Here is a 114,271-nt window from a genome sequence, read left to right as displayed (position 1 = left end):
TGACGGCGCTGGTGATCATCATCTCGCAGCAGCTGATCATTGACGCAGAGACCGGCAACTATGTGCTGAACGACGCGGGCAGCGCGATTGCCACGGTGGATGGCAACTCCGGTGTGGCGTTGACCTCCGCGGCCTTTGCCTCCGGCATCAGCTGGTTCCCCTACATCCTGGCGCTGGCGGTGGTGCTCTTTGCCTTCTCGACCATGATCTCCTGGTCGTATTATGGGCTGAAGGCCTGGACCTACCTCTTTGGCGAGGGCAAAATGTCGGAGCTGATCTTCAAGGTCATCTTCTGCATCTTCATCGTGATCGGTGCGGCAGCCAGCCTCGGCCCGGTGATCGACTTCTCCGATGCGGCGATCTTTGCCATGGCGGTGGTCAACATCACGGCGCTCTACTTCCTGATGTCGATTGTGCGGGCGGAGCTGAACTCCTACTCTGCGCGGCTGAAATCCGGCGAAATCAAGAAGTTCGCCCACTAGAGCAAATCCCCCCGGGGCGGCTACTGTTGCCCCGGGACCACCCTGATGCGACAGATCAGGTGGTGTATCCGGCGACAACCTGCAGCAGTTTGAAGGCCGTCGCGGCATCATTCTCAATAACAGCCAGAAACTCTTCGGAGCCGAGACGCAGCGCCTCCACATCCGTGCGCGCGCTCATGGTCAGGGCGCGTGGGACGTCCCGGATAACCCCCAACTCGCCCACCAGAGCACCCGCCCCCACGCTGGCCACCGGGCTGTCCGGATCGCCCATCTCGGGCTGGTACAGGACCGCCTCGCCTGAGAGGATGACATAAGCCCCGTCGGTGGGCCGGTCGTTCTTTTCAAAGATGACATCCCCCGCCGCCGCCGAGAACCAGCGCGCGCCAAAGGCCAAAAGTCGCAGCTGCTTGCGGTTCAGGCCTGAAAACAGCGGTGTGGCCTCCAGCGCGCGCACCTTGCGCAGCAGATCCGCGCTGGCCGCGCTGTCCTCGATCCTGTCTGCCGCGCCCTCCTCTGACACCATACGCCCCTGGCGGATCTCAATGTGCTGGTCAAAATCGTCGAAATTCGGGAAGTTGTCGCCCAGATAGATCACCGTGGTCTCCGGCAGCAAGGCGCGCACCGCCCGGAGCACGGTCGCGCGGGTCTCGGGCGCGTCGCTGGCGGGCACCGTATCCAGCACCAGGATATCGGGCCGCTTGACCGCCGCACGGCTGATCGCCAAAGGCTCCGCAAAGGTCGAGGGCAGCCCCGCACCGCCCAGTCCCAGCGGCAAGGCATAGATCAGCTCGACAATGGGGGTGCGCAGACCGTCCCGCTCCAACACATCAGCCACAAGCCTGCGCAGGGCGTCCGCCCGCCCGCCTGCCGTATCCGAAACCTTGCCGTAGAGCGCATTCTCCAGAACCGACAACCCGGGCGCGATCCGGTCCGGGGCCAGGGGCGCATAAAGCGCCTCCAGACCGCCGGTGACCCGCGCGCCATTTGCCTTTCTCAGGCCAAGGATGCGATCCTGAATATCCGACGTGAATGCGGGCCCCACCTGCTCCATCGAGATCTGTGCCGGGATCGTCATCAACAGGGTCTTCTCCGCCACGCTCAGCGCGGCATTGCTGCGTTTCGCCCCGCCGAGAACCAGGGCGACAGACTGGTTAAAGAGAACAGGATCCAGCCCCAGCTTGCGAAACAGCGGATGTTCGGTGCCATCGGTGCCAAAGATCCGGTGCAGCATGCCGGTCACATCACGCGCCAACCCTAGCAACTGCGGCTCCAGCCCGGAGCTGCGCATCATCTCGAACAGCTCCGTCTGCGCCGCAAGCTCCGGCTGACTGAGCGAACGGCGGAGCGTAGCGAAGAGCAGGTTGCTGGTCACCGGCAGCGCCGGATTGTAGCGTTCGGGATCGAAGCGGTGCACATATTTGTCGAGCCCGGCCTGCACCACGCTTTCCCACACGCGGGTCCGCGCCGCCAGCAACCCGTCGGTCAATTCCACACTGGTGGTTTCGTTGATCGGTTGATCGAGCGCCCTGCGATAAAGCGCCTCACCGGATCCGGTCGCATCCAGCAGTGTCTGCCACCAACGGCCCAGCGTCTGACCCTCCCCCAGCCCTGCGCGCGCCGGATCAAGCCAATTGGTGGCCAAGGGGTCGCCGCTGTTGCCCGCCAGTGCACTTTCCGCAGCCTCGATCTGTGCCTCCTCGGCGACCTGACCAACCGGGCGCGGTTTCAACGCCATCAGGGCGTTATCCTCGAAACTGCCGCGGAACAGCACGGGTGCAGCACCCGCATGGCCAATCCGCGCGGCAATCACCGATTGGTGCAGTCCGGACAGGTCGATCTCGCCGATGTGGATGGTGCCGCTGGCGGGCAGCAGCTCGCGGGTCAACAGATCTCCCAATGCAAGCCGGTCTTCCAGGCTCGGCGCGTCGACAGCCACCAGCGTTCCTGGCTCAAATCGGGCTGAGACATGCTCCAGCACCGGGTGCCCTTCGGGATCCGTCACGGTCACATCGTTGAGCACAATCGGGCCATCAAGCCGGGGGATATCATCCACGGTGCCCTCAATGAGATGGTCATCCAGCGTTCCGCCGGGCGAGAACTTCTCGGTCACGATATGCCAGCGCAGGCTCATGTCCTGGGCCTGGTTGTAGAAGGTCAGCAGCTCTTTCCAGGGGGAGCTGAGATCCTTGTAGGCGGCCAGCGCGGCAACCAGAGCGCCCAGCGACACGGCGCCCTGAATGACCAGATATCCGCCCACAGAGAAGAAGAAAAACGGCGTCAGCTGCGTGATGAAGTTGTTGAGAAACTTCATAAAGAACTTCTTGCGATAGATCTGCAGCCGGATCCCGAAGATGATCCCCAACCGGTGGCTGATCATGGACAGCCGGTAGCGCCAGCCGCCGTGTATGCGCAACTCGGACGCGCCCGCGGCACTTTCGCCGATCAGGGCCGCAAGGTGGCGGACTTCCTTGATGCGCTCCTTGTTCATCAGGTTGATTTGCCGCTGCAGGCGCGGGATCAGCCAGGCCTGCAGGGGGATCATGGCCATCGCGGCCAGACCGAACCACGGGCTTTGCAAAAACAGGAAGGTCAGGATCGTGATCATCTGCCCGGCCTGCAGCACCGGCTGCGTCAGCGCCTCACCCATTATCCCACCCATCGGCTCCGTTTCGCCAGTGATCATGGCGACCAGTTCACCTTGCGAGGTGCGCCGGAAGTAGACCTTGGGAAAGCGCAACATGCGCGAGATCAGCGTGTAGCGCAGGCGGCGCAGCAACCGCTCAGACAGAACACCCTTCATGGTGTTGATTCGCATCTTCAGCAGCCCGTGCACCAGAACGGAGATCAGAAAACACAGACAGAGAATGGCGAGGTAGTGCAGCTGGGTGACCTCGACGCCCAGCACGCGGATCAGCGCGCTTTGTGCCCCAATTGCGTCGTTGATGATGCGTTTGGGCAGTTCCAGCGTGAGGTAGAGGAAGGGAAACAGGCTGCTGGTGACGATGAGCAGTTTCAATTGCCCACGTCTGGAATGCTTCCAAATGAATTGAAAGAGAGACTTTTCGATGGTCCGCACCCCCAATGCGAGACAGCTGGTCTGTTTTCAGACGATTTGGCAGCATCTTAGCGCAGGAGGGAGGATTTAAGAAATAGCTTCACGTCACACTCTCCTATCGAGGGAGACAGCTCAACCGCCGAGGCGGCGCACCACCTTAAAGGAACGGCGGGTCAATTGGGGATGGTCACTGGACGATGACCGCACGGCCAGGAAGCGATATCACGTGGAGGCCGAAGACAATCGACCAAGTGCCGATCCGGACCAGCCGTTTTGGAGAGGTGTGAGGGAAACAGTGAGGAAAGGGCGACGAGGCAAACGCCGAGTACCTTCTTGAAACAACCGGGTCACGCCCTCGACCGCGTGGATTATTCAGCACAACCGCCGCGCGAGACCTGTTCCCGCGCGGCAGTCTGGATCACTTAAAAGAAGGCTTCCGCATTCAGGCCAACGGTGATCGCGCCGATCACCTCACCTGTGGCGGGATCGGTCAGCGCGACGGACACCTGCCCCTGGTAGGTTTGGGAGCTTTCGTCAAATTCGACCTCATCCACGAAAACGGTGCCGGGACCAACGCCATGGGTCTTCTGGAACTTCGCCTCATCCCCTTGCCAGTAATCGGAGGTCACGTCGCTCGCCGCGACATTGAGCCCAAGCCCATCCATGACAAAAATCTCGGTGATACGACCACCGGAGGCTGCGACCTGCTCGCCCAGAAAGGCCGACAGGGAGCGGCCCATGACTTCGGAGATCAAGGGTTGTTCAGCCTGGCCAACCTCGGCCCGCCATTGCCCGTCCCAGGCATCGATCTGCGCCTGGGTGGCGCCTGCGGTCTCCGCGTTCTGCGCGTTGATGGCATCCACCACCTGCGGGCCCGTGGCCCAGGCCATGATGTCGGTTTCGACGAAAGCCTTCATCGCGGGCGGTGCATCAACAGCGCCAGCAATACTGGCTGCAACCACGAGGGGCAGCGCGAGTGAGAATTCACGGAACATATCCAAAGTCCTTTTTCAGGGTCGGTGCGCCAAAGTGGCGCAGATCGACCTCACGCTAGTCTGAACTTCTTTAATGGGCGGTAAAGCCTTTAGGCTGCACCCCGAAACCCTGTCGCCACAACGAATTTTTCCGAACTGTCGGACCGTGACGCCGGTGGTTTAATGTTGGCGACCTTCGAGAATCGCTGCTTCAACAGCTGTTGAAGCGCGCCCTCGGCGCCACCCGCCAGCACCTTGGCGACAAATGTTCCGCCCTCATCCAGCACGTCGAAGGCAAAGTAGGCCGCCGCCTCGCAGAGCGCGATGATCCGCAAATGATCGGTCTGCTTGTGGCCGGAACTGCTTGCCGCCATATCGGACATCACCACATCGGCCTGGCCGCCCAGCCAATCCTTCACCTTCAGATCCGCGTCATCTTCCATGAAATCCAGCTGGTACAACTCACAGCCGGCGATGGGCTCCATCTCTTGCAAGTCAATCCCGAGAATGGTGCCGACGGCTTTACCCGATTTCTCCCCCAGCGCATTCACCCGCTTGACCGCCACCTGGCACCACCCGCCGGGGGCCGCGCCCAGATCCACCACGCGGGCGCCAGGAACAAGGAATCGGTATTTGTCGTCCAGCTCCATGATCTTATAGGCGGCCCGCCCCCGATAGCCCTCGGCCTTTGCGCGCTTGACATACGGGTCGTTCAGCTGCCGCTGCAACCAGCGCGTGGAGCTGAGTTTGCGCCCGCGCGCTGATTTCACCTTGACCTTCAACTCCCGCTGGCCCCGGCCAGAGGTGTTTTTGCCGCTTGGCGTCTTGGCCATCAGATCCCTCCGTCTTCCAACACACCATCCGCGTTCATCTGCGCGTAAAGCAGCCCCTCACGCAACCCGCGATCCGCGACCGACAACCTGTCGGTTGGCCAACAGCGCATGAGCGCCTGTAAGATCGCGGAGCCGGACATGATCAACGCCTGCCGGTCTTGCCCGATGCGCGGATCCGCTCGCCGCCCGGCAGGGCCAAGCGCCAGATACGACCGGATCACCCGGTCAATCTGGTCGGATGTCATATGCAACCCGTCCACCTTGGTCCTGTCATAGCGTTTCAGCCCCAGATGGCTCGCCGCCACGGTTGTAACGGTGCCGGATGTGCCGACAATCTGGAACTTCTCATGCGGCTGCGTGTCGTGATAAGGTGCAAAATCGGCCAGGTTCTCTTCAAAAAACCAGCTCATCAGCGCAAAACGCGCGGCATCGTCTTCCACATCGTTGAACTGATCACGCAGTGTCGCCACGCCCAGGGGCACCGAAATCCAGTCGACGACGCGCGCCTGTGGCAGATCGGTCATCACCGGCTTGAACCCATTGTGCAACCGCATGATGGACTGCGGCCGATCGTGGCGCGGCACATCCGTCAGATCAATCCAGACCAGCTCGGTCGAGCCGCCGCCGATGTCGACCACCAGCAGGTTCTCGGTATTGCGGCTGACCAGCGGCGCGCAGGAGATCACCGCGAGTTGCGCCTCTTCCTGCGGTTTGATGATATCGAGCCGCAGCCCCGTCTCGCGTTGGACGCGCCGCAGGAAGTCCTGAGCGTTCAACGCGCGGCGACAGGCCTCGGTGGCGACCAGCCGCATCCGCCGCACCTTGTTGCGCCGCAGCTTTTGCTGGCAGATCCGCAGAGCCTGAACGGTGCGCGTCATGGAGCCGCGCGACAACCGCCCGGTTTTCTCCAGCCCCGACCCCAATTGGACGGATTTGGAGAAGCTGTCGACCACATGGAACCCATTTCCCTTCGGCTGGGCGATCAACATGCGGCAGCTGTTTGTGCCCAGATCGAGCGCGGCATAAAGCTCACCGGATCTGGACGGTACTGGCGCGGGGCTCAGAGCCATCTTTTTTTCGAGCGCGCCCGCACCTCTGGGACGCTGTGGCGCCATTTTTTGCGCCTTTCATTTCGAGTTAACCTTAGAGTAGTCCGCCCGGCGCGAGGGCGCAAGCGCTGGCTGTGTCCTGTGACATATCGGGCTGCGCTGCGGCTCACGGTCTTCATGAGGATTTTGGCGGATCGCAACGCTCGCTCTGCACGGGCAGATGCGATAGATACAGTGCGTCGCGGACAGATGGTGTTCTGTCGAAATTCTGCCTCGAAAACGGATCAGCAGCCGTTAGATAGGCGAAAAGAGATGAGGGGGATTCGGCCCATGCCCGATGTGACGATAGTCTACTGGCGCGATATTCCGGCTCAGGTGATCGTGGGCAAAGGGCGGCGTGGCTCCAAGCGACAGCTGCCGGAACGGTTCGAACAGGCCATTGACCGCGCGGCGATGAAGGTTGGCGCCGAGGACACTGATGCCTATCTGGCCGAGTGGCGCAAGGCCGATCCCTTCGCGGTTGATGGTGATCCCGAGGCCATCGCCGATGCGCAAGCGGCGCGTCTTGATGCCGAATATGACCGCGAGCGCATCAAGGCCCTGATCAACAACGACGGCTGGGCCTGACCCCTGCCCCGCTTCCTCGACCCACTTCTGACCCGAAAGGACCGTCTGATGGCTCTGCTGAATTTCAAGAAGAAAGATGCGCGCGCGGAAAAAACCGTCGCTCCGGAGGTTGAAGCCTTCTTGCGGGACTATTCCATCGAGGTGATGCCGCGCACCGCCGAGAAGGTCGAGAATTTCCGCGATCTGCTGCCCGAAGGCACACGTGTCTATATCGCCCACATCGAAGGCACGCCGATTGACGATATGGTCGCCACCGCCAAACGCCTGAACGCAGATGGCTATCCGGTGATGCCGCACTTCCCCGCGCGCATCATCAAGGACAAGGCGACACTGGCCGACTGGATTGCGCGCTATCAGGGTGAGGCGGATGTGAAGCAGGCGCTGTTGCTGGCCGGTGGCGTCGCGCAACCGCATGGCGACTTCGACAGCTCCATGCAACTGATGGAGACAGGGCTCTTTGACGAGGCGGGCTTTGAACGCCTGCACGTGGCCGGTCACCCCGAGGGCAACCGCGACATCGACGCCGACGGCTCCATGACAAATGTGACCGCTGCGCTGAAGTGGAAAAACGACTTTCAGAGCCGCACCGATGCGCAGATGGCGATTGCCACGCAATTCGCCTTCGACGCAAAACCGATCATCGCCTGGGCAGACGATCTGGCCGCCCAAGGCATCACATTGCCGGTGCACATAGGCATCGCCGGGCCTGCGAAGCTGCAGACCCTGATCAAATTCGCCATCGCCTGTGGTGTCGGTCCCTCCCTGAAGGTGCTGCAGAAGCGTGCGATGGATGTCACCAAACTGCTGCTTCCTTATGAGCCCACGGATGTCGTCGGTGCATTGGCCGCACACAAGGCGGCGCACCCCGGCTTCAACATCACAAACGTGCACTTCTTCCCATTGGGCGGCATCAAGACCAACGCCACATGGGCCATCGACACTGGTGGCGCGTCCACTGCCCCTGCAAACACCTGATCCAAGGACATCTGAATGACCCGCACCATTGTCGAATCCAAGACCAAGACCGCGATCATCGGCTTTGATCAGCCCTTCTGCGTGATTGGCGAACGGATCAATCCGACCGGCCGCAAGAAACTGGCGCTGGAGCTTGAAGCGGGGGATTTCTCCACCGTCGAGGCGGACGCGCTGGCGCAGGTGGCCGCAGGGGCGACCGTGCTCGACGTGAACTCGGGGGCTGTTTTCACAAACAAGATGGCCGAAGACACGCGCTACGCCGACAACAATTTTGTCGAACCTCCGTTGATGAAAGAACTGGTGCAGCGGGTGCAGGCCATCGTCGATGTGCCGCTGTGCATTGATAGCTCCGTACCGGGTGCGCTGGAATCCGGCCTTGAGGCTTGCGAGGGTCGCCCCCTTTTGAATTCGGTCACAGGCGAGGAAGAGCGGCTGGAGATCGTACTGCCGCTGGTCAAGAAGTATAATGTGCCCGTGGTGGCCATCTCAAACGATGACACAGGGATTTCCGAAGACCCCGATGTGCGCTTTGCTGTCGCCAAGAAGATTGTCGAGCGCGCGGCCGATTTCGGCATCCCCGCGCATGATATTGTTGTCGACCCACTGGTGATGCCCATCGGGGCCATGGCGACAGCAGGCAATCAGGTTTTCACCCTTGTGCGCCGCCTGCGCGAAGAGCTGGGGGTGAATACCACCTGTGGTGCGTCGAATATCTCCTTTGGCTTGCCCAACCGCCACGGCATCAACAATGCGTTCCTGCCGATGGCCATGGGTGCGGGCATGACCTCGGCGATCATGAACCCGGTTGCCCTGCCCGTGTCACCTGCCAAGATCGAGGCCAAGCGTGCCGAACTGGCAGCCGCTGGTGTCATCGTCCCCGATGACATGGATCCCGAGCTTTTCTGCGAACTCACCGGTCTGGGATCGACCAAGCCACGCCCCGGCAAAGAGATGGAAGCGATTCGAGCCGCGAATTTCCTCACCGACAACGACCCGCACGGTGGAGCCTGGATCGAATTCAACAAAGCGCCCCCCAAGCCCGGTCAGGAAGGTCGCGGACGCGGCGGGCGCAGGCGACGCCGCGCCTGACCTGATGCGTCACCCTCTTGAAAACCCCGGCTCTCGCAGCCGGGGTTTTTTGTTTTTTTAGGGGATGTCGAAGCAGCAATTGCGACTTGCTGCACGGCAAGCTCAAAACTTCTGAGGTCAGTAACGCGGTCTTAACATCCTGCGCTCTACAACCGCCGTGTTTGAGCAACCAGTCGATGTGGAGAGAATGATGCACCCGCAAGGATCCTGTATTGAGAGGAACGCAGAATGAGTGAACCCATCGTACTCCCGTCCCGACTTGATCTGCCTGCGGCAACCACGCTCAAGACCCAGTTGAAGGACCACGCAGCCGAGGATCTCGTCCTCGATCTGACCGACGTCAAGCATCTCGGGGCACTTTGCCTGCAAGTCATGCTGGCTGCAGCGACAAGTGCGGCGGCGGCCGGTGGATCCCTCTCGTTGATCAACGCATCCGACCGCGTGACCGACCAGCTGCGCGTCATGGGGATGAGCCCGGAAACAATTGCAGGGGGGCGGACATGAGCTTGGAGATACTAGCCGTCGACGACAGTCGCACAATGCGGGATATGATCCGCCTGGCATTGCTGCCTGCCGGTTTCAACGTTCACACCGCCGATGACGGCGTGCACGGCATCGAGGTGCTGGACGGCATCGAACCGGATGCGATCATCACTGACATCAATATGCCACGGATGGATGGATTTGGTTTTATCGATGCGGTGCGCGGCCAAGACAAACACCGCGCCACCCCGATACTGGTGCTTACCACAGAAGCCGCGCCCGAACTTAAGGCGCGCGCAAGAGACGCCGGGGCCACCGGCTGGATCGTGAAGCCGTTTGATCCGGCGAAGCTGATCAAAGCGCTCCAAATGGTTGCAGGATAGAGGAGCGATCATGTCTGACCCTAATGACCCAATGGCGGAAATCCGCGCTTCGTTTTTTATTGAATGCGAAGAGCTTCTCGAAGCACTGCAAGACGGGCTGCAAGCGCTCGACGATGGCGACGATGATCCTGAAACGATCAACATCGTCTTCCGCGCGGTACATTCCATCAAAGGCGGGGCTGGTGCATTCGGCCTTGAAGCCTTGGTGCGATTTGCGCACCGGTTCGAAACGGTACTGGATGAGGTCCGCTCGGGCCGTATGTCACCTGATACCACGGCGAGAAAAATTTTCTTCCAATGCGCCGACCACCTGTCTGATCTGGTCCGCATTAGCCGCGATGACGGTCCGCTACCGGACGATGTCACAGCAGAGCTGCTGTCGTCTCTGAACGGCCTTCTGGGTGATGCCGGTATCGAAGAAGATGATGACAGCGAAGAAGAGAACATCGACTTCCAGCCCGCCACGCTTTCGCTCGATCTTGATCTGGGTGGGGATGATGACGACGACGGCATGGGACTGCCAGCCCTGGAGCCGGATACGTCATCAGACGACGGAAAGTTTATCATCTACTTCAAGCCCGACAATGATCTCTTCGAGACCGGCAACGAGCCCTTTCACATGCTTCGGGCCCTGGAGGATCTGGGGACCTGCACGGTCACTTGCCACCTCGATGAGCTGCCCGACCTAGACACACTTGCACCGGAGAACTCATATCTCGCCTGGACGATCGAGTTGGAGACAGAGGCGCAAGAAGCGGAGATCGCGGCCTCGTTCGAATTCGTAGAAGGTTTGTGCACGCTGGATATCAAAAAAAAAGCAACGGCTGACGATATACAGCAGCCCGACGAAGAAACGGCCACAAACGATGCTTCAACAGAAGACACGGCAGATGAAACACCCGACGTGCCCCCCGCCGTCGAACCTGAGTCGGATCAACAACCGTCAGGCGAAGATCGCAGCGCGCCGGAGCCAGCCATGACCTCGGCAGACTCCACGCCTCCGGCGCCCAAAGCCACAGCCGCCCCCGCACGACAATCATCCCCCACTGCGGCCAAGTCCGTGGTTCGGGTCGATCTCGACCGGATCGAACGATTGGTCAACCTGGTAGGCGAGCTCGTGATCAATCAGGCGATGCTGGCCCAAAGCCTCGAACGATCGGGTCTTTCACCTCACTCTGATGCGATGAACGGTCTGGAGGAATTTCAACGTCTGACGCGCGACATCCAGGACAGCGTGATGATGATCCGCGCACAACCGGTCAAATCGCTGTTTCAGCGTATGTCACGCATCGTGCGCGAAGCTTCCGCAGCCGTCGGTAAAGACGTTCGTCTGCATACCGAGGGCGAAAGTACCGAGGTCGACAAAACTGTTATCGAAAGACTTGCGGATCCACTCACGCATATGATCCGCAATGCTGTCGATCACGGGTTGGAGAATTCCGAAGACAGGGTTGCCGCTGGCAAGCCGGAACAGGGGCAGGTCAATCTCACAGCCGCCCACCGCTCCGGGCGGGTTGTGATTGAGGTGTCCGACGACGGCGGCGGCATCAACCGTCCCAAGGTAATGCAGATCGCGATAGACAAAGGCTTGATTCCGGCGGATGCGTCCCTTTCGGATGGCGAAATCGACAACCTGCTGTTCTTGCCAGGTTTTTCAACAGCCGCTGTGGTGTCCGATCTCTCGGGCCGCGGTGTCGGCATGGATGTTGTGCGCACATCAATTCAAGCGCTTGGTGGTCGGATATCCATTTCATCGACCCCCGGTGAAGGCACCACTTTCTCGATTTCATTGCCTCTCACCCTTGCGGTGTTGGACGGGATGGTTGTGCAGGTGGCCGAGGAAACACTGGTTCTCCCTCTCAACGTGGTGATCGAAACCCTCACACTGACCGACAATGATGTAGAGATGGTACGCCCCGGTGCGCACGTCGTCCGCGTTCGCAGTGGCTTCGTCCCACTTTTTGATCTCGGTAAGGAACTTGGATACCGTGATCCTGTGCAGAACTACGATGGATCTGTCGTACTCCTGATCGCGCATGAAGATGGAAGCCACGCCGCGCTGATCATCGACAGCATCCAGGATCAACGTCAGGTTGTCATCAAAGGTCTCGATGACAGCTTCTACCGTGCGCCGGGAATCGCCGCAGCAACCATTCTCGGAGATGGGCAAATTGCCCTAATTCTCGACACCTCCGACATTATCACGAACGCGATTGGCGCAACAGGAATGGCGACGCCACAGACAACTTCAGGAGCAACGGCATGAGTGAAAAAGACACATCAACATCGATTGAGTTGCTGACTTTCCAGCTTGCCGAGCAAGAATACTCGCTCGACATCATGTCGGTGCGCGAAATCCGAGGGTGGACCAAAACAACGCCACTCCCTCACGCTCCAAGCTACATGAAGGGTGTCATTAATCTGCGCGGAACCGTGCTCCCGGTCATGGATTTGTCGGAAAGGCTTGGCCTCAAGCCTCAGAAACAAACTGATCGGAATGTCATAATCGTCGTGAACCACGACGATGTCATGACCGGTCTGCTGGTCGATGCGGTATCCGATATCATCGCCCTGACAGACGATGATCTTCAGCCGCCACCGGAGATGCAAGCAAGCAACGCTCCAAATGTTGTGAGCGCGCTCACAGTGATCGACGAGAGAATGATCCGTGTCCTGGATCTCAGCTCGATTGTGACTTCTGTACAAGGTCAAGCCGCGTGATGAAGGATCAGGTTGGAGACAGCGGCATCACGGCCGAAAGCTTTGAAGCGATTGCTCAACTTGCATATCGTGAAAGCGGGCTTCAACTTGCTGTCGAGAAGATATCAATGATTCAGTCCCGTCTGCGGCACCGGCTTCGCGCGCTCAACATGGCTGACTTCGATGACTACAGTGCGTTTGTCTGTTCGGAAGATGGAGCAGACGAGCGCCGACATATGATCTCGGCGCTCACAACAAATGTGTCTCATTTCTTCCGTGAAAAACATCACTTTGATATCTTGCAGAGCCGAATTGCAGACATGTTGCTCCCAAAGCTTAAGAATGGGGAAAAAGTGAGAATTTGGTCAGCAGGGTGCTCAAATGGTCAGGAGGCACTCTCGATCGCTATGACGCTGGCCGAAGCGATACCAAACGTCCTGGATCTCGACATTCGCATCCTCGCAACCGACATCGATCCCAATGTGGTCAAGTTTGCGACAGCCGCTAGCTACCCTGAGCGTCTGACGTCCGGGATACCTGAGACCCTTCTTCAGCGGCACTTCCGCAAAGGTTCCGAGAACGGAGAAACCGTATTCATCGCCAACAAAGAATTGCAGCAGATGATCGCTTTCCGAGAGCTCAATCTACTAACGTCTTGGCCAATGAAGCAGAAGATGGACATAATTTTCTGCCGAAATGTTGTTATCTACTTTGATTTAGATACACAAAATCGGCTCTGGCCGCGATTTCATCAAATGCTCAAGCCCGATGGGTATCTCTTCCTCGGGCATTCAGAGCGTATCGCAGACACAGATACAGCCGGCTTTCGAACTGATGGGCCGACCACCTATCGCCCGACAACCGCCAGCACATCAACCGAACCACTGTCGAAGGAACATTGAATATGTCTTTGCGAGACCAAATCAGGATCATGGTAGTAGATGACATGTCGACAAGCCGCGGGCTGATCACGCAAGCGCTTGATGCCTTTGGCGTTCGCAACGTATCGACTGCGGAAAACGGCGTTGACGCGCTCAAATCGCTGGCTACGCACCCCGTTCATCTGGTTATTTCCGACTATAACATGCCGGAGATGGACGGATTGAAGCTATTGCACCAACTCCGCAGTGGACCAAAAACAAAGGGCGTCGGCTTCATTCTAATCACCGGCCGGGCGGAGCAGCAGATCATCGACCATGGCAAGAAGCTTGGCATGAACAACTACCTGAAAAAGCCTTTTGAACAGGCGGCTTTGCGCAATTGTATTGAAGCTGTCGTGGGCCGTTTGTAAATGTCGCCGACCTGTCGAACTGACGAGCACGTTTCAAAGATTCAAGCCCGCCTTTCGCAATACCTTGATAAGCTCTCGGCGCAAATCTTTGACGTCGAAGAAACGATTGGGCAGTCGATAGGTCTTTTGCAATCTCCAGATGCGCAGACGATTACAAATCTTCAGGCGCTGGACTTCGTTAGACAATCGCTCGAGGATCTGGCGCTTATGTTGTTGCTTCTCAGTCAATCCGAAAAGTCGGTACTGAACGCAAGCGACCTTTGCAAGCTCTCCGAAAAGCTAAAATTGGAGGCCACTCGCGCAATACTGGATGGCGACTCCAAAAACTACAGCGACCAAACTTCGAACACGCCAGAAGATCTGGATCTCTTCTAGGACCAGGTCTAACATCCAATAAATGATGAGTGCGGCGCAGGTGATGGCCGACAGGAAGAGCTTCGGGCATCGGTCGTATCGGTTTGCAACACGCCGCCAATCTGTCGATCTGCCGAACATGATCTCGATCCGGTTACGCCGTTTGTAGCAACGCTTGGCCATTGCCCGGCAGTGCATTGCGCAGCAATGTCACGAGAGGGGTGGTCCCGAGGCGGTCACTGATCATCTTCATATCATGATCCGTGAGCAGAAGCCGTTCCTGTTTCTTTCTGTTGATAGGGCTGTGGCCAAAGCCAGCTGCACGGCCAGTACGTCGCCCGGCTTGCCGCACCCTCAAACCTGTCACAGCGGTGCAGTGTCGTCTGGCCGGAGGCAGATGCGATCAACAGATCACCAATTGTGTGAACGGAGTTGTATCTGCGGATACGTGCCTCACCCCCGCCGAAATCTCCCAGCGTCGCGCCGCACCCTCCCCTCTGCAGGAACAGCGGATGCGTCTTGATTGCCCCAACATACTCTTACGGGGACTGCCGCTCTTCCGCCGGGCGAAACACCTTCTGTGCGGCATAGATCCGCAGCGCACCTGTCGCAAAACAGGCAACGCCAAACCCCCATGCGAGTTGCTCAAACCAATGTGGCAACAGACACAAAGCAATGAAAAACACAATTGTCTCTCCGCCCTCCAAAAGCCCATTGGAGTAATAGAGCGACTTCACCCCCTGTGCTGAGGTCTTCATCCCCCGTTTCTCCGCAATAATGGCATAGCCGAGAAAGCTCGTGCCATTGAAGTAGAAGGACGCCAGCAAGAAGGCCCCCGCCACCCCGTTCTGCGCCGGGTCGAGCAAAACGAAGGCGAAGGGCACGCTGCCATAGAATAAGAAATCCGCCGATATGTCGAAATATCCGCCAAAATCGGTTTGGCGCGTCGCCCGCGCCACGGCCCCGTCGAGCCCATCAGCCAAGCGGCTCAGCAGCAGCGGCGCAAGAGCCCAGAAGGTCATCCCCCCGTAAATCAGACACGACGCGGCAAGCCCGATCACCAGACCGGCCAATGTCATCCCGTTGGCTGTGCAGCCCGCACGCGCCAATCGGCGCCCCATGGCATTGAGGGTCGGGTCCATCAGTCTGCGCAGATGACGATCAAACATGCGCTCTTCTGTCCGATCCGGGCGGGCCGCGCAATCGCTCTACGAAAAAGTGAAAGCGTATTGACCAGCAGTCAGCCCCAAACCGGGGTCGCCCCATCACATACTCACCCGCTGATGCACATCCTGCAAACTATTGACCGGCGTCGCGACACCCTCCACCGGCGCTTTGATCTGTGGCGACAGGAACCGTGAGTACTGCCGCGACTGATGCAGCTTGCCGCCATGCAGCCAAAGAGTCTGCACCTGCGCAGGTGTCCACATATTGCGCTGCTCACCCTCCCAGGACCCTGGGTTCTTGGGGGTGTCGGAGCCCGGACTCCAGACCTTGCCGACCTCGGTCTGCGGTCTCCTGATCAATCGGATCTGCCACCCTGCCAGTCATCGAGCCATCGTCGCGGCATAGACGATCACATCCGCCTCCAGCTTGGTGCCAGCGAAGCAGGTAGAAGACGGCACGTCAGTCGCCGAGGTCTGCCGAAAGGCCGGAATTGCCGAAGCGACATTTTTCAACACGCGAGAGACGTACAGCGGACCGACGCCGTCTGAAGTGAAACGCCTGAAGATGCCTGATGAAGAGACTGCGAGGTTGACGCGGTTGGTTGCTGATGTGTCGTTGGACAAAGCGATGGCAAGTTTTGCGCGTATCTCATGTCTGTGCGCAGTCCGTTTCCGGGTGCTCATGCCGCCGGGTCGTGGCCCTTCGCGCCCCGAAGCCCTATCCGGTCATTGCGATGTCATCCTGCGCGTGCAAGTACAGTGAAAACCGCAGCATTGCCTGGTTCGTGATGCTGCATGACCGCGCGGAGGCCTGCCATTCGACCAGGTTGGAGCGCGGTTCGAGATGCCAATCCAAAGGTCGCGTGGGACAAATTGAGCCTTCGGTGCAATTGCATGATGCTGGCTTCGGCTGATTTAGTGTGCATGCTCGGATTAAGACACGACAGGTAACAAGTATTTGTTGCCAAGTGATTTTGTCTCTGTAGGGTTCGAGGATGACCTAGGGGAAAGCGGAAATAGATGAACGAGACGACCAGCCATGATGATCTGACACATACCGCCCCAATCGACGACCTCGTCTCCTCATCAAGTGGCATGGCGGCACACACATCCGGCACCGGGGGCGAGCCTGCGGAAAACAGCGCGTCTGCGCCGACCTCTCCCCCTCCGCTGGCCGAAGATGATCCGCTGCGAGACTTTGTCAGTTCGCGCCCCATCGCGGATCAGATCGTGTTCCAGATGTTTCTCGACCAGTACCCCGAAACAGGGTGGGATGTGCTGTCGAACCTGTTTCAGGACATGCTGGCAGAGCGCGGCATAGAGGGCGCGCCCTCGCCCGAGGCGCCGGGTGAAACGGTCGGGATCTACGGCACCTTTGGCTTTCAGTATATGGCCGCCGTGCAGACGGCGACGTTTCTGAAGGTTGTGGCAAGTCTGCCAGACACCCCCGAGGGCGTTAAAGGGTCGAATGTGGATCTTGGCACGACGGTGATGAAGGCCGCTTCGACCACGATGTCTTATTCCCACTGGATGGCGGATACCGTCCAGAACATGTCGCGCAAGGTGAACAGCTTCTGGACCGAGACGGACGACACCGGCAAAGGGTTTATGGCGGCCGAAGCGGTCCTGAGCGGCACGCAGGTCTTTACGAATATCATGTTCCTGAATGCGCTTCATGTGACGCGCAAGCAGGCGGAGATGACGCTTGAGATCCGGCAGTTTCATCAAGACATCGCAGACAATGGGACAGATGTTGACTACCTGGGCAACACCCGGGACCGGTTTCAGACGGAGACGAATTTTCCCGACCTGCTGAAGATGCATAATCGGTTCCTGGAGCATAATCAGACGTATCTGGACCAGCATCTATCGCAAAACAGACAGGCATTTACCCAAGCCAGTTCGGCTCTGGAAACTGCAAACACTGCCATCGCCAATGCCACGCAGGCATTGGACACAGCAGGCCATTCTCTGACAGGCGCACTCCGGCTCAGAACAGAGATCCGCGACGCAATTGCCGCCGACCGCGTGAATTTTCCCGATGACTGGAGCAATCTGAGCCCAGAGGAGGTTCAGGCGCGGGAGAATGCGATTGCGCAAGGGCATCTGAATGCCAATGCTGATTTTCAGGGACAAAACCCCGCGAATTGGCAAGAGGCGGTCAATACACATATCGACACTGTCCGGATGAACGCTGCCGACGCGCAAGAGCAGCTGACCGCAGCGCAAGCGCAGCGCACACAAGCTCAAACAGACCAAGCACATTACGACACCGAAGTGCGGCGATTTGAAACCGCGACGGAGACGGTGAACAAACAGACGACCTGGGCCAATGGCATCTCCACTCATCTGACGCAGGATCCGGATCTTGCGGGCAAGTCAGTCTCGAAATGGGGGATCGCCGACAATGGTATCTCCATGTTGCGCGGCGCGGCTGGTCTGGGGTTCTGGAGCCATGAAGGATCCAGCGCGGAGCTGCATGCATCATTCGGCCTGGGGATTGCTTCGGACGGGCTCTATACCGGGCAGTCGACAGCGGACTTCTTGGGTGGCAATGCCAAGGCAACGGCCGCCTTGGGCCTTTTCGCCTCGACCGTCGGCGTGGCGAGTGTGGCGGTTGGTCTGGCCGATATCACACGGCAGTTGGACAACCCCGACCTCACGGACGACCAGCGCGACGCGCTGAAGCAAGCCGCCGCATTGCAAGGCACGATGATGGCCGCCATGGCCGCCGAGGGGGCGCTGGCGGCCACCGCGATGCTGAGCCACAGCGCGAAGGCTCTGAGTTTTGCGACCAAAGGCGTGCCCGTCGCCGGTGCGGTGGTGACCTTGCTCAGCGTTCTGGACCCGGTCTCCTGGCAAAGGTTCGACGCGGCAAAAGACTACATCGACCACTTGCGCGAGACCGACGACGGCACGGAAACCAACGGCCTGCTCGCAGATCGGCTGGAGGATACCTATGACAAGGAGGTGGCGCATTACGCGGCCGCGACCGCCGTTGACGCCGCCTTTGGTATTGCCTCCATCGGTATTGCGGCAACGGGTGTGGGGGCACCGGTTGCGGTTGCAGTGGCACTTGTGGGCGCGGCCATATCGACGATCATCCGGCTGACGGAAGGCAATACCTGGCAGAGGGAAGCGGATAAGCTCGCCGACGAGATGCGCAGCCTGCCCAATGGCGACCAGCAGACCATCGCGCAATTTTTCGAAAAGCAGTTGGACACCCGCTGGGAAGCCATCGCAGCCGAGAATGAAGAGCGTTTCGACAGAATTCTGGATAAGAATTTTGACAGCATCATCGGTCTGGGATCGCAGTCCTTTACCGACGCAGATGCCAGCCTCGCGATCCAGAGCGACACGATTTCGGAAATGGGGAAGACGGCCAAACACTATGGTACCGAATACCTTGGCCAGGGGAACTGGGACCATCAGAGCGTCACGTTGGATGAAAGTGCAGCGCAGATCGATCTGCCCAACGGTGGTGCGGATAAGGCGGTTTATCTGACCTTCATGGCGCCTTTAATGCTGGCCGTGGAGGAAGTGTACACGCGCCCGATGTTCAACTTCGGCAAAGGGGGCGGGACGACGACGACATATGTCTCCGGCTGGACGATTACGGATGGAACAACGAAATACACCGAGTCGTCACAGACCGATGGTGGCAAGCCCGGTTTTGCCATCCCGCTCCAACGGGCCGAAGCTTCGCAGACCTCGACGACCTTCGACGTGACAAATGTGATCACGGACTATGTGCCGCTCAACCCAAATAGGACCGTGATCAAAGACTTGTCGCTCAAGATCAACGCGCTTGGCGGAGACGATACCTATCTCGCGGATCAGGCGAAGGTGGTTTTTAATGGCGGCGCGGGCGAGGATACCGCCTCCTATCTGAACATCGACGACGACCGCTTTGCGCGCGGCATCCAGGCGACGGCGAACGGTGCCAATCAGGTCCACGTCGAAAAACACCTCGCTGCCGGTTCCGAATACCTCCAGGAAGTCATCAAGACCAAGAGGGAACAGGCCGGGACGGACATGTGGGGCAAGGCGAAGTACAAGACGGTTGAGTATCGCGCGATCGAAGTGGCACAGCACGCGCATGAAACCACGGTCGTCGATCTTTTGACCAATATCGAAGTGCTGCAGGCCTCCGATCTGGATGACATTCTGGATTTGCGCGGGAACACGACCGTTCAACGTATCTTTGGCTTTGACGGCGATGATCAGATTTACGCGGGCGAGAAGACCAAAGTTGTCCTTGCGGGCGATGGGGACGACCATATCGTGACGGGCGCACAGTCGGAATACATTGACGGCGGCGCGGGCAGCGATGTGATCGAGGCGGGCAAGACCCTAGCGACCCTCTTGCAGAAGGTTGCCGCTGGCACGGCGAGCCAGGACGACGCGGTCTTTCTCTTTGGTGGCGATGATATCGATGCGGTCGTTTTCGACGGCGAGACGATGCAGGCGCTCCGAGAGCAATATGCCGAACAGCAGGTGGCCGCCGCCTTCGTCGAGTATCAACTCGGGCAACTGGCCGCCTTGGGTGTCGATGTGGACCTGGCGCGCGCAATCTTCGAAGATCAAATTCTGGGCACCTCGGGTGATGATTTCAGCCTGGCGCTCTTCAAGGGGATCGAACATCTGGTGTTTGACCTCGCCGACATCAAGCCGCCCGTTGACACCGGCATGAATGGGGCGGCTTTCACCCATTACGCCTATGATCTGACGGCGCCGCGCGCCGCGGAGGAGCCGGACGGTGGGCCGCCGTTGACACTTGCGGCGTTTCTCTCCGACCCGAATAACGCAATCGAGGATTGGCTGCTGCCGATAGAGGGCTATGCGCAGCCCACGGCCGGCCGCACGGAGACGCGCACCGACGATGTTTCCGGATCGCTGGCGGCGAACGCGCTTCATCATTTCGTGGGCCAGGTTTATCTGGAGGCGGGTGTCACATACGAGTTTCAGGAATCGGCGGACACCTGGGGCGCGGTCTATCTGCGTCCCGCACAGGCCGGAGATGACATAGACCGCACCCAGGTCTTGCGCGAAACGACACCTGGCACGGCGACGTCGGGCAGCTTCACGGCGACCGAAGGCGGTTGGTACGAATATGACTACTACGCCCGGACAGCCGATGCGGCGGGCACGGCGGCGCTTCTCATCCGCGATGTCGATGCGGATACCGCTTTTCAGACCCTGAACGGGCAGGACGATCCGTCTTTGCGGTTGGGCTTTACCTCGCCCATGCTGGCCGGATCGAATGTGGCCGATGCCCTACTGGAAAACCATTGGCACGCTCAGGATTTCAACACCATGATCGCCAGTGTGCTCCAGGCCTCGCATGGTTTGCCGTTTCTGACGCGCAACACCAGCAAGGAGATCTATGACGACGCCGGCACCACCTATACGACGACGCAACCGCTCCTGTTTCCAAATCTGGGCAAGGGGGGGAATACGCGCCAGATCACAACCGAACATATCCGCATCGATCTCGCGGATTGGGCAGAGCAACAGCAGGCCGACCGGGTGGAGGTAAATCCGGGCCGTATCCTGGAGGAGGATATCGCAGCGCGTGGCCTCATTCGCTATCAGGGCGAGATCTGGCTGCAGGAGGGTGAAACCTATAAATTCCGCGAAACCGCCGAAGACAAGGTGCTGTTCACCCTTGAGGATGGCGGAACGGGCGGCCCGGTCACCCTCCTTCAGGATGATCGCGCGGACCATCACACCGAGGCCAGCTTTACCGCGACAACATCAGGCTGGCATGACTTCGACTTCTACGCCTGGAACGAGGAAGGCCCCGGCAGCGCCAAGCTCGAGATTGGCATCGCGTCAGAGCGGGATGATGCAGGCGATCCGGTCGCATGGCAGTTTCAGACCCTTGAGGGCAATATGGCCATGGCGGCGATGCTGGATGCCAGCGGGCTAGACAGCGGCACGGTGCTGCAAGGCGGGCATCTGGGAGAGAGCTTCATCGGCAGCGCCTATGATGATCTGATCTACGGCATGGATGGCCATGACCACATTGACGGCGGCGGTGGCTCGGACGCGATGTCGGGTGGCGACGGGATCGATACATTCGTCTTTCGCGCGGGGTCTGGTCACGATCTGATCATGGAGCTTCATGCCTCCGATTGGGAGGACAATCTGATCAAGATTGCAGATGATCAGGTGGAGCACAACAGGAGCGGCGATGACCTGATCTTGTGGTTCGAGGGGAACACGGCTGATTCTCTGACGCTGTTGAACTACTATGGAGATGGCGCGCAGCCCGATGCTGGCCCCTTGCGGCAGCATCTTCTGTTCGCGAACGGGAACCGGGAGACACTGGACATCCAGTCAGACACCGGCGCCGACACCGTTCTGTTCCGCAGCATGCTCGCGGCGCGCGATGACGCTTTTGCCCATTCCGATGTGATAGAGGCGGCCATCGAGACCGAAACCCGGAAAGCTCAGTTCCTCAACGGCTCCTATCAACAGACCCTGCTCGGGGATATCGAAGACTGGCTTGGGCTTGGATGACGCCTGAGGAGCTGCGCAAGCTTGACGGACTTTACGGGGCGATGGGCCGCATCGCCTGGCTGTGGTGCAACTCAGACCTTCACTGCTCCTGGCCGATTGCGTTGCAGACCCGGTTCGTTCTGCCGCCCGTCACCCTTGGGCAATACGCGATCGTCGAACGCAATGGCGTGCCGCAGGCCTATTGTTCCTGGGCGCGCATGACGCTGGAGGTCGAGACCGAATATGTTCTGAACCCCAACAGTCTGAAGCCTGAGGATTGGGCGTCAGGTGACCGGCTCTGGGTGATCGACTGGATCGCGCCCTTTGCGCGCCGCGACTCCATGGGCTTGCGCGCCGAGCTGAGGCGGCGCTTTCCAAAGCACATCGTGCGCGGCCTGCGGGTGAAGCCGAATGATCCGAAAGCCCGCATCGTCACCTATATCGGCGCCGCGCTCTCGCGGGATGAAGCGGGACGTATCCGAAAGGAGTTGGATCAAGACCTGGCCGACAGCCTAAAGGCGCATCCCCGCCATAACGTTGGATTCAGGACGGGCCAAAACACGCAGGCCAAAGATGCGGAAGATGAAGAGGCCTAGAGCAGCGTCCAGAAAAGCTGAAACGCTCGGGCTTCAATACAGAGGCCAGCCCCCGACCCTGGGTGGGGGTGAAGCCCCCTCCCGTGAGGAGGGGTCGGGGGTTGGCCGGCAGTGCCGGCCAAGCGCAGGTTTGATGCTGTGGTGCGGATTTTCTGGACGCTGCTCTAGGCCCGTTTTCGATCCTGCGGATGCACCGACCTCGTTAAGCTTTTCGGGCAGATCCCATAGCCCGAATTGCGCCAACACCCATGAGCAGCATCAGCACCGAAGCGGGCAGTGGAACGGGTGTCACCGCTTCGACTGATGCGACGATCTGCAGGGTGTTGTCACCGGTAAAGGATATATTGGTGGTTCCAACACTCAGGCCTAAATCGGCGAGTGTCGCCCCGTCAAACTGGAAGGCAGCTTGGATGGGGTTGAGGGATGTGTAGCCTTGATCCAAGCGAATATCGACGGTTCCAAACGGGTTGGAGAAGGCAAAGGAATCGCCCGTATTCGATGTGGCCGTGACAACCGTGCCTGGCGTTCCAAAGGGCACAGAGGGGCCTGCGCCGAAGCCGTTGTAAACATCAAGACTGGTCGCCGAGGGGCCCGTTATGTTGATCAGCCCAAGTGCGGGGAGGATCGTCACGCCCGGCGTCGCCAGGGCCGGAACACCGCGGATCAGGTCATCGGTGTCAACGCTGCCCGATACGGTCCCGAATACGCCGACGTCCCGTTCGATAAATGACAGGGTGACGGTTGCTGCATCCACCGGAGCGCTTGTCCAGGCACTGAGAAAGCCCAAGGTCAGAAGCAGTTTTGTATTCATCATCAAGTCCAGTCTTAAGGGGCCATTTCGATGACGATAGGAGTGTTTGCAAGCGGTCGCAATGAATTAGCCGCCCCCGGTGATGAATTCGCTCGCAAGGCTGACGGGAGTGGGTAAAAGTTGGTCGTCCTAAGGCAGCAGGAACAGTCTTGCTCAGACCATTCATTGGCTGCTTGGTCGTCTGCCCTGTTTGCCGGAGCTGTCGATTGAAATCAAAGCGTCAACTGCGCTCTTAAGAACCTCAATGGCCGGTCCGAACATGTGATGTTATTCGGCGTTTATCCCTGAGACCTTTCCTTCAACAATTCCTGCTGATGACGCGTGCGTCTCATTTGATGTCTCAGGCTTGGCTAGTCTGAGAAAACAGCATCCGAGAAAGATGGCCTCCATGCAGGCCAGGACCGTACGCCGGATGACCTTCGGGCATGTCTGGTGCTCCGTGCCCGTCCATTGAACCAGACCTTTTCGGCTTGAGCATGGCTGGTTACGCGACTTACGCGACGTGACGTCAGGGGAAGAGTGCGTCGAGGCGTTCAAATTGTCAGTTTTAAGGGAAACTTCTGCGACATCTGCTTCGCCGGACGTGCATCGACCATGTGCGGGAGAAACTCGGTGCATTTGAGCGCCGGGCCTCTTCTCGAAAACCTGAGTTTTTCAACAGCCTCTTCAAGATGCGGTCTTTGGCCCGCCACCAGATAGCTATCAGGTGTCCAGCATCTGTTTGATGCATATCAACGCGGTAGAGGGCGCGCGCTCCTACTTTGACAAAAACAGGAAAAGGAGTTGGAGATGCGTGCGTTATTCGCTTTGGTGCTTTGTCTCGGTCAACCGCTTGCCGCGCAGGATACCGATGACGGCGAGCGGCTGTTCCGGCTGCACTGCGCCGCTTGCCATGGTGCGGATGCAGAAGGCCAAGGGCCGATGGCCCCGGTCTTGCTGATCCAGCCTTCGGATTTGACCGCGCTCAGCACAAAGAATGACGGGAAGTTCCCGGTCTACCGCATCGTAAAGCGGATTGACGGGCGGGATCCGCTGGTCAGCCATGGCAGCGACATGCCGGTCTACGGATGGTTCTTTGAGGGCGCAGGCGTCGCCATTCCGGCGGAGACCGGGCAGCCGATCATGACCAGCCAGCCCGTGGTGGATCTTGTCGACTGGCTCCGGAGCATACAGGATTAGGCTGAGGGCGTCTCGCGCGGATCGAGGATGCGCGCGATGACACCATCCTTAGTCACCTGACCAACAAGCTCGCCCGCCTCCTCCACACCCAGCGGGTGGTCGGTATCAAGCAGCATGCGCATCACGGTCTCCACCTCTGTATCCGCCGGAACGGTCTGGGCCGGGGCGACCTCGGCAGGTTCCATCACGTCGCTGGCGCAAAGCACACCTAGCGGGTTCATATGCGCCACAAAATCAGCCACGTAGTCGTTGATCGGGTTGGAAAAGATCTCCTGCGGGGTGCCGCATTGCACGATCCGCCCGCCTTCCATGATGGCAATCCGGTCCCCGATCTTGAAGGCCTCGTCCAGATCATGGCTGACAAAGATGATGGTGCGTTTGAGATCCCGCTGCAGGTCAATCAACTCATCCTGCAGCCGGTTGCGGATGAGCGGATCAAGCGCCGAAAACGGCTCGTCCATCAGCAGGATCGGGGCTTCGGTCACAAAGGCGCGCGCGAGGCCCACGCGCTGCTGCATGCCACCTGACAGCTCGCCCACCTTGCGTTCGGCCCAATCAGACAGGCCCACAAGCTCCAACTGCCGGTCGGCCCGCGCCATCCGCTCCTTGCGGGAGACGTCCGCCAACTCCAGCCCAAGCGCCACATTCTCGCGCACGGAGCGCCAGGGCAGCAGCCCGAATTGTTGAAACACCATGGAGACGCATTCGCGACGCACCCGGCGCAGATCCGGCGCAGAGCTGTTGGTGACGTCACAGGACCAATCACCATCATGCACCCGCACCGCGCCACGCACCACCGGGTTTAGCCCGTTCACCGCCCGCAGCAGCGTTGATTTTCCGGAGCCGGACAGGCCCATCAGGACAAGGATCTCGCCGGCGGCTACATCGAGCGAGCAGTTATGCACACCCAGAACCTGATGGGTCGCCTCCTGCACCTCGGCGCGCGATTTGCCAGCGTCCATTTCCGGCAACGCTTTTTGCGGCGCTTCGCCAAAAACAATGGAGACATTGTCGAATTCTACAGCATTGGTCATTTGCGATCCACCCGCAGCATCCGGTCGAGCATGATGGCGACCACAACGATGATGAAGCCGCTCTCAAACCCAAGCGCGGTGTTGACCTGATTGAGCGCGCGCACCACCGGCACGCCAAGACCATCCGCGCCCACGAGTGCTGCGATCACCACCATGGAGAGCGACAGCATGATGGTCTGATTCAGCCCTGCCATGATCTGCGGCAGGGCAAAGGGCAGCTCCACCTTCCACAGCTTCTGCGCCGGCGTTGCGCCAAAGGCGTCGACCGCCTCCAGCAGCGGTTTGGGTGTTGTACTGATCCCCAGATGGGTCAGGCGAATAGGCGCGGGCACGACAAAGATCACCGTGGCGATCAGCCCCGGCACCATGCCGATCCCGAAAAATACAATCGCTGGAATGAGATACACGAAGGTCGGCAAGGTCTGCATCAGATCCAGCACCGGGCGCATCGCCTGATAAAGCCGCGGACGGTGGGCCGCGGCAATACCGATGGGCACGCCAATGGCCATGCAGACCACACAGGCCGAGAGCACCAGCGTGATGCTCTCCGTCATCTCTTCCCAATAGTCTTGGTTGAGGATGAACAGAAAGCCCAGGGCGACAAAGAGGCAGACCTTCCAGCTGCGCTGCAACACCCATGTCAGGGTCACAAAGGCCAGGATGATCACAAAGGGATGCGGCGTCTGCAGCACCCAGAGGATCGCATCGATCATCCCTTCCATCACCACGGCAAGCCCGTCGAAGAACCACGCGCCATTGCTTTGGAGCCAGTCAAAGAACGCCGCTGCACTCTTGCCGACAGGTATTTTCGTTTCAGTCAGCCAGTCCAGCAAAACACACGCCCTTCCCGGAAACGTCATCGCCCCGCACGGATCCCATGCGGGGCGTCTTGATCACAGGCCGAGGGCCGATTTCACCGCGGCAACGCTGTCGCCGCCGTCAACCGTTGTCACGCCATCGAGCCAGGCGACAAAGGCATCGGGGTTGGCTGTGAGCCAGGCCGTCGCGGCGTCGGAGGGCTCTTCCCCGTCATTCAGGATTGCGCCCATGATCTCGTTTTCCATAGCCAGCGTGAATTCCAGGTTGTTCAGCAGCGCGCCCACGTTCGGGCATTCGCCCACATAGCCCGCGCGGGTGTTGGTGTAGACCGACGCCCCACCAAGGTTGGGGCCAAAAAAGTCATCACCGCCGGTCAGATAACCCATGTCGAAATTGGCGTTCATCGGATGCGGCTCCCACCCGAGGAAGACAATGGGTTCTTCTTTCTTGGACAGACGCTCCACCTGCGCCAGCATCCCCTGCTCCGAGCTTTCCTTGACTTCGAAACCGCTCAAACCAAAGGCATCCGCGTCGATCATCGACTGGATCAGGCGGTTGCCATCGTTGCCGGGCTCGATGCCATAGATCTGCTCGTCCAGAGCGTCGGCATGTTTGGCAATGTCCGAGAAATCCTTGATGCCCAGATCAAGCGCCGCCTTGTTCACGGCCAGTGTGTATTTTGCGCCTGACAGGTTCTCGCGCACGGTGTCGACAGTTCCCGCCTCGCGGTAGGGTGCGATGTCGCCTTCCATGGTGGGCATCCAGTTGCCCAGAAAGACATCCACATCGCCCTGCGCCATCGAGGTGTAGGTCACCGGCACCGAGAGCACCTTGATGTCCGTGTCATACCCCAGCGCATCGAGGATCACAGTTGTTGCGGCCGTGGTTGCGGTGATGTCGGTCCAGCCCACATCAGAGAAGGTGACCTCCGAACAGTCTGCTGACGCCAAGCCGGCCACAGAAATCAAAGCCAGCGCGCTGGCGGTTGTCTTGAAGGTCATCGTCAGTCTCCCATTGTGTTTTTTCGTATAGATGCGCAGGTGGGAGGGCAGGTCAAGGTGAAAGACCCGCCAGACAGGATGCTGCAATCAGAAGGCGAAAAATTCAGTCTTCTTCCGGCAGATCCCGGAAAACCCCGACAATTTTGCTCACTTCTCCAGAGCGGTCCTTGCGCGCCAGACCAAAGACCTCAACCAAGATCGCCTCACCCTGACGATTGATCAACCGCTTCTTGAACTGGAAGTCGCCGCCCGTCTTGGCCACCCTATCGATCTCTTCCATCACACTGGCCCGATCCTCCGGGTGGTAGTAGTCGATCCCCTTCTTGAGGTTCGGCGCGGGCGTGGACGGCTCTTCGCCATGGATACGGTAGACTTCCGACGACCAGTGTATCTGGTCTGTATCCACGTCCAGTGACCAATGCCCGATCTTGGCCAGGTTTTGCAACAACTCCAGCTGCGCCAGAGACTCCTCAGCGCTGTCGCGTGCCGCAATCACGTCTGTGATATCCGTGCCTACCGAATAGATCGCCGATTCTCCAATCGACGGATCCGCAAAGAGGAAGTTTTCAGTGTTCATCCAATAGTGCTTGCCGTCTTCCTTGGACATTAGATCCATGATGTCGTTGACGCGCCCCGATTTGCTTTTCAGAAGATGTTCGTCACTCTTCTTAACCGCGTTTGCCGTCTTTTTATTGACCAGCTCGCCAAACAGGCGCCCTTCGGCCTTTTGCCGCGTGGTGCCAAAGACATTGGCCGCCTTCTCGCTGATGCGCAGCACGGTTCCGTCCATTGAACGGTTGAGCATGAAGATCTCGGCATTGTCGAGGATCAGATCAAGCTCCTGCGCCAGTCCTGGGAACTCCGACACCACCATGGTGGAGCCCTTCATCTGACCGCGCATATCGAAGAAGGGCGAGCAGGTGAGCTTGTAGCGCGAGCCTTTGGAGTTGAATTCGCGTGTGATCGACTCGCCCAGTTTCAGCGTCTCGTTGCAGATCGGCGCCAGCGGCGGGCAGTTCTCCGGCAGCATGCACTGGCTGATATGCGGGTTGGAGACCGGACGAGACAGGCCAAACATCTCGGCAGCCGCATTGGTCGCCTGGCTGATCTGCAGCGCCGTATCCAGAACCATGATCGCCAGCGGCGCGGTCTCCAACACCGACATCAGCTCGCCCGTGCGCCCGCTCAGTTCCGCTGCGGTGACCTGCAGTTCCTCGTTGACGGTGATCAGCTCTTCGTTTGTGGATTGCAGCTCCTCGTTCGAGGTTTCCAGCTCTTCGTTGGTGGCCTGCAACTCCTCGTTGGTGGATTGCAGCTCTTCGTTCAGCGATTGCAGCTCCTCATTCGAGGTCTCAAGCTCTTCGATGGTCTGCTGCAGCGCCTCGCGCGTTGTCGCAACCTCGTCCTCAAGCAAGCGGATACGATCACTCTCGAAGGCCTCTCCCTCCGGCTGAGGCCCGGTCTCGCGGCCCTTGGCGCGATCCACCTGCACTTCGCTGAACACCACAAGCGCAGCACGCTCATTGATGTCCCGCGCGATGATCGGGTAGACATCCAGCCGGATTTCCGCATCGTCATCCTCTGCCAGCAGATGTCGCACGCCCGAGCGGTGCTCGCCGTTCTTCAGAGCCAGCGTCACAAGACTGCGTGCTTCCTCGCGGAACGGGCGGCGTAACAGGTCGATGTGCATCTTGAGGTTGCTGGCCTCGTTCACCTCGATGAACGGGCTCACATTCCCGTAAACCCGCACGATGGAATATTCATCCGTGACCAGAACCGAATTCTTGCCCAAGGCCAATGCGAGGGCTTCAAACATCTGCCGGTCGGTGGAATAGCCAGGCGTGGGGCTCTTGGTCGCGGCGGGCATGATCTGGCGTGACTGCGGCACCGACCGTGCGTTGGAGAACGGCGTGTGCTCCGATCGGCGGATCGAGCGGCGCCGGTAGATATGCGCGGACTGACTGTCCTGAATGAACATCTCGTCCGAGCCGGCAACTGTCTCAGCCGTTCCGAGGAACATCAGCGAGGTCTCGGTCAACGCATAGTGGAACCGCGACATCACCTTGTGCTGCAGCGTATTGCCAAAATAGATCAACAGGTTCCGGCAGCACAGCAGATCCACCTTCTGGAATGGCGGGTCCTGACAGACGTTGTGGTCCGAGAACAGAATGGCCGAGCGCAGGGAATCGATGACCCGGATGCCGTCGTTCTGCTGGATGAAGTACTGATCCGCCAGATTCTTGGGAATGTCGTTGAGCGCGGCCATCCCATAGATGCCCTTGCGCGCGACTTCCAATGCCTCCTTGTCGATGTCGGTAGCAAAGATTTGCACGTGGTCTTTCAACTGAACCTTGGCACCCCCCAGCGCCTCACACAGCAGGATGGCGATGGAATAAGCTTCCTCACCCGTCGCGCAGCCCGCGATCCAGACGCGGAACGGCGCATTGGTCTTCTTTTTCAGCAAGCCCGGCAGCAGCTCTTTCAGCGCTTCGAACTCGCTCTTGTCCCGGAAAAACCGGGTGACTGAGATCAGCAGATCCTTGAACAGGGCATCAACAGCGTTCGGATTGACCCGGCAGAACTGGGTGTATTCCTCATGGCTTTCGATCCCCAGGGCGATCATGCGCCGTTCGATCCGGCGGTTGATGGTGGTCTGCTTGTACTCGCGGAAATCAACGCGCGTGCGCGCCAGCAGGATCTGCAACAGATCAGACGCCGGGCTTTTCTCGGAGGCTTCCTGCCGGAAGGCGTCGAAATCGCGCGGGCTGGTCAGGATCTTGTGCAGATGCGTGCCGATCTCGAAGGGGCGCAACACCAGATCGACACAGCCGGTCTGCATCGCGGCCATGGGCATCCCGTCGTATTTGGCGCTTTCGGTGTCCTGCGCGATGGTGATCCCGCCCGCCTCACGGATGGCCTGCACCCCATAGGCCCCATCGGTCCCGGTGCCGGAGAGGATGATGGCCATCGACTTTTCACCGTGCCCATCAGCCAGGCTCAGCAAAAAACGGTCCACCGACGGTTTGGGAGAGGCCACCTCATGGCTGGGATCCACCAGATTGAGCTTGCCGTCTTCATATACCACATCGGTCTTTGGAGGCGTCACATAGATCACATTGGGTTCGGGCACAGACCCGTCAACCACATCCCGCACAACGAGGCTGGTCTGACGCGCCACAAGCTCTGTCATCAAGCTTTTGTGGTGTGGCGACATGTGTTGCACCACCACATAGGCCACCTGCAGATCTGTCGGCAAGGTCGCCACGAGTTCGCGGATCGCCTCCAACCCCCCGGCTGAGGATCCAATGCCAATGAGCGTTAGCTCTCCGGTGTCTGCTCCGTCCAAGTCTTTTGTCCCCACCCTGAGCTGATCCTGTTGTGCGGCGCGCGGCCGGACGGGTCAGCGTTCCACAAGCAACCCCTAGTTGCAATCTAGTAACGAAGCTGTCATAGATTCAACTGAAAGATTTCGCTGCGGATATTATTTCTTTTTGCGCCGCGCAACGGGCACAGTACGGTGGATTAACCCTTGGCATCATTTTTCGTGCAAACCTCATGCCGTATTGCTCTTTTGGATAGATAGTATGACAGATCCATCAAACGTCGCGCCATTGCCATCGGATTTGTCCGACAGGGTTTTGACACTCAATCTGGTTGTCAAGAGTGACCAGTCCGTCACAATCCGGTCGTCCGAGATGCTCGGACGTGGCTTCCGGAACCGTATTTCATTCCAGGCCTATGAAGACGTGGATCAGATCCTGGCTCCGAAACTGGCACACGCCCTGCGAAAATGCCTGATTTCCATCCCAGAGGGCACCCAGGTGCTGTCGCTACCCGATTTTCTGGTTGAACTGCCCGGGTTGGTCCTGTCCGGGGTGCATGTCCTGATAATGGAAGCCAAGAGCGGCATGCGCAACGCGATCGTCCGCTTCAAGGAGTTCATGGGCGCGCTTAACAACGCTTTTCTGACAAACATCGGCCTGCAGGAGCCTTACGCCAATCACGCCGAACGGCTGGCAACCAATGTGCTTGCCGATATCTGCCTGCCGCTGCTGAACATGTGCCGCGATCTGGAATATGCGCAGGTGGACTCCAAAGACAGACTTCCGACCGGGTTTGCGGAGCGTGCGAAGGAGTTCGAGTTTCAAACCGAACTTCTGAAACGTTTTATCTTCAATGCCGGGATCGGCCACGCCCAGCCCACGGAGATGCATCTTGAGCGCTATACCGCGCCGGAGAAGCTTGGTTTGCCGGAAAACTAAGCAGGCGGCCCCCGGTGGGCCGCTTTTTTTGTCAGCTTTTCTGACCTGCTTCCGGAATTTTAACCCCAAATGCCACGTTATCGCCATGTCGATGCCGCTTCACCGGCAGAAATGCCATCGAAGTTGAGCGGATCTGCGGCACCTGCCGCGCTATCGCCAAGGACTGATACGATGAGCAAAGAGCAGCCCAAACCGGCCCCACGCCCTCAGGATCAAGGGTTCAAAGAGACAGCGCCCCCGCCTCCCCCAATCACGGATTACGCCAGCATCTAGGCGCAGATCCAAGGTGACAAAGAGGCTTGGGCTGCGGTAAACTGCGGGCATGGCAACGCCTGTCTCTTCCATTCGCAATCTTGGCCCGGCTTTCGAGGCCGCCTGCACCGGCGCCGGTATCCCTTCGGCCGAGGCGCTTCGCAAGCTGGGCGCTGACGCCGCCTATGCGCGGCTGCTGCACTCCGGCATGAAACCTCATTTTGTCTGGTATTATGTGCTGGTCATGGCGCTGCAGAACCGCCCCTGGAATGACTGCAAAGACGCTGAAAAAAAGGCGCTGCGCAAACGCTTTGACGCCATCAAGGTCACATCCTTCGACGCCGACCGCGACGCGTTCGAACAAATGATGGATCAGATCGGGGTCCGTCCCGCGGTTTGACACAAAAAAGGGCCCTCCAATCGGAAGGCCCTTGTCTGTCTGTTTGCCGGAAGGTGCTTAGCCGACCAATTCCATGCCTGAGAAGAAGTAGGCAATCTCCACCGCCGCCGTCTCCGGCGCGTCTGAACCGTGCACGGAGTTTTCGCCAACGCTTTCCGCAAACTCCGCGCGGATCGTGCCGGGCGCGGCATCTGCTGGGTTGGTGGCACCCATCACTTCGCGGTTCTTGGCAATGGCACCCTCACCTTCGAGCACCTGCACGACAACCGGGGCCGAGGCCATGAACTCGCACAGCTCGTCATAAAACGGGCGCTCTGCATGCACGGCATAGAACACGCCCGCCTGCGCCTTGGTCATGTGAATGCGCTTTTGCGCCACGATCCGCAGACCGGCGTCTTCGAACTTGGCATTGATCTTGCCGGTCAGGTTGCGCCGCGTGGCATCGGGTTTGATGATCGAGAATGTCCGCTCAAGGGCCATGTGAAGTCTCCGCTTGTCATTTCGCGCCGGGCCCCTGCCCGTCCGCCTTGAATTTCGCGGCCCACCTAGCACGGGCCATCAGCCATGAAAAGCGGCGATTGACGCAAGCTCTGCGATACGGCACACCCCACCCATGTTACGGATTTCCAACATCAGCTATGCGGTGGAAGGGCGACCGCTTTTTGACGAGGCGAGTGCCACGATTCCAACCGGCCACAAGGTGGGTCTGGTGGGCCGCAATGGCGCGGGCAAGACCACGCTCTTTCGCATCATCCGCGGCGAGCTTGGGACCGATGGCGGGGAGTTTTCGCTGCCAAGCCGCGCCCGCATCGGTGGCGTCGCGCAGGAGGTGCCCTCGTCTGCCACCTCTCTGCTGGACACCGTACTCGCCGCCGACACCGAACGCGCCGCTCTGTTGGCGGAGGCCGAGACCGCTGCCGACCCGACCCGCATCGCCGATATCCAAACCCGGCTGGCTGACATTGACGCCTGGTCGGCAGAGGGCCGCGCCGCCAGTATTCTCAAGGGGCTTGGCTTTGACGACGCCGAGCAACAGATGCCCTGCTCCGCCTTCTCCGGCGGCTGGCGCATGCGGGTGGCCCTTGCGGCCGTCCTCTTCGCGCAACCCGATCTGCTGCTGCTGGACGAGCCGACCAACTATCTCGACCTCGAAGGCGCGCTCTGGCTCGAATCCTACCTCGCCAGATACCCGCATACGGTCATCATCATCAGCCACGACCGCGGGCTTCTGAACCGCGCCGTGGGCGCCATCCTGCATCTGGAAGACCGCAAGCTCACGCTCTATCAGGGCCCCTACGATCAATTCGCCCGGCAACGCGCCGAGCAGCGCGCCGTTCAGGCCGCCATGGCCAAGAAACAACAGGCCCGGCGCGACCACATGCAGGCCTTCGTGGACCGCTTCAAGGCCAAGGCCTCCAAGGCGAAACAGGCCCAATCGCGCCTGAAGATGATCGAGAAGATGGATATGATCGCCAGCCCCGAACAGGCGGCCAAGCGCGTCTTCACCTTCCCCGAACCGGAAGAGTTGTCGCCGCCCATCATCTCCATCGAAGGCGGCGCGGTGGGCTATACGGACACGCCGGTCCTCAGCCGGTTGAACCTGCGCATCGACCAGGATGACCGCATCGCTTTGCTGGGCAAGAACGGTCAGGGCAAATCGACCCTGTCCAAGCTGCTCTCCGGTCGCCTGCCCCTCATGACCGGCAAATCCGTGCAGTCCAACAAGCTGCGCATCGGCTTCTTCGCCCAGCATCAGGTCGAAGAGCTGCATGTGGATGAAAGCCCGCTGCAACACATCATCTCCGCCCGCCCCGGCGTTCTGCACTCCAAGCTGCGCGCGCAGCTGGCGGGCTTCGGCCTGGGCGCGGATCAAGCTGAAACCGAGGTGGGCCGCCTCTCGGGCGGACAAAAGGCGCGGCTCTCCCTGCTGCTGGCCACGCTCGACGCGCCCCACCTGCTGATCCTCGATGAGCCCACAAACCACCTCGATATCGAATCGCGCGAGGCCCTGGTCGAGGCGCTCACCGCCTATTCCGGTGCGGTGATCCTGGTCAGCCACGATATGCACCTGCTCTCCATGGTGGCGGATCGGCTCTGGCTGGTCTCAGGCGGCACCGTCAAACCTTATGACGACGACCTCGAAGCCTACCGCAAGATGCTGCTGAGTGTCGACAAACCCGCCAGCAAAGAACCGAAAAAAGCCGCCCCCCCCAAAGCCAAACGCCCCAGCCGCGATGAATTGCTCGCCCTGAAATCGGAAACCCGCAAATCCGAAGCCCGCGTCGAAAAGCTCAACGAGATGCGTGACAAGCTGGCCAGGAAACTGGCCGACCCCGCGCTTTATGAAGATGCCAAAACCGGCGAGCTGGAGGTCTGGAACCGCAAATATGCCGAAGTCATGGAGGCGCTGGAGCGCGCCGAAGCCTTGTGGATGACCGCTCTGGAAAAGCTCGAAAAGGCCGAAGCCGCGTGACCAGAGCTTCTTCTGGCCCAAAATATCCTGGGGTTTGGGGCAAAGCCCCAATCGCTCTCTAAACCATGGACACCGCCTTTTTCATCACCGCCTTCGTGACCATGTTCGTCGTGATCGACCCCATTGGTCTCGCGCCGCTCTTCGTTGCCCTGACCCAAGGCATGCCCGACGCAGCCCGGCGCCGCATCGCGCTGCGCGCCACGGCGCTCGGCATCCTGATCCTGCTGGCCTTCGCCGCCTTCGGCGAGGCGCTTCTGGGTTTCATCGGCATCTCCATGCCCGCCTTCCGCGTGGCGGGCGGCATCCTGCTGTTTCTCACCGCCCTCGACATGCTCTTTGAACGGCGCACCAAGCGCCGCGAGGACCAGAGCGAGGAGGACCACAACGATCCTTCGGTCTTCCCGCTGGCCATCCCATTGATCGCAGGCCCCGGGGCCATTGCCTCGGTCATCCTGCTGATGGGCCAGCGCCCCGACGTCGAAGGCACGCTGATCGTGCTGGGCGCAACCGGCATCGTGATGCTGATCGTGATGGGGTTCTTCCTGGCCAGCGGGCTGATCGAACGCGCCTTGGGCAAAACCGGCGTGACCGTGGTGACCCGCCTGCTCGGCATGCTGCTCGCCGCACTCTCCGTGCAATTCGTGCTCGACGGTCTCCGCGCGTTTGGCTTCGGCCCCGGTCTGGGGTGAATTCACCGCCAGCCCGCCCTATATCTAAACAAGGCGCAGCGGGAGCATATCATGGATGGCTTTGACACCGGCAGATTGATCTATCTGATCATCCTCGGCCTGATGGTCTGCACCTGGTTCTTCGCGCAAAACCGGCTCTCCACCAATAAGCTGCTGCAACAGGCCACCGTCTGGGGGCTGATATTTCTCGGCGTGCTCGCAGCCTACGGCCTTTGGGACGACATCCGCCAGACAGTGCGCCCGCAACAGGCCGTCTTTGCCGAACAGGGCAAGGTCGTGGTCCCGCGCAGCCCCGACGGGCACTACCACATCGCCGCTGAAATCAACGGCGCCCCGGTGAATTTCGTGCTCGACACCGGGGCCACCATGCTGGTGCTGACCCGCCGGGATGCCACGGCTGCCGGGCTCGACCCGGACAGGCTCAACTACATCGGTCGCGCCATGACGGCCAACGGCGAGGTCCGCACGGCTCCGGTGCGGCTTGAAACACTGACGCTGGGTCCGGCGACCGACACCAACGTCCCCGCTGTGGTCAACAGCGGAGAGATGTCCCAAAGCCTGATGGGCATGACCTACCTGCAGCGCTGGGGCAAGATCGAGATCGCAGGTGGCGAGTTGACCTTGACCCGATAGCCGCGTCGGTCTGACACTGTCAGGCCACGCTGGCGAGCGGCAGGTCCGGTGGGCTCTTCCGCATTTCGAGCAAATCTCGCATAACTTGTTCGCTGCCTCTCCCTCCGGTCGAACGCGAAAAGTCATAAACACACCAATAATGCTCGAGACGCTCTAAAGCGTCATGCGAAAAACCTGAATCACATATCGCTGCCTGAAATCAAAGATTTCAACGCTATATGTGATGTTTGATATCTCAGATATTTCGTCAGACGCTCTAGGCCACCGCCGCGCCGCTCTCCGCCTTCATCTCCCAGCGGCCACTCTCTTCGGACCAATATTGTGCCGCCGCCCCGGCATCCGTCAGCCGTTTCCACTGGTCCCGCGCCGCCTGAACAGCCTGCGGGTCATTGCCGTCAAAGAGCACGCAGGTGCGCTGCATTTCAGCCACCTCCGTCACCTGCACCTCGGCCCCGTCCACGCTCATCAGACAGGCTGCGCCATTGGGTACCTCCGCCCCCGTGGTCAAAAGGACCGGCTGCAGGGCGTCATGTGCTCCACCCGCCAACCCATGGGGCAAAAACCCCTCATCCGGCCCCAACCACAGCTTTTCATCCAGCCACCCCATGCGCCCCAGATCCGTGCCCCGCACCACAACGCGGAGCCCGGCGCCCTGCGCCTTGCCAAGCAGCATCCCAAGCGTCTGCTCCATCGGGCGCCGGGTCAGGTGATAAAAGAGCGCCGTGCCCAAGACCTCATCCCTTTTCGAAGTGATCCGCGACCAGCCGGTCGAGCGCCCGCACGCCCCAACCTGTGGCCCCCTTGGGCGCCAGCTTCGTGGCCGACTTCAAGGACGCCACCCCCGCAATATCGAGGTGAATCCACGGCACCCCGTCCTTCACAAACCGCTGCAGGAATTGCGCCGCGGTGATCGACCCACCGGGCCGCCCACCAATGTTCTTCATATCCGCAATCGGCGATTTCAGCATGTCGTCATAGGCCTGCCCGAGCGGCATGCGCCAGGCCCCCTCGGCCTCCGCCTCCGCCGCTTTCAGAAAGGCATTGCACAGCGCATCGTCATTCGAGAACACGCCCGCATTCTCATGCCCCAACCCGATGATGATGGCTCCGGTCAATGTCGCCAGATCGATCATGCCTGCTGGCTCGAACCGCTCCTGCGCGTACCACATCACGTCACAGAGCACCAAGCGCCCCTCCGCATCCGTATTGAGGATCTCGACCGTGTCGCCTTTCATCGAGTGGACCACATCCCCGGGCCGGATCGCAGTGCCGGACGGCATGTTCTCGACCAGCCCGACAAGCCCAACCACATTGGCCTTGGCCTTGCGCAGCGCCAGGCTGCGCATCACGCCCGCGACCGTGCCAGCACCCCCCATATCCATGGTCATATCTTCCATGCCCGCAGAGGGTTTGAGGCTGATGCCGCCGGTGTCAAAAACCACGCCCTTGCCGATGAGCGCCAATGGGGAGTCTCCGTCCCCGCCGCCATTCCACTGCATCACAACCACCTTGGACGGGCTGGCCGAGCCCTGCCCCACCGCCAGCAGTGTCCGCATGCCAAGCTCTTCCAGTTGGTCCTCCTCCAGCACGTCGACCTTCAGGCCGATGGCTTCCATCTCAGCCAGACGGTCGGCGAATTCCGTGGTGGTCAGCACATTGGCCGGTTCATTCACCAGATCGCGCGTCATGAAGGTGCCTTCCGCGGCAGCCAACAGATCCACCGCAGCCGCCTCGGCCGCGCCCGGATCGTTCACCATGACCTCGATACCACCCTTCGGCGCCTCACCTGAGGTCTTGTGATCTCGAAACTGGTAATCCCGCAGCACAGCCCCCTGCGCGACAAAAGCGGCCCGGCGCAGCGCCCCCAGAGCCAGCAGCAGATCCGCCTTGCCCCGTTTTGCGCCAAAGGCGGCACCTGCATGCCGCGCCGCCACTTCGCCTGCGTTTTTCGGCAGGCAGATCACATCCACCGCCTCCGCTGCCATACCTGCCGGATAGGCCAGCGTCAGGCTGTCGCCCTCCTTGAAGCCATCCGCGACACGCGCCTCCAGCGCGCGTTTCAGCGCCCCTTTGCTCAGCCGGTTAACGCGCCGCCCCGCCACATCCAGCCGCCCTTCGGCATCCACGACCAACCCGATGCGTCCCGCATGATCGCCCAGACGCTCGATGTCGGTTTTGCTGAAAGTGACGGCTGTGGGTGTGGTCATAACAAGGCCTTTCTGGTTGGGGTGCACCAACGAGTAGCGCGCCGGTCCGCCAATGACCAGATAGCAGTTTTCCAGCCCGCCCGATTGGTTTATCGTCGCGCAAAAGACGACACGTAACAACAAAGGGGGCCAGGGTGCGCAAGATCGACAGATACATGCTGTCGCAACTGCTGATCCTGTTTGGCTTTTTCTCGTTGGTTCTGGTCGCCGTTTTCTGGATCAACCAGGCCGTTGTCCTGTTTGACCGACTCATCGGAGACGGGCAGTCGGCGCTGGTGTTTCTGGAGTTCACGGCCCTCGGCCTGCCCAGGCTGGTCACGACGATCCTGCCGATTTCGGCCTTCGCGGCCTCGGTCTATGTGACCAACCGCATGAACAACGAGAGCGAACTGACCGTCATGCAGGCGACAGGATGGGGGCCCTACCGGTTGGCGCGGCCGGTGCTGGCCTTCGGGGTTGTGGTGTTCCTGATGGCCTCCGCGCTGCATCACGCCCTTCTGCCACTGGCGCTGCAGCAGCTCAGCGAACGCGAAGCCGAAATTTCGCAGAACGCGACCTCGCGCCTGCTGACCGAAGGCACCTTTCTGCACCCCTCGCGCGCGGTCACATTCTATGCCCGCGAAATCAACGAAGACGGGATTCTGAACGACGTCTTCCTGTCGGATCGCCGCAAGCCTGAGGAAGGCGTGATCTACACAGCCGCCGAAGCCTACCTGCTCCGCGATCAGAACGTTACCACATTGATCATGCTCGATGGCATGGCGCAGCGCCTCAGTTCTAAGACAAACCGGCTGTCCACTGCGCGATTTCGCGATTTCTCTTTCGACATCAGCGCATTGGTTCGAGGCGATCCGTCACATGCGCAACGCGTGCGCAACATGACAACGCTCGCACTCATGACCTCGTGGCGCGACGTGTCAGCTCAGACCGGGCAGCGGGTCGGCGATATCGCGGAAGAGTTCCACAACCGCTTTGCCGAGCCGTTCTTTTGCGTGGTCGCTGCCATGATCGGCTTCACGACCCTTCTGGTGGGCGGGTATTCCCGCTTTGGGGTCTGGCGCGAAATCGGGGTCGCCTTTGGCCTGCTGTTGCTGATCGATGGTTTGGGATCGACCTTACAGAACCCGGTGCGGGCCGAGGCGCAGCGCTGGCCCGTCCTTTACCTGCCCGCAGCCCTCGGTGCTGTGCTGGCGACAGGCATGCTGGCCTATCTGGCACGACCCAGGTGGCTCAGGCGCAAACGGGCGACCAACAAACAGGCGTCAGCATGATCCTGCATGCCTATTTCGCACGGCGCTTCGCCCTCAGCGTGTTGATGCTGACCGCGGTGCTATTTGCCATTGTTGGTGTGATCGACCTTGTCGACCTCACAGGTAGTTTTGGCAAGTACGACGTGAGCTTTGGCCGGATCATTGGCTTGACGCTGCTCAAGGCCCCGGAGACGGTCAACGAGATCCTGCCGCTGATCTTCATTCTGTCGACCATCGCGTTCTTTGTGGGGCTCGCGCGTTCCTCCGAACTGGTCGCGACCCGGGCCGCCGGGCGCTCCGCGCTGCGTGCGCTTGTTGCACCTTGCGTTGTCGCCTTGCTGATTGGCGGGCTGGCGTTGACCATGCTGAACCCCATCGTCGCGGGCACGTCGAAATACTACAGCGAACTGGCCGAGGGCTACCGCACCGGCGGGGCGTCGACCCTCTCCATCTCCGGTGAAGGGCTCTGGCTGCGCCAGGGCGGCGCAGAAGGGCAGACGGTCATCCGGGCCTGGCGGTCGAATTCTGATGCCTCGGTCCTCTACGACGTCACTTTCCTGTCTTATGCGCCCGGAGGTGGGCCAATCCGCCGAATCGCCGCCGAGAGTGCGGCCCTCGAAAACGGCGGCTGGTCGCTCAGAGGTGTGAAACTCTGGCCGCTGCGGCCGGGCGGCAATGCCGAAGCCGATGCCGAGCTGCACGACGACTACTTCATTGCAACCACCCTGACTCTGGAGCGGATCCGCGAGAGTTTCGGGCGCCCCAGTTCAATCTCCATCTGGAAGCTGCCCGAGTTTATCGAACAGTTGGAACAGGCCGGGTTCTCGTCCCGGCAACACCGCGTCTGGTTCCAGTCCGAGTTGGCCCGCCCTCTCTTTCTGGTCTCAATGGTTCTTGTTGCGAGCGCCTTCACCATGCGGCATACCCGGCTCGGGGGCACCGGTATTGCGGTGCTGGCCGCGGTGCTTTTGGGGTTCGGTTTGTATTTCATTCGCAGCTTTGCGCAAATTCTGGGTGAGAACGGGCAGATCCCGATCGCCCTGGCCGCTTGGGCGCCGCCCGTTGCCGCCGTCCTGCTGGCCCTCGGCCTGCTTTTGCACGCAGAGGACGGCTGATGCTCAAGCCGGTTCTGACCCGTCTCTGGGCACTCACCTTGGTCTTGTCGCTGTGCCCCGCGCTTGCCGCCAGTCAGGAGGCTGCGGCAGACCCGGCCGTTTTGATCGCAGATGAGCTTTTTATCGAAAATGACCGCGAGCTGGTCGCTCGCGGCAACGTCGAGGCATTTCAAGGCCCGACACGGATCACCGCATCGGAGATGCGATACGATCGCGGCACAGGGCAACTGACCATCACTGGCCCGATCACCATGGAAGATGGCGAAGGCACCACGATTCTTGCCTCAGCGGCAGAGCTTGATGGCACCCTGCGCACGGGCCTGCTGCGCGGCGCGCGTATGGTGCTGAACCAGCAATTGCAACTGGCCGCTGTCCAGATACAAAGGGTCAACGGGCGCTACAATCAGCTCTACAAGACGGCTGTGACCTCCTGTCAGATCTGCGAAGATGGCAGCCCGCCGCTGTGGCAGATCCGGGCCCGCCGTGTGGTGCATGATAAAGAGAAACGCCAACTGTATTTCGACGGAGCGCAGTTCCTGATCCGCGACATTCCGCTGATTTACATTCCACGTCTGCGCCTGCCGGATTCCTCGGTCGAGCGGGCGACCGGGTTTCTGATCCCCGAAATCCGCACAGCCAGCGGTTTCGGCACCGGCCTCAAGATTCCCTATTTCATCAATATCGCGCCGGACCGCGACCTCACGGTCACCCCCTATATCTCATCCCGCACGCGTACGCTGGAGTTCCGCTACCGGCAGGCCTTTCGAAAAGGCCGGATCGGACTCAACAGCGCCATCAGCCGCGACGAAGAGCGACCCGGAGAAACACGTGCCTATGTCTTCGGAAACGGACAGTTCAATCTGCGCAACGACTACCAGCTTACATTTGATATCGAACTGACCTCAGACGGCACCTATCTGCGGGACTACGGCTACTCCACCAAGGACCGGCTGGACAGCGCGGTCACGATCAGCCGCGCGCGGCGCGACGAGTATATTTCCGGCGGGCTGATCTTGTTCAGATCGTTGCGAGAGGCGGATGTGAACACAAATCTGCCCACCGTGATCGCTGATGGCATCTATGAATCACGCTATTTCCCCGGTCGCATCGGCGGGGAGCTGCGGTTTGCGGCCAACGCCCACACACACTATCGCGAGTCGGATACTGACAGCCTCGGCCGCGATATCGCCCGCATCAGCACCGAAGCCGACTGGCTGCGCAGTTGGACGGTGTTCAGAGGCGTGCGCGCTGATGTCACACTTGGGCTGACGGCTGATGTGTTTGACGTCGCACAAGACAGCAGCTTTCCGCAAAACGAGACGCAGCTCAGCCCGCGCGGAGCCATTGCCTTTCGCTATCCCATGGCGCGGGGCGGACAGGATGGCGTCACCCAGTTTCTTGAACCCATTGTCCAGTTGGCCTGGGTGGGCGGCGATCAGATCGATGTGCCCAATGAAGAGAGCACACGCGCTGAATTCGACGGCGGCAACCTCACCTCGCTGTCCCGGTTTGCCGAGCCTGACCGCAGAGAGCATGGACGTAGCGTGGCAGTTGGTGTCAACTGGGCACGATTTGACCCCAATGGTTTTGACACCTCCCTGACTGTGGGGCAGGTCATCCGGCAAGAGGCGAACGACAACTTCACGGAAACCTCCGGACTGAGTGGCGTCTCCTCCGATTTCCTGGTGGCGGGTCAGATCGCCACTCAGGACAATCTGACACTGACCGCACGCACACTGTTCAATGAGGATTTGAATTTTTCAAAAGCCGAGATCCGTGGCGATTATAATGGCAGGCGAACCAACTTGGGCGGCAGCTACATCTGGCTGACACGCGACGCCGGTGAGAACCGGCCGGACAGCATCGCGGAGATCGCGCTGGACGGATCCTACCGGTTCGACAGACACTGGATCGCAACCGCCGATTGGCGTTACGATATCTCACTGGACCGCGCCTCTGACATAGGGATTGGTCTGAGATACGAACAAGAATGCGTGTCGGTCCGATTCTCGGTGGATCGCAGTTTCGCCAGTTCGTCGAGCCTTGAACCGGTCACCGTTTTGGGCTTATCGATCGGACTAAACGGGTTTTCGGCCCGAAAGGGTACGGAAACCTACTCAAGAACATGCAGGTAGAGCAGACATGACGGCACTGAGCAGATTTATAACCATCATCGCCTTGGTCGCCGGGGTGGCACTTGCACCGCCGGTCGCCGCGCAAAGCCTCTTCGATCCGGTCACTTTCGTGAACGATGATGTGATCACGGAGTTTGAAGTCGAGCAGCGCATTGCCTTCCTGCGGCTGTTGAACACACCGGGCAGCAACCGCGACGATGTGATCGAAACACTGATCAACGAACGCCTGCAACTGCAAGCTGTCGAAGCCGCTGGCATCGAACTCACCGAAGAAGGCATACAGTCCGGCCTTGATGAATTCGCCGCGCGGGCCAATCTGACAGCGGATGAGTTCATCGCGGCTTTGGCAGAGGGCGGTGTTGCTGAAGAAACCCTGAGAGATTTTGTCGAGGCTGGCATTTCCTGGCGCGAGCTCATTCGCGCGCGTTTTGGTGCGCGGGTTCAAATCTCAGAGCGCGAGATTGACCGCGCACTGGGCTCCGGGAGCGGCACAACAGGCATTCGCGTCCTTGTCTCCGAAATCATCATCCCCGCTCCGCCTGAGCGAAAGGCTGAGGTGGATGAGATCGCGCTAGAGATCGCCACCAGTAGCTCGACGGAGGAATTTTCGAACTACGCCCGTGAGTTTTCAGCCACGGCCTCACGCGATTCAGGAGGGCGGCTGCCCTGGCAGGATCTGACCAACCTGCCACCCGTGCTGCGCCCCATTCTGCTCTCGCTCGCACCCGGAGAGGTGACGGACCCGTTGCCCATTCCCAATGCGGTTGCCTTGTTTCAGCTCCGCGATATCCAGGAAACCGGCGCGCCGACGCGCGAATTCGCCGCGATTGAATATGCGGCCTACTACATCCCCGGCGGCAGATCACCGGCAGGTCTCGCCGAAGCGGAGCGGGTGCGTGCACAAGTGGACGTCTGCGACGACCTTTACGGCATCGCCCAAGGCCAACCCGAAGAGGTGCTGGAGCGCGGCAGCAAGACCCCATCAGAGATCCCGCAGGACATCGCGATTGAACTGAGCAAGCTGGACCCCGGCGAGGTTTCAACCGCCCTGACGCGGGCGAATGGCGAGACGCTGGTCTTCCTGATGCTCTGTGGCCGGACCGCGGCGGTCAACCAGGAGGTCGCGCGCGAAGATGTGGCCAGCTCTCTGCGATCCGCCCGGCTGACAGCCTATGCCGACAGCCTGCTTGACCAGCTTCGCGCGGATGCTCGTATCGTCACCCCATGACCGAGACCACCGCCCCGGTTGTTATCAGCTGCGGGGAACCTGCAGGGGTCGGGCCGGAAATCGCTGCAGCGGCTTGGGCGGCCCTGCGCGACCATGTGCCGATGGTCTGGATGGGCGACCCGCGTCATTTGCCGGACGGGACACCGTATCAGGTCATCGATCATGCGTCGCAGGCCGGTTCTGTGGGCGCGGATGCTCTGCCCGTGCTCGCGTATTCATTCCCCAACCCCGCAATCCCGGGCACGCCCGACCCCGCCAATGCCCAAGGCGTGATCGACGTGATTGCGGCCTGTGTCGGTCTGGTCCGTACCGGTGCCGCCTCGGCGCTGTGCACTGCGCCCATTCACAAACAGGCACTGATCGAGGGGGCGCGTTTTTCCTATCCCGGCCACACCGAATACCTCGCCACTTTGGCGGGCGGGGATCACCGCGCGGTGATGATGCTGGCTTCTGACCAGCTGCGCGTTGTGCCGGTCACGATCCACATTCCACTGGTCGAGGTGCCGACAGTGCTCACCCCGGCCTTGCTTCGCGAGACGATCGAAATAACAGACGCCGCCTTGCGCGCGGACTTCGGGATCAGGGCGCCGCGCCTCGCGGTCTCGGGTCTGAACCCGCACGCGGGCGAAGGCGGCACCATGGGTCAGGAAGAGCTGCGCTGGATCAACCGGCTGATCGCGGACATGCGCGACGAAGGGTTTGACTTGCGCGGCCCCCTGCCCGCAGACACCATGTTTCATGCCACTGCCCGGGCGAAATATGATGCCGCACTGGCCATGTATCACGATCAGGCGTTGATCCCCATCAAGACATTGGATTTTGACCGGGGCGTGAATGTGACTCTGGGCCTGCCCTTCGTGCGCACGTCTCCGGATCACGGCACTGCCTTCGATATTGCAGGCCAGGGTGGCGCCAATCCGACGAGTATGATTGAGGCGATCAAACTGGCCGCGCAGATGGCCAACCGATGACGCCTCCGGCGGGCATATTCAGGGAACAATGAAGATGAGCGCCATCGACAGCTTGCCGCCATTACGGGATGTGATCCGGGCTCATGATCTGCGGGCGCGCAAATCCATGGGGCAGAACTTCCTGCTGGATCTCAACCTGACGGCCAAGATTGCGCGCGCTGCGGGTGATCTGACGGCCTGCGATGTGCTGGAAATCGGGCCTGGCCCTGGCGGGCTGACGCGCGGGCTGCTGGCCGAAGGCGCGCGCCACGTGCTGGCCATCGAGAAAGACAGCCGCTGCCTGCCTCCGCTGGGAGAGATTGCTGAGGCTTATCCCGGTCGGCTGACTGTGCTGGAGGGGGATGCGCTGCAGATCGACCCCTTGGTGCATCTGACCCCGCCCATCCGCGTGGCGGCCAACCTGCCCTACAATGTGGGCACTGAGCTGCTGGTGCGGTGGCTGACACCAGGCACATGGCCACCGTTCTGGCAGAGCTTGACGTTGATGTTCCAGCGCGAGGTGGCCGAGCGGATCGTGGCGCAGCCCGGCAGTAAAGCTTACGGGCGGTTGGCCATTCTTGCCCAGTGGCGCAGCGACGCGCGGATCGTCCTGCAATTGCCGCCCGACGCCTTCACCCCGCCGCCCAAGGTCTCCAGCAGCGTGGTGCATCTGACCGCCCTGCCCGAGGCGCGCTTTCCGGCTGATGCGGAGGTGTTGAGCCGCGTGGTGGCCGCCGCCTTCAACCAGCGGCGCAAGATGCTGCGGGCGGCCCTCAAAGGGGTGGCGCCGGATATTGAAGACCGGCTGATCTCCGCTGGCTTGAAGCCCACAGACCGCGCCGAACAGGTCCCTCTGGAAGGATTTTGCGCGCTGGCCCGGGCCGTGGCCGAAACCTAGAGCGTCATGCGAAAAACCTCACTCACATAACGCTGCCTGAAATCATAGATTTCAACGCGTTACGTGATATGCGACGTTTCAGGTATTTCGTCAGACGCTCTCGTCGGTCTTGTTACGCGTCTGGATGACACCGCACAGTCATCCAAGGGTTGGGTAACACCACGCGCGAGCGGACGGATGCAAGCTCTGGCATCAGATTTTCGTTACATGCCCGGTCCAAGCCGCACGATCAAAAGCGGTTTGAGCTATATTTGGATCGGTCTTCGTCGCGCCTCATCGACGCCCCGGCCATCACCAAAACCAAGGTGGCGTCCACCACAACCGGATGACAGCACCTTACTCGGCAGCCTTCGGCGCATCATCGCCGCCGGGCTGGTCACCCTCGGATATTTCAGGCTTGGGCCGTGGCTTGCGGCGGGGCGCACGCTTGGGCTTCGGCTTGGGTTGGCTCTCTGGCGTGTCCACCAGAGTGCTTTCCTGCTCGACATCAGCAACGTCGGGCTGCGGTTGTGCAATCTGGTCCGCCTGCGGCGGTTGCGTCGCAGCCTGCGCTGCCTCACGCTCCTGCCGTTCCGCGCGCTCGCGATCCCGTTCCGCCTGGCGCTCGCGGTTCTGGCGCTCCTGCTCTTCGCGGCGCGCCTCAATCTCGCGCTGCGCCTCGGACAGCATCCGGGTGTAATGCTCCGCATGCTGCTGGAAGTTCTCGGCGGCCACGCGGTCGTTGCTCAACTGTGCATCGCGGGCCAGCTGATTGTATTTCTCGATGATCTGCTGCGGCGTTCCACGCACCTTGCCTTCGGGGCCGGAGCTGTCAAACACACGGTTGACGACGTTCCCGCCCTGATTGCCTTGTGATCGGTTACGGTTGCCCTTGGAGCGGGACCGGGATCTCGATGATTTCATGAAGTTCGCTCAGCCTTCGTGCTGTGGATCGTGTAACCGGATAGGCGATTTTTCCTGATCTATCCGGGGTGTCGACATGTTGGGCTTAACGCCGCGCGGGACCGCCAAGGTCAGGCATCCACCGCTGCAACACCTTTGAATAAACATGGGTCCGGGGTTGCCGCAAGGGGTAAGTCCGAGTTTTACACAGTTTTATGGGTTTTCTTACAATTTCGAGCGCTGTTACCCGGGTTTTGCAGCCGAAACCACCCGGTCGCGCCCTCCCAGATCGGGGAGAATCGTCACCTCCCCCCACCCCTGAGCCCGAAAAATCTCCGTAACCTCAGGCCCTTGTCGCCATCCAATCTCAACCAGAACGCGACCTCTTGCGCTCAGATACCCTTGGGCGTGTGCAGCGATGATCCGGTAAGCCGAGAGCCCATCCTCACCATCGGTCAGCGCAAGTCGAGGCTCGTGATCGCGCAATTCCGGTTGCACGTCGCGCATCTCCTCCGCCGCCAGATAGGGCGGGTTGGCAACGATGAGATCGTAACGACCTTCGACGGCCTCAAACCAATCGGATTGCAGAATGCGGGCGCGGTCGGCCACATCATGGCGGGCGGCATTGGCGCTGGCATGCAGACAGGCCGCCTCCGACAGATCAACGCCGACACCCTGTGCCTCCCGCCGCTCCGCCAGCAAGGTCACCAGAATACAGCCCGACCCGGTGCCGAGATCCAGCACATGGGCGAAAGGCTCCGAGAGCGCCGCTTCGATCAGCGCCTCGGTCTCGGGTCTTGGGTCGAGCACATCGCGGCTGATCTCGAAGGCGCGGCCATAGAACTCCCGCGCGCCGATCAGCTGCGACACCGGCACACGCACCGCACGCAACGCCACCAACGCATCATAGCGTTCGGCAATGTCCGGTGCGATGTCTTCGGGCGCAATCAGCGTGACCCGCGCCGCATCGACCTTGGCGGCATGGGCCAGCAACACGCGCGCATCCCGCGCAGGGTCCGGCACACCGGCTGCGCGCAAGCGGGCCATGGCCGCGACCATGGCCTCGGCAGCCGTGGTCATTGCCCCATCTCCGCCATCAGCCGCGCCTGCGCATCCGCCGTCAGCGCATCGACAATCTCATCCAGATCGCCCTGCATCACGGCATCCAGCCGGTAGAGTGTCAGGTTGATCCGGTGGTCCGTCATGCGACCCTGCGGGAAATTATACGTGCGAATGCGCTCGGACCGGTCGCCCGAGCCCACCTGCGCCGCGCGATCCGCAGAGCGTTCGCCATCAACGCGCGCCCGCTCCATGTCATAGAGTCGCGCGCGCAACACCTGCATGGCAATCTCGCGGTTACGGTGCTGCGATTTCTCGGAGCTTGTCACCACCAAACCGGTCGGCAAATGGGTGATGCGCACCGCCGAGTCGGTGGTGTTCACGTGCTGCCCGCCCGCGCCCGAGGAGCGCATGGTATCGATGCGCAGATCATTGGCGTCAATCTGGATGTCCACATCCTCAGCCTCCGGCAGAACGGCCACGGTGGCCGCCGAGGTGTGAATACGTCCGCCGCTTTCGGTGCTGGGCACGCGCTGGACCCGGTGCACGCCGCTTTCGAACTTCAGCCGGGCAAAGACGTCCTGCCCCTTGATATGCGCCACCACCTCCTTGACGCCACCCAGCTCGGTTTCCTGCAATTCGATGATGTCAAACGTCCAACCATGCGTATCGGCATAGCGCTGATACATGCGCATGAGGTCGCCAGCAAAAAGTGCGGCCTCATCCCCACCGGTGCCGGGCCGTATCTCCAGCATGGCGGGTTTCGCGTCGGCCTTGTCCTTTGGCAGCAAGGCCAATTGCAACGCCGCCTCCGCTTCGGGCAGCGCCTTCTTGAGCCGGGGCAGCTCTTCCTCAGCCAGCGCGGCCATGTCCGGGTCGGACAGCATCTCCTCCGCCTCACCCAGATCAGTGACCAGACGCTGGTAGGCCGTGATCTGCTCCACCACAGGCCGCAGATCAGAATACTCCTTGGCCAGTGCCGCAATATCAGCCGATGGATCCCCCACAGCCATGGCCGCTTCGAGATACTCGAACCGCGCCGTAATTTGATGCAATTGCTCCACCGGGATCATGCTGCACCTCTGGGACATTGAAAGGCTTTGGTCAAGACCTGCGGCCATGCTAGCCTGCCTCGGATGAATCGATTGAGCCTGCTTTTGATCTGGGCCGCCCTGCCCGGCCTTGCGGATGTCACCTCACCCAGTGGCAAAACGGTCGAGTGCTACTGCACGGACAAGGCCGGAGCCCGCGTGGAGCTTGGCCAGACAATCTGCCTGCAGGTGGACGGGCGGATGTTCATGGCCCAATGCCAGATGTCGCTGAATGTGCCGATGTGGCGCGAGGTGCAGCAGGGGTGTTTGTCCTCGTCACTGGAGCGCGGCGATCAGCCGCTCCAGTCGTTTGCGGTTGACGCCCAGATCTGACACTCCGAACCGCAGCCGCGCAAACATCCGGATCTCATCTCCGCGCCGCTCGACCGTTGTGAGGTCGGGAAAGCCAAAGACGGCGGAGCGTGTGACATAGGTGATATGCCCCTCCTGCACCGACCCGGCCAGCGCGCGCGTCCTTGGAAGCCCCTGCAGCGCCGCATCCAGCGCCTGCAAGGTCCCCTTCGGCGCGGGGATAACGCGCACGGCCCCACCTGCCAGATCAACGTCCTGCGCAGCCTCGACAGGCTGATGCCACCGCGCCGGATCAAGCGGGGCAAGACGCACATAAGCCCCGCCCAAAACAAGCAGGCAGAGCACCACAGCCACCAGTGCAACCGCCATTTTTCGCCTCCGTGTCGCCAATCTCACCTACCTGTGGTTGCGGCGTTAACCATTCTTAACATAGGCATTGCCGATCATCGTCAATTAACGTAGCCCCGCGAGCGGAACGAGGAACATAAAAATCTAGGTAACTGTTATGAAAAAACTTGGTTTTCTACCCGCCGCTCTGCTCTGCGCTGCCTGCGCCAAGGCGCCCGACGCCATTGCCCCTGTGAGCATGGGAAATGCGTTTGCCGCGGTGAGTTGCAAGGACGCCCGCACGCAGCTGGCCGAAGAACAACAGACCCTTGCGGCGCTTGAAGAACAACAGCGCAATGCCCGAACAGGCGACGCCATCGGCGTGTTTCTCATTCTGGTACCGGTCAGCTCGATCACCGGCAACAGTGTAGAAGGCGAGCTTGCCACATCCAAGGGCAAGGTCGTCGCGCTGGAAAACCGTCTGCAGAGCTGCTGATCTCTCAGCGGTACTTGACCCCCGGCAGCACGCACAGCAGTTCGAACAGCAGATTGGCCGCGACAAGGGCGGTGTTGCCGGTGGCATCGTAAGGGGGCGAGACCTCAACGAGGTCACAGCCTACGATATTCAGCCCCTTGAGCGCCCGAATAAGCTCCATCGCCTGCGGTGTGGTCAGCCCGCCGATCTCGGGCGTGCCGGTGCCGGGCGCAAAGGCCGGATCCAGCGCGTCGATGTCAAAGCTCACATAGGTGGCCTGATCGGGCCCGATGTCGCGGCGCACCTCGCCGCCAAGGGTCGACAGGCTGCGGTGCCACAGCTCTTGCGCGGGGAACTGTTGGAACCCCCAGCCCTGCGCTTCTGTGAAATCCGAGGCGGTGTAGCCGGTGCCGCGCAGCCCGATCTGATAGGTCTTTTCCGGAACAATCAGCCCTTCTTCATAAGCGCGCCGGAACACCGTGCCATGCGTCTCGCGCTCACCGAACATGTCGTTGTTCACATCCGAATGCGCGTCCACATGCACCACGGCCACAGGGCCGAAGCGTTTGTGCATCGCCCGCAGGATCGGCAGCGTGATCGAATGATCCCCGCCGATGGCCATGGGCATCGCGTCATAGTTCAGGATCGATTCATAGCTTTCCTGAATGATCCGCAGGCTGTGGGCCAGCGAAAAGGTATTGATCGCCAGATCCCCGATATCTGCCACCTGCAGGCTGTCGAAGGGGGCCGCCCCCGTGCCCATGTGATAGGGCCGCAGCATCGCACTCTGGCTGCGCACCTCCTTGGGGCCAAAGCGCGTGCCCGACCGCCAGGAGGTGCCGATGTCCATGGGTATCCCCAGAAAGGCCACATCCAACCCCTTGAGGTCATTCACGAAGGGCAACCGCATAAAGCTGCCCGGCCCGGAAAACCGCGCCAGGTCATTGCCGCTGATCGGTTGGTTCTTCTGTCTGCTCATACCTTGCCTTCTTCACGCATCCGCCACCCAAGCAGACACAGGATTTCCGTTGCCACATGCGCCCCCGCAATGGCTGTCGCTCCGGTTGTATCAAAGGGGGGCGAGACCTCAACCACATCTCCGCCCCGAATGTTGATCCCCGCCAGATCGCGCAGCATTTTTGCAACCTGTGGTGAGGTCAGCCCACCCCAGACCGGGGTGCCGGTGCCCGGCGCATAAGCCGGATCCAGCGCGTCGATGTCAAAGGTAAGATAGCAAGGCCGGTCCCCAAGGATCGCTTTGATCTTCTGGACCACCGCAGTCGGCCCGATCTCGTGCACCTCCGCCGCATCGATGATGTTGACGCCAAGTGTATCAGCATTCGTCGTGCGGATGCCCACCTGCACGCTCGTTGCCGGATCCACGATGCCGGATTTCACCGCCTTGTAGAACATCGTGCCGTGATCGACACGCGCCATGTCGTCGTCCGCCCAGGTGTCGGTATGCGCATCGAACTGCAGCAGGCTGATCGGGCCATACCGCTCCGCATAGGCCTTTAGGATCGGAAAGCTGATGTAGTGATCGCCGCCCAGCACCAAGCTGGCCGCCCCCGCGTCGAGGATGCCCCGGATATGCGCGGTCACCGCATCCGGGAAGACGGGGATGTTGGCATAGTCAAAGGCCAGATCGCCGTAGTCCACGATCACGCGCTCGCTCAGCACATCGAAGGGCCAGCCGTAAGGCGGATCCGGCGCCTGCAGGGTCGAGGCTTCGCGCAGCGCGCGCGGCCCGAGTCGCGTGCCAGGCCGGTTGGTCACGGCCTGATCAAACGGCACGCCGGTCACCGCAATGTCCACCCCCGTCAAATCCTTGGTGTAGCGCCGCCGCAGGAATGACACCGCCCCCCCGAAGGTCAGCTCAAAGCTCGGCCCTCGCGGATCCTCGCGCGTGAAGGCGTGATCCATCTGGCTCTTGGCATCTTCCAGCGCCATGGCTCAGGCGCTCACCGGCTGCGCCCGCTCGACCAGACGCGCAAAGAAGGAGGCGCCAATCGGCGCGATCTCATCGTTGAAATTGTACTTGGGGTGGTGCACGCCCGCGCTCTCCCCCTGCCCCAGCATCAGATACGCGCCGGGCCGCGCCTCGAGCATATAGGAGAAATCTTCCGCCCCCATCACCGGGTCAATATCCGGGTTTACACCAGCCTCTCCGGCGACCTCACCAGCAACTTCGGCCGCAAACTCTGCCTGGGCCGCATGGTTCACAGTGGGCGGGTAGCCGAACTCGAACTCCAGCTCGGCGGTCAGCCCGAAACTGGCGGCGTGACCGTCCACGATCTCCTGCATGCGCTTGACCACCAGCACCTGCACCGCATTGTCGAAGGTGCGCACGGTGCCGTTGATGTAACATTCGCTGGGGATCACATTGTCCGTCGTGCCGGTGTGGATCTGCGTCACCGAAATCACCAGCTGATCCAGCGGATTGCGATTGCGGCTCACGATGGTCTGCAGCGCCTGCACCAGCGAACAGGCCGCAACCACAGGATCGACCGTGTCATGGGGCCGGGCCGCGTGCCCGCCCTTGCCGGTGATGCGAATGTGGAATGTATCCGCTGCGGCCATGATCGGCCCCGTGCGGGTGTTGAAACTGCCAAAGACCTTGCCGGGCGCATTGTGAATGGCAAAGACCTGGTCGATGTCGAACTGGTCCATGATGCCCTCCTGCACCATGACCTCGCCGCCGCCGCCGAACTCCTCCGCCGGCTGGAAGATCAGCGCCACGCGCCCTGCGAAATTCCGCGTCTCCGCCAGATACTTCGCGGCCCCCAGCAGCATCGCCGTGTGCCCGTCATGCCCGCAGGCGTGCATCTTACCCTCATGGGTCGAGGCATAGGCCACCCCTGTCTCTTCCGTGATCGGCAGCCCATCCATATCCGCGCGCAGGCCAATTGTCGGCCCTTCGCCGCGCCCCTCGATGATCGCCACGATGCCCGTCTTGGCAATGCCTTCATGCAGCGCGTCGACCCCGAACTCTCGCAGCCGCTCCGCCACGAACCGGGCCGTCTTGTGGCATTCCAGCCCCAGCTCGGGAATGGTATGCAGATGCTGCCGCCAGCCCGCCATCTCCGCGCTCATATCGGCAATCCGGTTTACGACGGGCATGGGGTGGACTCCTTGGGTGATTGTTTGTCAGGTGCATCTGACACGACACAGAGGCACGCTGCAATGGCTGACGACCTGATCCACGACCGGACTGCGGGAATAGAGCGGTTGCTCGAAATCATGCGCCGCCTGCGTGATCCCGAAACCGGCTGCCCTTGGGATATCGAGCAGGACTTCAACAGCATTGCGCCCTATACCATCGAAGAGGCCTATGAGGTCGCTGATGCGATCCAGCGTCGCGACTGGCCGGAGCTGGAGGGCGAGCTGGGCGACCTGCTTCTGCAAACGGTCTATCACGCCGAGATGGGCGCGGAAGCGGGGCATTTCACCTTCCAATCGGTGGTGCAGGCCATCTCCGACAAGATGGTCGCGCGTCACCCGCATGTCTTCGGAGACGAGAGCCGCGAAAAATCCGCCGACCAGCAAACCGCCGATTGGGAAGCCATCAAGGCGCAGGAACGCGCAGGGAAGGCACAGAAAGGCGCGCTCGACGGTGTGGCCATCGGTCTGCCCGCGCTCCTGCGCGCGCTGAAGCTGCAAAAGCGCGCCGCCCGCGTGGGCTTCGACTGGCCCTCCACAACCCAGGTCCTGGACAAGCTGCGCGAAGAGGCGGCAGAACTGGTCGAGGCGCAAGATACGCTCAGCCCCGACGCCATCGAAGACGAGTTCGGCGATCTGCTCTTTGTCATGGCCAACCTCGGGCGGCACCTCGGCGTGGACCCCGAAGCCGCCCTGCGCCGCACCAACGCCAAGTTCACACGCAGATTTGAAGAGGTCGAAGCCCGGCTGGCCACGCGCGGCAAAACTCCCTCCGAGAGCACTCTGGAAGAGATGGACGCGCTCTGGACTGCTGTGAAGACCGCCGAAAAGGCGTAGCCCGCCAAGTGACGCTACGGCATCTCTCTGCCGAAACAAATTGACCATCTGGACAAATTCTTTTCGGTTTGTAAGGTCGCGCGGCATATTTCTTCGGAGCACCCATGTCCCCCCGCAAGATTATTATCGACACCGACCCGGGTCAGGACGACGCGGTTGCAATCCTGCTGGCGCTCGCCAGCCCCGAAGAGATCGAGGTGCTTGGTATCACCTGCGTGGCGGGCAATGTGCCGCTCGAACTGACGTCGAAAAACGCGCGCATCATCTGTGAGCTGGCAGGGAAGCCGGATGTGAAGGTCTTTGCAGGCTGCGACCGTCCCCTGGGCCGCAAGCTGGTCACGGCGGAACATGTGCATGGCGAGACCGGACTGAACGGCCCCGTCTTGCCCGACCCGGTGATGCCCCTGCAGGAGCAGCACGGGGTTGACTTTCTCATCGAGACACTGCGGGCCGCTGCGCCGAAATCCGTCACGCTCTGCCCACTCGGCCCGCTCACCAACATCGCAACAGCTCTGCAACGCGCACCCGAGATTGCCGAGGCCGTGCAGGAGATCGTACTGATGGGTGGCGCCTATTTCGAAGTGGGTAACATCACTCCAACGGCAGAGTTCAACATTTACGTCGACCCACAAGCTGCTGATATTGTGTTTAAATCTGAGATTCGAATTATTGTGATGCCGCTGGATGTGACACACAAAGCGCTGGTGACCAAACCGCGCAATGACGCATTCCGCGTCATTGGAAACGCGGCGGGCACCGCCGTGGCGCAGATGACCGATTTCTTCGAACGCTTCGACAAGGAGAAATACGGCTCTGCGGGCGCCCCGCTGCATGACCCCTGCGTGACAGCCTACCTGATCAACCCCGACCTCTTCGCGGGTCGGCACATCAACGTCGAGATCGAAACCCAATCTGACCTGACGATGGGCATGACCGTGGCCGACTGGTGGCGTGTGACCGACCGCCCCGCCAATGCGCTCTTCATCAAGGACATCGACGCGGACGGCTTCTTTGCGCTGCTGACCGAGCGGCTGGCCCGGTTGTGAGCGCCGCCTTGACCCTGGCCCAACCGGAACATGCCGACCGGCTGGATGCGCTTGTGGCCGCCTTTCACGCCGAGCACGGCATCGACCTGCCCGAGGACGCCCGGCGCGCCGGGCTGGCCCCGCTGCTGGACGGCTCGCCCCACGGCGCCGCCTATCTGATCGGCCCGCCACGTGCGCCCATCGGCTATGTGGTCATTACCTTCGGCTGGTCGGTGGAGTTCGGCGGGTTGGACGGTTTCATCGACGAAATCTACATCCGGCCCGGTGTGCGGGGCCGTGGCATCGCGTCGGAAACGCTGCAAAGCCTGCCCCGCGCGCTGGCCGGTGCAGGGCTCAAAGCGCTGCACCTGGAGGTAGACCGCACCGCAGAGGCCACGCAAAAACTCTATACCAAGGCCGGTTTCAAACCGCGCCCCGACTATATGCTCATGACCCGCCGGTTCTGAGCCTCTGGTGCGCGGGGGCTCGCGCGCATATCTATGCCGCATGACATTCACCATCCCGTTCGAGAACAGCTACGCCGCGCTCCCCCCAAGCTTCTACACAAAGCTCGCCCCCACGCCGGTCAAAGCGCCACAGCTTGTCGCCTACAACGCACCGCTCGCGAATCTCCTGCGGCTGCCCGATGCGCCCGAGACCGAACTGGCCGCCATCTTTTCGGGGCAGACCGTACCCGAAGGGGCCTCCCCGCTTGCCCAGCTTTACGCGGGGCACCAGTTTGGCAGCTTCAACCCACAGCTTGGCGACGGGCGCGCGATCCTGCTTGGTGAAACTTTGGGCACCGATGGTGTCCGTCGCGACATCCAGCTGAAAGGCTCAGGCCCGACGCCCTATTCCCGCATGGGTGACGGGCGCGCCTGGCTTGGCCCTGTCCTGCGCGAATATGTCGTCTCAGAAGCCATGCACGCGCTTGGCATGCCGACCACACGGGCGCTGGCCGCCGTGCTGACCGGCGAAGAGGTCTACCGCGAAACCGCCCTCCCCGGCGCCGTGCTGACCCGCGTGGCGCAAAGCCATCTGCGCGTGGGCACCTTTCAGGTTTTCGCCCACCGTGGCCAAAAGACCGAGCTGAAACAGTTGACCGACTACGCCATTGCCCGCCACGACCCGCAAGCGGACGGCCCGCTGGGCCTTCTGCGGTCCGTCTGCGCACGGCAGGCTGACCTGATCGCGCGCTGGATGTCCTTCGGTTTCATCCACGGTGTGATGAACACGGACAATTGCACCGTCTCGGGGGAAACCATCGACTACGGTCCCTGCGCCTTCATTGACGACTACCACGCCGACACAGTCTTCAGCTCCATCGATCAGATGGGTCGCTACGCCTACTCGAACCAGCCACGCATCATCGTCTGGAACATGGCGCAATTCGCCACAGCGCTCATCCAACAATTCGACGACCCCTCCGAGGCTTTGCCCGAGGCCACGCAGATCGTACACGCCATGCCCGCCCGGATCGAAGCCGCCTGGCTGCAGCACTTCGGCGCCAAGCTGGGCCTGTCCGCGCCCACGGCAGCAGACACGATGCTCATCGAAGACCTGCTGAAGCTGATGCAGGATCAAAGCGCCGATTTCACCAACACCTTCGACGCGCTCGCACGATCAGACGCGCGGGACCAATTCCTCGACCGCACCGCCTTTGACCACTGGATCACCCGCTGGCACCAGCGGATCGACAGCGAAGACACTCCGCAGGCCACCATGCAAGCCGCCTCGCCGCGCATCATCCCGCGCAATCACCGCATCGAAGAGATGATCGCGGCGGCCGTTTCCGGTGATTATGCGCCTTTCACCCGGCTCATGCAGGCGCTGGCTGATCCGTTCCACACAGACGACACCGATCTGATGCGCCCGCCAACGAAGGCACAGCGTGTCCCGGCCACCTTCTGCGGCACCTGATCTTCATTTTTCCCAAAATACTCAAGTCACCGCCACCTGCCGCCGGGGCCGCCGGTTGATCAAGGTGATCCCCGCTGCCACCAACGCCAGCGCGACCCAGACCTTGAGGCTGACCTGCTCCCCCAGCAAGAGCCAGCCCAGGATCACCGCAAAAACCGGTGACAGAAAGCTGAACGACGCCACCGATGCGGCAGGATAAATCGACATCAACCACAGCCAGGCCAGAAAGCCCAGGCTCGCCACGGCCACAATCTGAAACAGCAACCCGGCCACGTGGACGGGCTGCAAATCCCGGATCAGATCGCCAAATCCAAATGAGACCAGCAACAGGATCGGCGCAGAGATCAGCACCTGAAACATCAACTGCTGCGCCGGTGGCACAGCACTCAGCGGTGTGATCTTCACACACAGCGCGATCCCCGCCCAGGAGATTGCGGCGACCAGCGCCAGAAGATCTCCGGTCAGCTGCGCGGCCCCATCGCTCCGGTCCAGAAGCGCCAAAGCCACACCGCCCATGGCCAGCGCCAGACCAAGGCTGCGCACCCAGGTCAAACGCTCCGACGAGACTAGAAAATGGCTTGCAAGCGCCAGCCAGATCGGCATCGAGTACAGGATGACCGCAGCACGGCTGACGGTCGTCAGATCGAGCGACAGAAACAAGCAAGTGAACTCCAACGCGAAAAACACACCCGAAAGGACACCGGCTGGAATCGCATCTCGCGGAACCCGCAAGGTGATGCCGCGCAGACGGATCCAGATCAACAGCACCAGAACCGCCCCGGCCGAGCGCAACCCGGCGGCAAAGACTGGATTAAAGCCGCCATTGGTGACCTTTATGACCACCTGATTGAACGCCAGATGCAGGGCAAAGAGGATCAGCGCAGTCGCTCCGAAGGCATCCATGTGAGATTTCGGCTCCATGGTGCCAAAAGGACGCTGGGGCCCGGGAATGTCAATTCCCGGGCCCCCGTGATAACAAGCTGAAACCAGCGCGGCCTTTAGGCGACGTGTTGACCGCCACCTGTGGATTTTGGCGCGCCGCCTTGCGCGCCACCGGGCTTGCCGCCGCGCCGCCGCCTGCGCCGGTTGCCGCCGGGCTTGGCAGCCTGCGGCTGACCACCGGCAGCTTTTCCAGCCCCCCGACCACGACCACGTCCCCGGCCCTTGGGTTTGCTGTCTGACGGGATGTCCATCGCCTCCCAGGGGCGGCCTGAGCCCACGGGAATGGAAATGCCCATGGTCTTCTGGATCGCCTTCAACTCGCCCATCTCATCCGGCGCACAAAAGGCGACCGCCGCCCCATCCTTGCCCGCGCGCGCCGTGCGCCCAATCCGGTGGACATAGTTGTCGGGCACATTCGGCAGATCGTAGTTATAGACGTGCTTCACATCCGGAATATCCAGGCCGCGCGCCGCCACATCCGTGGCCACCAACACCTTGATCTCACCGGATTTGAACGCCGCAATCGCGCGGTCACGTTGCCCCTGGCTCTTGTTGCCATGGATCGACCCGGCAGCATAACCGGCCTTGACCAGCGTCTTCATCAGCTTTTCGGAGCCATGTTTCGTCCGCCCGAAGACAAGCGCGCGTTCATCGCGGTGCTTGTCCAGAAGCTCGATCAGCAGACCGGCCTTTTCGGACTTGGCAATGAAATGCACCTCCTGCGTGACCTTGTCCGCCGCCTTGCCCGGAGGGGAGACCTCCACCCGGATGGGTCGGTCCAGATAGCTTTGCGCCAACTCGTTCATCTGCTTGGGCATGGTGGCCGAAAACAGCATCGTCTGCCGCTCGGCGGGCAGCACCGCCGCGATCTTGCGCAGATCATGGATGAAACCCATGTCGAGCATCTGATCCGCCTCATCGAGCACCAGGAACACGGTCTCATCCAACCGCACGGCGCGCCGGTCCATCAGGTCGAGCAAGCGACCCGGGGTCGCCACCAGAAGATCGACGCCGCGAGCCAGCCGGTCGATCTGGCGATTGATGGACTGACCACCCACCACCATCGCCACGCGCAGGTTGGTCTTGTCAGCAAAGGCGCGCAGATTCACGCTGATCTGCGTGGCCAGTTCCCGCGTTGGCGCCAGCACCAGCCCGCGCACGGTCTTCGGCGCAGGACGCCCCTCCAGCTCCAGCATCTGCGCGACCAGCGGCACACCAAAGGCCGCGGTCTTGCCGGTGCCCGTCTGGGCCAGCCCCATCACGTCCCGCCCGTTCAGCGCATGCGGGATCGCCTGTTTCTGGATTGGGGTCGGGTCGGTCAGACCCATATCCTTGAGCCGCGCCACCAGTTTCGGCGGCAAGCCCATCATGTCAAAATCGCTCATTCAACTCTTTCCAGCGCGACACCGATCAGGCACGCGCGATATCTTTTGTCAGAGCCAGACCGGCCCTGTCGTGGAACGCCACAAGGATCACTGGCGCTGCCTCATACAGGCGCCTGTTCGCAGCGTTTGCACCCACGCGTGATTTTGGGAACATCGGCGAGCCGTTCGAATGGAGCACATCTTGCAGGGGTGTCCTGCGGCGCTCAGGCCTGCTCACGCGGCAGACGGCTTCGCTTGAGATGCACATGCGCACTCCCGCCACTCAAGTCAACCACAAAGCGCGAAAAAGGTTACTGGAAGCACAGTGAAATTGCCGCTAAACGTGTCGCCCAATCGACCAGGGGGGCGATATGGGCACCACGATCATAGAGCGCTGCGAGACCAAGGGCCTGCGCATGACCGGACAGCGCCGTGTGATCGCCCGAGCGCTCGAAGAAAGCGCCGACCACCCGGATGTCGAAGAGCTCTATGCGCGCGCCTCAGCCATCGACGCAGGCATTTCGCTGGCCACCGTCTACCGCACAGTGAAGCTGTTCGAGGAAGCCGGTATCCTCGATAAGCTTGAGTTCGGCGACGGGCGCGCGCGCTATGAGGATGCGGAACGGGATCACCATGATCACCTGATCGATATCACCTCGGGCGCGGTGATCGAATTTGTAGACGAAGAGATTGAAGCGCTTCAGGAGCGCATTGCGCGCAAACTCGGCTATGAGCTGCGCGGCCATAGGCTTGAGCTCTACGGTGTGCCGCTGAAGAAAGACTGAGACGTGCGCTGCGGCCACCGAAACCTGTTCCAAGCGGTTGCCAGATCAGTGCAGCGAGCATCCTATGGCGCCAGAGTGACCCGCCTAGGTGCCGACCCGTCTCTTTGAAAACCAGATGGTGAGGCCCACAACCATGCCCCAGACCGCACCGCTGATGCCGAAAAGTGTCATGCCACTCGCGGTGATCAGAAAAGTCAGCGCCGGAGCTTCGAGCTGCTCTGGGTCGCTGAAGGCGGCGGAAACCGAACCCACCAACGCGGGGATCAGCGCCAGACCCGCAACGCCGGTAATGAGCGCCGATGGTGCCAAACTGGCAAGCGCGGCCACAATCGCCGCCGCGAAGGCCAGAAGCACATAAGCGATGCCCGAGGTGACGGCGGCCCAATATCGCGCGGCGGGATCGCGCCCTGCATCCTCCCCCGCCATCATGGCCGCAGTGATCGCCGACATATTCACCGGAACTGACCCAAAGACAGAGATCACAAGGCTCACAAGACCCGTGTTGCGGATCGACGACTGCCGGTCCACCGGATAGCCGTTTAGCTCCAACACGGCAAAGCCTGGGATGTTTTGACCGGCCATCGTGACCAGATAGAGCGGGATCGCGACAGATACGAAAGCTTGAATCGTGAAGATCGGAGCCACCGGCGTGAAGGCCGGGAACCACGCGGCATCGCTTTGCACCTGTGCGTCCGCCGGATCGATGGCAAAGAAGAGCACAGCGAGAAAAGCAATCACGGCAAATGGCATGGCGGCAAGACGAGTCCACCTGAGCCCGATCAACCAGGCCAGGATGACCGGCGCAATCAGATACGGGATATCACCTAGAGCCAGCGCAGGCGCAAAGCACAGCTTCAGCAGAACCCCAGCGAGCAGGCCATTGGCAATCGGTTTCGGGATCGTAGCGACCAGTCGACCAAGCGCAGGAACAAGCCCCGTCAGGAAGATCAGGCCAGCACAGCAGATGAGCGCGCCGGCTGCCTCGCCGAACCCGCCCGGCAAGGCTGCGGTCGCGGCGAGAAAGGCGGCACCGGGCGTCGACCAGGCCACAGCCGCCGGAATGCGGGTCACCATGGGCAGCCAGATGCTGCAGACCCCCATACCAATCGTCGCAAAGAAGAGGCCCGTTGCGGCTTGCGCGTCACTTGCTCCCATCGCGATCAGCCCCGCCAGCACGATGGCAAAGGAAGCCGCATAGCCTACAAATGCGGCCAGAAGGCCCATGCAAACGGCTGAGATGGAAAGTTCGCGGATCATCACAATCACCTGAATCGAAAATTCGTTGGCAGTCTTTGCAGAGCGATCTGGTTTTCACCAGAGCGGATTTTTTCAACCTCACCGGACTCCAGCACATGGTCTGGTAGACGTCTAAAACGCGTCCAAGCAAAGCACGCCTGTTGCATTGACCTGATGGCGGGTTTCTGAAAGGAGCCGGGCAAAGCCCCAAAGGATACCCCATGGACAATCTGCGCGGTGCCACACTTATGGTGCTGGCCATGCTGGCCTTCGCCATCGAGGACATGCTGATCAAGCTTATGGCGACCACCCTGCCCGTCGGTCAGATCATCGGCATGCTGGGCTTTGGCAGCGCTGTGCTGCTGGCCCCCCTGCTGCTGGTGCAGGGCCAGCCGCTTTTGTCGCGCGCGATGCTCACTCCGGCCATCGCTGTCCGCTCCGTGGGCGAGCTGATCGGCACGCTTGGCTTCGTCACCGCCATTGCGCTGATCCCGCTGTCCACGGCGTCGGCGATCCTGCAGGCCACGCCGCTTTACGTCACACTCGGGGCCGCACTCTTTCTGGGCGAGACCGTGGGCTGGCGTCGCTGGATGGCCATTGCCGTGGGCCTCTGCGGGGTGTTGCTGATCATCCGACCGGGATTCGAAGGGTTCAACTGGCTGTCTCTCTTTGCTCTGCTGGGTGTTGTTGGCCTCGGCACACGGGATCTGGCCACGCGCCGGGTCCCCCGCGAAACCTCCTCGCTACAGCTGAGCTTTCTGGCATTCCTTGTGCTGATCCCGGCAGCCGCCATCCTGATGTGGAGCAACGGGACAGCGCTGGCGCCGCTGACACCACCTCTCTGGGGCTATTTCACACTGGCCTTGCTGATCGGGATCGGTGCCTATTACGGCATCGTGGCGGCGATGCGCGTCGGCGAAGTGAGCTTTGTCACACCTTTCCGCTATTCGCGCATCCTTTTTGCCCTTGTGATCGGCACCACAATCTTTGGCGAACGCCCCGATACGCTGACCCTGCTCGGGGCGGCCATCGTTGTCGCCTCGGGGCTTTACACGCTGTGGCGGGAACGCAATGTTCGCGCTAACACGCACTGAGGCTTTCCAACCGCTCCCGCGCCCGCTAAGACGCCGGTGACCAGATTCAGAAGGAGCCGGACATGAGCACCATCATCGACATTCACGCGCGCGAAATTCTCGACAGCCGCGGCAACCCGACCGTGGAAGTGGATGTGATCCTCGAAGATGGCACCATGGGCCGCGCCGCCGTGCCCTCGGGCGCCTCCACGGGCGCCTATGAGGCGGTGGAGCGGCGCGACGGCGACACCGCCCGCTACATGGGCAAAGGTGTGCTGGAGGCCTGCTCCGCCGTGAACGGCGAGATCGCCGAAGCGCTGGTTGGCATCGATGCGACCGAGCAGGTCGAGGTCGACAGCGTCATGATAGAGTTGGACGGCACGGAGAACAAATCGCGCCTCGGCGCCAATGCGATCCTGGGTGTATCGCTGGCGACCGCGAAGGCGGCGGCGGACTTCTGCACGCAGCCGCTCTACCGCTACGTGGGCGGCACATCGGCTCGCGTTCTGCCGGTGCCGATGATGAACATCATCAATGGCGGCGAGCACGCGGACAACCCGATCGACATTCAGGAATTCATGATCATGCCGGTCGCAGCGGAGAACATCCGCGAAGCGGTCCGCATGGGCGCAGAGGTTTTCCATACGCTGAAGAAAGAGCTGTCTGCCGCCGGTCTATCCACCGGGATCGGTGACGAAGGCGGCTTTGCACCCAACATCAACTCCACCCGTGATGCTCTTGATTTTATTTTGAAATCCATTGAAAAGGCGGGCTACACGCCGGGCAATGATATCTATCTCGCCATGGATTGCGCTGCAACGGAATACTACAAAGATGGGAAATACGAGCTGAAAGGCGAAAGCAAATCGCTCAGTTCCGAGGAAAACGTCGCCTACTTGGAGGCACTGGTGAATGACTACCCGATCATCTCCATCGAAGACGGCATGTCCGAAGATGATTGGGACGGCTGGAAGGCGCTGACCGACGCTCTGGGCGGCAAGGTCCAGCTGGTGGGTGACGATCTCTTTGTGACCAACCCTGCCCGGCTGGCCATGGGGATCGAGCGCGGCTCCGCCAACTCCATGCTGGTGAAAGTCAATCAAATCGGTAGTTTGACGGAAACTCTTAAAGCGGTTGATATGGCACACCGCGCGGGCTTCACCAACGTCATGTCACACCGCTCGGGCGAGACCGAGGATGCCACCATCGCCGATCTCGCCGTCGCCACCAACTGCGGGCAGATCAAGACCGGATCGCTCGCCCGCTCAGACCGGCTGGCCAAGTACAACCAATTGATCCGCATCGAGGAAGCGCTTGGCGAAACCGCAGAATACGCGGGCCGCGCGATCCTGCGGTGACCGGGCGCGTTACGATCCGCCCGGCGGAGAGTGCAGCGGATCAGGACACGGTCCGCACCCTCTGCTGGGAGTATCGCGATCATCTCATCGATTTCGACCCGGCTCTGCGCCCGATGATGGAAACCTTCTATCCGGAGGATGGCTATCGCCAGCTCATGCATGGGCTGGCCGAAAAGCACGCCCGCCCGCGCGGGATCATCTTATTGGCCGAGTTGGAAGGGGTGCCCGTGGGCTGCGGGATGACACACCGGTTGAATGCTGAAGATGCTGAAATCAAACGTGTTTTTGTCCGCGCCGAAGCACGGGGCACCGGTGCGGGGCAAGCCCTGTCACAAGCGCTGTTGGATCAGGCCCGGGCAGACGGGTATGCGCGGGTTTTGCTGGATACGGCGGCCGCCTTCAAAGGTGCACAACGGCTCTATGAGCGGTTGGGGTTTCAATCGCGGGGACCTTATGCGGAGCTGCCCGAAGGCACGGAAAACAAGCTTGTCTTCTATGAGTATCAGCTATGACAGCGGATGAGATCATCGCGAATCTGGGGCTGCAGTCGCATCCCGAAGGTGGCCACTACCGCCAAACCTGGGCGGCACAGAACGAAGGGCGGCCCAGCGGAACCTGCATATATTTCCTGCTGAAAGCGGGTGAGCGCAGCCACTGGCACCGCGTGGATGCCACGGAAATCTGGCTTTATCATGCAGGCGCGCCGCTGGTGCTGTCGATGAGCGAGACCGATGCAGGGCCCGCGACTGAGCACCTGCTGACGCCGGATCTCACCAAAGGCGCGCCGCAGATTATCGTGCCGGAACAGCATTGGCAGGCCGCGCGCAGCACAGGTGCGTACACACTGGTCAGCTGCACCGTTTCACCCGGCTTTCGGTTCGAAGGTTTCACACTGGCAAAACCGGGCTTCGACATCCCGACCATTTAAGAAACGCGCCGCAACCCATTGCAAAAAAAAGAATACTATGCCAAAGCCTCTGTCTCGGCAGGCCAACTGACTGTCCCGCCGCCGGTCGCAATGGACACGCCTGTGGTTGTCGGGCAGCTGGTGGGTAGGCCGCGCGCGACGCGAACAGCGAGATAGGCAAAAGCTTGCGCCTCCAGCATGTCTCCGTCCAGCCCGACCTGCTCCACCGGCGAAATCGGGCACTCCAGCGCATCGGCCAGCATGCGCATCAAGACCGGATTGTGCCGCCCACCGCCCGTGACCAGCACGTGCGACGGAGGCGCCGGGCAATGCCGCATGCCTTCCGCCACACCGGCAGCGCAGATCGCGATCAATGTCGCCGCCGCGTCTGCGTCGCTGAGGTCCGCCACCTGCTGAGATACATTTGCAAAATCGTTTCGATCCAATGATTTGGGCGGCGAACGGGAGAAAAACGGCTCAGCCAAAAAAACCTCGACCACGCGTTGATCCCCCGTACCCTCGGCTGCGATCCGACCGTCTTTGTCATACTTCAGCCCCCGCCGGGCCTGCAAAAGATCGTTCACGGGCGCGTTGGCAGGCCCGGTGTCAAAGGCCAGCAGGGCGCCCGGTGTTTCGGGACTGCCGCACCTGGGATCAACATAGGTCAGATTGCCGACCCCGCCGAGGTTGAGAAAGGCCAGCGGCGCATCCGCACCGATGTGTTTGGCGCAGGCGAAATGGAAAAAGGGCGCCAGCGGCGCGCCCTCACCGCCCAGAGCCACGTCGGTGCTGCGAAAATCCCAGACAACGGGCCGGTTGAGCACCTCTGCCAGCCGCGCGCCGTCGCCCACCTGCAAGGTGCCTTGCGCGCGCGGCGCGTGGGCCAGCGTTTGCCCGTGAAATCCAATGAGATCAGCCGCTTCTACAGCGCCCAAAAGCTCCAAATGCGCGCGTTCCACCACTTCTGTTGCGGCATCGACATCCGTCCCTGACCACTTCCCCAGAGCGCGGCGCAAAACTCGTTCTTCGATGTCGGTATAGCTGCGGTATGATGTTGGTCCGAAGCTTTCGATCCGGTGACCGTCGGTGACCAACACGGCGGAGTCCACCCCATCCAGTGACGTGCCGCTCATAGTGCCCACGGCGGTGACCGGTCCGGTTTTTGCGATGGCCCTGCTCAAAGCCTTTTCCTTTGTCTGCCAACCGCCTATAGAGTGGGCGGAATTTCAGCCAAGAGCAAGCATGATGACCTACCACCCCAAGTCCGATTTCATCGCCGTGATGATGGAGCGCGGGTTCCTCGCGGACTGCACCGACTATCAGGGGCTGGACGAGGCGATCTTGAAGGGTGGCCAGCCGGGGTACATCGGCTTTGACGCGACGGCGAAATCGCTGCACGTGGGCTCGCTCATCCAGATTATGATGTTGCGCTGGCTTCAGAAAACCGGCGGCAAGCCGATCACTCTGATGGGCGGCGGCACCACGAAGGTGGGCGATCCGTCTTTTCGTGCAGACGAGCGCCCGCTGCTGAACCCAGAGGCAATCGACGCCAACATCGCAGGCATTAAGCAAGTGTTTTCGGCCTACCTGACCTACGGCGACGGGCCCTCGGATGGGATGATGATCAACAATGCCGAATGGCTGGACGATCTCAACTACCTCGACTTCCTGCGCGACATCGGGCGGCATTTCTCGATCAACCGGATGTTGTCGTTCGAGAGCGTGAAATCGCGGCTGGATCGTGAACAGTCGCTGTCGTTCCTTGAGTTCAACTACATGATTTTACAGGCCTATGACTTCATGGAGCTGCATCGCCGCTATGGCTGTATCCTGCAGATGGGCGGCTCGGATCAGTGGGGCAACATCGTGAACGGCATCGACCTCACGCGTCGCGTGATCGATGGCGAGGTCTACGGGCTGACGTCGCCGCTGCTGACAACCTCGGACGGCAAAAAAATGGGCAAATCGCAGTCGGGCGCGGTCTGGCTGAACGGCGATATGCTGTCTCCTTATGAATTCTGGCAGTTCTGGCGCAATACGACGGATGCGGATGTGGGGCGCTTTCTCAAGCTTTACACCGAATTGCCGGTGGACGAGTGCGACCGGATGGGCGCGCTGGCTGGCTCCGAAATCAATGCGGCGAAAATCAAGCTGGCAAATGAGATCACGACGCTTTTGCATGGCGCCGAGGCTGCCGCAACCGCCGAGGCCACGGCGCGCGAGGTGTTCGAGAAAGGCGGCGTGGGCGATGATTTGCCCACGCTCACGCTCAGCGCAGATGATCTGGGTGACGGCATCTCCATCGTGCAGCTGATCGTGCGCTCTGGCCTTGCGGGGTCGGGCAAGGAGGCCAAACGGCTGATCGCCGAGAACGGCGCGCGGATGGATGACCAGCCGCTGACCAACGCCGGCCTGATGATCGACGCAGGCGCGCTCTCAAGCCCGATCAAGCTGAGCGCGGGCAAGAAGCGCCACGCGCTGGTGCAACTCGGCTAAAGCCAGATCCACTCGATCAGCGTTAGGATCGCGAAGACGGGGATGGACATCCCCATAGCGATCAGCGCAGCGGCGGTTTTGGTCAGACGTGGTGCGGGGGCAGCAATGCTCTTTGCAGATTTTTTCATAGGCACATTAACCCTGATTTAGGTTTCCGATGGGTTAACTGCGGCATGTTCGACGCCGCCCCCTCCGATGGCCCGATTGCCTTGCAGCAAAGCACGGCTTTCGCCCGTGCGTTGGAGGCACTTGGCACACCACCGTTGAGGCTGCAGGATGGTGCTCTGGTCCTGCGCCGAAAGGTGGGACCTTTGCCCCTCAGTATGCTGACACGCCCGCCCGCCATGACGGCGGAGGATCTGCATGCAAATGCCAAGGCCATTCCAGCGCGCGGTCCGGTGCTAATTGCACCGGAGCGACCGCTGCCGCTTCATGAGATCGGGGCGCTGCCGCTTGTCAGCCCGATGAGCATTGCGACGCTGGACCTGACGCCCGATATCGATAGCTTGCGCGCCGGTCTGCATCAAAAGTGGCGCAACCGCCTGCGCCATGCGGAGCAGCAGGGGTTGCGCGTCGCGCGTCAGAACATGCCGGACGACCTGGATCATTGGCTGCTGCGGGCCGATCTGGTTCAGCAAAGCGCACGCGGCTATCGTAGCTGGCCGATCCCGTTGACGCTGGCCTATGGGCGCGCAAACCCAGGCCAATCGAAGCTGTTCACCGCCTTCTTGGGCAAGGAGCCGGTCGCAGCCATGCTGGTGCTGACCCACGGGCACGGCGCAACCTATCACATTGGCCATACGCGCCCGTCCGGGCGGCTGGTGTCGGCGCATACACTGCTGATGTGGTCCGCGATCCTCTGGGCCAGATCGAAGGGCCTACGTCACTTTGAGCTGGGCACCATTGACAGCGAAGAGGGGCGCGGGCTGGCGCGTTTCAAGCTCGGCACCGGTGCACAGGCGCAAATGCTCGGCGGGACATGGGTGTGGTGGCCGCCACTGACCACGCTCTTTCGCCCGCTGGCAAGGCTCGACCGCAGCCTGATGCACCTGACCTAGACAGTGCGCGCTCCAAATGATTATCTGAACAAGCGTTCATATCGGGGAGGGCAAGATGATCCTGAAAGACGCCGCAGCCGTAATCACAGGGGGCGCATCCGGGCTCGGGGAAGCCACAGCGCGCCATTTCGCAGCGGAAGGTGCAGCCGTGACCCTGCTCGACCGGGATGCCACGCGCGGCGCGGCTGTCGCCGAGGAGATCGGCGGGCATTTCGCCGAAGTGGATGTGACCGATGAAGCCTCGGTTCAGGCGGCCATCACCCAAGCCAAGGCGCATATGGGCCGGATCAGCGTTGCAGTGAACTGCGCCGGGATCGCCGATGCCGCCAAGACCGTCGGACGCGACGGCCCGCATCCTCTACCGCTCTTTCAGCGTACTATCGACATCAATCTCGTCGGCACCTTCAACGTCGCGCGGCTGGCCGCAGACGCCATGCAGGAGACCGCGCCTGACGCAGATGGCGCACGGGGCGTGATCATCAACACCGCCTCCATTGCCGCTTTCGACGGGCAGAAGGGTCAAACGGCCTATTCCGCCTCGAAAGGCGGCGTCGTGGGCCTTGGATTGCCCATGGCGCGCGACCTTGCCAAGCTCGGCATTCGGGTGATGACCATCGCACCCGGCATCTTCATGACGCCCATGCTGGCCGGTCTGGGCGAGGAAGTACAAGCGGGGCTGGCAGCAGATGTCCCCTGCCCACCGCGTCTGGGAGATCCGGCGGAATTCGCACGGCTCGCGGGTTTCATCATCAGCTGCGGTTACCTCAATGGCGAAGTGATCCGCATCGACGGCGCACTGCGGATGCGCTAGGACGCGGCCTTCTCTTCCAGCATCAGCCATTCCTCTTCGGCGGCGCTGAGCTTCTCGTGCCGCGCCACCAAGGCCTCAGTAGCCTTCTGGAACTTCACCGGCGCGGCGGTGAAGAGCTCGGGGTCGCTCAACAGCTCTTCGAGTTTGGCAATTTCTGCCTCCAGCCGCTCCATCTCGGCGGGCAGCGCCTCCAGCCTGTGCTTTTCGGTGAAGCTGAGCCCGGATTTTGGCGCAGGTTTGGGCTTGTCCGTTGGTGTCTGGCCCTTTGATCGCTGCGCCACAGGCGCAGGTGCCGCGTCCTGACGCTGGCTCAGATAGTCGCTCCACCCACCGGCATAGATGGTTGCCCGCCCATCCCCTTCCATCGCGATCGTTGTCGCGGCCACCCGGTCCAGGAAGTCCCGATCGTGGCTGACCAACAGCACCGTGCCGTCATAGGTGCCCAACAGTTCTTGCAGCAGATCCAGCGTTTCCACGTCCAGATCATTGGTCGGCTCGTCGAGCACCAGAAGGTTACTTGGCCGCGCCATGATCCGGGCCAGCAAGAGCCGCGCCTTCTCACCCCCCGAGAGCGAGCGCACCGGCGCACGCGCCTGCCCTTCATCAAAGAGAAACTCCTTGAGGTACCCCACCACATGTTTCGGCTGCCCGCGCACCATCACCTGATCCGCCTTGCCGGAGACGCGCATCTCCGGATCGCCGGTCAGGCTGTCCCAAAGGCTCATGTCCGGGTCCAGCTGCGCCCGCGCCTGATCAAACAGCGCCAGCTCCAGGTTGGTGCCCAGGCGCACGGTGCCGGTATCCGGCATCTCGCGCCCGATCAACATATTCAGCAAGGTCGTCTTCCCAACGCCATTGGGCCCGACCAGCGCGATCCGGTCGCCGCGCTGCACGGTCAGGGAGAATGGCCGCAGGATCGTCTTGTCCCCAAACGCCTTGGAGATGCCCTCCACCTCGATCACCTTGCGGCCCGACTTTGGCCCCGCCTCCAGCGCCATAGCCGCCGTGCCCTGTCGCTTGATTTGGGCCGCGCGTTCGGCGCGCAGATCCTGCAAGGCCCGCACCCGGCCCTGATTGCGTTTGCGCCGCGCCGAGATGCCTTCAACGGCCCAACGCGCCTCGGCCTTGATCTTGCGGTTGAGCTTGTGGCGCTGCATGTCCTCTTCATCCCAGACCGCATCGCGCCATTCCTCGAAGGCGGCGAACCCCTTTTCCTGCCGTCGCACTGCGCCACGGTCGACCCAGAGCGTCGCCCGGGTCAGCGCGCGCAGGAACGCCCGGTCGTGGCTGATGATGATATAACCCTTGCGGCTCTGCTTCAGCTCATCCTCAAGCCAGGCAATCGCCTCGATATCGAGGTGGTTCGTCGGCTCGTCCAACAGCATCAGATCGGGGCTGCGCGCCATCAGCCGGGCCAGCGCGGCCCGCCGACGTTCTCCGCCACTGGCCGTCTCGACCGGGCGCGCGGGGTCGAACTTCAACCCCTCACCCGCGCGCTCCACAAGATACATCTCTGACGGATCAAGCCCATGGGCCGCAAACTCACCCAGCGTGGCAAACCCGGACAAATCCGGGTCCTGCTCCATGTACCCCACAGAAACACCCGGCCCGGGCACAACCTCACCACGATCCGGCTCAACCAACCCGGCAATCACCTTCATCAGCGTGGATTTGCCCGAGCCGTTGCGACCCACCAGCGCCACGCGATCCCCGGGCTGAACCACCAGACTGAGATCGTCAAATACCGGATCACCACCAAAAGTCAGCGATATCTGGTTGAGCTGCAACAAAGGAACACGGGCCATGCGCGCCAGCTAAGCCGCATCCGCAGCAGGGTCAACGCAGGACGCTTCTTCTGGCCCAAAATATCCCCGCCGGAGGCAAGAAATCTCAGGCAAGCGCCCGCAACAGGCGCTTGCGCGCGGCCGGAATCGCGCCGATCTCCACGCCGGTAAACACATGCAGCGTGTTCATCTGCCGATCCACCACCGCATGATCACTCACCCAACCGCCCATCAAAAGATAGGTCCGCAACAGGGGCGGCATATGCGCCATGGCTTTCTTCAGGTCAGGCTTGCGGCGCAAACGGGCAGCAAAGCGAAACACATCCGGCGCCTTGACCCGCGGCAGCCAGCGCTTGGGCGCAAGGTGGCGTGCTTTCAGCATGGCAAAGGCATCCAGATACGTCTTGGTCTCCGTCCCTGCAAAGGACGAGCACCCGAACAGCAATTGCACATCGTGTTCATCCACATAGGCCGTCATCGCGGCCCAGGCGACACGCAGAATATCCGGGTCCCGCTGATCCGGCGCAATGCAGAAACGGCCTAGTTCGATCATCCGGCCCTCAAAGGTCTCCAGCGCGGAGAGCTCGTAATATTGCGCCGCGTAGCTCGCGGGCAGCTGGGGCCCGGTCAATTCCTGCATGCGGAACGTGCACACCAACCGCCCGGTCACGCGATCCTCGATCAGAACATGGACGCAGCGCGCATCATAAGCATCAACGTCGCGGTCGACGTCCAATCCAAAGCAGCTGGCCCGCAGCATCTGTGCATGCACAACATCTGCCGGGCAGGTTGCTAGCCGAGACGTATAGCGACCTTTGTGCAAAGCCATCGGTGTCGCCTCCAAAGCGAGTCCTGTCGACCCCGCTTCTATCATGGGCTTCTTGACGGCCGCGTGACAGCCTCAGCTCCCGAAGTCGCTGCCAATGGGGCCAATTTGGCCAATATTGCCGAGGAGTTGCCGCAGGAAGCTCCGATCATCGACACCGGAGTTTGTAACCCGCCGCGCCAAAGGCACCACCTGCCCGCGCTCCAGACCAAAAGTTTCGAGGTTGCTCACGACGCCTGCGTCATCGAAGCTGATAGCCAGCACCTGGCGTTCGACCACGTCAGGCTCCAGAAACCCGAAGGTGCGCACACGGCTGCGCACGAAATACATCGCGTCATCGTTGATGACCGAACCGGAGGCCGCAGCACCCAAAGTCTCTTCGACACTTGCACGCGTATCAATCCCGACCACGATCTGCTCAAGATCTTCGGCAGGCGGAAAATAGCCGTGATTGCTGTAGATTGCGCCACAAGATGCCAAACCAAAAAGGCAAACGGCAAACAGGCCCTGACGCACCCGACGCTTCTGCCATGTCGGCACCGCGTTACTCAAACCCATTCGTTCTGCCCTCTTGCCCTTGTACACTCCGGCTTTTATCTCGCTTACACCATGCACCGCCCATGGTTCAAGAAACGAAAGTGACAGATGGTCAAGCCAACCTCGCCCTCTCCCAGCGCGCTGCGCGTCGCTGAGCTCAACCCCAACAGCCCGGCCGTCTTTGCGCTGCGCCCGGATACGGATGCGCTCAAGGCTCTGGCCGCCGAGCTGGATCTGCTCGGGCTGCGCAAGCTGTCGTTTGAGGGCGAGGTGCAGGCCGAGGCAGGTGCGGACTGGCTGCTGCGCGGCACCTTGGGGGCGACTGTGGTGCAGCCCTGCAGTGTCACACTCGCGCCTGTGACCACACGGATCGACGAAAAGGTAGAGCGCCGCTACCTCTCGGACTATCACGAGATCACCGCGCCCGAGGTCGAGATGCCGGAGGACGACACCACAGAACCCTTGGGGGCCTGGATTGAACCGCACCGGGTCATGATCGAGGCCCTGGTGCTGGCCCTGCCGCTCTACCCGCGTCAGGCGGATGCAGATCTGGGCGAACAGGTCTTCGCCGGGCCGGGTGTGCAGCCAATGCGGGACGAGGATACCAAACCCTTTGCCAGCCTGGCGGATCTGAAAGCCAAATTGCAAAACCCGTCAGACGACTGACATCAACCGGAGACGCATATGCTGCACAGATCCCTGCATGGCCCCGCCGGTGCGCCGGTCATCACATGCCTGCACGCGGTGGGTATCAGCAGCTGGATGTGGCAGCGGGTTATAGCGCAGCTGCCGGAATACCGCGTGCTGCTCATTGACCTGCCCGGCCACGGGGAGAGCCGCGATACGCCTTGGGTGTCCCTCCCGGACACTGCGGATCTGGTTGCGGCAGCCATCCGCTCGGACGTTGATACAAGCCCGGTGCATCTCACGGCACTGTCGCTTGGCTCCTACGTCGGGCTGCATCTGGTCCTGCGCCATCCGGACCTCTGCACCTCGGCGCTGTTGAGCGGCATCCATCCCGGCCAAATGCCCAACCGCAGGATGATGAAGCTGCTCTCAGCCATCATGGCCCCTTTGGCACCGCGCCCGGCCTTTGCCCGCCGCACAGCCCGGATGATGGGTGCGGCCGTGGATGTGGAAGGTTTTGTCGCCGCTGCAGGGCAGACTAGGGCGTCGGCCTTTCGGCGGGCAACAAATGACGTGCTCGACTTTGACTGCACCACGCTGCCCGCTCAGACCGGAACACGCCTCGCCTTTGTGGCCGGATCCCGCGAACATATGTTGATCCGCGACGGCCTCGACGTCTTTAGCGCGCGATTCGCGGGCAGTATCACGGCAGTCGCCCCAGGCCTGGGGCACGGCTGGGCCGGTGAAGACCCAGCACTCTTCGCGCAGTTTCTCCGCGCGCATATAGAAGGCACACCATTGCAAAGCGAGCTAAGCCCCTAGCTCCGCCAAAAACCACTTGCACAGCGCCGCAATCACAGTATTTTGCGCCGCTCACCCAGATTGGGTTGGACAAACGCTTGGCTTGGGCCTAAACGCGCGTCAGACCCGATTTCTGGGACCAGAAATGAAACCCGGCCCCGCGCCATTTTGCGCGCCCGGCCCCGAACGACAAAAGGCCCAAGACAATGGCTGTTCAACAGAACAAAGTCTCCAAATCGCGGCGCAACAATCGCCGGGCGCATGACGCGCTGGTTGCTGCCAACCCCAACGAATGCACCAACTGCGGTGAGCTGAAGCGCCCACACCACGTCTGTGCCGCCTGCGGCCACTATGACGACAAAGAAGTCGTTGCGCTGACAGAAGAGATTGATCTGGAAGACGACGCGGCCTAAACCTGTCCCTTAAACAATAAGGGCAGAGGTTTGGGGGGCAGTCGCTCTATGACGGCGCAGACCGATCAGGCATCCGCGAAGGCCAGACGCATCACCATATCCGTAGATGCAATGGGCGGGGACGAGGGCCCCGCTACTGTTGTTGCGGGCTGCGACTGGTCGGCCCGCAAAAACCCTGACATCCAATTTATTCTGCACGGGCCCGAAGCGGAGCTGACCGGCCTTGTCGCCCGCAAGCGGGCCTTGACGGGCCGGGTCGAGATTTGGGACGCGACCGGCGTCGTCACCATGGACGACAAACCCAGCCAGATCGTGCGCAACGGCAAGGGCACCTCCATGTGGTCCGCCATTGAGGCCGTGCGGGATGGCACAGCGACAGTCGCCGTCTCCTGCGGCAACACCGGCGCGCTGATGGCGCTGTCGATGATCCGCCTGCGCAAGCTGCCGGGCGTGAACCGGCCTGCCATCGCCGTACTTTACCCCTCCTCCAACCCGCAAGGGTTCAACGTATTGCTCGACGTGGGTGCCGATGTGAAGGCCGATGCCGACGATCTGCTGCGCTATGCCATGATGGGCATGTCCTATGCGCGCAACGGCCTCGACCTGCCCCGCCCGCGGGTGGGCCTGTTGAATGTGGGCACAGAGGAGCACAAGGGCCGCACAGAGTTGAAAGAAGCCTACGAGCTGATTCGAGATCAGCGTGATCTGGCCGGTTTCGAGTTTGTGGGCTTTGTCGAAGGCGGTGATATTTCCGGCGATATCTGCGACGTGATCGTGACCGACGGCTTCACCGGCAATGTGGCAATCAAGACCGGCGAAGGCACGGCCAGCCTGATCGGCGACCGGCTGCGCGAGGCGTTCAAATTCTCGCCCCTCTCTCGTCTGGCCTCGGTGTTGGCCTATACCTCGCTGCGCCGGCTGAAAAAGAAGATCGACCCAAGGCGCGTGAACGGCGGCGTCTTTCTGGGGCTGAACGGCACGGTGGTGAAATCCCACGGCGCGGCAGATGCCACCGGCGTCTCGGCTGCGATCAAGCTGGCGGCGCAACTGGCCGATATCAAGTTTACCGACAAGCTGGCCGCCCGTGTTGCGGGCCTGCCCGGGGAGGAGAGCGCATCATGACCCTGCGCGCGGTTGTTAAAGGTGTGGGCCATTATCTGCCCGAACGTGTGGTTCCAAATGCGGAGTTCGAGGCGAAGCTCGACACCAATGACGAATGGATCCGCACCCGCTCCGGCATAGAGCGGCGGCATTTTGCAGCCGAAAATGAGACCACCTCCAATATGGCAACCAGGGCCGCACGAGCCGCGTTGGCGGATGCGGGTCTGGAGCCGTCAGACATTGATGCGATTGTCCTCGCGACCTCCACCGCCGATCTGACCTTCCCGTCTGCTGCCACAATGGTGCAGGCCGAACTGGGCATGCAGGGCGGCTTTGCCTTTGATGTGCAGGCCGTCTGCGCAGGCTTTATCTATGCGCTCACCAACGCCAATGCGCTGATCCTCTCGGGTCAGGCGCAGCGGGTGCTGGTCATCGGCGCCGAAACCTTCAGCCGCATCATGGATTGGACCGACCGTTCCACCTGCGTGCTCTTTGGCGATGGCGCGGGCGCTCTGGTGCTGGAGGCAACAGAGAGTGCCGGGACATCTGATGATCGTGGGGTTCTGTCCACAGATCTGAATTCCGACGGGCGGCACAAGGATCTGCTCTATGTGGATGGCGGTGTCTCGACCGGCACAACCGGCTATCTGCGCATGCAAGGCAATCAGGTGTTCCGCCATGCGGTGGAAAAGCTCGCCGCCACCGCCAACAAAGCCATGGAGCGCGCTGGCGTTTCCGCCGGTGATGTCGACTGGATCGTGCCGCATCAGGCCAATATTCGGATCATCCAGGGCACGGCCAAGAAGCTGGGCCTGCCGATGGAAAACGTGGTTGTGACCGTGCAGGACCACGGCAACACCTCGGCGGCGTCGATTCCCCTCGCCCTCTCCGTGGGCCGGGATCGCGGCCAGATCAAGCCCGGGGACCTGATCGTCACCGAGGCCATCGGCGGTGGTTTGGCCTGGGGCGCTGTTGTGTTGCGGTGGTAGGGCAGATTTTCCCGCTCAATCGGCAGCGGCCAAGCCATTGATATTGACTCTGAAATTCTGACACCCCTATGGTTGGTGAAAATCCGACAGGGGGGACACGATGGCCGAAAAGACATTGACACGCATGGACTTGAGCGAGGCCGTGTTCCGCGAAGTGGGCTTGTCCCGCAATGAGAGCGCACAGCTTGTCGAATCCGTGCTGGAGCATCTGTCGGACGCACTGGTGCGCGGCGAGCAGGTGAAGATCTCGTCCTTCGGCACCTTTTCGGTTCGGGACAAATCCGCCCGGATCGGACGCAACCCCAAAACCGGCGAAGAGGTGCCGATCAACCCGCGCCGGGTGCTCACCTTCCGCCCCTCGCATCTGATGAAAGACCGCGTGGCCGACGGGAACAAGTCCTGATCTGATGCCCAAATCGCCTGATGCTTTTCGCACGATCTCCGAGGTTGCCGACTGGCTGGGCGTGCAAGCCCATGTGCTGCGGTTCTGGGAGAGCAAGTTTGCCCAGGTCAAACCCGTAAAGCGCGCAGGCGGGCGGCGGTACTATCGCCCCGCTGACATGCTGCTGCTTGGTGGGATCAAGAAGCTTTTGCATGACGATGGGCTGACCATCAAAGGTGTGCAGAAACTGCTGCGTGAACATGGCGTAAGCCATGTGGCGGATCAATCGCAGCCTCTAGACGATCTGACGATGGCGGTGATCGAGGGCGATGTGGCGGAGACCGCGGCAGCGGCGCAGGGCCTGCAAGAGGATGTGCCTGTTGAGGCCTTGGAGGCCTCCCCTGAAGAGGTCGAAGAGGAGGGCATCAGCACAGGGGCTGAAGCGGTGACCGAGGCATCGGAGTCAGCCGAAGAGAACATAGAGCCTGAGCCTGAGCCTGAGCCTGAGCCTGAGCCTGAGCCTGAGCCTGAGCCTGAGCCTGAGCCTGAGCCTGAGCCTGAGCCTGAGATGGATACAGGCGCTGAGCCCGATGTGGAAGACGTTTCGACGCCCGAAGTAGAAATTGTTTCGGAGCTTGAGGCCGAGCCTGACCATGAACCGGAAGCCGAGGTTGAGACCCAGCCGGACCTCGACTCTGTTGAGCCTGAACAGCTACAGGCTGATGCGCCTCCGGCGACCGAAGAGACCGCTGCCGCCGAGGTTGAGACGGCAGAGCCTGAACTGACGCTGGATCTGCCAGAGCCAGACATCGCGCCGGATGAGCCTGAAGAGATAGAAGACCCTGCGCTCGATACGCCGGAGCCAGAAGACGACACGCCAGAGGCAACCACAGTTGACGATGAGCAGGTGGATGCAGCCGAGATCGACGCGGCGCCCCCACTGCCTGCGGAGCCTGCACTGGACGAACCCGAACCCGAACCCGAACCCGAACCCGAACCCGAACCCGAACCCGAACCGGCGAACACGGATCCGGACACTGTGTCAACGCCCGACGAGGTACCCACAGCGGACACTCCAGCCGCAGAGGCCGAAGAGCCTGCGCCCGACGCCGCTCTGCCAAGCTTCGTTCGGCGGCCACGCTCCGGCCCGCCTCCTGTGGATGCCACCGATGCCGCACCCTTGGCCTCACTCGACCTCGACGCCCCGGATGGCGAGCACAAGCCGAAGACGATTGAGATCGGCCCCCTGCCGGTCGAGGACGAGATGGAGGCCGCGCCTGCCGCGCTCTCCGCGCTCGTTGTCACCAAGACGCTGAGCCCTGATCAGAAAGCCGCAATCGAACCTCTGATAGCGCAACTGAGCCAACTGCGGGACCGTATGGTCGCCGCGGACAAAGACGTGGCAAAAGACTGACCGATGCCAATTCGCTCTTGCCTCGGCCCTCAGATCGGGTATGTACGCCGTCGTGTCGGGCTATGGCGCAGCCTGGTAGCGCGTCCGTCTGGGGGACGGAAGGTCGCAGGTTCGAGTCCTGCTAGCCCGACCACGAGCCGACATGTGACAAAGGCCCGTGCATCTGCGCGGGCATTTGCATTTCAGGGAGGTTCAAGATGAGCGGAGTGCTGCCCAATCAACTGATCAGCCGCATGATTGCGAACAGCCAGATCGCCGCCACGCGTGAGATCATCGCCGGTCAGATCCAGCCCGCCAGCCTCGACTTGCGTTTGGGCACAATGGCCTACCGCGTGCGGGCCTCGTTCCTTGCGGGTCACGATGCGCGCGTTCTGGACCGGTTGGCAGAATTCGAGATGCATCAGGTCGATCTTTCCGGTGGCGCGGTGCTGGAGAAAGGCTGCGTCTATGTGGTTCCCCTGATGGAATCGCTGGCCCTGCCCAATGGGGTTCAGGCCGTGGCCAATGCCAAGAGCTCCACCGGGCGGCTTGATCTGCTGACCCGCACCATCACCGATGGCGGCACGGAGTTCGACCGGATTGCACCGGGCTATTGCGGCCCGCTTTACGCCGAGATCTGTCCGCGCTCGTTCTCGGTTCTGGTGCGTCCGGGCATGCGGCTCAACCAAATCCGCTTTGGCGACGGACAGGCGGTGCTGGATGACGATGCGCTGCGCGCCCTGCACGCCGAGACCCCGCTCGTCGATGGAGAGGTGGTGATCGACGATGGGCTGGGTTTCTCGGTAGATCTGCGCCTGCCGGACACCACGCTTGTGGGCTACCGGGCCAAGCCTCATACCGGTGTGATTGATCTGGACCTGATCAACCACTACGATCCGCGCGCCTACTGGGAAGAGGTGCACAGCGACACAGGCCAGATCATCCTGGATCCGGGCGCCTTCTACATTCTGGTGAGCCGCGAAGCGGTCACGATCCCGCCCGAATATGCCGCCGAAATGGCCCCGTTCCTGGCGATGGTGGGAGAGTTCCGCGTGCATTATGCGGGGTTCTTCGACCCCGGGTTCGGCCATGATGCAGCGGGCGGCGCGGGCTCGCGCGGGGTGCTGGAGGTGCGCTGCCATGAGGCTCCGTTTGTGCTGGAGCATGGGCAAGTGGTGGGCCGCCTGATCTATGAGCGGATGGCAGAAGTGCCAACGCAGCTTTATGGTGTGGGCATTGCGTCGAACTATCAGGGGCAGGGCTTAAAGCTGTCGAAACATTTTCGCGCCAAATAGAGCGCACTCCGTCACCCTGGCAAGGTCGGATCTGGGATTGCCATACATCCGTCGGCCAAGTGCGACACCTGTACATGCAGGCGATGGGGCGAAGGTGGCCTGAAAGCCCACCTGACCTGCTGGGACATACCGGTCGCACAAACGCCTCCGGCTGCAGCAGGCAGGTGGGGTGGGCCTTGGGCCACCCTCAGCGCTATCTTTTGACTTAGACGCACGGCTGGAGATTTGGTCAGCGCTACCGCCGGGTCATGTGGCGCAGGGCTTTCGCCGCCTGCCGGATCTGTTTCTGACGCTCGGGCGACGGCTCCGGACCAGTATCAGATTTTCTCCTGGACGAGGTCTTTCTGAACCCGGCGCTCAGCCCCTTATTCACAAGTCGCCGGATGATCTGCCGCAGGATCATGTTGATCAGTCGGTCCATTCCTCTGCCTCGTTCAGAACGTCATAGATGGAAATATATGACAGATTGCAGCAATTTTCAGAACAAACGCGCTCAATCCTCAAAAAGCTCGCTTTGTCCTTCGACACGCCCTTCGTCAGGCTCATCTTCCGGGCCGGGCAAACCAGATCCGGGCGGCGGGCGGTTTTCCAACAGACCCGCCGCGCGCAGCTCTTTCAGACCCGGCAGATCGCGCGCGTTTTCCAACCCGAAGTGATCGAGAAAGCCCGGCGTGACCACGAAGGTCACGGGCCGTCCTGGCGTCATCTTGCGGCGACCAAAGCGGATCCACTCCATCTCCAGCAACTGATCCACGGTACCGCGGCTGACCGAAACACCGCGGATCTCCTCTATCTCAGCGCGGGTGACCGGTTGATGATAGGCGATGATCGCGAGCGTCTCGATGGCGGCCCGGCTGAGCTTGCGGGTCTCGACCGTTTCACGCTGCATCAGGAAGCCCAGGTCCGGCGCGGTCCGTATCGCCCAGGCATCGCCGATCCTGCTCAAGGTGACCCCCCGCCCCTCGTAGCGTTTGCGCAGATGCACCAGCGCCTCCGCGGGGTCCGAGCCATGCGGCATGCGCGCGGTCAGCTCGCGCAGGGTGATGGGCTCCGCCGTGGCAAAGAGGATGGCCTCGACCATGCGCTCCTGCTCACCCATAGGCGGCGCCTCAAAAAGGCTCTCTTCCTGCTCGGGCGTGGAGTCGTCGCTCAATTCGGGCTGTCCTTCTTGCGCAGCTGGATCGGCGCGAATGTCTCGGACTGCCGGATCTCCAGATGGCCCTCTTTAACAAGCTCCAGCGATGCGGCAAAGGTTGCGGCAGTGGCTGAGCGGCGGCGCACCGGGTCCATCTCCCAGCCTTCGGGAAGATAGCTGGAAATATCGGTCCAGTCTCCCGCAAAGCCGATCAACCCGCGCATCCGGTCGAGCGCCTGCTCCATGGTGAACACCGCGTCGCGGTCCATGACAAAGGGGCGGAATTCGTCGCGGGTGCGGATGCGGGCATAACCCTGCATCAGATCCAGAAGCGTCGCGGTGTATTGCACCTTGCGCACCCGCGTGACCTCATGTGTTTGGCCACGTGCAAAGAAGTCGCGGCCCAAACGGTCGCGCCCCATCAGCCGCGCTGCGGCGTCGCGCATGGCCTGTAGCCGCTCAAGCTGGAAGGCCAGATGTGCTGCCAGTTCCTCTCCGCTTGGCCCTTCTTCTGTTGGATCGGGCGGCAAGAGCAGGCGGGATTTCAGAAAGGCGAGCCAGGCGGCCATGACCAGATAATCCGCCGCCAGTTCCAGCCGCAACGCCTTCGCGCGCTCCACAAAGGCCAGATACTGCCGCGCGAGGTCCAGAACAGAGATCTTGCGCAGATCCACCTTCTGGGTGCGGCTGAGGGTCAAAAGCAAGTCAAGCGGCCCTTCAAAGCCGTCGACATCCACAATCAGCGCCTCGGCAGCGAGCCGATCCGCCACCGATAGGGTGTCTTCCTCGAAAGGTGTCTCAGCCATGCGTAACGACCTTAAGCCCCGCTCAACAGCGTCTCAAGCTGCGCGCGCGTGGCGTCAATGTCAATATCATCCGGCGGCGTACGATGGGCGAGGGCGCGCTCGGCGCGAGCCTGTGCGGCGCCTGTCATCTCACCTGCGGCCTCAGCCACGCGGCGGCGGATGTCCAGCGGCGCATTGCAGTAGAGCACCACGTCACAGCCTGCGGCGAGCGCGCCGGTGGTGATCTCTTCGGGGGATCCGTTTAACGCTTTCATGCTCGCATCATCGGTCATGAGCAGATTGTCGAACCCAATCTCTTCGCGGATCACCTCCACCATCCGGGGGGAAAGCGTGGCGGGGCGCGCATCAAAAGCCTCGTAGACCAGATGCGCCGTCATCCCCATGGGGAGATCAGAGAGAGCGGCAAAGGGCGCAAAATCCTCCTGCAGCAGGGTCTCGGCGTCGGCTGTCACGCGCGGCAGGTCGAAATGGCTGTCGAGGGTCGCGCGGCCATGCCCCGGCACGTGTTTGAGCACCGGAAGGACGCCACCTGCCAGGAGCCCGGATGCCGTTGCGCGTCCAAGACGCGCAACGGCATCCGGGCTACCCCCATAACATCTGTTGCGCAGGAAGGTATGCGTCTCAGCGCTCGCCAAGTCCACCATGGGCGCGCAATTGCCGTCGATGCCGAGGTCGTGAAGCTCTGCGGCGATCAGGCGGTAACGCAGATACATGGCCTCTTCCGCCTGCGCACCTGCGGCTTGGATAAAGTCAAGCGGCGGTGTCCACTCTGTCCAGGTTGGCCCGCGCAGCCGCTGCACGCGGCCCCCTTCCTGATCGATGGTGATGGGGGCATCGCGCCCCACGGCGGCGCGCATCTCAGCACAGAGCCTGCGCACCTGATCAGGCGTTTCAATATTGCGGGCGAAGAGAATAAACCCGAAGGGGTTCGCATCCTTGAAGAAGGCCTTTTCGTCAGCGGTCAGCACCAGCCCGTCGGCGTCCAAAATAGTGGCGCCGAAGCGGCTCACTTTGCGGCCACGGGAATGCAATCCGCCCCTTCAGCCTTCAGCGCGGAGCAAAAGCGACGTGCATCCGCCAGATCGACAAAGCCCATGGCGCGCAAGCGGTAGAAGCTGCGCCCGCCAGAGTCCGTCTGCTGCACAACGCGGGACTTATTCTGCATGTATTCGCCGAAACGCCCTTGCAGGCGGCCCCACTCGCTGCGCGCCACATCGGCACTGTCGAAGGCGCCCAGTTGCACAAGCCGCGTGCCAGACGGGATCGCCGCTGCCTCAACCTCGGCCGAGGGTGCTGTCGAGACGAAGGCGGCCTGCTGAACACGAGCCCCCGGACGCAGCCGAGGCCGTTTGACCCACTGATCCGACGCTGGCGTCTCTCCCTCATCGGATACGTCCTGGGCTGCGAGCTCCCCCTCTGGCGTGTCAAGCGGCGTAATCCCTGCCGTCAGCTCCGCCACAACCGCGTCGATGGCTCCGGCCTGCGCTGCATCCGCCACGACGGGCTGCACCCGCGCGGCAACAGGCTTCGCACCAGCGATGATCTCTTCAGCAGGGGCCAGCGGTTGTGGCTGGCGCACCGATTCCACGGCATCGGCGCGAATGGGCTGATCCTCGTCTGCGAGATCCATGTCACGCGGCGCCAGAACAACCTGATCGACCGGACCGCTGGCCGCCCCGTCAGCGGCAACCGCATTCACCGACAACCCCTGGTTGCGCGCAAGCTGTCCACCCGGATCGTCGGGGCGTACGCGCATTTCGCCCTCCGCGGCGCGGACCACGGGAATGCCCGAGACGTCCCGCACCATCAGCTGGTAGCCCCAGACCCCTATGCCCGCGATCAACGCCAGCGAGACCACCGCGCCGGCCACATTGGTCATCATGACCATGCCACCGGAGTTGAACGCGTCGTCTTCGGCCTCCGGCTCACGCCCGTAGGCCCCCATGCCATGGGAGAATTGAATGTCTGCCATTGTCGCCTCACTGCCCGCGAGATACATGCCGCGCGAGTCGTCCGATGCTTGCCTGCTCTGGCGAAGGTTGCGATTTGCTACCGCATTTCCTGCGCCGGTGTGACGCCGAGAATACCAAGACCGGCTGCAATTACAACGCTCGTGGCGCGTGCGAGGGCGATTTTCGCCGCTGTGACTTTTGGGTCATCCTGCACAAACCGCAAGCTTGGCACGTCGTTGCCCTTGTTCCAGAGCGCATGGAAGGTGCCCGCAAGCTCATAGAGGTAGAAGGCCACGCGGTGCGGCTCATTGCTGTGCGCGGCGGCCTCGACCAGGCGCGGCCATTCGGCGAGCTTTGCCGCGAGACCCAGTTCAGCCTCGTGATCCAGCAAGCTGAGATCGGCGGCCTGCAGCGTGGCGTCATCGACGGGCATGCCCGCCTCGGCCGCCTTGCGCATGGCACTGGCCACCCGCGCATGGGCGTATTGCACATAGAACACCGGGTTCTCGCGGCTCTGCTCCATGACCTTGTCAAAGTCGAAATCCAGCATCGCGTCGTTCTTGCGCGTGAGCATGACAAAGCGCGTCACATCGGGGCCCACCTGATCGACCACATCGCGTAAGGTCACAAACGTCCCCGCCCGCTTGGACATCTTGAAAGGTTCACCGTTCTTGAAGAGCTTGACCAGCTGGCAGAGCTTGATGTCGAGCGGCACGGCGCCGTCGGAGAGCGCGGAGACCGCCGCTTTCATCCGCTTCACATAGCCACCGTGATCGGCGCCAAAGACGTCGATGAGCGCATCGAACCCGCGCTGCACCTTGTCATAGTGATAGGCGATGTCGGGCGCAAAATAGGTCCAGGACCCGTCGGATTTCTTGACCGGGCGATCCACGTCATCCCCATGCTCGGTGGATTTGAAGAGCGTCTGCTCGCGCGGCTCCCAATCCTCGGGCTTTTTGCCCTTGGGCGGCTCCAGCACGCCTTCGTAGATGAGGCCCTTGTCGCGTAGATCATCAATCGCCTCCTCGATCCGGCCCGTGCCGTAGAGTGATTTCTCGGAGTAAAAGACATCCATCTCCACCCCAAGCGCCTTCAGATCGGCGCGGATGAGATCCATCATCGCATCCGTGGCGAACTCCCGCACGTCGGCCAGCCAGACCTGCTCGCCCTGATCGACAAAGCTGTCGCCCACCTTGGCTTTCAACGCCTCGCCCACGGCAATCAGATAGTCACCCGGATAGGTACCATCGGGGAAGGCGACCTCCTGCCCATGCGCTTCGAGATAGCGCAGATAGACCGACCGCGCGAGCACATCGACCTGCGCGCCGCCATCGTTGATGTAGTATTCGCGCGTGACCTCGTAGCCCGCGAACTCCAGCAGCGAGGCCAGCGCATCGCCAAAGACGGCGCCCCGTGTGTGACCCACATGCAGCGGCCCGGTGGGGTTGGCGGAGACATATTCCACGTGGATCCGCTTGCCCTGCCCCAGGGTCGCGCGCCCGAACTCGGCGCCCATGGTCAGGATGCCGCCGATGAGGCCCTGCCAGACGCCGGGCGCCAGCCGCAGGTTCAGGAACCCTGGCCCTGCCACCTCGGCGCTGGTGATGCGATCGTCGGCGCGCAGCCGTTCGGCCAGCGCTTCGGCAATATCGCGCGGCTTTTGCCCGGTGGGTTTCGCCAGAACCATGGCTGCGTTGGTCGCCATATCACCATGCGCGGCATCCCGTGGCGGTTCCACCGTGACATTGGAAAAAGACAGGCCTTCCGGCAGCTGGCCACCTGCGACCATCCCCTGCAAACACTCCAACACAAGCGCGCGTATATCGGCAAAAAGGTTCATCTCGGGCGTCCCTCGGAAAAGATTGGCGCGGTGTATCACGCATGGTCTGCGGGTCAACCGCAGCCGCACTCAGGCGGTGCCGATCAGCCGCTCATGCTCTTGCAAGGCAAAACGGTCGGTCATGCCCGAGATATAGTCAGAGACAATGCGCGCCAGCGCCACCTCGCCTTGCGCCTCTTCCACATCCTTGCGCCACTGCTTGGGCAGTTGGTCGGGATGCGCCATGAAATAGGGAAACAGCTCCTCCACCACGCGGGTCACCCGCGCCCGCATTTCCACCACGCTGGGGGCGCGGTACATCCGGTCGAACAGAAACGCGCGGATCACCTTGAGATCGGCAAAGACCGGGTCGGAGAAGCGGATGATCGTCCGTCCCGCCGCGCGGATGTCATCGACCGACTGCGGTTGCAGGGTCCGAAGACGGGCTTGGGCAAAGCCGATCACATCCTCCACCAGCACACCAAAGAAGCGGCGCAACGCCTCATGTCGCCGGCGGTAATAATTGAGCCCCGGATAGAGCTCATCCACCGCGCCGAAACAGCCCTTCAGGATCGGCAATTCCGCCAGCTCATCGGTGGAGAACAACTCTGCACGCAGCCCGTCGTGCAGATCGTGGTGGTTGTAGGCCACGTCATCGGAAATGGCCGCCACCTGCGCCTCGGCACTGGCGAAGGTGTGCAGCTCCAGATCCAGCTGATCATTGCAGGCCTGCAGCGCCCAAGGCACCGCGCCCGTCACCGGGCCATTGTGCTTGGCCAGCCCCTCCAGCGTCTCCCACGTCAGGTTCAGCCCGTCGAACTCCGCATAGTGGCGCTCCAGATGCGTCACGATGCGGATCGCCTGCGCGTTGTGATCAAACCCGCCAAAGGGCTCCATCAGGGCTGAGAGCGCATCCTCCCCGGTGTGGCCAAAGGGGGTGTGGCCGAGGTCATGCGCGAGCGCCACCGCCTCGGTCAGCTCCGCATTCAGCCCCAACGCGCCGGAAATCGTGCGCGCCACCTGCGCCACCTCGATCGAATGCGTCAGCCGCGTGCGGTAGTAATCGCCCTCATGCTCGATGAACACCTGCGTCTTGTGCTTGAGCCTGCGGAACGCGCTGGCATGAATGATCCGGTCCCGGTCACGCTGAAAGCATGAGCGGAAGGTGCTTTCCTCCTCCCGTATGCGCCGCCCCCGGGCGCGTGCGGGATCAGAGGCAAAAATCGCCATCATGGCTGGTCCTTGTCGCCTGTCCTGTGACTTTCTATATTGCAGGCAGAGACCCATTGAAACCGCTTGCCGGAGCAGCCCCATGCAACTTCCGCCCAAAGTCACGCCCCGCGCTTTTGACAGACTGGCCGAGATCGGCGCCGCCACGGATGGCAAGGCGCTGCGCGTCGCTGTCGAAGGGGGTGGGTGTTCCGGCTTTCAGTATGAGATTGCGTTGGATGAGCCGCGCGACGATGATCTTGTGCTGGAAGGCGCGGGGCAGAAAGTTGTGGTCGATGCCGTGTCCCTGCCCTTTCTGGGCGGCGCCACAATCGACTTCACCGAAGAACTGATTGGCGCGCGCTTTGTCATCGACAATCCAAATGCGTCCAGTTCATGCGGCTGCGGCACATCCTTCTCCATGTAGGGTGAGGGTCGACGTGTAAATTTCTGATTTTTATAAAAAATCAGCACGTGAAAACCCTTCGAAAAAGGCCCCGAACCGATCTGACGATTGCTCGGCCCCTGCGAGGATCACCTCACCATCCGCGCCCACCGCATCTGAGAGCGCATCACGCATCAGGCTCCAATCCCCGCTGCGGGCCGGGCCCAGGTGGAACATGTATTCCGACATCGCGCGCAGCGGGCTTTTCCCGGCCACATCGCGCGTCACAAAGAGACCAGCAGCATCCGGCACGCCCGGAAAGCTGGGCTGATCGGCAAACTGCGCCCACCAGCTGGTGACCAGATATTCGTGATAGGCATCATTGGCCGAGGGGCCGGAGGCGCGCAGCGCAAAGCCGCGCATCTGGCGGGCGATCCAGTCTTCCCAGATCACACTGGGGCGCCGACCGGCAAAGCGCATCGCAACGCAGACCTCAGCCAGCAAATCCACGTCCTGATCCAGATAGGCAAGAAGCCCCGCAAACTCCAGGCTGACAATGGCGTTTTCGTCCAGCATCGGGTGCTTCACACCGTAGTCGGACAGGTAGAACACGATATGTGTCAGCTCATAGGCTGCTTTCTTGTTCGGCAGCGCAAAGGTGTCCGACCGGGCGATGAAGTGCTTGAGCCGCCGGGTCAAGGCCGCATCCTCGGTCCCGACGCCGCGCCGGGACAGCAACCGCTGCGCCTCTGCACGCTGCAGATCCGACAGTTCAGCGTCGACCAATCCCATCCGCTGCACCCAGTCGCACAGGGCAGTACCCTCGCCCGCGCCAATCCCGAGGTCTTCAAGATCCAGGCAGATCGACAGCAAAAACCGGTAGTATTGCGGGAAAAACTGCAGCCGCTCTCTGAGCCCGTGGTAGACCTGCCTGTAGGGTTCGAACGCCTCTTCAGATAACATGGCACCGCTGCTGGCCAAAACATTCAGAAGCTCCGCGTTTTCCTTGAGCCAGAAAACATCATCCGATTTGCGCCGGTTGCAGGCGAAATTCTTCATCAAGAGCATATGGCGCTCGGCCAGTGATAGCCTGCGCGGCAGTCCCAGAGAGACGACGTTAGACATGGGGGTTCTTCCTTTGCCTTCCTGAAACCGCCGCACAAGGCGCGAGCCCGACCCGCCACCAAAGGGACAGGTCGAGGCATGGGTGTTATGTGTTACATGGATGTGGTGAAGAGACCGGTTGCCGCACCCGACAGAACATCGCCACGCGGCGTCATGCTGGTGGTGTACTGGCCGGTCTCCGATCCGGACCAGGCGTCAGCTTCCGGGCCCATGGAGGTGGTGAAAAGACCTGTGGCCTCGCCGCTCATCATGTCAGACCCCGCAGGCCCCATGCTGGTGGTAAAGAGCGCCGTTCCAGCGCCGCCATGCAGGCTGGTGGTGCAGCCGTCAAATTCATCCACATCAGCGATTTTGAGCAAAGTGTTGGTGTTCATCGTACATCCCTTTCCAGACGATTTATTCGCCCTTCAACGCTTGCTCGTTTAAGGAGAGTTTCCAACTTTTTTTCGCGTTAAGAATGTGTTAACACTTGGTTATCCACACGAACGCCCCGCCCTAGATCGCGACAGACTTTGAAAACTTATGACGGGAAAATTGGTTAATTTTTTTTTATCCACAGTGGATAACCCTGTGGATATTAAGGTTGTTTGGCGGCGCGCGACGAACCCTTAACGAGAATCACCCACGCCCAGCGGCTGAATTTTGGCCCGGCCCTTGCCCTGCGGCAGCTGTTGCGCGATAGCTGAGTCGAGCGTGCGGAGGGCCACAGATGAAGATAGCCACATTCAACATCAACGGGATCAAGGCGCGAATCGCGGCCCTGCCCGAATGGCTCGACACAGCCCAGCCGGATGTCGTGCTGCTGCAGGAGATCAAATCGGTCGACGACGCCTTTCCGTCCGAGCTCTTTGAGGAGCGCGGCTACAACGTCGAAACCCATGGCCAGAAAAGCTTCAATGGCGTGGCCATCCTGTCGAAGCTGCCGCTCGAGGATGTCAGCCGGGGCCTGCCCGGGGATCCGGAGGATGCACAGGCCCGCTATATCGAAGCCACGGTCATGGGCGCGCAGCAGGCAGTGCGCATTTGCGGGCTGTATTTGCCGAACGGAAACCCGGTGCCCGGGCCGAAATACGACTATAAACTAGGCTGGATGGCCCGTTTGCAGGCCCGTGCAGAAGAGCTGCTGGCGCAAGAGACGCCCTTTCTCATGGCGGGCGATTACAACATCATTCCCCAAGCCGAGGATGCGGCCAAGCCCGACAGCTGGCGCGAGGATGCGCTGTTCCGGTTGGACAGCCGCACCGCGTTCCGGGCGCTTCTCAATCTTGGCCTGACGGATGCGTTCAGGGCACGGACGCAAGGTCCGGGCCACTACAGCTTCTGGGATTATCAGGCCGGGGCCTGGAATCGCAACAACGGCATCCGGATCGACCATCTGCTGCTCTGCCCGCAGACGGCTGACATGCTGCAGGACTGCGCAATCGACAAGGATGTGCGCGGGCGGGACAAACCCTCGGATCATGTGCCGGTCTGGGTTGATCTGGCCGCCTGACCCGAGCTGCTTGACGAAAACAGACCGCTCCGCCTCCAGCAGCTAACAAGACGTTAAGCGGCCATGGCCACTGGTAAAATTTCTGAACATCTGTTCATAAAACACCGCCCGAGTCTAACGCGCAATTAACCACGTTTTCCCCACACGCAGACGATTGCGATGGCGCGCCCGCCGATCGGCCCGGCGTGCCTTGGCGCGCCGGGCTGGCGGTGGCCTCAGCCACACATGAGGCTTTTCGGATCCTTGATGTGACCGCGATGTTTCTCCACATAAGCCGCAAGCCCGGCCATGCAGGACGGCTGACCACCAAACCCACCCCAGGGCTTGAAGTGCGGTATGTGCAGGTAGGTGGTCGGATCCCGCTTGAGCAAATTGGCAAAGACCGCTGCGACGATGGTCCCACCAACCCCGGTGAGCTTGCCGCCCCCATGCTCCTGCGCCTCTTGCAGCGCATAGAACCACAGCGGGGTTTTGGTGATCCCCTTGGCCTTGAGCGCCTCCGGCACATGCACATGTTTGTCTATGCCCAACCGGGCCGCCGCCTGCTGACCGCTCGCCAACTGATAAGTGTAGCGATCCCGCACCATATTGCGCAGCGCCAGGTTGCGTGATTGCTGCACCGTCAGCGTATGTTCGATCTCAGCCAGTTCAATGGTGCTGTGCACAAAGGGCAACTCAAAGAGCGGCGAACCCAGACTTGGCCCAACCGGGCGGGCTTTCTGCGGCGCATCGCCGCCGGACATCCCAAAGAACATATCCATGTCCATATTGGCGTCCGCCGGGCGCGGACCAAAGCCCACGGTCGCAAAGAGCCCCTTGGCGTCCGCTCCGCGCTGCATCGCGTATTGATGCTGCGTCGTGGCGTGGCCAAAGCGGTAGCAGGCGCCAGTGAACTCCACCGGCATCACCGGCGCATCCCAGCCAAAGAGATGATGCTTCATGGCATGATCAAGGCAGGCCTGATCCACGAACGCAGGCAGCAATTCATTCCACACGATCCACTGATAATGCAGCCGGATGAACCGCCGTACCTCTTCGAAATTCGCAAGTTTTGGCGCCACATGATCATGCCACACGTGCTTGGCGATGCCGTCATGGGCGCAGGCCTTGATGTCTTTTGCCTCGTCGCCGTCTTCGACGCGCTTGCTCATCAGGATGTTGTGCAGCTCGATGAAAATCCCCTGCACCTGCGCCACGATGATGTTCTCATCATTGCGCGGATCGCCGATCAGCGCCTTGCCCGCACAGGTCCGCGCCAGATCAAGCGGGTTGTCATGGCGACCAAACATCAGGAATTGCTCCTGCTCCCCGGCCCCGTAAAGATGCGGCGACGCCTCGGGGCCCGCGCCATAGACACAATCCAGGTCAAGGCTCGGGGTCCTTACGTTGGGGATGGTCGACGGGTCGATCCGCGTGCCCAAGGCCGAGGTGGCGTCCAAAGTCACATCGTGGTCGACGAACTGCCCAAGGAAAGTCATGCCTGCGTCGGCGGGGCCATCCTCGTTCTCGGTTGCGCGCATGGTCTCCGACAGATCATGCAGCGCGTGGATCACATCCGCGTGGGTGATGTTCTTGATCTGCACCGGGTTGGGCGGCATGAGCCTGCCCAGTGTTTGCGCAAAAGGCTTTGACGGCCCCCCACCTTGCAGACAGATTTTTGTGAGTTGGTCGAGCCGAGACAGCCCATGATGCCTACCTGACACAATGCATCTCCTTGAAATACAAATTTAAAATAACTTCAAAAAATAGTCGCGCACCGCAACAAAATTACGCGGCACGTAAAATGGTTAACACAGCTTTCCGGGTTTTTCAACGATGACGCGAGATCAGGGCCGTTTCAGCCAAAAAACTCAACGGCACCGGCATGATTGCGACACATCGTGCTGCAGACCCAAGAGCGCCGGTCAGGCTTCGAGTTCGGCATCCCAATAGAGGAAATCCATCCAGCTTTCATGCAGGTGATTCGGCGGGAATTTCCGGCCCATGTTGCGCAGCTCCTCCGCGCCCGGCTGCCGGGGCGGCTTGCGCAAGGAGAGCCCTGTGCGATGCAGCGGTTTGGAACCCTTTTTCAGATTGCAGGGCGAACAGGCCGCCACCACATTCTGCCAGCTTGTGACCCCTCCGCTGGCGCGCGGCACCACGTGATCGAAGGTCAGCTCCCCACGTGCCCCGCAGTATTGGCAGCGAAATTCATCCCTCAAAAATAAATTAAAGCGCGTGAAGGCCACGCGCTTTTGAGGTTTGACATAGTCTTTCAGGACAACGACAGAGGGGATCCTGATTTCCGTACTTGGGCTTCGGACGGTGTCGTCATACTCCGCCACAATGTCCACCCGGTCGAGCCAGGCCGCCTTCACAGCCTCCTGCCAGGGCCAAAGCGACAGCGGGTAATAGCTCAGCGGTCGGTAGTCCGCATTCAGCACCAACGCAGGCCGATGTCTCAAACTTGCCGGGTTACGGGTAAAATCCGTCCTGAAATCGCCATCCATGTTCACACGCACCCTTTGCCGTTCCGCGTCCGGTCCGGCGGGCCGACCCCGCCGATGGAAGTGACTATATCTCGTGGTTTGCAACTGACAAGCCCCAGTATGACCACAAGATGTCGCAGAAGGGTTAAGACGATTCCGTAACGGAGCTGTGACAGTTATCCACAGGTGCACTGGCCCGGTGTCCCAGGCCAGTGCGCGGCATCAGCCCTGCGGGATCACATCGACAGCGCGCAGATGCGCCATGATCAACTCAAAGATCTCGTCATGCCGGGCCATACGCTCTGCCTGGCCTTTGACGCAGACGATCTCGTCGCCCGGCACCTCGCGTTTCAGGACGTCGTAGCCTTCATCGGTGCAGATGCCCATGTAGTCGAAATGGCCCGCGTCCTCGACCTCTATGTATGTGACCTTATCGGCCGGAAGGGCCGCGGCCAGCGCCCCGGATTCAACCTCCTGATCGAGCATATCCGCCCGGCCCGCCCCAAGCACCAGAACCGGCAGACCAATCTCGGCAAGGCTTTCCGGCGCGAAGGTCTGCGCGCCGCCCAGATCCATGGGAATGACCGTGCGGATGCGGGGATCGGACCGGTCGCTTTGAAGGGCTGCATGATCTGCGGGATCAGCCCCTACTTTCCACATGTCGATGACCTCGCAGTCGGTCCGCTCCGGTATCTCGGCGCAGCTGGCGGCATAATGCGCCACGTCATGCCGCGCGCCCGCAGCAGCCATGACGGTGTAGCCGCCCAGCGAATGCCCCGCAGCCGCGACGCGGGTGGGGTCGATGTGATCGGCAAACCGTGGATCGGTCAGGGCCTGATCCAGCGCCACGCTCAGGTCTGTCGCCCGCAGCCAGAGCTGGCGCGCCTCATCGGGGTCGCGATCAAAACTGGCGGTGCCGGGGTGGTTGGGCTGGATCACGATAACCCCTTCCGCCGCCAACCGCTTGGCCAGCCATGCCTGGTTCATAGTGTTGCCATACATCCCATGGCTGATCAGCACGACCGGGAAGACCCCGGGCGCGATCCGCGCATCCAGATGGCCGTTGATGTCACGCCAGACGGCGCTACCACGCAAAAGCCGTTCGACGTCTTTGGCATGTGACGGATACCAGATATGACCTTTCATCCGGCGCTCCATATCCGGGTGGGCCGCCTTGAACTCGGCCACCGCGGGTGCAAAATCGGCAGCCTCGCCGGGCAGGGCAAAGCCAATGGCGAGCATGGCCGAGAGGCAGATTTGACGCATGTTGCTGTTCATGTGAATCCTCGTGAATAGGTGTTTGCGATGATCCTGACTTGAGCAAAGAGCCGTTTTCGGGCAATGGCTTGGCTGTCCTGAATGCCGTTTCAGGACAGCGGACACGCAATCGAGGACAGACCCAACGGTGATTTCGGTTCCCCTGCCCCTGTTTCTGACCGGCCTCGCCGCGCTCTTCGGTGCGCTGGTGCTGACGCGCGCCTGGCTGGCGGGGCCTGCAAAAGCGCTGTTTGCCCTGCTCGCGGCGCTCATTATGGTGGAAACGGCACTGGTCGCGCTGCGCTTTGCCTATGACGTGCAAGATGTGCTGGTGATCCAGCGCCTGCTGCCGTTCTGGATCGGGCCGCTGCTCTATCTGGGCTATGTCGCGCTCTCCGACAGAGCGGGCCGGCTGCAGCCCGCGCTGCTGTTGCATTTTGGGCTGGCGGCGCTCGCCACCGCGATTGTGGCGGCCTGGCCCGAGATCCGCATTGTGCTCGATGTCATGATCGGGTCGAGCTACGCGCTCTATGCGCTTGCGCTTTTGCACATCTGGCGCGGCGGACCTGACCGGCTGTCACAGCTGGGGCTGGCCCATGTGGCGTTCATGCGCCGGATGATGCTGGTGGGCGCGGGGCTGCTCGGCTTAACGCTGATGATGGACACGCTGATCGCTCTGGATTTCGCCCGCAACGAGGGTGCAAATGTCGGGCGACTTCTGTCGCTGGCGAGCCTGATGCTGATCGTCATACTGGCAGGGGCGGCCCTGCTGAGCCTGCGCAACCCAAAGACATCGCAACCCACCGAGACCCCGCGCGACGAAGACGCCGACCTCAGCCGTAAGGCCGCCGCGTTTCTGACGGACAGCCGCTTGTTCGTGGACCCGCAACTCTCGCTGACCCGCCTTGCCCGCAGGCTTGGGGTCACGGACAGAGCCCTTTCGGAGGCGATCAACCGCAGCACCGGCAAGAATGTCTCGCAGTTCATCAATGATTTCCGCGTGGCCGAAGCGGCACGGCTGCTGCAAGAGACCCGGGATGCGGTGGGGGCAGTCGGAGAAGCCGCAGGTTTTCTGACCCGGTCGAATTTCTATTCCGAATTCAACCGGGTCATGGGCCAAAGCCCCGGCGCCTATCGCAAAACCGCACCGACAACAGGGCGCTAAGGACTTGCATCTCGACACCAGAGCATGAGGATGTCAGTGCGGCCATACACTTGCGAAGGTTCGGTCCATGATATCTGATCCGTATCGACAGCTCGGCCTTTTTCTGCTGCTGCTCTTTTTCGGCACCGTCTGTGCCGCGATGATCGTGCCCTATATGGGGTTCTTTCTCGTTGAAGGGCTGAACCAGGACCCGTGGGTGATCAGCGTCTACTCGGCACTTGCGATTTGCCTGACGGTGGCGGCGAACCGCCTCTTTGCGCGGCGCATCGATGCGGGCGGGCGCGTGCATCCGCTCATCGGTGTGGCGCTCGCGGGATATCTTTTGGCAAGTCTCGCCATCACGCTCGCACCGACCCTCTGGATGGTGCTCAGCCTTGGGGTCTTGGGTTTCGGCATCAGCTCCAGCGCAGTCTCCACTATGTTTAGCCTGGGTGGGCGCATGGCAGAACGTGCTGATGTCGACCGCACCCGGTTCAACGCCTATATGCGGGCCACGACATCGACCGCCTGGATGATCGGACCGGCGGCAAGTTTTCTTGTGGCGGACCGCATGGGCGTCACATCCGTGTTCCACCTCGGCCTGCTGGCAGCGCTGCTGTGGCTGGCGCTGTGGTGGTGCGCCCTGCCCCGCGACATCACGGCCGAGCCCAAACCGCCCAGCCGGGACGATGCTGAAACGGATACCGCCAGGCACGCCCTTTGGTTTGCGGCAGCCTTTGTTTTCTGCCTGTCCACGGCGCATTCGATGACTTTCACCGCGCTGCCTCTGTTCTATGTGCGAGAGGTCGGATTGCCGGGCTACGCGCCCGGCCTGGCCTTCAGCGTCAAAACCTTTGTGGAGGTGCTTGTGATCTTCTCCACGCCGTTCGTGATTGCGCACATCGGTCTGCGCCGCGCGCTCTTGGGCACGACGCTGCTGGCGGTGGTCACGATTCAGCTGCTGGCGCATGTTCAGACTTTTGGGCAAATGCTCGCGGGCGGCGCGCTGGAGGGGCTCTACTATGGGCTCTATGCCAGCCTTGGCATCAGCTACATCCAATCCTTCGCGCCCCGGCGACCCGCGATGGCCACGGCGGTCTATTGGAATACGCTGATGGTGAGCGGCCTTCTGGCGGGCCCCGCCGTGGGGCTGATCGCGCAGAGCTACAGCTTTCAGACCGTCATCTATGTGGCCTCCGCCGTTGCGCTATGCGCAGCGGTCATCCTTGCGGGCGCCACGCGCAGGGCACGCCAAGCCGCCTGATCCGGTCAAAGCCCCAGCTTGTCGCGCATGAAGGCCAGTGCGACGGAGAGGCCATCAGGTGCTATACCGTGGCCGGTGCCTTTCATGATGTGGGCATAGACATCCTGCCAGCCCGCTTCCTGCAGCGCCTCAGCCGCCTGCGGCAGTGATTGCGGTGGCACCACATCGTCCGCATCGCCGTGCACCAGCAGCACCGGCGGGCGCACCACCACCTCATCGGCAAGCGTTTCGGGGCTGAGCAGACGGCCCGAGAAAGCCACGATGCCCGCCACCGCATCTTCGCGCCGGGGGGCCACATGCAGCGCCATCATCGTGCCCTGGGAAAAGCCGAACAGCACCACCTGCTCGGGCAGCACGTCCTCATCGACCATCAGCGCATCGAGGAAGGCGTTGAGGTCATCGACCGCCTGCATCATGCCGCGCATGCTCTCCTCCTCCGAGGAGCCGTCGATCCAGGGGATCGGAAACCACTGGAAGCCCATGGGCGCACCCGCACAGGCCTCAGGCGCATCAGGCGCCACAAACAGCGTGTCGGGCAGATGCTCCGACAGAGGATCAGCCAGCCCCAGAAGGTCGGCGCCATTGGCGCCATAGCCGTGCAGGAAGACGACGACGGAGCGTGTGTCGCCCGAGGCTGGCGCGCGGCGGTCCGCGTTGAGTACCCGTGTCATGTGATGCCGTCCCTCTGTTTGATGTGCCTGTAGTAGGTAAAGAAAAGGCGTGCTGCAACCGACCGCCAGGGCGACCAATCCACCGACATCTGCCGCAAGGCGCGCTCCTTGGGGCGCTCGGGCAAATCATAGATCGCGCGCGCCGCCTCCTGAAGTGCCAGATCGCCGGGGGCAAAGACATCGGCGCGGCCCAGGGAGAACATGGCGTAGATCTCGGCGGTCCAGACCCCGATTCCAGTGACGGCGGTCAGGGTCTCGATCACCTGGTCATCCGGGGCCTCGCGCAGGGCATCGTAGTCGATGCCGGCCTCTGCGAGAGCATGGGCATAGCGCGCCTTCTGGCGGCTCAGACCGAATTCACGCAGCTCCTCCTGACTGTGGCGCAGCACGGCGTCCGGGGTCGTGACCTTCGCCGCTTCGAGGTTCGACCAAAGCGCACGGGCTGAGGCGACGCTGACCTGTTGGCTCACAATGGCGCTGAGCAGCTGCGCAAACCCATCCGGGCGTCGGCGCAGCGGCAAAGGGCCGCAGGTCTGCAAAGCCGCGGCCAGACGCGGATCCTGCCGGGCGAGCCAGTCCGCGCCTTCAGCGACATCTGCGTCCGTCTCGATCAGACGGCCTGCAGTCATGCGTTTGCCTCCCAGGCCAAAGCTTCGTTCACCGAGTCGACACGTGTGATCCATGCGGGTGTCTGGGGGCGTTCGATCATAGCAACCGGCAGGCCGAGCCGCCGGGCCGCCAGCAGCTTGGACATGCTGGCCGGGCCGCCGACATTGCGGCAGATCAGCCGCGAGATGTTCAACTCCGTGAACAGGCTTTCCTCACCGCCCTGCGAAAACGGCGGCGTGCCAAAGACATAATGGGCAAAGGCGAAGGGCGCCGCCTCGTCATGCAGCTGCGTCTGGCGCACGAACAGCACGTCCCCCCGGAATCCGCGATACTCATTCAGCGTTGCGCGGCCTGTGTTGGTAAAAACCCGCTCTCCTGCAGGCACGTCCTGTGCGGCCTTTGCAATGGATCTGTAGGGCAGCCAGATATCCTGCCGAGACTGACGCCAGGGCGGGCGCAGCACCCGCAGATATCGCAGATCCTGGACCTTGCAGATCAGCGAGACATCCCGGGAGATCTCCACGTCAAAGGCATGGCTTGCATCGATCACCGTGCGCACCCCCTGGGCCGCCATCCAATCGGCCATGGCCTCTTTGCTTGGAAACGGGCCTATGCGCACCGGTGCGGTGAAGGGTTCGAAGGCACGCTCAGCCGCGGGCAGGCTGACAATCACTTTGCGGCCGCGACGGCGCAGGCTGGCAGCAAGCGTATGCGCCTCTCGTGCCCCTGCCATCACCAAAACCGTCCCACTATTCATCATCCCGCGACTTTTAGGGAACGGGCCAGTCATGGCAAGGGGCTTGCCCCTGTCCGGCAAGCGTTCTACGCAAGGCACATGCCCGAGACGGATGATAATCGCGCCAGGCGCAATGTGATGGTGCTCGTGATGGCGCAAGCCTTTCTGGGCAGCCAGATCACGATGATCTTCGTGATCGGCGGGCTGGCCGGGCAGCAGATGGCGGTGAATGCCTGTCTCGCGACATTGCCGATCTCGATGATCGTCTTTGGCTCGATGACCACGGCACCCTGGCTCTCGACGCTGATGCAGCGCTATGGGCGGCGGGCGGGGTTGATAGTGGGCGCGCTTGGCGGGCTGGCGGGGGCCGCGATCTGCGCTTATGCGCTGACGCTGTCGAACTTCTGGATGTTTCTGATCGGCAGCTATTTGACCGGCATCTATATGTCCTCACAGGGGTTTTTCCGGTTTGCCGCCGCCGATACGGCCTCGGACAGCTATCGCCCGAAGGCGATTTCCTATGTCATGGCGGGCGGGCTCTTGTCGGCGATCATCGGGCCACAACTGGTGGGGTATCTGACCAGCAGCACCCCCGATGCGACCGTGATGCGGTTCTTCCCCGTCTACATGGCGGCGATGGCGCTGAATGTGCTAGGCATGCTGCTCTTTGCCTTCCTCGACATTCCGACGCCGCCGAAGCCGACCGAAGATTCGCCCCGCGGGCGCTCTGTAATAGAGCTTCTGAAGACACCACGTATCGCGGTCGCGGTGATCTGCGCGATGGTGTCTTACGCGCTGATGAACCTGGTGATGACGTCGACGCCGCTTGCCGTCGTCGGTTGCGGGTTCGCGGTGGCAGATGCCTCGAATGTGGTCACCGGCCATGTGCTGGCAATGTTTGCGCCATCGTTCTTCACCGGGCATCTGATTGTACGCTTTGGAGTTGAGCGGATCATGGGGCTGGGGCTGCTGATCCTGGGCGCGGCAGGCGCGGTGGCGCTCTCTGGGGTCGCGCTGGGGCATTTCTTTGTGGCGCTGATTCTCTTGGGGCTTGGGTGGAACTTCGGCTTCATCGGCGCCACGACGATGCTGGCCGGAGCGCATGAGCCGCATGAGCGGGGGCGCCTCCAGGGGGTGAATGACCTGCTCGTGTTCGGTGGAGTGACGCTGGCTTCGCTCGCCTCGGGTGGGTTGATGAACTGCTCGGGCGGGTCGGCGGAAGAGGGTTGGGCGGCGGTGAATATCGCGATGATCCCCTTCCTCGTGCTGGCGGGCTGTGCGCTGATCTGGCTGGTGATGCGGCCCAAGCCGCAGGTGGTCTGAGGGCTCTGCCCTCGGCGCGTGCCGCGCCTCACCCGGGATATTTCCGGCCAGAAGAAGTCAGATTCGGCCCAGGAGGCGGGCGCGGATCAGCGTGATGCTGCGGTGGAGATCTGGGGTGACAAGCGCGGCCCGGGCCACGCGTTGTGGGTGTTTGGAGACTGTTTTGAGGATGTGGCGGGCGCGCCATCCCGAGAGCAGCGCCTGATGCGCGGCAGGGCTGAGCACGCTTTGCGCGGCGAGGTCCGTGAGGGCGCCTTTGGCGAGCACGGCCAGGGTCTCGGGTCGGCCGTCGTGCATCGGGCGTTTGCCGCGGGCCTCCAGTTCCGGCAGGGCCAGCATCCAGTTGGCGAGTGCTACGGCGCGGGCTGTCTGGCGGAGGGCGGCTTCGTCGCCCGCGGGCGCGCCGAGGCTTGCGGCGGCGGTCCAGAGCAATGTGCCGGTGGTGGCGTCGAGGTAGCGCCAGAGGGCGGTTTCATCCTCGAAGGCCTCGGTGCCGATGTCCCAGCGGCGCGCGGCCACCAGAGTGTCGAGCGCGCGGGCCTGATCTGGGGTGAGCATGCGGGCCATCGGGGTGACGACCTCGTGGCGGCGCGGGGGTCGGCCTTCGGCGATCTCTTCGAGCGCGTCGCGCCACCATTGCAGGCGCATCTCGGCGATCATCGGCTCCTTTGTCACCCAAGGCGCGCGCGCGACTTCGACGTTGAAGGCGTAGAGGGGGAAGAGGCGCCGGCGGGTGCTGAGGGGGCTCGCCATTGTGGCGGCAAAGCGGTCGGGGTCGCCGTGCTGGACGAGGCCCGCGCAGGCGGTGAGGTTGGCGTCAAAGGTCATCCGGCTGCACGACGCTGAGCAGGTAGCCAAAGCTCTTGCGGTGCGCGCGCCAGACTTGGGCTTCGCGGCGGGCCTCGGCGAGCACCTGTTGCATCTCGGGGGTATCGCCGGAGGAGAGGGCCGCGATGCGGGCGTCCATGGGCGCGTAGTAGTTTTCCCAGGCTGCAGAGGAGAGTTTTCGGGTGCCGATGGTGCGGTATCGCGCCGCGCGCACCCGAGCGTCGATGCCTTTTGCGTCGGTCATGGCGGGGTAGTCGCCGGACCAGAGGTCTGCGGCCTCCTGCGGGCGCGCCTCGGTGAACCAGCAGGGTTCGGAGAAGGCGACGGCGCCGCCGGGAGCGAGGGCATCGCGCCAGGTTTTGAGCCCCTCGGTGATGCCCAGAAAGTAGAGCGCGCCCGCGCACCAGATGAGATCAAAGGGCCCGGTGATGTCGGCCATGTCGCCGGTCCGAAGTGTGACGGCGGGGTCGGTGCCATGGGCTCTTTGGGCCTGGTCGATGAAATGCGGGTATTTGTCGAGGGCGGTCACATGGCCCTGGGGTGCGGCGGCGCGCAGGGCGGTGATGTCGGCACCGGGGCCGCAGGCGGCGTCGCAGATGCGGGCGGTGGGCGCCGTGCCTGCGGTGGCCACGGCCCAGGCCACATCAGCGGGCTCGCCCGGGCCTTCGCGCGGCAGGTCGCGGTGCAGGGTAAAGAAGGCGTCCCAATAGGCGGTCATGCGGCGGCTTTCGTGTCGCGCAGGATTTTCCAGCGGATGGCGTCCAGTAGCGCCTCGAAGGAGGCATCGACTATGTTGGGCGAGACACCCACGGTGGACCAGCGCCGCCCCTGCCCGTCTTCGCTGTCGATGATGACGCGGGTGACGGCTTCGGTGCCGCCCTGGGTGATGCGGACCTTGAAGTCGACGAGGCGCATGTCGTCCATGATGTGCTGGTAGGGCCCGAGGTCCTTGGCCAGCGCCTTGGCCAGGGCGTTCACGGGGCCGCGGTCGGAGCCGACATCATCCATGGATTCGCTGACCGACAGCTTCTTTTCGCCGTCGATCTTGACCACGACAACCGCCTCCGAGAGGCTGATCATCTGGTCGTATTTGTTTTTGCGGCGCTCCACGGTCACGCGGTAGCGTTTGACCTCGAAGAACTCCGGCATCTGGCCCAGTGTCTCGCGAGCGAGCAGTTCGAAGCTGGCCTGCGCGGTGTCGTAGGAGTAGCCGTCTGCTTCGCGCGTCTTGATGCGGTCGAGGATGAGGCCGAGGGCGGGGTCGCCCTTCTTGACCGTGATGCCTGCGTCGCCGAGCCGCTTGCGCAGGTTGGATTGCCCGGCCTGGTTCGACATCGGGATGATGCGGGTGTTGCCCACGTCGGCGGGGTCGATGTGTTCGTAGGTGGTGGGGTCCTTGAGGATCGCCGAGGCGTGCAGCCCCGCCTTATGCGCGAAGGCCGAGGAGCCCACAAAGGCTGCTTGGCGGAAGGGCACGCGGTTGAGGATTTCATCGAGCATGCGGCTGGTGCGGGTGAGGCCTGTCAGCGCCTCGCGGGTGACGCCGATCTCGAAGCGGCTGGCGTAGGGCTCTTTCAGCAACAGGATCGGGATGAGCGCCGTGAGATTGGCGTTGCCACAGCGCTCGCCCAGGCCGTTGAGCGTGCCCTGGATCTGCCGCGCACCTGCGTCGACGGCGGCGAGCGTGCAGGCCACCGCGTTCTCGGTGTCATTGTGGGTGTGGATGCCCAAGCGGTCGCCGGGGATGCCTGCGGCGATGACCTCGGCCGTGATGCGGTGGACGTCAGCGGGCAGCGTGCCGCCATTGGTGTCGCAGAGCACCACCCAGCGGGCGCCCGCGTCATGGGCCGCTTTGACAGCCTCCAGCGCGTAGTCCGGGTTGGCGCGATAGCCGTCGAAGAAGTGTTCGGCGTCAAAGAGCGCTTCGCGGCCCTGGGATGTGAGGTGCGCGATGGAGCGGGCGATGTTCTCGGTGTTTTCCTGCTCCGAGATGCCCAGGGCAGCGCGCACGTGGAAGTCATGGGTCTTGCCGACGAGGCAGACGGCCTGGGTGCCGGCGTTGAGGACGGCGGCGAGGACATCGTCGTTCTCGGCGGACATGCCAGCGCGTTTGGTCATGCCGAAGGCCGTCATTGTGGCGCGGGTTTTGGGCGAAGCCTCGAAGAAGGCGCTGTCGGTGGGGTTGGCGCCAGGCCAGCCGCCTTCGATGTAGTCCACGCCGAGTGTGTCCAGCGCCTCAGCGATGGCGCGCTTTTCCTCGGTCGAGAACTGCACGCCTTGGGTCTGCTGCCCATCGCGCAGGGTGGTGTCGTAGAGAAAGAGCCGCTCGCGGGTCATGATGGTTGTCCCGGGCGGCGGCCTGAAGCCCGCCGAACCTGTCGGCTGGCAGGTGCGGTGGGCCTTGGGCCACCGTTGCGTGGGTGGTTATGGATGGAACGTCTACTTAGCAGAACCACGTGTCCGGGCTGCAGGCCCGGACTGCGCCCGACCCTCCCCACGGGAGGGCGCTTCACGCCCCCCCAGGCTCGGGCGCTGTCCTTCAGTAATGCATCCGCTATCGCACCCAGCGCATCGGTTTTCCGAACCATCAGCATGACTCTCCACCCCAGACCCTGTCTAAGACATCGACGTCGAAATTTAGGAGTTTGTTGAAAACTGTGCCATCACTGGTGTCGCGTATCTCGACACCAGCGCGAACTAGGCCATCTCTTATACGGTCGGCCTCCGCAAAGTCCTTACGTCGACGTGCGGACTCTCGTCGCAGCATCAGGTCAGACAAAAGTCCTGTTTCGGCGTCTGTGAAGCCTGGGACCTTGGCCCACTGTGGTACCTCTCCTGGCCAAAGTCCCAGAGTGCCAAGTCCAAAAATTAGCGTATTCACATCACCCGCATTCGCTAAATGATGCAGTAACTTGATGGCTTCTGGCGTATTCAGATCGTCGCTGAGGGCAGCCATCAACGGAGGATACTCGCTTGCGGCTCCAGCAAGCCCAACGAGATGGTACCACTTCCGCAACGTCCGCTCCGCCTCCTCCCGCTTCTTCTCGGTCCAGTCCATAGGTTTGCGATAATGCGTGCTCAGCATTACAAAGCGGATCACCTCACCCGGCACGCCCTGGTCGAGCAAATCGCGCACGGTGAAGAAATTGCCCAAGGACTTGGACATCTTCTTGCCCTCGACCTGAAGCATCTCGTTGTGCATCCAGAAATTGGCAAAGCCGTGGCCTGCGCAGCGCGACTGGGCGATTTCGTTCTCGTGGTGCGGAAACTGCAGATCGATGCCACCGCCGTGGATGTCGAAGCGTTCGCCCAAAAGGTCATGCGCCATGGCGGAGCACTCGATATGCCAGCCCGGGCGGCCCCGGCCCCAGGGGCTGTCCCATCCGGGCAGCTCCTCCGACGACGGCTTCCAGAGCACGAAATCCATCGGGTTGCGCTTGTACGGTGCCACTTCCACGCGCGCGCCCGCGATCATGTCGTCCACCGACCGCCCCGAGAGCGCGCCATACTCGGCATAGCTCTCGACGGCAAAGAGCACATGGCCCTCGGCCTCATAGGCGTGGCCCTTGGCGATCAGGCCCGAGATCATCTCGACCATCTGCGCGATATACTGTGTCGCGCGCGGCATGGCGGTGGGCTCCAGCGCGCCGACCGCTTTCATATCGTCCAAGAACCATTGCGTTGTCTCGGCTGTGATGTCCCCGATTGAACGGCCGGACTCGGCGGCGCGCGCGTTGATCTTGTCATCCACATCCGTGAAATTCCGCACGTAGGTCACGTGCTCTTCACCGTAGACATGCCGCAGCAGCCGGAAAAGCACATCGAAGACGATCACGGGCCGCGCGTTGCCCAGATGCGCACGATCATAGACCGTCGGCCCGCAGACATACATGCGCACATTCTCGGGGTCGATGGGGGCAAACTCCTCCTTCGACCGGGTCTTCGTGTTGTAGAGCGTGAGTGTCGTCATGACAGGCGTCCTTGCGCGGAGGTGACGCGGGCTTAGCAATCTTGGAAGAGGTTGGAAATGACCTAAAACTGCCCGCTTTATGCGATCAGCAGATAATAATGCAGCAGATGACTGTGCTCCGGGTCATGCTCTTTCCTAACGCGGGGCGGCAGCGGCGGTCAAGGCCGATTGACGAATCGCGGGGCCTCTGTGCTCCTGCCATGTCGGACAAGCAGGAGATGGCGATGCAGCGATCACAGCGGATCAGGGGGCTCACAGGCGGCGGCTCGGACGGGTGGGACGTCTTTCTCAAAGCGCGCGCCATGATCGCCGACGGCATCGCGGTGACCGAGCTGACCATCGGCGAGCATGATGTCCGAACCGCCGCGCCGATCCTGCAGGAAATGCACCGCAGGGCCATGGCGGGGCACACCGGTTATGCCGCCGTGCCTGGCACCTCATCCCTGCGTGACACCGTAGCGGCGCGGGTGCAGGCCCGCACCGGGGTGCCCACCACCCGAGACAACGTGGTGATCACACCGGGCGGGCAAGCGGCGCTGTTTGCGGCGCATATGGCCGCCTGTGATCCGGGCGACACAGCGCTCTACATCGACCCCTATTATGCCACCTATCCCGGCACGCTGCGCGGCGCAGGTGCCTGTCCGCAGGTCATCACGGCGCAGGCCGAAGATGCCTTCCAGCCGCGCGCCGAGGCTCTTCAAGCGCACGCCAAGGCGGCCGCATCACTGCTCATCAACACCCCGAACAACCCGACGGGTGTGGTCTATTCAAATGCCACGCTGCGCACGATTGCCGATGTCTGCCGCGAAGATGATCTCTGGCTGATCTCGGATGAGGTCTATGACACGCAGGTCTGGGAGGGGCAGCACGTCAGCCCCCGCGCCCTGCCCGGCATGGCGGAGCGTACGCTGGTGGTGGGATCGATGTCAAAATCCCACGCGATGACCGGCTCGCGCTGTGGCTGGATTGTCGGGCCGGAAGAGGTGATCGCCGATCTGATCACCCTGGCCACACATACGACCTACGGCGTGCCCGGCTACATTCAGGATGCAAGCGTCTTTGCGCTGAACCTGGGCGAAGCCTTCGAGGCCGACATCGCCGCCCCGTTCCGCCGCCGGCGCGCGATTGCGCGCAACGTCATGGCCCGCCAGAACACGCTCAGCCTGATCCCATCTCAAGGGGCAATGTATCTGATGCTGGATGTGCGTGCGACCGGCCTGACCGGCGAGGCCTTTGCCTATGACCTGCTGGAACAGCATCATATCGCGGTCATGCCGGGGGAAAGCTTTGGAGCAGCCGCAGCAGGGCACATCCGCGTGGCCATGACCATTGAAGACGACGCCTTCGCGCGGGCGCTCAAGACGCTCTGCAGGCACGCAGAACAACTGGCCGCATAAGGTAAGGCCCGGCACCGGGGAGGGAGAAAAGGTGCCGGGCCCCGATCCGGGGGGAGGAGGAGGCAGTTAGAACTGCCAGGAGGCCCGGATTGTGAAGGCATCCGCGTCGGCGTCAGCGCCGGTGGTGCCAATGTCGGAGAAGTCATGCATCAGGTACTCACCTGAGACGATGAACTGCTCGGTCGCCTTGTAGGACACACCAAGACCGTAGAATTCGCCCGTGTCGCTGCCAATCGACGTGTCCAGATCCGCCAGACCTGCGGTTGCATAGAGCAGCGTGCGGCCAAAGTCATACCCGCCGCGCAGCTTGGCGCGCCAAACGGAATCGACCGATGCGCTGCCGGGGCTCAGGTCGACGCTTGCGTCGTCATAATCAAGCTCACCCCCCACAACCCAGGTGCCAAAGTCGTAGTTGTAACCGGCGTGCAAACCGTAAGTGGTGTCATCGCCACCAACACCGGCAAGGCCGCCCTCACCGTCGACATCCAGATTACCGATCTGCCCACCGGCATAGAAGCCTGTCCAGTCGCCTCCTGTGTAGACCGGTGCAGGCGGCGGTGCGGTTGTGACCGGTTCAATCACCGGCTCCTCCAGAGACCCCGCCAGTACGGGGGCCGTCATAAGGGTTGTCGCGGCAATCGCGGCTGCTGCACTCAAAACGTTCTTCATTGTCATGTCCTCATTCTGGGATCCCGGGCGACATTTCCTGCCGTCCTTGGAGGGATAACTGTGAATGCATCGAATTGGTTCAATCCCCCCGCGATCAATCAAACGAGAGGTGGCGGAAACAGGCTCAAAGCCCGGCTGGGAGGCGTTTTCCGTCGGCGAGACCTTGCTGCGTCCCGCCCTCTGCTCAAAAAGTCGGAAAACGACACCACGTCGCAAACAGGCTTGACCGGCGGGACCGTTTTGTCGAACGCTAACAGTCGGAAAGGAGCACCGCATGCAAGACGATCTCAGCAAGATCAAACTGATCGTGCGCACCATCGGTGCGGATCGCGGGCGGGCTGCGCGGGGACGTCCTGCGATGGGGTGAGCGACATCCCTTTCTTTTCTCTACAGGACAGCAAATGACACAACGTACTCAATCCCGCAGTGGCGGCCGCTCGGCCCGTCGCGCAGCACGCAATGCACCTCTGGCAGATCATCTGCGGCCAATTCGTCCCGGCATGCCCGGCGGCACCTATCAACCGCTGACCGCCTTGGATATGGACAATATCCACGCCTCAGCCCTGCTGGCGCTGGAGCAGATCGGCCTCGCCGACGCGCCCCCCTCAGGCGTGGCCTATCTGACCGCTGCAGGCGCGATCCAGGGCGAGGACGGGCGTATCCGTTTCCCCCGTGCGTTGGTAGAAGACACCCTAGCCCGCGCCAATCGGACGGTCACTTTGATGGGGCGCGATCCGGCACACGACCTGGACCTCTCCGGCACCCGTGTGCACTACGGCACTGCCGGAGCCGCTGTGCATCTGGTCGATGTCAACGACAACAGCTACCGCGAATGTGGTGTGCAGGATCTGCATGATGCCGCACGAATTGCCGATATGCTCGATAACATTCACTTCGTGCAACGCCCCATCGTCTGCCGGGATATCACCGACAATCTCGAATTGGATGTGAACTCCATCTACGCCTGCTGCGCGGGCACCACAAAACATATCGGCACCTCATTCTGCGAACCGGAATTTGTAAAGCATGGGGTGGAGCTTTTGCACATGATCGCAGGCGGTGAAGCCGCCTGGCGCGCGCGCCCTTTTGTGAGCAACACCAACTGTTTTGTGGTGCCGCCGATGAAATTCGCCACCGAATCCTGCGAGGTCATGGAAGAGTGCATCAAGGCAGGCATGCCGGTGCTGCTGCTCTCAGCGGGCATGGCCGGGGCAACGGCCCCCTCGACCATCGCGGGCGCCATCGTACAATCGGTGGCCGAATGCCTCGCCGGTCTGGTCTATGTGAATGCGGTGCGGCCCGGACATCCGGCGGTGTTTGGCACCTGGCCCTTTGGTCTCGACCTGCGCACAGGGGCGATGACCGGCGGCTCGGGCGAGCAGGCCCTGCTGACCGCGGGCTGCGCGCAGATGCACAAGTATTACGACCTGCCCGGCGGCGCTGCGGCAGGCATCACCGATGCCAAAATGCCCGACATGCAGGCCGGCTGGGAGCAGATGTGCTCCAACGTGATGGCAGGGCTGTCTGGGCTCAACATGGTTTATGAGGCGGCGGGCATGCATGCGTCGCTCTTAGGCTTCTGCCACGAATCTCTGATTCTGGGGGATGATCTCATCGGGCAGGCCATGCGCTGCGTGCGCGGCATTGAGGTGACAGAGGATACCATGGCGGTGGATCAGATCCGCCAGGTCTGCATGGGTGGCCCGGGGCACTATCTGGGCACCGAGCAGACGCTGGGGCGGATGCAGCAGGACCACGTCTATCCCGCCTTCGGCGATCGCACCTCTCCCAAGGAGTGGGACGAATTGGGCAAGCCCGACCTGATTGCCAAGGCCACCCGACGCAAGCAGGAGATCCTGGCAGAGCGCGCGAAAGCGCGGTTCGATCCGGATCTCGATGCGGCAATCCGGAGCCGCTTTGCCATTCACCTGCCTGCGTAGAACGCAAGGATGCCCGGCTCTTGGGGGAGAAACCGGGCATCCGCAGTCTGAGCACCTGCGACTAAAATGTAATCCGGCTCTGCTCAGACCGGCTGGCTGGTCCGTCTCTTTGGCCTGAGCCTGCATCCACGCGAGGGCGTGAAGACGAGGGCAAGATCAGGCAAGACGATCCGAGCGGTCAGGCAGCGCGGTAGGGTCTAGAGGTCGGCAGGCTTGCGCCATTGGCGACAGGCCATGCGACACCGCGCTGACTGCATCTCTTAGGACGGCATCAGGCCGGCTTCCTGCGCCGCCTGAACTTCGGCTTCATCCAGGGCACCATCCGCATTCAGGTCCATTGTGCTGAAGGATTCTGCGGTGATGTCCGGAAATGCTGCCTGGACCTCATCGATTGTCAGAACGCCGTCGCCATTTGCGTCTGCCGCCAGCTGTGCGAAGGCCGTGGTGGCCGACAGCAGAACGATGGAGGCAACTGCGGTTTTGGTGATCAGTTTCATTTTGGGTACTCCCATTTTGATTTGAACGTAAGTCCAAGGCGCTGCTCTGCGCCTCACTAGGGTAGATGCGAAAACCGGCGGTCCCGTCCCCGCCTCACCGACCAAGCCACCGGGCGCGCCATTCCCCGCCGATACTCGCAGGATGCGGTGGCGGCGCTTTGCCGAAAAAGCCCCTTTTGGCGCAGTCGGCAAAAAGCCCCCGTCTGGCGCCCCCATATAGACATGCGATGGTGACACCGGTTCTCAGGAAAGGAGACTGATATGTACCCGACGCACGAGATGCCCGAAAATCTCGATGCCCTGCTGCCCCGGCTGGCTGGACGGGCCCGGCGGCTGAGTGACAACCAAAGTGATGCAGACGATCTGGCGCAGGAAGCAGCACTCAAGCTTTGGGCTGCACTGCGCAAGGGCGCAGAGGTCGAGGATGTCGAGCGTTATGCCATGACCATCCTGCGCAACCTCGCACGACAGCGTTGGCGGTCCGACAAGCCCACCGACCCGCTTGAGGAAGAAAGCGCGTCGGTCCCGCCCACAGCGCCTGCCCGGATGGCCTGCGCCGATCTCGCGGCCGCCGTGGACAAGCTGCCGGAGGCGCAAGCGCTGTTGATCCATATGATCGCCGAAGGGGAGACAAGCCCGGCCAGCCTGGCCGAGAAGACCGGGCTGCCTGTGGGGACAGTGATGTCGCGGCTGGCGCGCGCGCGGTCCAGACTGCGCGCGGAAATGGGGATCGCGGACAAGACGCCAGTGTCAGAACTCTTTTGATCCCCCAAAGGTGGCCTAAAGCCCACCTTACCTGCTGGCAGAGAGCGTCGGATCAGGCAGGTACGGTGGGCTTTAGGCCACCGCTCCGGACCTTCTGCATACAGCCGAGCCTGCAACAAGAAAAAAGGGCGCCGGAGCGCCCTTTGAAGTTTCGCCGTTCAGGCTCAATATGTTAACCGCTCGGTATTTTTCTGCCTGCGGCCTGAACGTCGTCTGGGGCGAGCGCACCCGTCCCGGATATCAGAGAGGCCAAGGTCCCACCCTGCCCGTCCCCAATCACATTGGAAATCCCTTTGGATTTCCAACGAGTGAGACAGAGCGGAAAACGATTTGGTTTTCTGCGGAGTCCCACCCGCTTGCCTTGGAAGCGCCGCATAAGCCACCGCTCCCGGTATTCGTCGGGGTGCGACCCGCCTATGGCAGAGCCGCCACCCCTACACGCCCCCGAGGGGCGCGTTTTCCTCAGCTACACCCGGACGTTGCGCCGCAGGTGTTACATTTCATGCAGGTGCCATTGCGCACCAGCGTGTAGTTGCCGCATTCGCCGCAGGCCTCACCCTCATAGCCCTGCATCTTGGCCTTCGTACGCGCGTCCATGCTCACCGACCCGCTCGAAACCGCAGTGGTGGTCATCGCCACCGCAACACTCCCGTCCGCCGTCGCCGCACGTCCGTCAAAAGCCACCGTTTCCTCCGCGAACCCCTGCTGACCGCCCTGCAACACCACCAACTCTTGTGGCAGGCGCTTGCGCAGATACCCGGTGGAGCTGATTTGTTTCAGAACTTCCAGAGACTTGGTCGCCGCTGTCTCCGACAGCTCCGCGACATTGCTGACACCTTCTTCTTCTCCCCGGCCCAGCGTGTCGAAGGTGGCGCCTTCGGGCTGCACATGCGCGAGATCGGTGCGGTCGAGGTAACTGACAGCAAGCTCGCGGAACACATAGTCAAGGATCGACGTGGCGTTCTTGATGGTCTCATTGCCCTGCACCATGCCCGCAGGCTCGAACTTGGTGAAGGTGAAGGCGTCGACGAACTCCTCCAGCGGCACGCCGTATTGCAGGCCCACCGAGACCGCGATGGCGAAGTTGTTCATCATCGCCCGGAAGCCCGCGCCTTCCTTGTGCATGTCGATGAAGATCTCGCCGAGATTGCCGTCTTCATACTCGCCCGTGCGCAGGTAGACCTTGTGCCCGCCGACGATGGCCTTTTGGGTGTAGCCCTTGCGCCGCTGCGGCATCTTCTCGCGGTGGCTGCGGACGATCTCCTTGACCACCACCTTTTCGACCACTTTCTCCGCCAGCACGGTCGCCTTCTCCTGAATGGAGCCGGTTTCCAGCACCTCTTGCGCCTCCTCGTCATCCTCGACAAGAGCTGCAGCAAGCGGCTGGCTGAGCTTGGAGCCATCGCGGTAGAGCGCATTGGCCTTCACACCAAGACGATGCGACAGCTCGTAGGCGGCCTGACAATCCTCGATCGTGGCGTCATTCGGCATGTTGATCGTCTTGGAGATCGCGCCGGAAATGAAGCTCTGCGCTGCGGCCATCATGGTGATGTGGCTGTTCACCGACAGGAACCGCTTGCCCTTCTTGCCGCAGGGGTTGGCGCAGTCGAAGATCGGCAGATGCTCGTCCTTGAGGAAGGGCGCGCCTTCCAGCGTCATGGTCCCGCAGACGTGGTCATTGGCCGCCTCGATGTCGGCTTTGGAGTAGCCCAGATGCCGCAGCAGATCGAAGGTCGGGTCATTCAGCTTCTCCGTCGGAATGCCCAAGACCTGCGTGCAGAACTCCTCGCCCAGCGTCCACTGGTTGAAGACAAAGCGGATGTCGAAGGCTTGCGCCAGCGCGGCATCCACCTTGGCCAACTCGTTGGCGCCGAACCCATGCCCGGCTAGCGAGGTGTGGTTGATGCCCGGCGCGTTGCCGATGGTGCCATGGCCTACGGCGTAAGACACGATCTCTTCAATCTGCGCAGAGCCATAGCCCAGCTTTTCAAGGGCGGCTGGCACCGACTGGTTGATGATCTTGAAGTAGCCACCACCTGCGAGCTTCTTGAATTTGACCAGCGCAAAGTCCGGCTCGATCCCTGTGGTGTCGCAATCCATCACCAGACCGATGGTGCCCGTGGGCGCGATCACGGAGACCTGGGCGTTGCGATAGCCATGCGCTTCGCCAAGATCCAAGGCCTGATCCCAGGCCCCTCGGGCGACCTCGATCAGCCGGTCATCAGGACAGTTGAGATAGTCGAGCGGGACAGGCGTGACGGCCAGGTCCTCATAGCCGCCGACCTTGCCATGGGCTGCATTGCGGTGGTTACGGATCACCCGCAGCATGTGCTTGGCGTTCTTCTCATAGCCCGGGAAGGCGCCCAGCTCACCCGCCATCTCGGCCGAGGTTGCATAGCTCACCCCGGTCATGATCGCGGTCAGCGCACCGCAAAGGCTGCGGCCATCAACGCTGTCATAGGAGTAGCCCATGTTCATGAGCAGCCCACCGATGTTGGCATAGCCCAGGCCCAGCGTGCGGAAGTCATAGGAGCGCTGCGCGATTTCCTTGGAGGGGAACTGCGCCATCATCACCGAGATTTCCAGCGTCACGGTCCAGAGCCGCGTGGCGTGCATGTAGTCTTCGACCTGAAATTCGCCGTCCTGCAGGAAGGTCAGCAGGTTCATCGAGGCAAGGTTACAGGCGGTGTCGTCGAGGAACATATACTCCGAACACGGGTTGGAACCCCGGATGGCCCCGTCTTCCGGGCAGGTGTGCCAGTCGTTCACCGTGTCGTGGTACTGAATGCCCGGATCGGCACAGGCCCAGGCGGCGTGGCCGATCTGCTCCCAGAGATCGCGGGCCTTCACGGTCTTGGAGACCTCGCCGTTCACACGGTTGATCAGTTCCCAATCGGCGTCTTTCTCGACGGCTGTGAGGAAGGCGTTGGTCACGCGGATGGAGTTGTTCGAATTCTGACCGGAGACGGAGTTATAGGCTTCGGAATCCCAGTCGGTGTCGTAGGTTGGGAACTCGATCGAGGTGTGGCCTTGCTTGGCGTAGTCGAGCACGCGTTTGACGTAAGTCTCTGGGATCGATACCTTTTTCGCTGAGCGTATGGCTGTTTTCAGCGCAGCGTTCTTGGTGGGGTCATAGGCATCTGCCTCGGCGCCGTCCCATTGTTTGATCGCCTCAAAGAGACCGTTGAGCTTTTGCTCATGCATCTTGGAGCCTGCGACGATGCTCGCCACTTTCTGCTCTTCGATGACCTTCCAGTTGATGAAGTCTTCGATGTCCGGGTGATCCGCATCGACAATCACCATCTTTGCCGCCCTGCGGGTTGTCCCGCCTGATTTGATCGCGCCTGCGGCGCGGTCGCCGATTTTCAGGAAACCCATGAGGCCGGAGGAGCGCCCGCCGCCCGAGAGGCTCTCGCCCGCCGCCCGCAGCGACGAGAAGTTGGTGCCGGTGCCGGAGCCGTATTTGAAGAGCCGTGCTTCGCGCACCCAGAGATCCATGATGCCGCCGTCATTCACCAGATCGTCGGCAACCGACTGGATGAAGCAGGCGTGCGGTTGCGGGTGCTCGTAGGAGGATTTGGACTTGGTCAGCTTGCCGGTCTTGTAATCCACATAGTGGTGCCCTTGCGCCGGGCCGTCGATGCCGTAGGCCCAGTGCAGACCGGTATTGAACCATTGCGGGCTGTTGGGTGCTGCGCGCTGGCTGGCCAGCATGTGGCGCATCTCGTCAAAGTAGGCCTGCGCGTCCTCTTCGGTGCTGAAGTAGCCGCCTTTCCAGCCCCAGTAGGCCCAGGCGCCCGCGAGCCGGTCAAAGACCTGCTTGGAAGAGGTCTCGCCGCCCATCTCGGCACCGTCAATGGGGACCGAGCGCCATAGGAACTCGGGCACGCCCTTTTCCTTCACCTTACGAGTCTTGGACGGAACTCCGGCCTTGCGGAAGTATTTCTGCGCGATCACGTCGCTGGCGACCTGGCTCCAGGAGCTGGGCACCTCAACAGTGTCGAGGTGGAACACGATGGTGCCGTCGGGGTTGCGGATCTCGGAGGAGGTGCTGATGAAATCAAGCTCCGCATATGCGTCCTGCCCGGCCTTTGTGAATTTCCGTTCAATTTTCATTTTGTCGCTGCCTCATATTCAGCATGTTTGTCTTCAAGACCAACGCTGTCATTGCAGCGCCGCCCCGGCCCGTCGCCTCGGATCAGAAGCAGACCTCGGTGATCAGCGGCAAACATCGCTGTCTGCGCTGGCCCCCGGATCAGATCAGCAGTGTGTCACCTGTTGCCCCTGTCCCGTTGATGTGCCCTTGTGGGTTAACCACTACATCTTGTGGCATCATCGTCGGCCCCCACAACCTGACGTATCTTGGCCTATCCGGTCAACGGATTTTTTAAGGTTTTTTGACTTGACGGAAATCCGGTTTTGCGTCGCCCGGTGGCCCATGTGATTCAAGTTCTTAACAGTCGGTTAATATCCCCAGATCGTGGCTTTTCGAGCTGGCGACGGAACCGTGGATTTTCCGAACAAATGGGCTGCTTTAGCCCCTGCCGCTGATGCATCAGGTGAAATCATCCACAGCGCGCGGGCGTTAACCTTTGCGCATCATGTGGCTTGCATCTTTTTTCACGTATGGCTGTTCGTGATCACGAAGTGTTACAGATTTACGACGCACAGGTGGTATTTCCCACCCTCGCACTCCCCATATATGGTGAGGCCAGATCGAGACGGCGCAGCGGCACACTAGATCTTGTGGCTGCTACCACGCGGGTTTGTTCCATGTGTCACGGTGCGATTCTGGATTGCACCGACGCCACCGCCGCGAAACACTGGCATATGCCCAAGACGCCTCCCCTCGACCACGACACGTTTATCGCCGCGCTGCGGACCTGGGATGGCCGGACAGCGGCGGACCTCAAGGCCCTCTATCAGGCGCATCACCACGCGACGGATTTTCTACCCCGTCTGGTCGAGGCCTGCGAGGACGTGGAAACGGAGACGGCGGCGACCTGGCTGATCAAGCATCATTGCGAGATGGGCGCCACGCCGATCCCCGGCCTCTTACGCCAGCAGATACTTGCAAGCCTGCCCAACCTAACGCGATGGGATGCGCGGTTGCATCTGCTGCAGATCATGGACCACCTGCGGCCCATCCCGACCTCTTTGGCGCCAGCGATCTATGACGCTCTGGCCGACGGGGCGGCCTCCGCCCGACCGCTGCTGCGCGCCTGGTCGCTTTTTGCCGCAGCACAATTGGCTGTGCAGCACGACACCTATGCACAAAAGGTCCATCATCTGCTTGAGACAGCGGCAGACGACAACCCAAAAGGCGCCGTCGCGGTTCGGCTGCGCGAAGCCACCGCCCTGATGGCCCAAAAACCGGATGATGCTTGAAAGTGGTCGGAGCGAGAGGATTCGAACCTCCGACCCCCTGTACCCAAAACAGGTGCGCTACCAGGCTGCGCCACGCTCCGACGAGGCACTCTTTAGACGGGGAGTTCCGGTTTGAAAAGCCCTAACAGGGCCATTCCGCGATCTGATTTGGAAATGAGGGGTGCCGCACCAGCGTGCCCGGCACAATCCCCATCGCCTTGGCCAGACCGCCGTTGATCTCCAGCACGTGGGTCAAAGGGTCCGGCCCACCGGGGATCGGG

Annotated in this window: 107 protein-coding genes, 2 tRNA genes and 3 pseudogenes (2 of these 112 only partly in view); 58 read left to right on the top strand and 54 right to left on the bottom strand. The window is 61.6% G+C overall.

Features of this window, described 5'->3' with window-relative positions; genetic code table 11:
• On the top strand, positions 1–482 hold the 3' portion of the coding sequence (locus So717_RS17920) for an alanine/glycine:cation symporter family protein (protein ID WP_159979882.1). The gene continues 1,069 nt to the left of window position 1, outside the view; the window shows 482 of its 1,551 coding nt (coding positions 1,070–1,551); its start codon lies beyond the left edge, outside the window; its stop codon occupies positions 480–482.
• A gap of 55 nt (positions 483–537) precedes the next feature.
• Here So717_RS17920 and So717_RS17915 read toward each other — a convergent pair whose 3' ends face one another.
• The 4 genes from So717_RS17915 to So717_RS17900 all read right to left on the bottom strand — a co-directional run bounded on the left by So717_RS17915 (position 538) and on the right by So717_RS17900 (position 6,459).
• Positions 538–3,498, bottom strand: coding sequence for an ABC transporter transmembrane domain-containing protein (locus So717_RS17915; RefSeq protein ID WP_159979880.1), 2,961 nt, complete (start codon positions 3,496–3,498; stop codon positions 538–540).
• A 461-nt stretch (positions 3,499–3,959) separates the two neighbouring features.
• Entirely contained in the window at positions 3,960–4,532 is a 573-nt protein-coding gene (locus tag So717_RS17910; protein ID WP_159979878.1) for a hypothetical protein, read from the bottom strand.
• A gap of 89 nt (positions 4,533–4,621) precedes the next feature.
• Entirely contained in the window at positions 4,622–5,344 is a 723-nt protein-coding gene (locus tag So717_RS17905) for an RlmE family RNA methyltransferase (RefSeq protein WP_159979876.1), read from the bottom strand.
• Complete coding sequence (locus So717_RS17900; RefSeq protein ID WP_159979874.1) at positions 5,344–6,459, bottom strand: Ppx/GppA phosphatase family protein; 1,116 nt, start codon at positions 6,457–6,459, stop codon at positions 5,344–5,346. The genes So717_RS17905 and So717_RS17900 overlap by 1 nt, the downstream gene beginning before the upstream one ends.
• A gap of 264 nt (positions 6,460–6,723) precedes the next feature.
• Between So717_RS17900 and So717_RS17895 the strand changes: the two genes are divergently transcribed.
• From So717_RS17895 to So717_RS22075, 10 genes are all read left to right on the top strand, one after another.
• Positions 6,724–7,020 (top strand): virulence factor, encoded by a 297-nt coding sequence (locus So717_RS17895; protein ID WP_159979872.1) that lies wholly within the window; start codon positions 6,724–6,726, stop codon positions 7,018–7,020.
• 48 nt (positions 7,021–7,068) lie between these two features.
• A complete protein-coding gene (locus tag So717_RS17890; RefSeq protein ID WP_159979870.1) occupies positions 7,069–7,995 on the top strand; it encodes a methylenetetrahydrofolate reductase in 927 nt (308 codons plus the stop codon).
• 15 nt (positions 7,996–8,010) lie between these two features.
• Positions 8,011–9,084, top strand: a complete 1,074-nt coding sequence (locus tag So717_RS17885) for a methyltetrahydrofolate cobalamin methyltransferase (protein ID WP_159979868.1) — start codon at positions 8,011–8,013, stop codon at positions 9,082–9,084.
• Between the two features lie 228 nt (positions 9,085–9,312).
• Positions 9,313–9,588 carry an STAS domain-containing protein gene (locus So717_RS17880; RefSeq protein ID WP_159979866.1) on the top strand — a complete coding sequence of 92 codons (276 nt, stop codon included), beginning with the start codon at positions 9,313–9,315 and terminating at the stop codon, positions 9,586–9,588.
• A complete protein-coding gene (locus So717_RS17875) occupies positions 9,585–9,950 on the top strand; it encodes a response regulator (RefSeq protein ID WP_159979864.1) in 366 nt (121 codons plus the stop codon). Before So717_RS17880 ends, So717_RS17875 begins: the two co-directional genes overlap by 4 nt.
• Before the next feature lie 10 nt (positions 9,951–9,960).
• Positions 9,961–12,216, top strand: coding sequence for a chemotaxis protein CheA (locus tag So717_RS17870; RefSeq protein WP_159979862.1), 2,256 nt, complete (start codon positions 9,961–9,963; stop codon positions 12,214–12,216).
• A complete protein-coding gene (locus tag So717_RS17865; RefSeq protein ID WP_159979860.1) occupies positions 12,213–12,671 on the top strand; it encodes a chemotaxis protein CheW in 459 nt (152 codons plus the stop codon). The genes So717_RS17870 and So717_RS17865 overlap by 4 nt, the downstream gene beginning before the upstream one ends.
• Positions 12,671–13,552 (top strand): CheR family methyltransferase, encoded by an 882-nt coding sequence (locus tag So717_RS17860; protein ID WP_159979968.1) that lies wholly within the window; start codon positions 12,671–12,673, stop codon positions 13,550–13,552. Before So717_RS17865 ends, So717_RS17860 begins: the two co-directional genes overlap by 1 nt.
• Before the next feature lie 2 nt (positions 13,553–13,554).
• Positions 13,555–13,941: a response regulator gene (locus tag So717_RS17855; protein ID WP_159979858.1), complete on the top strand. Its 387-nt coding sequence runs from the start codon at positions 13,555–13,557 to the stop codon at positions 13,939–13,941.
• Positions 13,942–14,316, top strand: coding sequence for a hypothetical protein (locus tag So717_RS22075; protein ID WP_174239063.1), 375 nt, complete (start codon positions 13,942–13,944; stop codon positions 14,314–14,316).
• A 12-nt stretch (positions 14,317–14,328) separates the two neighbouring features.
• Here the strand turns inward: So717_RS22075 and So717_RS17850 are convergent.
• From So717_RS17850 to So717_RS17840, 3 genes and pseudogenes are all read right to left on the bottom strand, one after another.
• A pseudogene (locus tag So717_RS17850) lies at positions 14,329–14,472 on the bottom strand (IS5/IS1182 family transposase); the annotation flags it as partial.
• Positions 14,473–14,834: 362 nt separating this feature from the next.
• Entirely contained in the window at positions 14,835–15,464 is a 630-nt protein-coding gene (locus tag So717_RS17845; RefSeq protein ID WP_159979856.1) for a CDP-alcohol phosphatidyltransferase family protein, read from the bottom strand.
• A 96-nt stretch (positions 15,465–15,560) separates the two neighbouring features.
• Positions 15,561–15,896: pseudogene (locus So717_RS17840) on the bottom strand (NAD(P)/FAD-dependent oxidoreductase); the annotation flags it as partial.
• Between So717_RS17840 and So717_RS22365 the strand changes: the two are divergent.
• The 3 genes and pseudogenes from So717_RS22365 to So717_RS17825 form a co-directional block, all read left to right on the top strand.
• Positions 15,871–16,092, top strand: a pseudogene (locus So717_RS22365) (transposase); the annotation flags it as partial. The pseudogenes So717_RS17840 and So717_RS22365 sit on opposite strands and share 26 nt — an antisense overlap.
• A gap of 389 nt (positions 16,093–16,481) precedes the next feature.
• Positions 16,482–21,986, top strand: coding sequence for a hypothetical protein (locus So717_RS17830; protein ID WP_159979850.1), 5,505 nt, complete (start codon positions 16,482–16,484; stop codon positions 21,984–21,986).
• Positions 21,983–22,561, top strand: a complete 579-nt coding sequence (locus So717_RS17825) for a toxin-activating lysine-acyltransferase (RefSeq protein WP_159979848.1) — start codon at positions 21,983–21,985, stop codon at positions 22,559–22,561. Before So717_RS17830 ends, So717_RS17825 begins: the two co-directional genes overlap by 4 nt.
• Positions 22,562–22,763: 202 nt before the next feature.
• On the opposite strand, the gene So717_RS17820 is transcribed toward So717_RS17825, so the two are convergent.
• On the bottom strand, positions 22,764–23,372 hold the full coding sequence (locus So717_RS17820; RefSeq protein WP_159979846.1) for a hypothetical protein: 609 nt from the start codon (positions 23,370–23,372) through the stop codon (positions 22,764–22,766).
• A 789-nt stretch (positions 23,373–24,161) separates the two neighbouring features.
• Here So717_RS17820 and So717_RS17815 point away from each other — a divergent pair.
• Complete coding sequence (locus So717_RS17815) at positions 24,162–24,551, top strand: c-type cytochrome (RefSeq protein WP_159979844.1); 390 nt, start codon at positions 24,162–24,164, stop codon at positions 24,549–24,551.
• Here the strand turns inward: So717_RS17815 and choV are convergent.
• From choV to So717_RS17795, 4 genes are all read right to left on the bottom strand, one after another.
• On the bottom strand, positions 24,548–25,585 hold the full coding sequence (choV, locus tag So717_RS17810; protein WP_159979842.1) for a choline ABC transporter ATP-binding protein: 1,038 nt from the start codon (positions 25,583–25,585) through the stop codon (positions 24,548–24,550). The genes So717_RS17815 and choV overlap by 4 nt on opposite strands.
• A complete protein-coding gene (choW, locus tag So717_RS17805; RefSeq protein WP_159979966.1) occupies positions 25,582–26,415 on the bottom strand; it encodes a choline ABC transporter permease subunit in 834 nt (277 codons plus the stop codon). Before choW ends, choV begins: the two co-directional genes overlap by 4 nt.
• A 63-nt stretch (positions 26,416–26,478) precedes the next feature.
• Positions 26,479–27,405, bottom strand: a complete 927-nt coding sequence (locus So717_RS17800) for a choline ABC transporter substrate-binding protein (RefSeq protein ID WP_159979840.1) — start codon at positions 27,403–27,405, stop codon at positions 26,479–26,481.
• 103 nt (positions 27,406–27,508) lie between these two features.
• Complete coding sequence (locus So717_RS17795; RefSeq protein WP_159979838.1) at positions 27,509–30,751, bottom strand: chemotaxis protein CheB; 3,243 nt, start codon at positions 30,749–30,751, stop codon at positions 27,509–27,511.
• Positions 30,752–30,989: 238 nt separating this feature from the next.
• Here So717_RS17795 and So717_RS17790 point away from each other — a divergent pair, with 238 nt between their 5' ends.
• Both So717_RS17790 and So717_RS17785 read left to right on the top strand, forming a co-directional pair.
• Positions 30,990–31,667: a hypothetical protein gene (locus So717_RS17790; protein WP_159979836.1), complete on the top strand. Its 678-nt coding sequence runs from the start codon at positions 30,990–30,992 to the stop codon at positions 31,665–31,667.
• Between the two features lie 322 nt (positions 31,668–31,989).
• Positions 31,990–32,319 (top strand): TfoX/Sxy family protein, encoded by a 330-nt coding sequence (locus So717_RS17785; RefSeq protein ID WP_159979834.1) that lies wholly within the window; start codon positions 31,990–31,992, stop codon positions 32,317–32,319.
• Positions 32,320–32,376: 57 nt separating this feature from the next.
• On the opposite strand, the gene ndk is transcribed toward So717_RS17785, so the two are convergent.
• Positions 32,377–32,799 carry a nucleoside-diphosphate kinase gene (ndk, locus tag So717_RS17780; protein ID WP_159979832.1) on the bottom strand — a complete coding sequence of 141 codons (423 nt, stop codon included), beginning with the start codon at positions 32,797–32,799 and terminating at the stop codon, positions 32,377–32,379.
• A 133-nt stretch (positions 32,800–32,932) separates the two neighbouring features.
• Here ndk and So717_RS17775 point away from each other — a divergent pair, with 133 nt between their 5' ends.
• From So717_RS17775 to So717_RS17765, 3 genes are all read left to right on the top strand, one after another.
• Complete coding sequence (locus tag So717_RS17775) at positions 32,933–34,792, top strand: ABC-F family ATP-binding cassette domain-containing protein (RefSeq protein WP_174239065.1); 1,860 nt, start codon at positions 32,933–32,935, stop codon at positions 34,790–34,792.
• Positions 34,793–34,857: 65 nt separating this feature from the next.
• Positions 34,858–35,481 (top strand): MarC family protein, encoded by a 624-nt coding sequence (locus tag So717_RS17770; protein WP_159979830.1) that lies wholly within the window; start codon positions 34,858–34,860, stop codon positions 35,479–35,481.
• 51 nt (positions 35,482–35,532) lie between these two features.
• Positions 35,533–36,114, top strand: coding sequence for a retropepsin-like aspartic protease family protein (locus tag So717_RS17765; RefSeq protein WP_159979828.1), 582 nt, complete (start codon positions 35,533–35,535; stop codon positions 36,112–36,114).
• Positions 36,115–36,370: 256 nt separating this feature from the next.
• On the opposite strand, the gene So717_RS17760 is transcribed toward So717_RS17765, so the two are convergent.
• The gene (locus So717_RS17760; protein ID WP_159979826.1) at positions 36,371–36,844 is read right to left on the bottom strand and encodes a DNA polymerase III subunit chi; all 474 of its coding nucleotides are present in this window, start codon (positions 36,842–36,844) and stop codon (positions 36,371–36,373) included.
• Positions 36,845–36,848: 4 nt separating this feature from the next.
• On the bottom strand, positions 36,849–38,321 hold the full coding sequence (locus tag So717_RS17755) for a leucyl aminopeptidase (protein WP_159979824.1): 1,473 nt from the start codon (positions 38,319–38,321) through the stop codon (positions 36,849–36,851).
• Positions 38,322–38,455: 134 nt separating this feature from the next.
• On the opposite strand from So717_RS17755, the gene lptF reads away from it, so the two are divergent.
• The 6 genes from lptF to rsmA are packed head-to-tail and all read left to right on the top strand — an operon-like array spanning position 38,456 to position 45,897.
• Positions 38,456–39,592: an LPS export ABC transporter permease LptF gene (gene lptF, locus So717_RS17750; protein ID WP_159979822.1), complete on the top strand. Its 1,137-nt coding sequence runs from the start codon at positions 38,456–38,458 to the stop codon at positions 39,590–39,592.
• A complete protein-coding gene (gene lptG / locus So717_RS17745; protein WP_159979810.1) occupies positions 39,589–40,686 on the top strand; it encodes an LPS export ABC transporter permease LptG in 1,098 nt (365 codons plus the stop codon). Before lptF ends, lptG begins: the two co-directional genes overlap by 4 nt.
• The gene (locus tag So717_RS17740) at positions 40,686–42,821 is read left to right on the top strand and encodes an LPS-assembly protein LptD (RefSeq protein WP_159979808.1); all 2,136 of its coding nucleotides are present in this window, start codon (positions 40,686–40,688) and stop codon (positions 42,819–42,821) included. Before lptG ends, So717_RS17740 begins: the two co-directional genes overlap by 1 nt.
• A gap of 7 nt (positions 42,822–42,828) precedes the next feature.
• The gene (locus So717_RS17735) at positions 42,829–44,049 is read left to right on the top strand and encodes a peptidylprolyl isomerase (protein WP_159979806.1); all 1,221 of its coding nucleotides are present in this window, start codon (positions 42,829–42,831) and stop codon (positions 44,047–44,049) included.
• Positions 44,046–45,020 (top strand): 4-hydroxythreonine-4-phosphate dehydrogenase PdxA, encoded by a 975-nt coding sequence (gene pdxA, locus So717_RS17730; protein ID WP_159979804.1) that lies wholly within the window; start codon positions 44,046–44,048, stop codon positions 45,018–45,020. Before So717_RS17735 ends, pdxA begins: the two co-directional genes overlap by 4 nt.
• Positions 45,021–45,054: 34 nt before the next feature.
• Entirely contained in the window at positions 45,055–45,897 is an 843-nt protein-coding gene (gene rsmA / locus So717_RS17725) for a 16S rRNA (adenine(1518)-N(6)/adenine(1519)-N(6))-dimethyltransferase RsmA (RefSeq protein ID WP_159979802.1), read from the top strand.
• Between the two features lie 336 nt (positions 45,898–46,233).
• On the opposite strand, the gene So717_RS17720 is transcribed toward rsmA, so the two are convergent.
• The 3 genes from So717_RS17720 to prfA all read right to left on the bottom strand — a co-directional run bounded on the left by So717_RS17720 (position 46,234) and on the right by prfA (position 48,911).
• Positions 46,234–46,800 carry a DUF4167 domain-containing protein gene (locus So717_RS17720; RefSeq protein WP_159979800.1) on the bottom strand — a complete coding sequence of 189 codons (567 nt, stop codon included), beginning with the start codon at positions 46,798–46,800 and terminating at the stop codon, positions 46,234–46,236.
• 222 nt (positions 46,801–47,022) lie between these two features.
• Positions 47,023–47,859 carry a peptide chain release factor N(5)-glutamine methyltransferase gene (gene prmC / locus So717_RS17715; RefSeq protein WP_238841047.1) on the bottom strand — a complete coding sequence of 279 codons (837 nt, stop codon included), beginning with the start codon at positions 47,857–47,859 and terminating at the stop codon, positions 47,023–47,025.
• Positions 47,856–48,911: a peptide chain release factor 1 gene (gene prfA, locus So717_RS17710; RefSeq protein ID WP_159979798.1), complete on the bottom strand. Its 1,056-nt coding sequence runs from the start codon at positions 48,909–48,911 to the stop codon at positions 47,856–47,858. Before prfA ends, prmC begins: the two co-directional genes overlap by 4 nt.
• 63 nt (positions 48,912–48,974) lie before the next feature.
• Between prfA and So717_RS17705 the strand changes: the two genes are divergently transcribed.
• Positions 48,975–49,262 (top strand): hypothetical protein, encoded by a 288-nt coding sequence (locus tag So717_RS17705; protein ID WP_159979796.1) that lies wholly within the window; start codon positions 48,975–48,977, stop codon positions 49,260–49,262.
• Here the strand turns inward: So717_RS17705 and So717_RS17700 are convergent.
• The gene (locus So717_RS17700) at positions 49,206–49,610 is read right to left on the bottom strand and encodes a DUF1499 domain-containing protein (protein WP_159979794.1); all 405 of its coding nucleotides are present in this window, start codon (positions 49,608–49,610) and stop codon (positions 49,206–49,208) included. The two genes, So717_RS17705 and So717_RS17700, sit on opposite strands and share 57 nt — an antisense overlap.
• Positions 49,611–49,746: 136 nt before the next feature.
• On the opposite strand from So717_RS17700, the gene So717_RS17695 reads away from it, so the two are divergent.
• Positions 49,747–50,064 carry a hypothetical protein gene (locus So717_RS17695; protein ID WP_159979792.1) on the top strand — a complete coding sequence of 106 codons (318 nt, stop codon included), beginning with the start codon at positions 49,747–49,749 and terminating at the stop codon, positions 50,062–50,064.
• Positions 50,065–50,068: 4 nt separating this feature from the next.
• Here the strand turns inward: So717_RS17695 and speB (So717_RS17690) are convergent, their stop codons facing one another.
• From speB (So717_RS17690) to So717_RS17680, 3 genes are read right to left on the bottom strand one after another with little or no spacing between them, the layout of a single operon-like run.
• Complete coding sequence (gene speB / locus So717_RS17690) at positions 50,069–51,022, bottom strand: agmatinase (RefSeq protein WP_159979790.1); 954 nt, start codon at positions 51,020–51,022, stop codon at positions 50,069–50,071.
• Positions 51,019–51,993 carry an agmatinase gene (gene speB / locus So717_RS17685; protein WP_159979788.1) on the bottom strand — a complete coding sequence of 325 codons (975 nt, stop codon included), beginning with the start codon at positions 51,991–51,993 and terminating at the stop codon, positions 51,019–51,021. The genes speB (So717_RS17690) and speB (So717_RS17685) overlap by 4 nt, the downstream gene beginning before the upstream one ends.
• A gap of 3 nt (positions 51,994–51,996) precedes the next feature.
• Positions 51,997–53,163: a M20 aminoacylase family protein gene (locus So717_RS17680; RefSeq protein ID WP_159979786.1), complete on the bottom strand. Its 1,167-nt coding sequence runs from the start codon at positions 53,161–53,163 to the stop codon at positions 51,997–51,999.
• A 63-nt stretch (positions 53,164–53,226) separates the two neighbouring features.
• On the opposite strand from So717_RS17680, the gene mazG reads away from it, so the two are divergent.
• From mazG to So717_RS17660, 4 genes are all read left to right on the top strand, one after another.
• Complete coding sequence (mazG, locus tag So717_RS17675) at positions 53,227–54,039, top strand: nucleoside triphosphate pyrophosphohydrolase (protein ID WP_159979784.1); 813 nt, start codon at positions 53,227–53,229, stop codon at positions 54,037–54,039.
• Positions 54,040–54,143: 104 nt separating this feature from the next.
• Entirely contained in the window at positions 54,144–55,085 is a 942-nt protein-coding gene (locus So717_RS17670; protein WP_159979782.1) for a nucleoside hydrolase, read from the top strand.
• Positions 55,082–55,531 carry a GNAT family N-acetyltransferase gene (locus So717_RS17665; protein WP_159979780.1) on the top strand — a complete coding sequence of 150 codons (450 nt, stop codon included), beginning with the start codon at positions 55,082–55,084 and terminating at the stop codon, positions 55,529–55,531. Before So717_RS17670 ends, So717_RS17665 begins: the two co-directional genes overlap by 4 nt.
• Positions 55,532–55,571: 40 nt before the next feature.
• On the top strand, positions 55,572–56,984 hold the full coding sequence (locus tag So717_RS17660; protein ID WP_159979778.1) for a protein adenylyltransferase SelO: 1,413 nt from the start codon (positions 55,572–55,574) through the stop codon (positions 56,982–56,984).
• A 21-nt stretch (positions 56,985–57,005) separates the two neighbouring features.
• Here the strand turns inward: So717_RS17660 and So717_RS17655 are convergent, their stop codons facing one another.
• Entirely contained in the window at positions 57,006–57,905 is a 900-nt protein-coding gene (locus tag So717_RS17655) for a DMT family transporter (RefSeq protein ID WP_159979776.1), read from the bottom strand.
• 77 nt (positions 57,906–57,982) lie between these two features.
• A complete protein-coding gene (locus tag So717_RS17650) occupies positions 57,983–59,311 on the bottom strand; it encodes a DEAD/DEAH box helicase (RefSeq protein WP_159979774.1) in 1,329 nt (442 codons plus the stop codon).
• Between the two features lie 350 nt (positions 59,312–59,661).
• On the opposite strand from So717_RS17650, the gene So717_RS17645 reads away from it, so the two are divergent.
• A complete protein-coding gene (locus So717_RS17645) occupies positions 59,662–60,075 on the top strand; it encodes a Fur family transcriptional regulator (protein ID WP_159979772.1) in 414 nt (137 codons plus the stop codon).
• Between the two features lie 84 nt (positions 60,076–60,159).
• Here the strand turns inward: So717_RS17645 and So717_RS17640 are convergent, their stop codons facing one another.
• Complete coding sequence (locus tag So717_RS17640; protein ID WP_159979770.1) at positions 60,160–61,332, bottom strand: benzoate/H(+) symporter BenE family transporter; 1,173 nt, start codon at positions 61,330–61,332, stop codon at positions 60,160–60,162.
• Positions 61,333–61,532: 200 nt separating this feature from the next.
• Here So717_RS17640 and So717_RS17635 point away from each other — a divergent pair, with 200 nt between their 5' ends.
• From So717_RS17635 to So717_RS17620, 4 genes are all read left to right on the top strand, one after another.
• Positions 61,533–62,405: a DMT family transporter gene (locus So717_RS17635; protein ID WP_159979768.1), complete on the top strand. Its 873-nt coding sequence runs from the start codon at positions 61,533–61,535 to the stop codon at positions 62,403–62,405.
• Positions 62,406–62,467: 62 nt separating this feature from the next.
• Positions 62,468–63,742, top strand: a complete 1,275-nt coding sequence (gene eno / locus So717_RS17630) for a phosphopyruvate hydratase (protein ID WP_159979766.1) — start codon at positions 62,468–62,470, stop codon at positions 63,740–63,742.
• The gene (locus tag So717_RS17625; protein WP_159979764.1) at positions 63,739–64,254 is read left to right on the top strand and encodes a GNAT family N-acetyltransferase; all 516 of its coding nucleotides are present in this window, start codon (positions 63,739–63,741) and stop codon (positions 64,252–64,254) included. The genes eno and So717_RS17625 overlap by 4 nt, the downstream gene beginning before the upstream one ends.
• Positions 64,251–64,670: a cupin domain-containing protein gene (locus So717_RS17620; RefSeq protein WP_159979762.1), complete on the top strand. Its 420-nt coding sequence runs from the start codon at positions 64,251–64,253 to the stop codon at positions 64,668–64,670. The genes So717_RS17625 and So717_RS17620 overlap by 4 nt, the downstream gene beginning before the upstream one ends.
• A 35-nt stretch (positions 64,671–64,705) precedes the next feature.
• Here the strand turns inward: So717_RS17620 and So717_RS17615 are convergent, their stop codons facing one another.
• Entirely contained in the window at positions 64,706–65,830 is a 1,125-nt protein-coding gene (locus So717_RS17615; RefSeq protein ID WP_159979760.1) for an anhydro-N-acetylmuramic acid kinase, read from the bottom strand.
• A gap of 64 nt (positions 65,831–65,894) precedes the next feature.
• Between So717_RS17615 and tyrS the strand changes: the two genes are divergently transcribed.
• Positions 65,895–67,145 carry a tyrosine--tRNA ligase gene (gene tyrS, locus So717_RS17610; RefSeq protein WP_159979960.1) on the top strand — a complete coding sequence of 417 codons (1,251 nt, stop codon included), beginning with the start codon at positions 65,895–65,897 and terminating at the stop codon, positions 67,143–67,145.
• Here the strand turns inward: tyrS and So717_RS22550 are convergent.
• Complete coding sequence (locus tag So717_RS22550) at positions 67,142–67,273, bottom strand: hypothetical protein (protein ID WP_275113679.1); 132 nt, start codon at positions 67,271–67,273, stop codon at positions 67,142–67,144. The two genes, tyrS and So717_RS22550, sit on opposite strands and share 4 nt — an antisense overlap.
• A 45-nt stretch (positions 67,274–67,318) precedes the next feature.
• On the opposite strand from So717_RS22550, the gene So717_RS17605 reads away from it, so the two are divergent.
• Positions 67,319–68,203, top strand: coding sequence for a GNAT family N-acetyltransferase (locus So717_RS17605; RefSeq protein ID WP_159979758.1), 885 nt, complete (start codon positions 67,319–67,321; stop codon positions 68,201–68,203).
• Positions 68,204–68,258: 55 nt separating this feature from the next.
• Positions 68,259–69,014, top strand: a complete 756-nt coding sequence (locus So717_RS17600; protein ID WP_159979756.1) for an SDR family NAD(P)-dependent oxidoreductase — start codon at positions 68,259–68,261, stop codon at positions 69,012–69,014.
• Here the strand turns inward: So717_RS17600 and So717_RS17595 are convergent.
• The 3 genes from So717_RS17595 to So717_RS17585 all read right to left on the bottom strand — a co-directional run bounded on the left by So717_RS17595 (position 69,011) and on the right by So717_RS17585 (position 72,182).
• Positions 69,011–70,819 (bottom strand): ABC-F family ATP-binding cassette domain-containing protein, encoded by a 1,809-nt coding sequence (locus tag So717_RS17595; RefSeq protein ID WP_159979754.1) that lies wholly within the window; start codon positions 70,817–70,819, stop codon positions 69,011–69,013. The two genes, So717_RS17600 and So717_RS17595, sit on opposite strands and share 4 nt — an antisense overlap.
• Positions 70,820–70,904: 85 nt before the next feature.
• Positions 70,905–71,627 (bottom strand): GNAT family N-acetyltransferase, encoded by a 723-nt coding sequence (locus So717_RS17590; RefSeq protein WP_159979752.1) that lies wholly within the window; start codon positions 71,625–71,627, stop codon positions 70,905–70,907.
• Positions 71,628–71,699: 72 nt separating this feature from the next.
• Positions 71,700–72,182: an outer membrane protein assembly factor BamE gene (locus So717_RS17585; protein WP_159979750.1), complete on the bottom strand. Its 483-nt coding sequence runs from the start codon at positions 72,180–72,182 to the stop codon at positions 71,700–71,702.
• Positions 72,183–72,269: 87 nt separating this feature from the next.
• On the opposite strand from So717_RS17585, the gene So717_RS17580 reads away from it, so the two are divergent.
• The 9 genes from So717_RS17580 to So717_RS17540 all read left to right on the top strand — a co-directional run bounded on the left by So717_RS17580 (position 72,270) and on the right by So717_RS17540 (position 79,162).
• Positions 72,270–72,827, top strand: a complete 558-nt coding sequence (locus So717_RS17580) for a YceD family protein (RefSeq protein WP_159979748.1) — start codon at positions 72,270–72,272, stop codon at positions 72,825–72,827.
• Between the two features lie 18 nt (positions 72,828–72,845).
• Entirely contained in the window at positions 72,846–73,610 is a 765-nt protein-coding gene (locus So717_RS17575; protein WP_159979746.1) for an alpha/beta fold hydrolase, read from the top strand.
• A 185-nt stretch (positions 73,611–73,795) separates the two neighbouring features.
• Positions 73,796–74,002, top strand: a complete 207-nt coding sequence (rpmF, locus tag So717_RS17570) for a 50S ribosomal protein L32 (protein WP_159979744.1) — start codon at positions 73,796–73,798, stop codon at positions 74,000–74,002.
• Positions 74,003–74,050: 48 nt separating this feature from the next.
• Complete coding sequence (plsX, locus tag So717_RS17565; protein ID WP_159979742.1) at positions 74,051–75,124, top strand: phosphate acyltransferase PlsX; 1,074 nt, start codon at positions 74,051–74,053, stop codon at positions 75,122–75,124.
• Positions 75,121–76,092, top strand: a complete 972-nt coding sequence (locus So717_RS17560; protein WP_159979740.1) for a beta-ketoacyl-ACP synthase III — start codon at positions 75,121–75,123, stop codon at positions 76,090–76,092. Before plsX ends, So717_RS17560 begins: the two co-directional genes overlap by 4 nt.
• A gap of 100 nt (positions 76,093–76,192) precedes the next feature.
• Entirely contained in the window at positions 76,193–76,495 is a 303-nt protein-coding gene (ihfA, locus tag So717_RS17555; RefSeq protein ID WP_159979738.1) for an integration host factor subunit alpha, read from the top strand.
• A 4-nt stretch (positions 76,496–76,499) separates the two neighbouring features.
• Complete coding sequence (locus tag So717_RS22360) at positions 76,500–77,888, top strand: MerR family transcriptional regulator (RefSeq protein ID WP_238841044.1); 1,389 nt, start codon at positions 76,500–76,502, stop codon at positions 77,886–77,888.
• 56 nt (positions 77,889–77,944) lie between these two features.
• A tRNA-Pro gene (locus So717_RS17545) sits at positions 77,945–78,021 on the top strand.
• 64 nt (positions 78,022–78,085) lie between these two features.
• Positions 78,086–79,162 carry a 2'-deoxycytidine 5'-triphosphate deaminase gene (locus So717_RS17540; protein WP_159979736.1) on the top strand — a complete coding sequence of 359 codons (1,077 nt, stop codon included), beginning with the start codon at positions 78,086–78,088 and terminating at the stop codon, positions 79,160–79,162.
• 235 nt (positions 79,163–79,397) lie between these two features.
• On the opposite strand, the gene So717_RS17535 is transcribed toward So717_RS17540, so the two are convergent.
• From So717_RS17535 to So717_RS17505, 7 genes are all read right to left on the bottom strand, one after another.
• On the bottom strand, positions 79,398–79,583 hold the full coding sequence (locus tag So717_RS17535) for a hypothetical protein (protein ID WP_159979734.1): 186 nt from the start codon (positions 79,581–79,583) through the stop codon (positions 79,398–79,400).
• A gap of 72 nt (positions 79,584–79,655) precedes the next feature.
• On the bottom strand, positions 79,656–80,261 hold the full coding sequence (gene scpB, locus So717_RS17530) for an SMC-Scp complex subunit ScpB (protein ID WP_159979958.1): 606 nt from the start codon (positions 80,259–80,261) through the stop codon (positions 79,656–79,658).
• A gap of 50 nt (positions 80,262–80,311) precedes the next feature.
• Positions 80,312–81,103, bottom strand: a complete 792-nt coding sequence (locus So717_RS17525; RefSeq protein ID WP_159979732.1) for a segregation and condensation protein A — start codon at positions 81,101–81,103, stop codon at positions 80,312–80,314.
• Positions 81,104–81,114: 11 nt separating this feature from the next.
• Positions 81,115–82,113 (bottom strand): beta-N-acetylhexosaminidase, encoded by a 999-nt coding sequence (gene nagZ, locus So717_RS17520; protein WP_159979730.1) that lies wholly within the window; start codon positions 82,111–82,113, stop codon positions 81,115–81,117.
• A complete protein-coding gene (locus tag So717_RS17515; protein ID WP_159979728.1) occupies positions 82,110–83,075 on the bottom strand; it encodes an SPOR domain-containing protein in 966 nt (321 codons plus the stop codon). Before So717_RS17515 ends, nagZ begins: the two co-directional genes overlap by 4 nt.
• Positions 83,076–83,152: 77 nt before the next feature.
• On the bottom strand, positions 83,153–84,895 hold the full coding sequence (gene argS, locus So717_RS17510) for an arginine--tRNA ligase (protein ID WP_159979726.1): 1,743 nt from the start codon (positions 84,893–84,895) through the stop codon (positions 83,153–83,155).
• 69 nt (positions 84,896–84,964) lie between these two features.
• The gene (locus So717_RS17505; protein ID WP_159979724.1) at positions 84,965–86,107 is read right to left on the bottom strand and encodes a deoxyguanosinetriphosphate triphosphohydrolase; all 1,143 of its coding nucleotides are present in this window, start codon (positions 86,105–86,107) and stop codon (positions 84,965–84,967) included.
• A gap of 79 nt (positions 86,108–86,186) precedes the next feature.
• Here So717_RS17505 and So717_RS17500 point away from each other — a divergent pair, with 79 nt between their 5' ends.
• Positions 86,187–86,510, top strand: a complete 324-nt coding sequence (locus So717_RS17500) for a HesB/IscA family protein (RefSeq protein ID WP_159979722.1) — start codon at positions 86,187–86,189, stop codon at positions 86,508–86,510.
• 30 nt (positions 86,511–86,540) lie between these two features.
• Here the strand turns inward: So717_RS17500 and So717_RS17495 are convergent, their stop codons facing one another.
• Together So717_RS17495 and So717_RS17490 are read right to left on the bottom strand one after the other, a co-directional pair.
• Positions 86,541–87,593: a DUF6902 family protein gene (locus So717_RS17495; RefSeq protein ID WP_159979720.1), complete on the bottom strand. Its 1,053-nt coding sequence runs from the start codon at positions 87,591–87,593 to the stop codon at positions 86,541–86,543.
• A gap of 92 nt (positions 87,594–87,685) precedes the next feature.
• Entirely contained in the window at positions 87,686–87,967 is a 282-nt protein-coding gene (locus So717_RS17490) for a DUF6749 family protein (RefSeq protein ID WP_159979718.1), read from the bottom strand.
• 335 nt (positions 87,968–88,302) lie between these two features.
• On the opposite strand from So717_RS17490, the gene xth reads away from it, so the two are divergent.
• A complete protein-coding gene (xth, locus tag So717_RS17485) occupies positions 88,303–89,085 on the top strand; it encodes an exodeoxyribonuclease III (RefSeq protein ID WP_159979716.1) in 783 nt (260 codons plus the stop codon).
• Between the two features lie 215 nt (positions 89,086–89,300).
• Here the strand turns inward: xth and So717_RS17480 are convergent, their stop codons facing one another.
• From So717_RS17480 to So717_RS17470, 3 genes are all read right to left on the bottom strand, one after another.
• Positions 89,301–90,683, bottom strand: coding sequence for a peroxidase family protein (locus tag So717_RS17480; protein ID WP_159979714.1), 1,383 nt, complete (start codon positions 90,681–90,683; stop codon positions 89,301–89,303).
• Positions 90,684–90,989: 306 nt separating this feature from the next.
• Positions 90,990–91,574, bottom strand: a complete 585-nt coding sequence (locus tag So717_RS17475; protein ID WP_159979712.1) for an HNH endonuclease — start codon at positions 91,572–91,574, stop codon at positions 90,990–90,992.
• Between the two features lie 201 nt (positions 91,575–91,775).
• Positions 91,776–92,831, bottom strand: a complete 1,056-nt coding sequence (locus So717_RS17470) for an alpha/beta hydrolase family protein (RefSeq protein WP_159979710.1) — start codon at positions 92,829–92,831, stop codon at positions 91,776–91,778.
• Between the two features lie 127 nt (positions 92,832–92,958).
• Between So717_RS17470 and So717_RS17465 the strand changes: the two genes are divergently transcribed.
• Positions 92,959–93,975: a helix-turn-helix domain-containing protein gene (locus So717_RS17465; protein ID WP_159979708.1), complete on the top strand. Its 1,017-nt coding sequence runs from the start codon at positions 92,959–92,961 to the stop codon at positions 93,973–93,975.
• Between the two features lie 67 nt (positions 93,976–94,042).
• Positions 94,043–95,218: an MFS transporter gene (locus So717_RS17460; protein WP_159979706.1), complete on the top strand. Its 1,176-nt coding sequence runs from the start codon at positions 94,043–94,045 to the stop codon at positions 95,216–95,218.
• Positions 95,219–95,223: 5 nt separating this feature from the next.
• On the opposite strand, the gene So717_RS17455 is transcribed toward So717_RS17460, so the two are convergent.
• Genes So717_RS17455 through So717_RS17445 form a run of 3 tightly spaced genes read right to left on the bottom strand, consistent with a single transcriptional unit; the run spans position 95,224 to position 97,258 of the window.
• Complete coding sequence (locus So717_RS17455) at positions 95,224–95,889, bottom strand: alpha/beta hydrolase (protein ID WP_159979704.1); 666 nt, start codon at positions 95,887–95,889, stop codon at positions 95,224–95,226.
• On the bottom strand, positions 95,886–96,518 hold the full coding sequence (locus tag So717_RS17450) for a DNA-3-methyladenine glycosylase family protein (protein ID WP_159979702.1): 633 nt from the start codon (positions 96,516–96,518) through the stop codon (positions 95,886–95,888). Before So717_RS17450 ends, So717_RS17455 begins: the two co-directional genes overlap by 4 nt.
• Positions 96,515–97,258, bottom strand: coding sequence for a precorrin-6A/cobalt-precorrin-6A reductase (locus So717_RS17445; protein ID WP_159979700.1), 744 nt, complete (start codon positions 97,256–97,258; stop codon positions 96,515–96,517). The genes So717_RS17450 and So717_RS17445 overlap by 4 nt, the downstream gene beginning before the upstream one ends.
• A 75-nt stretch (positions 97,259–97,333) precedes the next feature.
• Between So717_RS17445 and So717_RS17440 the strand changes: the two genes are divergently transcribed.
• Positions 97,334–98,557, top strand: a complete 1,224-nt coding sequence (locus tag So717_RS17440; RefSeq protein WP_159979698.1) for an MFS transporter — start codon at positions 97,334–97,336, stop codon at positions 98,555–98,557.
• Between the two features lie 57 nt (positions 98,558–98,614).
• Here So717_RS17440 and So717_RS17435 read toward each other — a convergent pair whose 3' ends face one another.
• The 4 genes from So717_RS17435 to cysS form a co-directional block, all read right to left on the bottom strand.
• Positions 98,615–99,385, bottom strand: coding sequence for a squalene/phytoene synthase family protein (locus So717_RS17435; RefSeq protein ID WP_159979696.1), 771 nt, complete (start codon positions 99,383–99,385; stop codon positions 98,615–98,617).
• Positions 99,375–100,103, bottom strand: coding sequence for a class I SAM-dependent methyltransferase (locus tag So717_RS17430; protein WP_159979694.1), 729 nt, complete (start codon positions 100,101–100,103; stop codon positions 99,375–99,377). Before So717_RS17430 ends, So717_RS17435 begins: the two co-directional genes overlap by 11 nt.
• A complete protein-coding gene (gene cimA, locus So717_RS17425) occupies positions 100,100–101,722 on the bottom strand; it encodes a citramalate synthase (protein ID WP_159979692.1) in 1,623 nt (540 codons plus the stop codon). The genes So717_RS17430 and cimA overlap by 4 nt, the downstream gene beginning before the upstream one ends.
• A gap of 250 nt (positions 101,723–101,972) precedes the next feature.
• Positions 101,973–103,355, bottom strand: coding sequence for a cysteine--tRNA ligase (gene cysS / locus So717_RS17420; RefSeq protein ID WP_159979690.1), 1,383 nt, complete (start codon positions 103,353–103,355; stop codon positions 101,973–101,975).
• A gap of 224 nt (positions 103,356–103,579) precedes the next feature.
• On the opposite strand from cysS, the gene So717_RS17415 reads away from it, so the two are divergent.
• Positions 103,580–104,752 carry a pyridoxal phosphate-dependent aminotransferase gene (locus So717_RS17415; RefSeq protein ID WP_159979688.1) on the top strand — a complete coding sequence of 391 codons (1,173 nt, stop codon included), beginning with the start codon at positions 103,580–103,582 and terminating at the stop codon, positions 104,750–104,752.
• Positions 104,753–104,818: 66 nt separating this feature from the next.
• On the opposite strand, the gene So717_RS17410 is transcribed toward So717_RS17415, so the two are convergent.
• Positions 104,819–105,421 (bottom strand): outer membrane protein, encoded by a 603-nt coding sequence (locus So717_RS17410; protein ID WP_159979686.1) that lies wholly within the window; start codon positions 105,419–105,421, stop codon positions 104,819–104,821.
• 401 nt (positions 105,422–105,822) lie between these two features.
• Here So717_RS17410 and So717_RS17405 point away from each other — a divergent pair, with 401 nt between their 5' ends.
• Positions 105,823–107,361 carry a trimethylamine methyltransferase family protein gene (locus So717_RS17405; RefSeq protein ID WP_159979684.1) on the top strand — a complete coding sequence of 513 codons (1,539 nt, stop codon included), beginning with the start codon at positions 105,823–105,825 and terminating at the stop codon, positions 107,359–107,361.
• A 260-nt stretch (positions 107,362–107,621) separates the two neighbouring features.
• On the opposite strand, the gene So717_RS17400 is transcribed toward So717_RS17405, so the two are convergent.
• Positions 107,622–107,858 (bottom strand): EF-hand domain-containing protein, encoded by a 237-nt coding sequence (locus So717_RS17400; protein WP_159979682.1) that lies wholly within the window; start codon positions 107,856–107,858, stop codon positions 107,622–107,624.
• A 261-nt stretch (positions 107,859–108,119) separates the two neighbouring features.
• Here So717_RS17400 and So717_RS17395 point away from each other — a divergent pair, with 261 nt between their 5' ends.
• Positions 108,120–108,623 carry an RNA polymerase sigma factor gene (locus So717_RS17395; protein ID WP_159979680.1) on the top strand — a complete coding sequence of 168 codons (504 nt, stop codon included), beginning with the start codon at positions 108,120–108,122 and terminating at the stop codon, positions 108,621–108,623.
• Between the two features lie 462 nt (positions 108,624–109,085).
• Here So717_RS17395 and So717_RS17390 read toward each other — a convergent pair whose 3' ends face one another.
• A complete protein-coding gene (locus tag So717_RS17390; RefSeq protein ID WP_159979678.1) occupies positions 109,086–112,739 on the bottom strand; it encodes a vitamin B12-dependent ribonucleotide reductase in 3,654 nt (1,217 codons plus the stop codon).
• A 657-nt stretch (positions 112,740–113,396) separates the two neighbouring features.
• Here So717_RS17390 and So717_RS17385 point away from each other — a divergent pair.
• Positions 113,397–114,011, top strand: a complete 615-nt coding sequence (locus So717_RS17385) for a hypothetical protein (RefSeq protein WP_159979676.1) — start codon at positions 113,397–113,399, stop codon at positions 114,009–114,011.
• Between the two features lie 3 nt (positions 114,012–114,014).
• On the opposite strand, the gene So717_RS17380 is transcribed toward So717_RS17385, so the two are convergent.
• Positions 114,015–114,091 (bottom strand) — tRNA-Pro (locus tag So717_RS17380).
• A 41-nt stretch (positions 114,092–114,132) separates the two neighbouring features.
• On the bottom strand, positions 114,133–114,271 hold the final stretch of the coding sequence (locus So717_RS17375) for a DUF192 domain-containing protein (RefSeq protein ID WP_159979674.1). It continues 329 nt past the right edge of the window; the window shows 139 of its 468 coding nt (coding positions 330–468); its start codon lies beyond the right edge, outside the window; the stop codon is at positions 114,133–114,135.

The organism is Roseobacter cerasinus (assembly GCF_009811755.1).
Classification (GTDB): Bacteria; Pseudomonadota; Alphaproteobacteria; order Rhodobacterales; family Rhodobacteraceae; genus Roseobacter; species Roseobacter cerasinus.
This window is presented reverse-complemented; position numbering and strand designations above follow the sequence as displayed.

Coding starts and splice junctions, on each gene's coding strand:
- So717_RS17910 (WP_159979878.1), bottom strand. CDS start 4,532: ATGTTCCGTGAATTCTCACTCGCGCTGCCCCTCGTGGTTGCAGCCAGT.
- So717_RS17905 (WP_159979876.1), bottom strand. CDS start 5,344: ATGGCCAAGACGCCAAGCGGCAAAAACACCTCTGGCCGGGGCCAGCGG.
- So717_RS17900 (WP_159979874.1), bottom strand. CDS start 6,459: ATGGCGCCACAGCGTCCCAGAGGTGCGGGCGCGCTCGAAAAAAAGATG.
- So717_RS17895 (WP_159979872.1), top strand. CDS start 6,724: ATGCCCGATGTGACGATAGTCTACTGGCGCGATATTCCGGCTCAGGTG.
- So717_RS17890 (WP_159979870.1), top strand. CDS start 7,069: ATGGCTCTGCTGAATTTCAAGAAGAAAGATGCGCGCGCGGAAAAAACC.
- So717_RS17885 (WP_159979868.1), top strand. CDS start 8,011: ATGACCCGCACCATTGTCGAATCCAAGACCAAGACCGCGATCATCGGC.
- So717_RS17880 (WP_159979866.1), top strand. CDS start 9,313: ATGAGTGAACCCATCGTACTCCCGTCCCGACTTGATCTGCCTGCGGCA.
- So717_RS17875 (WP_159979864.1), top strand. CDS start 9,585: ATGAGCTTGGAGATACTAGCCGTCGACGACAGTCGCACAATGCGGGAT.
- So717_RS17870 (WP_159979862.1), top strand. CDS start 9,961: ATGTCTGACCCTAATGACCCAATGGCGGAAATCCGCGCTTCGTTTTTT.
- So717_RS17865 (WP_159979860.1), top strand. CDS start 12,213: ATGAGTGAAAAAGACACATCAACATCGATTGAGTTGCTGACTTTCCAG.
- So717_RS17860 (WP_159979968.1), top strand. CDS start 12,671: ATGAAGGATCAGGTTGGAGACAGCGGCATCACGGCCGAAAGCTTTGAA.
- So717_RS17855 (WP_159979858.1), top strand. CDS start 13,555: ATGTCTTTGCGAGACCAAATCAGGATCATGGTAGTAGATGACATGTCG.
- So717_RS22075 (WP_174239063.1), top strand. CDS start 13,942: ATGTCGCCGACCTGTCGAACTGACGAGCACGTTTCAAAGATTCAAGCC.
- So717_RS17845 (WP_159979856.1), bottom strand. CDS start 15,464: ATGTTTGATCGTCATCTGCGCAGACTGATGGACCCGACCCTCAATGCC.
- So717_RS17830 (WP_159979850.1), top strand. CDS start 16,482: ATGAACGAGACGACCAGCCATGATGATCTGACACATACCGCCCCAATC.
- So717_RS17825 (WP_159979848.1), top strand. CDS start 21,983: ATGACGCCTGAGGAGCTGCGCAAGCTTGACGGACTTTACGGGGCGATG.
- So717_RS17820 (WP_159979846.1), bottom strand. CDS start 23,372: ATGAATACAAAACTGCTTCTGACCTTGGGCTTTCTCAGTGCCTGGACA.
- So717_RS17815 (WP_159979844.1), top strand. CDS start 24,162: ATGCGTGCGTTATTCGCTTTGGTGCTTTGTCTCGGTCAACCGCTTGCC.
- choV (WP_159979842.1), bottom strand. CDS start 25,585: ATGACCAATGCTGTAGAATTCGACAATGTCTCCATTGTTTTTGGCGAA.
- So717_RS17800 (WP_159979840.1), bottom strand. CDS start 27,405: ATGACCTTCAAGACAACCGCCAGCGCGCTGGCTTTGATTTCTGTGGCC.
- So717_RS17790 (WP_159979836.1), top strand. CDS start 30,990: ATGACAGATCCATCAAACGTCGCGCCATTGCCATCGGATTTGTCCGAC.
- So717_RS17785 (WP_159979834.1), top strand. CDS start 31,990: ATGGCAACGCCTGTCTCTTCCATTCGCAATCTTGGCCCGGCTTTCGAG.
- ndk (WP_159979832.1), bottom strand. CDS start 32,799: ATGGCCCTTGAGCGGACATTCTCGATCATCAAACCCGATGCCACGCGG.
- So717_RS17775 (WP_174239065.1), top strand. CDS start 32,933: ATGTTACGGATTTCCAACATCAGCTATGCGGTGGAAGGGCGACCGCTT.
- So717_RS17770 (WP_159979830.1), top strand. CDS start 34,858: ATGGACACCGCCTTTTTCATCACCGCCTTCGTGACCATGTTCGTCGTG.
- So717_RS17765 (WP_159979828.1), top strand. CDS start 35,533: ATGGATGGCTTTGACACCGGCAGATTGATCTATCTGATCATCCTCGGC.
- So717_RS17755 (WP_159979824.1), bottom strand. CDS start 38,321: ATGACCACACCCACAGCCGTCACTTTCAGCAAAACCGACATCGAGCGT.
- lptG (WP_159979810.1), top strand. CDS start 39,589: ATGATCCTGCATGCCTATTTCGCACGGCGCTTCGCCCTCAGCGTGTTG.
- So717_RS17740 (WP_159979808.1), top strand. CDS start 40,686: ATGCTCAAGCCGGTTCTGACCCGTCTCTGGGCACTCACCTTGGTCTTG.
- So717_RS17735 (WP_159979806.1), top strand. CDS start 42,829: ATGACGGCACTGAGCAGATTTATAACCATCATCGCCTTGGTCGCCGGG.
- pdxA (WP_159979804.1), top strand. CDS start 44,046: ATGACCGAGACCACCGCCCCGGTTGTTATCAGCTGCGGGGAACCTGCA.
- rsmA (WP_159979802.1), top strand. CDS start 45,055: ATGAGCGCCATCGACAGCTTGCCGCCATTACGGGATGTGATCCGGGCT.
- So717_RS17720 (WP_159979800.1), bottom strand. CDS start 46,800: ATGAAATCATCGAGATCCCGGTCCCGCTCCAAGGGCAACCGTAACCGA.
- prmC (WP_238841047.1), bottom strand. CDS start 47,859: ATGACCACGGCTGCCGAGGCCATGGTCGCGGCCATGGCCCGCTTGCGC.
- prfA (WP_159979798.1), bottom strand. CDS start 48,911: ATGATCCCGGTGGAGCAATTGCATCAAATTACGGCGCGGTTCGAGTAT.
- So717_RS17705 (WP_159979796.1), top strand. CDS start 48,975: ATGAATCGATTGAGCCTGCTTTTGATCTGGGCCGCCCTGCCCGGCCTT.
- So717_RS17700 (WP_159979794.1), bottom strand. CDS start 49,610: ATGGCGGTTGCACTGGTGGCTGTGGTGCTCTGCCTGCTTGTTTTGGGC.
- So717_RS17695 (WP_159979792.1), top strand. CDS start 49,747: ATGAAAAAACTTGGTTTTCTACCCGCCGCTCTGCTCTGCGCTGCCTGC.
- speB (WP_159979790.1), bottom strand. CDS start 51,022: ATGAGCAGACAGAAGAACCAACCGATCAGCGGCAATGACCTGGCGCGG.
- speB (WP_159979788.1), bottom strand. CDS start 51,993: ATGGCGCTGGAAGATGCCAAGAGCCAGATGGATCACGCCTTCACGCGC.
- So717_RS17680 (WP_159979786.1), bottom strand. CDS start 53,163: ATGCCCGTCGTAAACCGGATTGCCGATATGAGCGCGGAGATGGCGGGC.
- mazG (WP_159979784.1), top strand. CDS start 53,227: ATGGCTGACGACCTGATCCACGACCGGACTGCGGGAATAGAGCGGTTG.
- So717_RS17670 (WP_159979782.1), top strand. CDS start 54,144: ATGTCCCCCCGCAAGATTATTATCGACACCGACCCGGGTCAGGACGAC.
- So717_RS17660 (WP_159979778.1), top strand. CDS start 55,572: ATGACATTCACCATCCCGTTCGAGAACAGCTACGCCGCGCTCCCCCCA.
- So717_RS17655 (WP_159979776.1), bottom strand. CDS start 57,905: ATGGAGCCGAAATCTCACATGGATGCCTTCGGAGCGACTGCGCTGATC.
- So717_RS17650 (WP_159979774.1), bottom strand. CDS start 59,311: ATGAGCGATTTTGACATGATGGGCTTGCCGCCGAAACTGGTGGCGCGG.
- So717_RS17645 (WP_159979772.1), top strand. CDS start 59,662: ATGGGCACCACGATCATAGAGCGCTGCGAGACCAAGGGCCTGCGCATG.
- So717_RS17640 (WP_159979770.1), bottom strand. CDS start 61,332: ATGATCCGCGAACTTTCCATCTCAGCCGTTTGCATGGGCCTTCTGGCC.
- So717_RS17635 (WP_159979768.1), top strand. CDS start 61,533: ATGGACAATCTGCGCGGTGCCACACTTATGGTGCTGGCCATGCTGGCC.
- eno (WP_159979766.1), top strand. CDS start 62,468: ATGAGCACCATCATCGACATTCACGCGCGCGAAATTCTCGACAGCCGC.
- So717_RS17620 (WP_159979762.1), top strand. CDS start 64,251: ATGACAGCGGATGAGATCATCGCGAATCTGGGGCTGCAGTCGCATCCC.
- tyrS (WP_159979960.1), top strand. CDS start 65,895: ATGACCTACCACCCCAAGTCCGATTTCATCGCCGTGATGATGGAGCGC.
- So717_RS22550 (WP_275113679.1), bottom strand. CDS start 67,273: ATGAAAAAATCTGCAAAGAGCATTGCTGCCCCCGCACCACGTCTGACC.
- So717_RS17605 (WP_159979758.1), top strand. CDS start 67,319: ATGTTCGACGCCGCCCCCTCCGATGGCCCGATTGCCTTGCAGCAAAGC.
- So717_RS17600 (WP_159979756.1), top strand. CDS start 68,259: ATGATCCTGAAAGACGCCGCAGCCGTAATCACAGGGGGCGCATCCGGG.
- So717_RS17595 (WP_159979754.1), bottom strand. CDS start 70,819: ATGGCCCGTGTTCCTTTGTTGCAGCTCAACCAGATATCGCTGACTTTT.
- So717_RS17590 (WP_159979752.1), bottom strand. CDS start 71,627: ATGGCTTTGCACAAAGGTCGCTATACGTCTCGGCTAGCAACCTGCCCG.
- So717_RS17585 (WP_159979750.1), bottom strand. CDS start 72,182: ATGGGTTTGAGTAACGCGGTGCCGACATGGCAGAAGCGTCGGGTGCGT.
- So717_RS17580 (WP_159979748.1), top strand. CDS start 72,270: ATGGTCAAGCCAACCTCGCCCTCTCCCAGCGCGCTGCGCGTCGCTGAG.
- So717_RS17575 (WP_159979746.1), top strand. CDS start 72,846: ATGCTGCACAGATCCCTGCATGGCCCCGCCGGTGCGCCGGTCATCACA.
- rpmF (WP_159979744.1), top strand. CDS start 73,796: ATGGCTGTTCAACAGAACAAAGTCTCCAAATCGCGGCGCAACAATCGC.
- plsX (WP_159979742.1), top strand. CDS start 74,051: ATGACGGCGCAGACCGATCAGGCATCCGCGAAGGCCAGACGCATCACC.
- So717_RS17560 (WP_159979740.1), top strand. CDS start 75,121: ATGACCCTGCGCGCGGTTGTTAAAGGTGTGGGCCATTATCTGCCCGAA.
- ihfA (WP_159979738.1), top strand. CDS start 76,193: ATGGCCGAAAAGACATTGACACGCATGGACTTGAGCGAGGCCGTGTTC.
- So717_RS22360 (WP_238841044.1), top strand. CDS start 76,500: ATGCCCAAATCGCCTGATGCTTTTCGCACGATCTCCGAGGTTGCCGAC.
- So717_RS17540 (WP_159979736.1), top strand. CDS start 78,086: ATGAGCGGAGTGCTGCCCAATCAACTGATCAGCCGCATGATTGCGAAC.
- So717_RS17535 (WP_159979734.1), bottom strand. CDS start 79,583: ATGGACCGACTGATCAACATGATCCTGCGGCAGATCATCCGGCGACTT.
- scpB (WP_159979958.1), bottom strand. CDS start 80,261: ATGGGTGAGCAGGAGCGCATGGTCGAGGCCATCCTCTTTGCCACGGCG.
- So717_RS17525 (WP_159979732.1), bottom strand. CDS start 81,103: ATGGCTGAGACACCTTTCGAGGAAGACACCCTATCGGTGGCGGATCGG.
- So717_RS17515 (WP_159979728.1), bottom strand. CDS start 83,075: ATGGCAGACATTCAATTCTCCCATGGCATGGGGGCCTACGGGCGTGAG.
- argS (WP_159979726.1), bottom strand. CDS start 84,895: ATGAACCTTTTTGCCGATATACGCGCGCTTGTGTTGGAGTGTTTGCAG.
- So717_RS17505 (WP_159979724.1), bottom strand. CDS start 86,107: ATGATGGCGATTTTTGCCTCTGATCCCGCACGCGCCCGGGGGCGGCGC.
- So717_RS17500 (WP_159979722.1), top strand. CDS start 86,187: ATGCAACTTCCGCCCAAAGTCACGCCCCGCGCTTTTGACAGACTGGCC.
- So717_RS17495 (WP_159979720.1), bottom strand. CDS start 87,593: ATGTCTAACGTCGTCTCTCTGGGACTGCCGCGCAGGCTATCACTGGCC.
- So717_RS17490 (WP_159979718.1), bottom strand. CDS start 87,967: ATGAACACCAACACTTTGCTCAAAATCGCTGATGTGGATGAATTTGAC.
- xth (WP_159979716.1), top strand. CDS start 88,303: ATGAAGATAGCCACATTCAACATCAACGGGATCAAGGCGCGAATCGCG.
- So717_RS17480 (WP_159979714.1), bottom strand. CDS start 90,683: ATGCCGCCCAACCCGGTGCAGATCAAGAACATCACCCACGCGGATGTG.
- So717_RS17475 (WP_159979712.1), bottom strand. CDS start 91,574: ATGGATGGCGATTTCAGGACGGATTTTACCCGTAACCCGGCAAGTTTG.
- So717_RS17470 (WP_159979710.1), bottom strand. CDS start 92,831: ATGAACAGCAACATGCGTCAAATCTGCCTCTCGGCCATGCTCGCCATT.
- So717_RS17460 (WP_159979706.1), top strand. CDS start 94,043: ATGATATCTGATCCGTATCGACAGCTCGGCCTTTTTCTGCTGCTGCTC.
- So717_RS17455 (WP_159979704.1), bottom strand. CDS start 95,889: ATGACACGGGTACTCAACGCGGACCGCCGCGCGCCAGCCTCGGGCGAC.
- So717_RS17450 (WP_159979702.1), bottom strand. CDS start 96,518: ATGACTGCAGGCCGTCTGATCGAGACGGACGCAGATGTCGCTGAAGGC.
- So717_RS17445 (WP_159979700.1), bottom strand. CDS start 97,258: ATGATGAATAGTGGGACGGTTTTGGTGATGGCAGGGGCACGAGAGGCG.
- So717_RS17440 (WP_159979698.1), top strand. CDS start 97,334: ATGCCCGAGACGGATGATAATCGCGCCAGGCGCAATGTGATGGTGCTC.
- So717_RS17435 (WP_159979696.1), bottom strand. CDS start 99,385: ATGACCTTTGACGCCAACCTCACCGCCTGCGCGGGCCTCGTCCAGCAC.
- So717_RS17430 (WP_159979694.1), bottom strand. CDS start 100,103: ATGACCGCCTATTGGGACGCCTTCTTTACCCTGCACCGCGACCTGCCG.
- cimA (WP_159979692.1), bottom strand. CDS start 101,722: ATGACCCGCGAGCGGCTCTTTCTCTACGACACCACCCTGCGCGATGGG.
- cysS (WP_159979690.1), bottom strand. CDS start 103,355: ATGACGACACTCACGCTCTACAACACGAAGACCCGGTCGAAGGAGGAG.
- So717_RS17415 (WP_159979688.1), top strand. CDS start 103,580: ATGCAGCGATCACAGCGGATCAGGGGGCTCACAGGCGGCGGCTCGGAC.
- So717_RS17410 (WP_159979686.1), bottom strand. CDS start 105,421: ATGAAGAACGTTTTGAGTGCAGCAGCCGCGATTGCCGCGACAACCCTT.
- So717_RS17405 (WP_159979684.1), top strand. CDS start 105,823: ATGACACAACGTACTCAATCCCGCAGTGGCGGCCGCTCGGCCCGTCGC.
- So717_RS17400 (WP_159979682.1), bottom strand. CDS start 107,858: ATGAAACTGATCACCAAAACCGCAGTTGCCTCCATCGTTCTGCTGTCG.
- So717_RS17395 (WP_159979680.1), top strand. CDS start 108,120: ATGTACCCGACGCACGAGATGCCCGAAAATCTCGATGCCCTGCTGCCC.
- So717_RS17390 (WP_159979678.1), bottom strand. CDS start 112,739: ATGAAAATTGAACGGAAATTCACAAAGGCCGGGCAGGACGCATATGCG.
- So717_RS17385 (WP_159979676.1), top strand. CDS start 113,397: ATGTGTCACGGTGCGATTCTGGATTGCACCGACGCCACCGCCGCGAAA.